This window comes from Burkholderia sp. LMU1-1-1.1 (genome assembly GCF_040675865.1).
Classification (GTDB): domain Bacteria; phylum Pseudomonadota; class Gammaproteobacteria; order Burkholderiales; family Burkholderiaceae_D; genus Rugamonas.
Genome location: NZ_JBEGHG010000004.1, coordinates 1 through 115,343, shown reverse-complemented (window position 1 = coordinate 115,343; position 115,343 = coordinate 1). Strand labels below are relative to the sequence as shown.

Genomic DNA, 115,343 nt, shown 5'->3' with positions numbered 1-115,343 from the left:
GTACCAGCGGTCCTTGAAGAAGATATGGCCGCTCATTTCGCCGCCCAGCGGAGCGCCGGTTTCGCGCAGCTTGGCCTTGACCAGCGAATGGCCGGTCTTGTACATCAGCGGCACGCCGCCGTGCTTGGCGATGTAAGGCGCCAGGTGGCGCGTGCATTTGACGTCGTACAGTATCTGTTCACCCGGATGGCGGGTCAGCACGTCGGCCGCGAACAGCATCATCTGGCGGTCGGGATAAATGATCTGGCCATCCTTGGTCACCACGCCCAGGCGGTCGCCGTCGCCGTCGAAGGCGATGCCGATTTCGGCGTCGGTCTCTTGCAGCGCGCGGATCAGGTCCTGCAGGTTTTCAGGGTGCGCCGGGTCGGGATGGTGGTTGGGGAAATTGCCGTCCACTTCGCAGAACAGCTCGACCACTTCGCAGCCCATGCCGCGATACAGGTCGCCGGCGAAGGCGCCGGCCACGCCGTTGCCGCAGTCGACGGCGATCTTGATCGGACGCGCCAGTTTGACGTCGCCGATGATGCGCTCGAGGTACTGGGCGCGGATGTCATGGGTGCTGTAGGCGCCCTTTTTCGGGGCCGACGAGCCGTCGTGGTCGACGATGCGCTGGTACAGCGAGGTGATGGCCTCGCCGTGGATCGCTTCGCCGGCCAGCACCATCTTGAAGCCGTTGTAGTCCGGCGGATTGTGGCTGCCGGTGACCATGATGCCCGACGCCGCGCCCAACACATTGGTGCCGAAATAGACCATCGGCGTGGCCACCACGCCCAGATCGATGACGTCGACGCCGGCCAGGCGCAAGCCCTCGGCAAGCGCCGCCGACAGCGACGGGCCGGACAGGCGGCCGTCGCGGCCGATCACCACCTTGGTCTCGCCCTTGTCCAGCGCGGCCTGGCCGAACGCCTGCCCGATCGAAAGCGCCACGCCCGCATCCAGGGTTTTATCGATGATGCCGCGAATGTCGTAAGCTTTGAAGATCGTTTTGGATAAGGAGACCATAGTGGATGTTGGATGTGCGTGCCAAGGCGATGCAGTACGGAGCGGACTGCCTTGCCGTGGACGCGGATTAGAGGAAAAAGTAGGTGCCGCCCGCGTGTGGCAGGCGCAACGTCATAGTGTAAGTGCGATGCCAGCGGCAAGGCAAGCCCCGCCGGCCCATCGCCGGGGGAAAAACGCTTAAACCTTCAGGCCGGCGATGTCTTTACCGGCGTCCAGCCATTCCTTGACCCATTTCGGCTGGCGGCCGCGGCCGGTCCACTGCTGGGATTCGTCGGCCGGATTGCGGTAGCGCGGCGCCACCGAGCCGGTTTTCCTGCCGCTGCGGGCGGTGGCGGCGCCGCCGACCAGATCCTTGAGCGGCACGCCGACGCTTTGAGCGATGGCCAATATTTGTTCGCGGGCTTTGGCCAGATCCTGGCCCTCGCGCTGTTTCAATTCGCGTTTCACTTGTTCTTGTAGATTACGCAAATCGGCGGAAGACATATTCGACAGGTCCATTGGGCTTTCCTTTAAAGTAATGACAATATAAAAGCGCTGCGCAAATATATTACATCAATCCGGAAAAATCACAATTTCTTATGGCGTATCATCCAGCGCGGTGCCTTAAAGCGAACAATGCGCACATAAATCCAGATGTAACTGCTGATAAACAAAATGCAGAACACCATTAATACCCAGGTATGACGCCAGAATACCGTGGCCGGTATCACCGCCATCAGCGAAAACATCCATAAATACGGGGAGGTCAGCGAATTGCGGCGGATCAGCGCGCGTGCTTCCTTGCGGCCGACCGCCCATTGCACGATACGGCGGAAGATCAGGCTATGCAGATGGATACCGTCGGGCATGGCCGGAGACTTGCCTCGGACAAACATTCGTCGATAAACGGAAAACAAGGTTTCAAACGTCGGATATATTAATAACAACGCGGCGTACCAAGTAGAAACTTGTGGATTGCGCATTACCAGCAACAACGCCAACTCGCCCAACATAAAGCCGATGAAATAAGCGCCGCCGTCGCCCAGGAATATCATACCGACCGGATAATTCCAGATCAGGAAACCGGCGGTGGCGCCCGCCACCATCAGCGCGGCGATCAGCACGAACATATCGTTGACCTGTAACGCGACATAGCCGAGCGAGAGCAGCATGCAAATACAGACCACGCTGGCCAGGCCGTTAAAACCATCGATGATATTGACCGCGTTGGCCACGCCGGCCACCGCCAATACCGTCAGCGGCAGCGTGATCCACACATATTGAATAGGCCAGGCGGCGAAGGGGAAATCGATGCGGTCGATGCGGGCGTCGAGCAGCAGGTAGCCCAGCGCGGCGGCGGCCATGGTCAGCAACAAGCGGCGCGTGGCGCTGACGCGGCCCGTGTAATCCTCGACGATGCCGCCGACGAAGGCAATCGAGGCGCAGGCCAGCAGCGAAAACAGCCAGTTGCCCATCGCCGGCACGCGCCAAATCGAAATGGCGGAACTGAGCGCGACCGACAGGAAGATCGACAAGCCGCCTATCCGGGCGACCTGGTGCGCATGCACTTTCTGGACGCCGAGGAAGTCCGAATCCAGCGCCGGCCCGTGCAATCGTGATTCTTTTATGACCAGCAGGGTGAGGAGCGCGGAAGCGACAAAGCTCAGTAAAAAGGAAAACATATTTTATCTATACAAAATTACCGGATGCGCTTGGGACAGCCTTGGTCCGCCGGGTTATCAGCACGCTAACCCGCGATTGTACCGGATTGGCCGCGGCAATCCTGAATTGATAACGGGGGAATCGCCTCCCCGTCAAACATTGGCCGCGTTTGCAACGGCGGGAGCAATAAAGGGGCGGACAGGCAGGTTTTTGACGATGCGCCGGCATCATAACAGCAGAAAATTGGTCGGGCGTAAATGCTTACCAATCGATACAAATGGCGGCCACGCTCAATCCATGCAAAGGCGCAGCGCGTCTTTCCATTGCGGCAAATGGCAAAAGCGCGTCATCAGCAGTTCCGACGACATCACCGAGTATTGCGGCCGTTTGGCCGGGGTCGGATACTCGGCGCTGGTGATCGGCAGCACGCGGCATTCCAGCCCGGCCGCCTCGACGATCGCCTGGGTGAACTCGAACCAGGTGGTGCGGCCCTGCGCGCTCAAATGATAGACGCCGCTGTTGCGCGCCCACCAGTCGTCGCCGCCCGCGCGCGCCTGCGCCAGCACCTGCGCCGAGGTGTCGGCGATGGTGCGGCTCCAGGTCGGCGCGCCGTGCTGGTCGGCCACCACGCGCAGCTCGTCGCGCTCCCGGGCCAGGCGCAGCATGGTTAGCAGGAAGTTCTTGCCGCGCATGCCATACACCCAGCTGGTGCGGAAGATCAGGTGCGGAATGCCGGCCTCGATGATGGCTTGCTCGCCGGCCAGCTTGCTGGCGCCGTAGACGTTGAGCGGCCCGGTGGCGTCGCCCTCCACCCGCGCCGAGGGGTCGCTGCCGTCGAACACGTAATCGGTCGAGTAATGCACCATGGCCGCGCCCAGCAGCCTGGCTTCGCGCGCCATCACGCCCGGCGCCTCGGCGTTGACCCGGTGGGCCAGCGCCGGCTCGCTCTCGGCCTTGTCGACCGCCGTGTAGGCGGCCGGATTGACGATCAGCCCCGGCCTGACCTGGCGGATCACGTCGCGCACCTGGTCGAGATCGGACAGATCCATGACCTGCCGGTCCACCGCCACCACCTCGCCCACGCCCTGCAGGCTGCGCGCCAGTTCGTAGCCAACCTGGCCGGTGCTGCCCGTCAGCAAAATCTTCACGCGAACACCTCGGCGGCGGCCAGCGGCAGCGCGGCCTGGTCCTTGTGCGACAGCGTCGGCGTCACGTCCAGCGGCCAGACTATGCCGATGGCCGGGTCGTTCCACAGGATGGCGCGCTCGTGCTCGGGCGCCCAGTAGTCGGTGGTTTTATAGAGGAACTCGGCGTGCTCGCTGGTGACCACGAAGCCGTGCGCGAAGCCGGCCGGTATCCACATCTGGCGCATGTTTTCCGCGCTCAGTTCGACGCCATACCACTGGCCGAACGTCGGCGAGCCCTTGCGGATGTCGACCGCCACGTCGTATACCGCTCCCGCGGTCACGCGCACCAGCTTGCCCTGCGGCTGCTGGATCTGGTAATGCAGGCCGCGCAGCACGCCCCGGCGCGAGCGCGAGTGGTTGTCCTGCACGAAACTGGCGGCCACCCCGGTGGCCTCGGCGAACTGGCGCGCGTTGTAGCTCTCGTAGAAGAAGCCGCGCTCGTCGCCGAACACGCGCGGCTCGAGCACCAGCAAGCCTTCCAACGGCGTAGTGACGACCTTCATCGTGGCACGACCTTGTCTTCCAGAATCTGCAGCAGATACTGGCCGTAATTGTTCTTCTTGAGCGGCTCGGCCAGCTTGCGCAGCTGGGCCGCATCGATATAGCCCTTGCGATAGGCGATCTCCTCCGGACACGCCACCTTCAAGCCCTGACGCTTCTCGATGGTGGCGATGAACTGGCCCGCCTCCAGCAGCGACTCGTGGGTGCCGGTGTCGAGCCAGGCCATGCCGCGCCCCATCACCTCGACGTTGAGCTGTTGCTTCTCCAGATAGACGCGGTTGACGTCCGTGATCTCCAGCTCGCCGCGCGCCGACGGCTTGATGGCGGCGGCGATGTCGCACACCTGATTATCGTAGAAATACAGGCCGGTGACCGCGTAATTGGATTTGGGCTGCTTGGGCTTTTCCTCGATCGACACGGCCTGGCGCCCGCCGTCGAATTCGACCACGCCGTAACGCTCCGGGTCCTGCACGTGGTAGGCGAACACAGTGGCGCCGTCGGCCTGTTCGCTGGCGTGGTTGAGCAGCGCGTCCAGATCGTTGCCGTAATAGATGTTATCGCCGAGGATCAGCGCCGACGGCGAATCGCCGACGAATTCCTTGCCGATGATGAAGGCCTGCGCCAGGCCGTCCGGCGACGGCTGCACCGCGTAGCTGATGTTGATGCCCCACTGGCTGCCATCGCCCAGCAGGTCGCGGAAGCGCGGCGTGTCCTGCGGCGTCGAGATCAGCAGGATGTCGGTCATGCCGGCGAGCATCAGCACCGTCAGCGGATGGTAGATCATCGGCTTGTCGTAGATCGGCAGCAGCTGTTTCGACACGCTCATCGTCACCGGATACAAGCGGGTGCCGGAGCCGCCGGCCAGGATGATGCCCTTGCGGCGATTGCCGTGTGTGGTGCCCATTATGATTGGCCTTCGCGATTAAAGTAGTTGGTTTCCACCCATTTGGCATAGCCGCCCGACTGCACGTCCTCGACCCAGGCCTGGTTGTCCAGATACCATTGCACGGTCTTGGCGATGCCGGTCTGGAAGGTTTCGGCCGGTTTCCAGCCCAGTTCGCGCTCGAGCTTGCGGGCGTCGATGGCGTAGCGGCGGTCGTGGCCGGGACGGTCCTTGACGTAGGTGATCTGGGCCCGGTAGCTGGCGCCGTCCGCCTTCGGCCGGAGCCGGTCGAGCATGTCGCACAAGGTGTGCACCACGTCCAGGTTGGCCATCTCGTTCCAGCCGCCGACGTTGTAGGTCTCGCCCAGGCGCCCGCCCTCGAGCACGCGGCGGATCGCGGCGCAATGGTCGCTCACGTACAGCCAGTCGCGCACCTGCTGGCCGTCGCCATAGATCGGCAGCGGCTTGCCCGCCTGCGCGTTGGCGATGATCAGCGGGATCAGTTTTTCCGGGAAGTGATACGGACCGTAATTGTTCGAACAGTTGGTCGTCACCGTCGGCAGGCCGTAAGTATGATGGTAGGAACGCACCAGATGGTCGGACGCGGCCTTCGACGCCGAGTACGGGCTGTTCGGCGCGAACGCGGTGGTTTCGCTGAACGGCACGTCGTCCGGGCCGAGCGTGCCGTAGACCTCGTCGGTCGATACGTGCAGGAAGCGGAACGCCGCCTTCTCCTGGTCCGGCAGTGCCGACCAGTAGGCGCGCGCGGCCTCGAGCAGGCTGAAGGTGCCGTTGATGTTGGTGTTGATGAATTCGCCGGGGCCGAGGATGGAGCGGTCGACGTGGCTTTCGGCCGCGAAGTGGACCACGGCGCGCGGCTTGTGCAGCTCGAACAGCGCCAGCACCTGGGCCTGGTCGCAGATGTCGCCGCGCACGAAGATGTGGCGCGGATCGTTCTTCAGCGACGCCAGGTTGTTCAAATTGCCCGCATAGGTCAGCTTGTCATAATTGACAACAGACTCGTCGGACTGCGCCAACCAGTCGAGGACAAAGTTTGAACCGATGAAACCGGCACCACCCGTAACAAAAATCATTTAGTATCCCGCAGCAAAGAGTCAAAACAGTCGTAAGAGTGATTTTATGTGAAACTGCACTGCCCACGGGCAAAAATCAACATTCGCACTCTGATTTCAGGGTAATTCAGATTCCAAAGCAACGAACCAGAGAGCTTCCATATGAAAACCTATGTAATCGGGGATTTACAAGGCTGTCACGAGCAGGCCTTGTCCATGCTCGACCGCATACGCGCGCACGCGGCCGAGGTCGGCGTCGCCGAACCCGCCATCCTGTTCGCGGGCGACCTGATCAACCGTGGCCCGGACTCGCTGGCCACCCTGCGCCATGTGCGCAAACTGTGCATGGCCAGCGGCGGCCTCATCGACAGCGTGCTGGGCAACCACGACCTGCACCTGCTGGCGGTGGCCTACGGCATCCGGCCCGAGCACAAGTCCGACACCCTGGCCGACATCCTGCACGCGCCCGACCGCGACGAGCTGATCGATTGGGTGCGGCGCCGTCCGCTGGCGATTCAGGTACAGGGCCACGTGCTGGTGCACGCCGGCCTGCTGCCGCAATGGAGCGCCGACCAGGCCCTGGCGCTGGCCGGCGAGGTGCAGGAAATGCTGCGCGGCCCGGACGCCAGCTTCGCCGAATTCCTCGCCGAAATGTACGGCAACCTGCCCGATCAATGGTCCGACGACCTGCGCGGCGCCGACCGGCTGCGCTGCATCATCAACGCCATGACGCGGCTGCGCTTTTGCAGCGCCGACGGCGTGATGGATTTCAAGATGAAGGAAAGCGGCACGGCCGACCCGGCGTCAGGCCTGATGCCGTGGTTCGAGGTGCCGGGCCGGCGCACGGCGCGCGACACCGTGGTGTTCGGGCACTGGTCGGCGCTGGGGCTGACGTTGAAGCCCAACCTGATCGGCCTCGACAGTGGCTGCGTGTGGGGCGGGCAGTTGTCGGCCGTGTGCCTGGAGGACCGCAGCGTGCTGCAAGTGCAATGCCCGCAGTTCCAGGAGCCGAGCGTCAAGAAAAAGGCTTAACCGATCTGTGGCCAGGCGGAACGCCGTAATCGGCCATGCGTGCGTCACCGGCGGCGCATGCATGGCCGATTACGCTACGCTAATCCGCCCTACGTGTTTCCGTGGTGACGTGTTTCCGTGGTGCCGTGTTCGGGTTCGTTGTCACGGCTTGCGCAGCCGCGCCAGTCCCTTGATCGCGTATTCGTTCTTCGGATCGAGCGCCAGCGAGCGCTCGAAGTGGGCGATCGCCCCGGCCGTGTCGCCACGCTGGTCGGCGATGTCCGCCAATCCATCATGGCTGTACGCCGACGCCGGATACAGCCCCAGCGTGAAATTGAAAATGGCGGCGGCGTCGGCCGGCTTCCGCGCCTCGATCAAATCGTATCCCAGATAAACCAGCGCCTCGTCGCCGCCGGCCGGGGCCGGTTGCAGGCCGCGATAATGCCGCATCCCCGCCTCCACGCCGTCGCGCGCGATCACATCCCACAACACATCGCGCAGCTGCGCGGCCGGCTGCTTGTAGGGCGCGCCGAACAGGATGGCCGCCAGCGCGTTGCCGACACCGCCCGCCGACGCCCGGTCGCTATTGCTCAGCACGATCACGGTGACGCGCTCGGTCGGAAAGCGCAGCAGATACGTTGAAAACCCGTTCTCGCTGCCCGAGTGCTCGATGCTGCGCCGCCCCAGCTTTTCGCCGATTTGCACACCGTAGCCATAACCCTTCTTCACCGGCGTGAACATCTCGTCGAGCGACTTGCGCGACAGCAGCCGTTCCGCATACAGCGCCTGGTCCCACAGCAGCATGTCGCCCACGGTCGACTGGATGCCGCCGGCCGCATAGCTCACCGTCGGACTCATGTAAGGTGCGTTGATGAACCGCGTGCCCAGCGAGTAATAACCGGATGCGCGGTTCGGCAGCAAGGCGCGGCTCTCGTCGTACACCGACTGCGACATGCCCAGCGGCGTGAAAATCTTTTCCCGCAGATAGTCGCCGTAGGACTTGCCGGAGGCGCGCTCGATCGCCATCCCCAGCAGCACATAGCCGGAATTGCTGTATTTGAACTGCTCGCCGGGCGTGAACCTTAGCGGCAGATCGCGGAACAGCGCCACCAGCTCGGGACGCTTATAGGTCCGCAAGGCCAGCACCTCGTCCCACTCGGACAGGCTGGAGTAATTCTCGATGCCGGAGGTATGCGTGAGCAGATGGCGCAGCGTGATCGGTTTCCACGCGGCGGGACACGGGTCGATATATTGGCAGACGGGATCGCCCACCTTGAGCTTGCCCTGCTCCTGCAACTGCATGACCGCCAGCGCGGTGAACTGCTTGGTCAGCGAGGCGATGCGGTACACCGTCCGCGCCGTGTTCGGCACGTCAAGCTCGTAATTGGCCATGCCGTAGGAGCGGCTGAACACGGGAACGCCGTCGCGCGCCACCAGCACCGTGCCGCTGAAATGGTCGTGGCGGGTCGAGGCCTGCAGATACGCATCGAATGTCGCATCGAGCCGCGCATCGGCATCGGCGGCGGCCGGCCGCGCAAACAGGCATGCCGCCAGCGCGGATGCCATCCAGATTACGTTGATTACGTTGCGCCGCATACTTCCTCCGTTGTCCAGAAGAACAGAATACCTCAAGCGGGTTGGCTCGCCCTAGTGCGGCGCCGCCGTGACACCCAGCGCGTCTGCGACGGCCCGATGTGTGACCTCGGCCAGCTCGCGCCGGTGCGCGCCTATCGTGTCGATCGGCGGCAGCACCATCAGTTTCGCCACGACCGGCGGCCCGCCGAGGATGGCGATGATGCTCTCGGCGAAGGTCATGTCGCCGATGAAGTCGACCGACGGATGCCGCCCGCCCTTCGGATCGACGTACGACAAGGCCACCGGTTGCACTGGCACCTTGGCGTCGATCGCCGCCTCGAACAAGTTGGCGTGGAAAGGCAGCAGGTTGCCCTGCGACGAGGTCGTGCCTTCGGGGAAGAAAGCCACGCGCTCGCCGCGCTCCAACGTGGCCACCAGCCCCTTGAAGATATGCCGCAGATCGCGCCGGTTGCCGCGCGAAATGAACACGGTGCCGGCCTTCTCCGCCAGCCAGCCTGCCAGCGGCCACGAGCGGATCTCGGCCTTTGCGACGAAGTGGCTCGGATGCAGGCTGTGGACGACGAAGATGTCCAGCCACGAAACGTGGTTGGCCACCACCACCGCCCGCTCCAGCATCGGCGCGGCCGCCTGCTGCTCGACGCTGACGTTGCACATCCTCAGCAACCGGGTCGACCACCGGCGGATGTGGTCGTTACGCTTGTCCTGGCTTATCCACGGAAACACCGTGGCGCAGATTCCCATCCCCAGCAACACGTGCAACATCACCCGCGCCAGGCGCAACATCATTGAAATCTTCATGCGGGAAAATCAGCCGCGTTGATAGGCGACGTGGCCAGCCACGATGGTGGTTTGCACCTGCCCCGTCAGGTTGTACCCGAGGAAAGGCGTGTGCTTGCCCTGGCTGGCCAGCGCCGACGCTTCCACCGTCCACGTCGCCTGCGGATCGAAGACGCAGACGTCGGCGACCGCGCCGACCGACAAGGTGCCGGCGGTCAGGCCGGCGACACGGGCGGCGTCGGCCGTGATGCGCGAGATCGCCCGCGCCAGCGGACGCATGGCGGCCTTGTCGGCGCCGTTGTGCTGGCCGGCGACGTAATCGTCGGCCCATTTCAGGGTCAGCGACAACAGCAGTTCCAGCCCGGTGGCGCCGGGCGAGGCTTCGCCGAACGGCAGCAGTTTTTCATCGTCGTCGACCGGCGTGTGGTCCGAGCACAGCGCGTCGATGGTGCCGTCGAGCAGGCCGAGGCGGATGGCGTCGCGGTCGCGCTGGCTGCGCAGCGGCGGCGTCAGGCGCGCGTTGGAGTCGAAGAAGCCGATGTCGGCGTCGGTCATGTGGACGTGGTGGGCGCCGACGTCGCAGGTGACCGGCTGGCCTTCCTTTTTGGCCTGGCGCACCAGCTCGATGCCGGCGGCCGACGACAGGCGGCACAGGTGGACGCGGGCGCCGCTCGAACGCATCAGCTCGAAGATGGTGTGCAGCGCGATCGTCTCCGACATCACCGGCACGCCCGACAGGCCCAGGCGCGAAGCGAGCGGACCGCTGGCGGCGATGCCGCCACGGCCGATGTGCGCGTCCTGCGGACGCAGCCAGACAGTGTAGTTGAAGGTTTTGGCGTACTGCATCGCGCGCAGCAGCACGTTGGTGTCCTCGATCGGCTCCTCGGCTTGCGCGAAGCCGATGCAGCCGGCCTCGGTCAGCTCGGCCATCTCGGTCAGCGCCTGGCCCTTGAGGCCGACGGTCAGCGCGCCCAGCGGGTGCACGTGGGCCTGGTTCAGCGTCTTGGCGCGGTACTTGAGCATTTCCACCAAGCCGGGCTCGTCGAGCACGGGGTCGGTGTCCGGCGGGCAGATCAGGCTGGTCACGCCGCCCTGCATCGCCGCCTGCATTTCCGATTCCAGCGTGGCCTTGTATTCGTAGCCCGGCTCGCGCAGGCGCGCCGACAGGTCGACGAAGCCGGGCGAGACGATCATGCCGCTGGCGTCGATGGTCTGGTCGGCCGTGAAGCCGGCGGGCGCGTCGCCGATGGCCAGCACCTTGCCATCGGCGATGTACAGGTCTTGCTTGGCGTCGATGCCGTTGGCCGGGTCAACCAGGTGGCCGTTCTTGATATGGAGATTTTTATTCGAGTTCATTCCTGCTTTCATCCTTGCGTTCCCGCCACAATGCTCATCACCGCCATCCGTACCGCGATCCCGAACGTCACCTGCGGCAGGATCACCGCCTGCGGACCGTCCGCCACCGCCGAATCGATTTCCACGCCACGGTTCATCGGCCCCGGGTGCATGACGATCGCGTCCGGCTTGGCCAGGGCCAGGCGCTCCGGCGTCAGGCCGTAGCTCTTGAAGTATTCCTGCGCCGACGGCAGCAGCGCGCCGCTCATGCGCTCGTTTTGCAGGCGCAGCATGATGATCACGTCGACGCCCTTCAAGCCCTCTTCCATATTGGTGAAGGTGCGCACGCCCATCTGCTCCAGGCCGCCCGGCAGCAGGGTGTGCGGGCCGATCGCGCGCACTTCCGGCACGCCCAAGGTGGTCAACGCGTGGATGTCGGAACGGGCCACGCGGCTGTGCAGGATGTCGCCGACGATGGCCACCGTCAGGTTGGTGAAGTCCTTCTTGTAGTGGCGGATCGTGTACATGTCCAGCAGACCCTGGGTCGGGTGCGCGTGGCGGCCGTCGCCGGCGTTGACCACGTGCACGTGCGACTGCTTGGTGTCGTACAGGTGCTTGGCGATCAGGTACGGCGCGCCCGACTGCGCGTGGCGCACGACGAACATGTCCGCGTGCATCGCCGACAGGTTGTCGATGGTGTCGAGCAGGGATTCGCCCTTGCTGGCCGACGAGGCCTGGATGTTCAGGTTGATCACGTCGGCCGACAGGCGCTTGGAGGCGATCTCGAAGGTGGTGCGGGTGCGGGTCGAGTTCTCGAAGAACAGGTTGAACACCGATTTGCCGCGCATCAGCGGCACTTTCTTGACGTCGCGGTCCGAGATGCCGACGAACGACGAGGCGGTGTCCAGGATGTGATTGAGGATGGATTTGGGCAGTCCCTCGATCGACAGCAGGTGCTGGAGTTCGCCGTTTTTATTCAGTTGCGGATTGAGCATGGTGTAGTGGATCGCGATTAAATTAAGCGTGGTCTATGGTTAGCGTGAATTTTCCATCGTCGGCGCGCTTGAGCACCAGCGCCTGCCCTTGCGGCACGGCCACATGCGCGGCGACGAAATCGGCGGCCACCGGCAACTGGCGCTCGCCGCGGTCGACCAGCGCGGCGAGCATGATGCGCGCCGGACGGCCGTAGTCGAACAGCTCGTTGATCGCGGCGCGCGTGGTGCGGCCGGTGTAGAGCACGTCGTCGACCAGCAGGATGTTGGCGGCGGCGACGTCGAAACCGATGTTGGTCGGCTTGACCTCGGCCGGCAAGCCCTTCTTGGCATAGTCGTCGCGGTAGAAGGAGACGTCGAGCACGCCGCAGCGGGCCGACAGGCCGAGGTCGGCCGCGAGGCGCTCGGCGATCCAGGCGCCGCCGGAGTGGATGCCGACGATGGCGACGTCGGCAACGCCTTCCAGGCCGGCCTTGACGTCGGCCAGCAGCGCCGCGTACAGCGCCTCGGCGTCGAGTTGATTGGGGTTCAGTGTGGACATGGTGGTTCGCTAGGTTGCGTCGAAATATTGTTGCAGGATGATGGCGGCGGCGCGGTCGTCGATGACCTCGCCGCGCTTGGCGGAAATGACCGCCGACGAATAACGTTCGTCGACCAGTTCGACCGGCAGGTTGAAGCGGCCGTTGAGCTGGTTGGCGAACTTGCGCGCGCGCGCCGTCATCTCGTGCTCGGCGCCATCGGGATGCATGGGCAGGCCGACCACGAGGCGGGCGGGTTTCCATTCGTCGAGCAAGGCCTGGATGTCGGCAAAGCGCGTGGCGTTGTCGATGGCGGAGATGACTTTGACTGGCTGGGCCTGGCGGATCATGGTGTTACCCATGGCCACGCCGATACGTTTGACGCCGAAATCGAAAGCGAAGATGGTTTCGACGCTCACGGTTGACCGAACTCACGCATGGCCGGCCTCGGACGTGAGCATCAGCGGATCGATGCCCAGCAGGCGCATGGCGGCCGTGTAGCGTTCCTCGATGGGCAGGTTGAACAGGATGTCGGGGTCGGCGCCGACCGTGAGCCAGCCGTTGCGGCCGATCTCCTCCTCCAGCTGGCCCGGGCTCCAGCCCGAGTAGCCGATCGACACCAGCATCTGCGGCGGGCCCTCGCCGGCGGCGACGGCCTCGAGCACGTCGATCGATGTCGTGAACGCGATATCCTTGGTGACCGTCAGCGACGACGAGTAGCGGTGGCCCGGCGTGTGCAGCACGAAACCACGGTCGTCCTGCACCGGGCCGCCGAACATGATGGGCTCGTCCACGTGCGATTCCAGGCCCGGGCCTTCCTCCAGCTTCAGGTCTATACGTTCGAACAACACTTGCATGGTCATATCGGTGGGTTTGTTGATCACCACGCCCAACACGCCGTTCTCGTTGTGCTCGCAGACATAGACGACGGTGCCGCCGAAGACCGGATCTTGCATGGAAGGCATTGCAATTAGGAAATGATTTGCCAGGTTCAGGGATGGGGCCGCGCCTGCGCCGATGGGGCCCAATTCGTCGATCTCATCCTGTGGCTCGTCCTGGGGGTCGCCTTTCCTGAGGCCGGATACAGGTAGAGTTTTGCCGATTTTGCTCTTCTTCATACGCGTTGCTCTCTCTGTGCTGGGTGCATGATACTACCGTGCTATCGCTATGTCCTGGACAAATGATGTAACATCGCGCCGCAGGCAGCTATCTCTCTCACCGATAGTTTACACTGAATTGAGGGTGCGGCCATGATTGCGTTCCCCCACGAGATTGACACAGACCGAATGAAACTGAAATCATCCCTGGTATGGCTGCGCCGCGATTTGCGCGTGTTCGACCATGTCGCCCTGAATCAGGCCCTGCAAAACAGCGCCACCGTGCATTGCGTTTTTGTCTACGATACGACCATCCTGGACGCCCTGCCGCGCCGCGACCGCCGTGTCGACTTCATCCACGCCAGCCTGGCCGAGGTGGCCGGCGAACTGCGACAACTGGGCGGCCACCTGATCGTGCGCCATGCCGATCCGGTCACCGACATCCCGGCGCTGGCGGCCGAGCTGGGCGTCGACGCCGTCTTCTGCAACCACGATTATGAACCGCAAGCGATCGCCCGCGACGCCGCCGTGGCCGGGGCGCTCAAGGATGCCGGCCGCCAGTTTTTCAGCTACAAGGACCAGGTGATCTTTGAAAAGAGCGAAGTGCTGTCGCAAACCGGTGGCGTGTTCTCGGTGTTTACGCCCTACAAGAACGCCTGGCTGAAAAAGATGGCGGCCGATCCGTCGGTGCTGGCGCCGTACCACATCGAGCCGCACGCGGCGCGGCTGGCGCCGCCGCCCTCGCCCGCGCCCGCGTTGCCGACGCTAGCCGAGCTGGGCTTCGAGCCGAGCAACCTGGCCGAGCTGAACATTCCGACCGGCATGTCCGGCGCGGCGGCGCTGTTCGACGATTTCCTGCCGCGCATCGCCGACTACAAGACGGCGCGCGACTATCCGGCGGTCAAAGGACCGTCGTACCTGTCGCTGCATTTCCGCTTCGGCACGCTGTCGGTGCGCCATCTGGTGCGCACGGTGCTCGACCTGATGGCGCGCGGCGCCGGCGGCGAAGGCGCGCCGGTCTGGCTGGCCGAGCTGATCTGGCGCGAGTTCTACGCGATGATCCTGTTCCACAATCCGCACGTGGTGGGCGGCGCCTACAAGCCGGCCTACGACGCCATCCAGTGGGAGACGGGAGCGGAGGCGGATGAGCTGTTCGCCGCGTGGTGCGAAGGCCGCACCGGCTATCCGCTGGTGGACGCGGCGATGACGCAACTGAACCAGACCGGCTATATGCACAACCGCCTGCGCATGGTGACGGCGTGCTTCCTGATCAAGGATTTGGGCATAGACTGGCGGCGCGGCGAAGCGTATTTCGCGCTGCATCTGAACGACTTCGACCTGGCGTCGAACAACGGCGGCTGGCAATGGGCGTCGTCGTCGGGGTGCGACGCCCAGCCGTATTTCCGCATTTTCAATCCGGTCACACAGTCGGAGAAGTTCGACGGCGCCGGTAAATTCATCCGGCGTTATTTGCCGCAATTGAAGGACCTCGGCGACAAGGAGATCCACGCGCCGTGGCAAACCCCGCGCATGCTGCCGCTGGATTATCCGGCGCCGGTCGTCATGCATGACGAAGCGCGCAAACGCACGCTGGAGCGCTACGACGTCGTTAAAAAAACCTCGGAGACACGTAGGGCGGATTAGCGCAGCGTAATCGGCCATGCACGCGCCGTCGGCGGCTTATGCATGGCCGATTACGGCGTGCCGCCTAATCCGCCCTACGTGTATCCGAAGTTACTGGCACAGTCCCGTAAAATTGCCGCGCGAGGCGCAGGCTATTTCAACAGCCCGGTGATCGCCTCCAACAACACCTGCTCCTGGAACGGTTTGCCGAAATAAGCGTTCACGCCCAGCTGCAAGGCGTAATTGCGGTGCTTGTCCGCGCTGCGCGACGTGATCATGATGATCGGAATCTCCCTGGTCCGGTCATCGCCGCGCACATTGCGCGTCAGGTCGAAACCGTCCATGCGCGGCATCTCTATATCGACCAGCATCAAATCCGGCGTCATGTCCTGCAACTGCTCCAGCGCGTCCACGCCGTCCTTGGCCAGCAGGACGTTGTAGCCTTCGCGCTCCAGCAAACGCTGCGTCACACGCCGCACCGTCATCGAATCGTCCACCACCATGATCGACCGCGCATTCGCGTGCGCCGGCGCCGGATTGGCCGCCTGCGCATACTGCCGCCTGGCCTCCGGTTGATGCGCCAGATGCTGCACCAGCGCCACCGGATTCAAAATCAGCACGATATCGCCCGTCCCCAGCACCGTGGCGCCGGCGATGCCCGCCATGCGCGACAGCTGCGGACCGATATTCTTGATGACCACCTCGCGGTTCCCCAGCACCTCGTCGACCTGCACCGCCAGCCGCTCGTTGCCGTTCTTGAGCATCATCACCGGCGCCGACCGCTGCGCCGGCAGGGACGCATCCGCCTCGCCCAGCAACGCGGGGAGATAATGCAGCGCCGCTTGGTGCCCATGGATCGGCACGAAACCGCTTTGATGGGCCTCGGCCAGCGCCGCGTCCTTCATCTGCAGCACCTGTTCGACCAGGATGGCCGGGAAGGCGTAGGTCTTGCCGCCCGCGTCGAGCAGCACGACCTGCGTTACGGCCAAGGTCAACGGCAAACGGATGGTGAAGCGCGTGCCTTTGCCACGCTCGGAGAACATGTCGACGCGCCCGCCCAGCGATTGCGCCTCCGACTGCACGATGTCCATGCCGACGCCACGTCCCGACAGCTCGGTCAGCGATTCGGCGGTGGAGAAGCCCGGCTCGAAAATCAGGTCGGCGATCTGCGCCTCGGTGACCTCGTCCTCTTCCCGCAGCAGGCCGCTGCCGATCGCCTTGGCGCGGATGCGTTCCAGATCGAGGCCGGCGCCGTCGTCGGTAAATTCGATGACAACCTCGTTACCCTGCTGCGTCACCTGCACCAGCAGCTCGCCGGTCTCGTTCTTGCCCGCCTCGCCCCGGGCGGCGCGCGACTCCACGCCGTGGGCGATGGCGTTGCGCAGCAGATGCTCGAACGGCGCGGCCATCCGCTCCAACACGCTGCGGTCGATCTCCACGGCGCCGCCGCGAATGTCCAGATTGACGCGCTTGTCCACTTCCTTGGCGCTTTGACGGGCCACGCGGAACAGCCGCTCGGAGATGCTGGCGAACGGCACCATGCGCACCCGCATCAGGTCGCGCTGGAGATCACGCGTGAGGCGCGCCTGCAGCACCAGATCGTTGCTGGCGGTGTCGACGCCCCGGGTCAAACTTTCATGGAACGAGGCGACGTCGTTGACGCTTTCCGCCATCATCCGGGTCAGCTCCTGCAGCCGGGTGAAGCGGTCGAATTCGAGCGGGTCGAATTCGCGGTCGCTCGACACCGACATGCGCGAGGCGATCTGCGATTCAGCCTGCATTTCCACCTCGCGCAGCTGGCGGCGCAGGCGCGTCAGGTTCCCGGAGAAGTCCAGCAGCGACGAGCGCAAGGTCGCGACTTCGTTCTCCAGCTTGGAACGCGAGATCGATACCTCGCCGGCCTGGTTGACCAGACGGTCCAGGATGTCGGCGCGCACGCGCACCAGCGGCGATTTGACGCCAGCCGGTGGCTCCTCGCCCGACGGCATCGCGGGAGGAACGCCGGCCACGTCGTCGGCGGCGGCGATGTCGGCGCCGGGCGCGGCATCGCCGTCCACCGTCGCCGGCGCGCCGGCTTCCATGCTTTCGACGTCGGCGGCAAGGCCGGCGGCACCAACTTCGGCCGGAATGGCTTTGAGCGCGTCCGGATGCTGCAATTGTTCGAACAGCAGCAAGGCGTGGTCGTAGTGCGCGAGCAGCTCGTCGAACGCCTGAGGCGTGGCGAACCCGGCGTGCACCATGTTTTCGATATGGGTTTCGATTTCATGCGCGTGCTGGCCCAGGCGCATCGCGCCGGCCATGCGCGCGCTGCCCTTGACCGTGTGCAGCAGGCGTAGCAAACCTTGCGCGTGGGAGGTGTCGGCGGGATTGTGCTGCCAGGCGCGCAGCGCTTCGCCCACTTGCGGCAGCAGGTCGGCGCCCTCCTCGAGGAAGACCGGCAGCAGATCGGCGTCCAGCTCGTCGTTGAAGAGCGCCGGCGCGGCAGCCAGGATTTCCGGCTCGGCCGGAGCCAGTTCGATGATTTCGGCGTCCAGCGTGGGAGCGGGTTCCGGTTCCGGTTCCGGTTCCGGTTCGAGGTCTGGTTCAGATTCCGGGCCGGGTTCCGGGTCGAGCACGGATTCGACCATCAACTCGTCCTCGGGAGTCGGCTCCACGGGAGCGGCGGCCGGCGCGGGCGCCTGGTATGGCGGCGCGGCGATATTCAGCGGCGGATCGGCGAAGGCGTCGTCAAAGGCGGCGTTGAACAGGTCATCGATGCTGTCATCGGCGCGCGCTTCGACCTTTTTCGGTTCGGACGCGGGCACGGGAGCGTCCGATTCCGGCACGCTCCCGCTGATCATGTCGTAGACCTCCCTGAACAAGCGATCCAGGGGCGTCTCCTCCGCTTCCGGCGGTGGCGGCGGCGACGCGATGTTTTCCATCGTCTCCGCCACCAGATCGTCCAGGCGCGCCTCGATATCCTGGCCGGCGCCGGGCGGCGTGGCGGCCAGTTCCTCGCTCAGCTGCTGCAAGGCGCTGATCAGTTCCGGCTGCGCGGCGGGCATTTCGCCCTGCGCAAAACTCTGCAGCATCTGGCGGATGCGCTCTATCGCGAAGTCCAGCAGATCGTGCTGCGCCTGATCCAGATGCGGAGCGGGCGGCAGCAGCGATTGCAGCGTTCCTTCCAGCGCCAGCGCCAGCTCGCGCAAAACCTTGAAGCCGACCGTGCCCGAAGTGCCGGCCAGGGTATGGGATGCCTGCAGCGCCTCGGGATTGACCGGCCGACGCGGCTCATGGCGCCATTCGCCGAAGTCCCGCTGCAGCAGGCGAACCAGTTCGTCCGTCTCGTGCAGATAGATGTTGTACAGCGGCAGAGGGATATCCAGCTCGCCGATATGCTTGACGTTGTCGTCGCGCGGCGCCAGCGGCGGCGCCACGGTGGGGAACTCGATGACGTTGCCGGTTGAGGAAGGTGCCGCCGGTGGTGTCCGTGGCTCGTCGACCTTCAGCGGCTCGGCGACCTCCGGTGTTTCGATGACCTCGGGTGTCTCGGATGCCGCAGGCGTCTCATCCGCCGCCAGGGCCGATGCCGCTTCCTCGATGAAGAATTCGCCACCCTCCTGGACACGCAGGGCGGCGGCCACCAACGCGTCGGCATTGCGGGCCGATACGCCGGCGGACGCCAACTCCGCCACCCAGGCACCCAACTCGCGCGCGGCGGTCGCCAGCAACGAGAACAGCGCATCGGTCGAAGGACGTTCCTCGGCCAGCCAGGTATTCATCACCCGCTCGACCGCATGCGCGGCGTCGGCGAACTGGTTCAGTCCCACCATCCGTCCGCTGCCCTTGAGCGTATGGAAAGAGCGGCGCAACATGATCAGAGACTGCTCGCCGCCGGATTCGGAACGTGGCTTGGCCAGCATCCCGTCGACAAAGTCCAGCACCTCCCGCGCCTCGGCGATGAAGATCTCCAGCAGCTCCGCCTCCACCGCCGCATCGCTGGCGGCGGGCGGCGGCGCTTCGGCCGGCATCGACGCCGGCGCAGGCGCAAGCACCTCCTGATCCAGCACCGGTATCGACTCCGACTCCGCCATCTTCTTGAACGGCACCGAACGGAAGGTCCCCTGCTGCGCGTCGAAGGTAAACCGCTCGCGCGCGCCGGCCGCGTTCTGCGCCAGCATATCGACAAAGAATCCCAGCGCGCCGACATTCTGCGCGATGTCATCGAGAGCCTTCTGCTCCTGCGTCGAGTCTGCGCCGCCGTCGGCCAGCGAGCGCACCGCCGCCTTGACATGCTGCGCCGCCTTCATCGCATCTTCCTGGTCGAGCATCGCCAGGGCGCCCTGCAACTGGTGCAGCACCGGATCGAGTTCCGCCAGCGAAGGGCGCTTGGCCGGGTCGATGTAGTACTCGTCCAGCACCTTCTCCACCTGGCGCAAGCCGGTCTTCATCTCCAGCGCCAGCGCGATCGCGGTGTCGTCCTGCCGCATCTGCCGCGCCAGGCCGTTCTGCCACTGCGCCGGTTCCGGCGGCGTATCGCCGGACACCAGCGCCAGCAGCCGCGCGCCTATCGTATCGGCATTCGCCGCGAAATCGGTCGGCAGGTGGCGGATCCGCTCCAGGCCATGCTCGGCGAACAACAGCGCGGTCGCCATTTCCAGCGCGAGCTCCTCGCTGCGGCCGGCCGAAACGGCGGTGCGCGCGACCTCGGCCAACTGGCGCATCAGCGCACTGAGGGCCGGAATATTGAGCTTGTCGCATTCGCCCGCGACGTCGGCAAGCGCGGTATCGAACGCGGCGTCCAGGCCGGGATCGATTTCCGCGTCGGCCAGCCTGTCCCAGTTGGCCTTGGCCTGCGCCATGCCGGCCTTGGCGCGCGCCAGCGCCTCGGCGTCGATCTGGCCATAGCGGCGGGTCTCGTAATCGGCCGGCGCGAGGCCCTCAAGCGCGAAGACGGCGCGCATCTTCCTCGCCGTCGGCGATTCGGTGCCGGCGCCGGCCGCCGCGATGAAGAACAGCGCATCGCGCAACATCGTGTCCGGCTGCGCGACGGTGCCCTGGCTCAAACGGCGGATTTGCAGATTGATCAATCCGAACAGCTGCTTCACATACAAGCCGCCCGCCAGCTCGCCGCCGGCCACCAGCTCGGCGAAGCCCTGCATCGCCAGCCAGAACGTGCGGGCCTTGTCGTCGCGCTGCGCATCGGCGACCAGCTTCACGGCGTCGAGCAGCGCGGCGGCATGTTCCCGCTGCTGCGCCGGCTCCGTGCTTTTCATATAAGGCAGCAGCGCGCGTTCGAAACGCTGGCGGTAAGCCGTGTAGTCGACCGCCTCGTCGACCACCAGGTCGGCCGCCGTGTCGGCGCCGGCATCGACGGCATCCGGCTCGGGCATGCGCGATAAATCCGGGAAGAACAGGTCCGCCGGGTGGATCCGGTCGGCGCCTATCATCTCCTGCACCGCGCGGTAGTACGGGAAAAGCCTGGCCGGCTGCGACGGCGCGCCCTCCAGCAGTTCCTCCAGATACTCGACCAGCGCCTGATACAGCTGCGACACCGCCTCCACATGATCGGTGCTACACTTGACCGTGCCGGCCTTGAAGCGGTCCAGCGCCGCCTCGGCCAGCTGCGTCATCTGGCTCACGCCGTCGATGTCGACCATCTGCAGCGCGCCGTGGGCCTGATGCAAATGCGATTTCGCATGCTGCAGCTGCGTCGCCTGATCTTCCGCCGCCCTGCCGCCCGCCTCGACCAGCGCGGTCCTGGAGCGCGCCAGCGACTCCCGGATTTCGACCATCACCCATGACAGGGGTCCGGTATCCAATTGCGGTTGCGGCGGTGTCGAAAAATCAGTTGTGGTCATGCTTGCCTAGGCCTTTCAATGAGGTGCGCGGCGTGCGTTCAGGACGCGATGCGGAATCGCGCCACCGAGTTTTTCAATTCCTGCGCCAGCACCGACAGTTTATGGATCGATTGCGCGGTTTGCTGCGTGCCGTCCTGCGTCTGCTCGGTCACCGTCAAGATATGCTGGATATTGTGCGCCACGCCGTTGGCCGACGTCGCCTGCTGGCCGGTGGCGAGCGAAATCCCGGAAATCAGCTCGGCCAGCCGGTTCGACACCTGCGAAATGTCGTTCAGCGCCGCGCCGGCCGCGTCGGACAGGCGCGCGCCTTCGACCACGCCCTGGGTCGATTTTTCCATCGCCGCCACCGCGTCGTGGGTATCGGTTTGAATCGTGCGCACCAGCGCGCCGATCTGCTTGGCCGCCTCCGCCGAGCGCTCCGCCAGCCGCTGCACCTCCTCCGCCACGACCGAGAAGCCGCGTCCCGCCTCGCCGGCCGACGCGGCCTGGATCGCCGCGTTCAGCGCCAGCACGTTGGTTTGTTCGGTGATGTCGGAAATGAGCTCGGTGATCTCGCCGATCTCCTGCGACGATTCGCCCAGCCGCTTGATGCGCTTGGAGGTGTCCTGGATCTGATCGCGGATCTCGTGCATGCCCTTGATGGCGTTTTCCACCGCCGTCGACCCTTGCTGCGCCGCCGCCACCGACTGGCGCGCGACGTCGGCCGATTCGCTGGCCGAACGCGACACGTCGGTGATCTCGTTGGCCATCTTGGCCACGGTGGCGCTGGCGTCCTGGATCTCGCGCGACTGCCGCTGCGACGCCTGCAGCAGGTTGCTGGCGATGCTTTGCGCGTGCGTGGACGCCTTGGTCACCTGCTCGGCGGTCGCGGTCACGCGGCCCACCAGCCCGCGCAGCTCCTCGACCGTGTAATTGACCGAGTCGGCGATCGCGCCGGTGATGTCCTCCGACACGGTGGCCTGCACCGTCAGGTCGCCGTCGGCCACCTCCTGCAGCTCGTTCATCAGGCGCAGAATCGCCGCCTGGTTCTGGTCGTTCATGGCCTTGGCTTCCTCCTCCTTGCGCTGCGACTGCTGGCGCATCGCCTCCGCCTCCCGGCGGCGGCGGTCGGCGCCCCGCGTGCGGTTGTGGGAGTCCATCAGCAGCACGCGGCCGATGGCCGCCGCCATGATCAGCGTGAGCAAGCCGCCGGCCACCATCAGCCAGAACGTCAAACCAAGCGAATCCTGGTCTTCGCGGTAGGCCTGCTGCAGCACCGACAGGCGTTGGCGCAGCGCCTCGTTATCGTTGAAGATCAGCTGCTCGGCGGTTTTCGCGGCACTGAATTTGTCCAGCTTATTGAGGATCGCCGTCACCAGCTTTTGATATTCCTCGAAGTCGCCCTTGAGCGCGGTGAACTTCTCGCGCAGGTCCGGATCACGCACGGCGGCGATGCCCAGCGGCGCGCTGCCGTTGAGGAAACCGTCGACCGTGTTGCGGAACACCGTCGTGTCGCGGCCCAGCTGGAACGCCGTCTCCGAGCTGATGCCGCCGGCGGTCAGGAATTCGCTGGCGCCGCGGCTCATGCGCTGGGTCAGCATGGACAGCCCGCCCAACGCCGCCAGCTCGCGCGCCGTGCCGCCGCGCTGCAGCTTGAGGGCGGTGATTTCCTCGGTGCGCGCCAGCAGGTCGGGCGACATCGTGTTCAGTTTCTGCAGCGTCTTGTCGACGCCGCTCAGGTCCGCCTTGAGGGTCAGGATGGTGTCGGCGGCGATGTCGGTCGCGCTCCACTGCTTGCTCGCCGCCGCCACCACCGGCGCCAGGTCGGCGCGCGGCTCGCCGATTTCACGGCCCTGGTAGGTGCCGCCGCGCGTCATCAGCTTGATGTCGTTATTGAGTTCCTTGCGGCTTTCCTCGAGCTGGCGGAAGCCTTCGGCGCTGCCCTGCACGGCGTTCGGCGCGGCCTTGCCGATGCGCTGGGAGTGCATCAGCGCATCGCTGGCGACCTGGGTTTGGGCCGAGCGGTTGGCGCTGTGGATGGTATTGAGCGCGACGAACACCGCGCTCGCGCCAAGGCTGACGGCCAGCGCGGTCGACAAAATACTCAACTGGCGCTGCGCCGGCAGATGGCCGATCAGCGGAAGCTTGAAGCCGGCGGCGGTTTCGGCCGGCGCCACGCGGGTGCCGAGGCGGCCCAGCGCATCGCGCAAACGCAACGGCGCGCCGCCGTCGGCGGCGGCATCGGCAGTGTTTGCGTTGTCGGCGGCGGCATGCATGAACTGCGAATCGCCGGCCTCGCCGAATTCCGAACTCGCTGTCAGGTCCTGGTCGGCATTCCGGTTGCCATTCGAGAAACTACCCATCTTGAAAGCCATTCCAACCTCTCCGGATTAATTTATGCGACCCGCGGTGCGGCCTGCCTTTTGCTCGTTTTGTCCCATCACCCGCAGTGTACGTGCATCAGAAGCCAACTTGCAGAAAAGCGGGGTCGCGCACCAGCTGCGCCAGATCGATCCGGGTCCAGCATAGTCCCTCGGCGTCGTCGAAATGCTGGCCGCACCAGGCGGGCGCGCCGTCGGCGGGGGGCGGCGCGGCCTTCATGTCGGCCAGCTTGCGCAAACCAAGCACGCGCCCAGCCAGCAGCGCGCAGTTGAAGCCCAGTCCCGGCGCGAAGGTGATGAAGCGGCGCTCCGACACCGCCGTGTCGTCGGCATCCCGGCCCTGGTAGCGCGCCAGGTCGACCACGCCGGTCAGGTTGCCGCGGATGTTGGCCAGGCCCAGATACCAGTCCCGCGTCAGCGGCACCGGCGTCACCGGCTGCGGCGGCACGATCTCGCCGATCTGGGTCAGGTCCAGCAGGCACAGACTGCCGCCGATCAGCACCCCCAGTTCGCGACCGCCGACGTTGGCGCCGGTCTTGGCGGCCTGCATGCGCTCGAGCAGTTGCACCTGGTACTGGCGCAGGCGGCTGCGGCGTTCCGTGCCGGCCGGCGAGGCGGAGCTGTCGGGCGTCATGCCGGTCATCGCCTAGCCCAAGGCGGCGATTTTGGCCAGCAGATCGGCCGCGTCGACCGGCTTGACCAGATAGTCGCGGGCGCCCTGGCGCAAGCCCCAGATACGGTCGGTCTCCTGGTTTTTGCTGGAGCAGATAATCACCGGCACGTCCTGCAGCTCCGGGTCGCGGGCGATCGAGCGGGTAACCTGGAAGCCGTTCGCGCCGGGCATGACCACGTCCATCAGGATCAGCTCCGGCTTGTCGGCCTTGATTTTGGCCAGCGCCTCCTCGCCGTTTTCGGCCACGGACACCGAAAAACCGTTGCGCACCAGGATATCGGTCAGGTAGTAACGTTCGGTGGGCGAATCGTCGACGATCAAAATGCGGTGTATGGCCATAATTCCCTCTGCGGCTTTATTATTCTGGTGACGGGACGGACGCGCCGCCGGTGTGCTCGCGCACGGCGGCCAGCAGGCTGTCCTTGGTAAAAGGTTTGGTCAGATAGGCGGCCGAGCCGACCATCGCGCCGCGCGCGCGGTCGAACAGGCCATCCTTGGAGGACAGCATCAGCACCGGCGTGGCATGGAATTTCGCGCTTTTCTTGATCAGGGCGCAGGTCTGGTAACCGTCCAGGCGCGGCATCAGGATGTCGCAAAACACCAGCGCCGGGTGGTGGTCGTTGATCTTGGCCAGGGCGTCGAAGCCGTCTTCGGCCAGCACCACCTGGTAGCCGGCCTGGCTCAGGAAGATCTCGGCCGATCGACGTATCGTGCTGCTATCGTCGATCACCATGATTTTCAGGGCCGAATCGGGCACATTAGCTTGCGGCGTGGTCGTCATAATCGAATCGCTGGGATGAGGCTACACGATAGCATAGGCGGAGCGGCCTGCGCGCCTTGCTGGCGCCGGGCGCCGCTGGCCGGATAAAATCAACATGCGCCGGCAGGCGTCAGATGACGACCATCTCGAAATCGTCCTTGCGGGCGCCGCATTCGGGGCAGCTCCAGTTCATCGGCACGTCGGCCCAGCGGGTGCCGGGGGCGATGCCTTCGTCCGGGAGGCCGGCCTGCTCGTCGTAGATCCAGCCACAGATCAGGCACATCCAGGTCTGGAACTCCTGCGTTGTTTCATTGCTACTCACGTTCTGCCACCCTTCAATCAAGTAAAATGCTGAATTAGGTATCTTAATCTACCAGCCGTGCAAAACCAAACTTCTCCTCTCATATTAAGCTTCGGCGCTGCCGATCCGGCCGGCGCGATGGGCGTCCAGGCCGACCTGGCTGCTTTTTCGGCCCTTTCCTGCACCGGACTGGCGGTCACCACCGCGTTGCTGATCGGCGACAGCGCGCGCGTCGAGGACGTGCAGGAAATCGATCCGGACTGGGTTTGCGACCAGGCCCGCGTGGTCCTGGAGGACATGACCATGGCCGCCTTCAAGGTCGGCGCGCTGACCAATATCGAGCAGGTGGCGGCGATCGCCGAAATCCTGTCCGACTATCCGGACGCGCCGCTGATCCTCGACCCGTTCAGTTCCCGCCTGCCCGACCTGCCCGACGACGACGCCGAGGAACTGCTTACCGCCGTGCGCCAGCTGCTGGTGCCGCAGGCGACCCTTCTGATGCTGTCGCTGGTGGAACTGGGCCGGCTGGCCGAGACCTGGCGCGAAGGCGCCGAGGACACGCTCGAATCGGACGTCGAGCACCTGCTGGCCCTGGGCTGCGAATTCGTGCTCGTCACCGGCACCGCCGCCGGCACGCCGCAGGGCGACGCGACATCTCCCAACATCCTGGCCAACACCTTGTTCGGCGCCGAGGGCATGGTCAGCCACGACGCCTGGCAGCACCTGCCGGGCCCCTTCCTCGGCGCCGGCGGCACCTTGTCGGCGGCGATCACCGCCTTCATGGCGCGCGGCGCCGACGTGCCCGAAGCGGTGGCGGCGGCGCAGGAATATACCGTCGGCGCGCTGGCGCACGCGCAGCGCTACGGCATGGGCAAGTTCGTGCCCAATCGCTTTTTCCATTTGCTGACCACGGCCGCCGACATGCAGTAATGACGCGCGCGCCGTCCACACACCTGACACTGAAGATGCCAACATGACCACGAACTCGATCAACACCTCGAAAAACGATACCCTGTTCGCCCGCGCCCAGAAAACCACGCCGGGCGGCGTCAACTCGCCGGTGCGCGCCTTCCGTTCGGTCGGCGGCACGCCGCGCTTCATCACCCGCGCCGAAGGCCCGTACTTCTGGGACGCCGACGACAAGCGCTATATCGACTACATCGGCTCCTGGGGTCCGGCCATCGTCGGCCACGCGCATCCGGTGGTGGTCAAGGCGGTGCAGGAAGCGGCCGCGCGCGGCCTGTCGTTCGGCGCGCCGACCGAGGGCGAAGTGCTGATGGCCGAGGAGATCTGCCGCCTGGTACCGTCGATCGAGCAGGTGCGCCTGGTCTCGTCGGGCACCGAGGCGACCATGAGCGCGCTGCGCCTGGCGCGCGGCGCCACGGGCCGCGACAAGATCGTCAAGTTCGAGGGCTGCTACCACGGCCACGCCGACTCGCTGCTGGTCAAGGCCGGCAGCGGCCTGCTCACCTTCGGCAATCCGACGTCGGCCGGCGTGCCGGAGGACTTCGTCAAGCACACCCTGGTGCTGGACTATAACAACGTCGAACAGCTGGAGGAGGCGTTCGCCTCGTTCGGCGACGAAATCGCCTGCGTCATCGTCGAGCCGGTGGCCGGCAATATGAATCTGATCAAGGCCAGCGAGGCCTTCCTGCAGGCGATGCGCGCGCTGTGCACCAAGCATGGCGCGGTGCTGATCTTCGACGAAGTGATGTGCGGCTTCCGCGTGGCGCTGGGCGGCGCGCAGGAACTGTATGGCATCAAGCCGGATCTGACGGCGCTGGGCAAGGTGATCGGCGGCGGCTTGCCGGTGGCGGCCTTCGGCGGCAGCGCCGACTTGATGGGCAAGATGGCGCCGCTGGGCGCCGTCTACCAGGCGGGCACGCTGTCGGGCAATCCGGTGGCGGTGGCGGCCGGGATGACGACGCTGCGGATTATCCAGGAGCCGGGGTTTTACGAGAAGTTGAGCGCCACGGCGGCGCGTCTGGCGGCGGGATTGACCGAAGCGGCCAAGGCCGCCGGCGTGGTGTTCTGCGCCGATTCGGTGGGCGGGATGTTCGGTTTGTATTTCAGCGAGACGCCGCCGAACAATTACGCGGAGATGATGGCCGGCGACCGGGCGCGTTTCAATGCCTTCTTCCACGCCATGCTGGACGAGGGCGTGTATTTCGCGCCGGCCGCGTTCGAGGCGGGGTTCGTGTCGGCGCAGCACAGCGACGAAGTGATCGACGAGACCATCGCGGCGGCCGGGCGGGTGTTCAAGCGGTTGGGCGCCTAAGGAGCCGCTGGCGGCTCGCACATGGCGGATTAGCGCGCAGCGCGTAATCCGCCATCGCCGAGCCGCCAACGGCGCATCAGGTTTCGATGACGCCCGTATTGAAGTTGTACTCGAACAGATCCCCATACCGCCCCCACTCGATGGCCACGCGCAGCGCGCGCTCGGCCTCTTCGTCGCTGAGCGTAAACCGCAGCAGCTTGAGGAACAACTCCTCCGGCAAATCCCCCGACTTGTCCTGCTTGAGCCCATGGCAGATGTACGCCACCAGCGGCACATGCTCCAATAACTGCGCGCCGAACATCGCCTGCCGCTCGGCGTTGGCCGCCACCGCGTAGCGCCCGCCCAGCTCCGTCAACAAAATATCGCCGTTGGTCAGATAGGCGAACCCCAGCAAAATGAGCGCGTTGAGCACTTCCAGCAGCTCGGCGTCGGTCAGCTCCGTCTCCTCGGCCAGCTGCGGCAAGTCCGCCCGCCCCGAGAACGGTTCCTCGGCCAGCAGCTCCAGTATCCCCTCCATGTGCGCAATGTTCGCCTGCGGCAGACGGTCGCCCAGCTGCAGCTTGACCTCCTTCTCGCTGATCAAGCCGCGCCGTCCCGCCCCCGCCGTCATCAACTCGTACACCTTGTCGATCAGGTGGCGCACCTCCGCCCCCTCCGCCTTGCGCGGCTGCGGCAGCGATATCGGCAGCTCGGCGCGCACCCGTCCCGGATCGCTGGCGAAGATCAGCACCCGGTCCGCCATCATCACCGCTTCCTCGATGTTGTGCGAGACGACCAGGATCGCCTTGGTCGGAATCCGCCCCGACTGCCACAGCTCAAGGATCTCCTCGCGCAAACGCTCCCCGGTCAGCACATCCAGCGCGGAAAACGCCTCGTCCATCAGCAGCACCTCCGGCTCCATCACCAGCGCGCGGGCGATGCCGACGCGCTGGCGCATGCCGCCGGACAGCTCGCGCGGCAGCGCGCCCTCGAAGCCCGACAGGCCGATCAAATCGATCACCTTCTCGGCGCGCTGCGCACGCTCCGCCGCCGGCATGCCCTGCGCCTCCAGCCCCAGCTCGATATTCTTTTGCACCGTCAGCCACGGGAACAGCGCGAACGACTGGAACACCATGCGGATGCCGCGCGCGGTGCCGTACAGCGGCATGCCGCGATACAGCACCTGGCCGTCGTCGGCCGGGACCAGCCCCGCCATGATGCGCAGCATGGTCGATTTGCCGGAGCCGGACTGTCCCAGCAGCGCGACGATCTCGCCCTCGTGCAGGGTGAAGTCGACACCCTGCAGCACCGCGCGCGCGGAGCCGTCGGCGGCGCGGAAGTGTTTGCCGACCGATTTCAATTCGACGATAGGTGTGCTCATGATCTGCTCTCAATCCTAAAAATGCAGCCGGCTCTCGGCCAGCGTGTACAGGCGGCGCCAGACGAAGTGGTTGAAGCCCATGACAAAGATGCACATCACGCCGATACCCAGCGCGATGCGCGGGAAATCGCCGGTGGCGGTCATCTCGGCGATGTAGCTGCCCAGTCCATGCGCCTTGACGGTGGTGCTGCCCCAGCTGACGTATTCGGCCACGATGCTGGCGTTCCACGAACCGCCCGACGCCGTGATGGCGCCGGTGACGAAGCTGGGGAAGATCGCCGGCAGCAGATAGCGCCGCCATTTGAGCCAGCCGGTCAGCCCGAAGTTCTGCGCCGCGTGACGCAGCTCGGTCGGTATCGTCGAGGCGCCGGCGATCACGTTAAACAGCAGATACCACTGGGTGCCGAGTATCATCAGCGGCGACAGCCAGATGTCCGGGTTCAGATGGAAGCGCATGATCAGGATCACCGCCACCGGGAACACCAGGTTGGCCGGGAACGCCGCCAGGAACTGCGCCACCGCCTGCGTGCGCGAGGCCCAGCGCGGATTCATGCCGATCCAGACGCCGACCGGCACCCAGATCACGGCCGCCAGCGCCAGCAGCAGCACCACCCGCAACAGCGTGTAAAGCCCCAGCACGAGCACATGTCCGACCTCGCTCCAGCCGACCTCCGTGCTGATGAAATGACCCAGGGTCCACAGGGCGTAGAACACCACGGCGGCGATGATCGCGTCCCATACCCGCTGCGCGCCGCGCGCCTGCGTGTGGCGGCGCGCGCGGATCGAGGTGCCGTCGTGCCCGAGCCGAAACAGCGCGATGGAGCGCGACAGCAGGTCGCCGCACCACGCCACCAGCGCCTGCGTGCGCTCGGTGCGGCGCAGCCATGTCAACAGCCACGATTGCTGGGCCGTGTCGCCGCCGGTTTCCTCGAAGCGGAACTTGTCGGCCCACGCCAGCAAGGGCCGGAAGAACAGCTGGTCGTACATCAGCACCGCGATCAGCATGGCGAACACCGCCCAGCCCATCGCGCCCAGGTCGCTGCGTTCGATCGCCAGCGCGATGTACGAGCCGATGCCGGGCAGCTTGATGTTCTGGTTGGAGACCGAGATCGCCTCCGACGCCACCACGAAGAACCAGCCGCCGGACATCGACATCATCATGTTCCACAACAGGCCGGGCATGGCGAACGGCAGCTCCATGCGCCAGAAGCGCTGCCAGCCCGAGAGCTGGAACACGCTGGCCGCCTCCGACAGTTCGGCCGGCACGTTGCGGAAGCCCTGATAGGCGGAGAAGGCCATGTTCCACGCCTGCGACGTGAAGATGGCGAAGATCGCCGCGCATTCCACGCCCAGCAGGTTGCCGGGGAAGAGCGCGATGAAGGCCGTCACCGTGATCGACAGGAAGCCGAGGATGGGGATCGACTGCAGGATGTCGAGCAGCGGCACCAGCACTTTTTCGGCCAGCTTGTATTTGGTGGTCAGCGCGGCGAACACGCAGGCGAAGACCACGGACGCGCCCAGCGCGATGAACATGCGCAAGGTGGTGCGCAGCAGGTAGTAAGGCAGGTTGACCGGGTCGAGCGACAACGGCAGCGCCTGGCCGAGTTCGTACGGACGCGCCATCTGCTGGCCGCCATAGGCCAGCAGCACGAACACGGCCAGCACGATGGGCAGCAACGCCCAGTCCCAGCGGTTGCCGCCCGCCTCGACCACCTGGCGCGGGAAAAATTGGCGTTTCTTGTTCATGACTTATGGCCGGTAGAGTGGGACTGGCGGCCATTCTAAAGGAAACAAGTGTCAACTTTATTACGGTTATGAAAGTTGGAGAAGGGGCCGCCGGCGATCAATCAGGACACGGATAGTTCATAAATGACGATTTTGATGGACACGTCCCCTCCGCCATCGGCAATCATTACAAGCAGCCACTATTCCGTTGCTGTAACGCAACCAAATCATCACTTTCGTCAATTTTTGGCATTTCCTTGAGGAAAGTAAGTACAATCCCTCCCAAGATGTGCCGATCGCACCACCCGATAGAAAGCTGACCGATGCCCCCTAGCAAAGACTCCGTCCTGACCACGAGCGCGACCGCCGAGTTGCTCGGCGTCGCCGTCAGCACGGCCCAGCTATGGATAGAGAATGGCGCGATTCCGTCATGGAAGACGCCCGGCGGCCACCGCCGCGTGCGCCTGAGCGCGGTTCGAAGCCTGATGGAGCAGCGCAACGGCGAGACCGCGCCGGCCGGCACCGCCGAGATCAAGACCGCCAGCGGTATCGAATTCCTGCCGGCGTCCGCGCCGGCGTACCCGGTCGCGCACGACGAAGCCCAGCGCCTGCTGGCGCTCGACGCGTCGCGGCTGGTCGACACGCCGCCCGAGTCGGTGTTCGACCGCCTGACATGGCTGGCGAGCCAGGTCACCGACTCGCCGATGGCACTGATCAGTTTGCTGACCTCGCAGCGCCAGTGGTTCAAGTCGCGCATCGGCGTGGAAGCGAACGAGACGCCGCGCGACTGGGCGTTCTGCAGCCACGCGATCCTGCAAAACGGCCTGTTTACGGTGGAGGACGCGACCCGCGACCCGCGCTTCCGCGACAATCCGCTGGTCATCGGCGAACCACATATCCGTTTTTACGCCGCGTTTCCGCTGCTCGACGGCGGCAACCATCCACTGGGCACGCTGTGCATCCTGGACCGGGAACCGCGCAGACTCAGGGACCGCGAAGTGCGCTCCCTGCGCGAACTGGCGGCGTTGGCATCGGAAGAGATTCAGCGCCGGGTTCCGCGCTAAGGATCGTACCACCGCGCGCCGCCCCCACCCTCGCCGGCGCGTTCAAAAGTTTAGTAATTGTAGTTGTACATCCATCCGGCCTCGCCCAACTCTTGCGACAGCCAATAAAACATCATTGTCGCCGCTCGCGGCTCCGTTTCCCTAACCCGGCATACGCCGGATTTTGCGGAAACAATCAACCATGTCCGGGAAAAATATTATGAACGCATTTAAAAACCTCAAAATCGGTACCCAATTAAGCCTGGGCTTTGGCATGCTGACCGCCTTTATGCTGATCCTGGCCGCCGTGTCGATCCTCGGCGTGTCGTCGATCGGCGCCGCCTTCAAGCAGCAAAACCTCATCAACGACGACCGCCTGGCGCCGCTGTATGTCGCCCGCGAAGCGCTGGCGCAAACCGGTCTGGCCGCGCGCAACGCCTTTATTTTCAACGACGACGCCGAGGCGGCCAAGGAGTTGGCCATCGTTGACGAACAAAAGGCGATCTATCTGGCGGCCGTGGAAAAAATGAGCCCGGCCTTCGGCGGCGACGCCCAGTTCGACAAGGTCAAAACCGGCCTGCTGACGATGGCCGACGCGCTGAAGCAACCGCGCAAGCTGCGCGAGGCGAAGAAGATGGATGAATTCGGTACCTTCCTGGTCAAGGAATGCAGCCCGCTGCGCCGCCAGATCGTCGCCGACATGGCGGTGCTGCTGGCCCACGCGCAGAAGGACGCGGCGGCCGCCAACGAGCAATCCGAAAGCAGCGCCGCCACCGCGCGCAGCTGGACCATCGCGCTGACCATCGCCGCCTTCATCATGAGCCTGTTGATCGCCGGCCTGATCAAGCGTCTGCTGCTCAAGCAACTGGGCGGCGAGCCGGCCTACGCGGCCGCCATCGCCAACCAGATCGCCCAGGGCGACCTGGCCATCGCCGTCGACGTCAAGGCCGGCGACGACAGCAGCCTGCTGTTCGCCATCAAGACCATGCGCGACAGCCTGGCGTCCATCGTCGGCCAAGTGCGCCAGGGGACGGACGCGATCGCCAGCGCCTCGGCCGAGATCGCGACCGGCAATGAAGACCTGTCGTCGCGCACCGCCACGCAAGCGTCGTCGCTGGAAAAGGTCGCCACCGCGATGGAGGAACTGACCTCGACCGTGAAACAAAACGCCAGCAATGCCCAGCAGGCCAACACGCTCGCCCAGACCGCCTCGTCGGTGTCGGAGCAAGGCGGCGAAGTGATGCAGCAAGTGACCGACACCATGGCCTCGATCAACGAATCGTCGAAGAAGATCGTCGACATCATTTCCGTCATCGACGGCATCGCCTTCCAGACCAACATCCTGGCGCTGAACGCCGCCGTCGAAGCGGCCCGTGCCGGCGAGCAGGGCCGCGGCTTCGCCGTGGTGGCCACCGAGGTGCGCAACCTGGCCCAGCGCTCGGCCGCCGCCGCCAAGGAAATCAAGGCGCTGATCGACGACTCCGTCACCAAGGTCGGCACCGGTTCGGAGCTGGTGCAGAAAGCCGGCACGACGATGCACGCGGTGGTCGACAGCGTCAAGCGCGTGACCGAGATCATGGGGGAGATCAGCATCGCCAGCGCCGAGCAGAGCCAGGGCATCGGCGAAGTGGGCGGCGCCATCGGCGAGATGGACGGCATGACGCAGCAAAACATGGCGCTGGTCGAGGAAGCCTCGGCGGCGGCCCACGAACTGCAGTCCCAGGCGTCGGGCCTGGCCGGCCTGGTCGGTCAATTCAAATTGGAAGGCGATCGCGGCCACCACGTCGCCGCCGCGCCGCCGCGCGCCAACACCGGCAAGACGAGCGTGCGTCCAAGCCTGCGCCTGGCGCGCGGCTAGGCCACGGCAAATCCGGGGTCAGGTCCACCATTTCTACACGAGGTGGACCGTAGACGCTGTTGGCTAAGTTATTTCAGCCAGCCGCGCCGGCGGAAGTACCAGAACGGCGCGATGGCGCTGGTGACCATCAGCACGATGGCGAACGGATAGCCGAACGACCATTCCAGCTCCGGCAGCCACTTGAAGTTCATGCCGTAGATCGACGCGATCAAGGTCGGTGGCAGGAAGGCCACGCTGGCCACCGAGAAGATCTTGATGATCTTGTTCTGGTTGATGTTGATGAAGCCGACCGTGGCGTCCATCAGGAAGTTGATCTTGTCGAACAGGAAGGACGTGTGGCCGTCCAGCGATTCGATGTCGCGCAGAATCTGGCGCGCCTCTTCGAACTGCTCGGAATTGAGCAAGCGTCCGCGCATCAAGAAACTGACGGCGCGCCGCGTATCCATCATGTTGCGGCGGATGCGGCCGTTCAAGTCTTCCTCGTGGGCGATGGAGTTCAGCGCCGCGGCCGCGTCCTGGTCGGTGAACTGTTCCTGCAGCACGCGTCCGCTGACCTCTTCCAGATTCTGATAGATGCCCTCGAGCGCGTCGGCCGAATATTCGGCGTCGGTCGCGTACAGGTCGAGCAGCACGTCCATGTAATCGGCGATCGAACCGGGCCGCGAGCGGGCGCGCATGCGCACCAGCCGGAACACCGGCAAATCGTCGGTGTGGACCGAGAACAGCATCTTGCGCGCCAGGATGAAGGCGACCGTGACGATGCGCGACGGGCCGTCCTCCTCTTCCAGCAGGAAGTCGGTGCGCAAGTGCAAGTCACCGTTTTCCGCTTCGTAATAGCGGGCCGATGCCTCGATGTCCTTGACTTCGTCCTCGCCCGGCAACGTCACGCCGTAGATGGCTTTGACCCATGCGCGTTCGTCGTCCGTCGGGTCGGTCAGGTCGACCCATACCGGCTCAACCTGTTCCAGGTCCGAGCGGCTGTCGATGGGCACCTGGTTGAGTCGGCCATTCTGGAGAACGAAAACATTGATCATGGGTACGCGAGCCTTCTGGAAACAGCGCAAGTGTACCCGCAAAGCCCCTGCCGAGGCCAGCCTGCCACGCGGTTTTTCACCCTATCGGGTCGCTTTTTCAATCATTTTATCGGTTGCCGACTGCGGGGCGGACTCGGCCGGGTCCGGCTTGGGCGGTTTCGGCGCCTCGATGCCGCGCGTGGCGATGGGTTTGACCACCTTGCCGTCTTTGCAGTCGACATCGGACAGCACGGTTTTACCGTCGATGACGCATTTGCGCAGCACGCCGGCCGGCGCCGGCGGCGCGACGCTGGTGTTGGCCGGCGCCGCCGGTGGTTTGCCGGTCAGACGCGCAATACCCTCGGTGAAGAAATTACGCTCGTGCCGCGCCGACATCAGGAACGCCATCGCCACCGCCGCCAGCGAGGCCATGATAATGGCCACCTGGATCAACCCGAAACCGCTTTGTCGCTTCATATCGATCTCCCGCTTAAGGCACGATTGTCGTAGGGCGGATTAGCGCAGCGTAATCGGCCATGCAGGCGCGACCAGCGGCTCATACATGGCCGATTACGGCGTTCCGCCTAATCCGCCCTACGTGTTTCCGATGTCATTCGCCGATACGGTACGCCGCGACGGTCCCTATGGTAACTCCGCCGATCCCATGCGGCGCAGGATGACGCCGGTGCGCCGCGCCAGATAGCCGGAGTCGCGGTGCGTGTCGTAGAAGCGCGGATTGGGCAGCATCACCGCCAGCTTGGCCGCCTGCGACGCGCCGAGATTGGCCGCGCTCACGCGGTAATAATGCTGCGCCGCCGCCTCGGCGCCGAAGATCCCCCTGCCGAACTCCACCACGTTCAGGTAGATCTCGAAGATACGCTCTTTTTCCATCAACGTTTCCAGCATATAGGTGATGATCAGCTCCTGGCCCTTGCGCAGATAGCTGCGCGAGCCGGACAGGAACAGGTTCTTCGCCAACTGCTGCGTGATGGTCGAACCGCCCGCCACCACCTTGCTCTTCTTGGTGTTCTTCTCGTAGGCCTTTTGCAGCGCCTCCCAGTCCACGCCCTGGTGCTCGGAGAAGTTGGCGTCCTCGGAAGCGATGATGGCGCGTTTCAGATTCTTCGAGATGCGGTTGTACGGCACCCAAACCTGCTTGATCTCGGCGTTCGGATTTTTCTCGCGCAACGCCGATTCCTGCTGGCGCATGAAGCTGGTGCGCGATGGATTATGGTCGACCCACCACCAGATCTGCAGGAAGAAATACAGCTGCACCGCCGCGAACAGCAGCACCGGCAGGATGAAGATCCACTTCACCCAGGCCCACTTGCGGCCACCTTTGGCGGCGCTCATAGCTGGTCGCGCAGACGTTGCAGCACGTCGCCGGTGGCCGGACGCACGCCGCGCCAGACGCTGAACGCCTCGGCCGCCTGTTCCACCAGCATGCCCAGGCCGTCACGCAGCCGTGCGCCGTGTTGGGCGGCAAACTGCAAAAATACGGTGGGGGACTTTGAATACATCATATCGAAAGCAAGTGCGCCCGGCGCGAACACCGAAGGCGATACCGGCGGCACCTCCGCGCTCAGGCTGGCGGCGGTGGCGTTGATGACGATGTCGAAGGCGCCGTCGATGTCGGCGAATCCACAGCCCGACACCACGCCCTCGCCGCCCAATGCCGCGAACTGCTCCGCCAGCGCCACGGCCGTGGCCACGGTGCGGTTGGCGATGACCAGCTGCGCCGGACGATGCTCCAGGATCGGCAGCACGGCGCCGCGCGCCGCCCCGCCCGCGCCCAGCAGCAGCACGCGCTTGCCGGTGACCGCCACGCCGGCGTTGCCGACGATATCCGCCACCAAACCGGCGCCGTCGGTGTTGTCGCCGATGATGCCGTCCTCGGTGAAGTGCAAGGTATTGACGGCGCCGGCGGCCTGCGCGCGTATCGTCAGCGCATTGGCGACCTTGACCGCCTCCAGCTTGAACGGCAGGGTGACGTTGGCGCCTTTGCCGCCCTCGGCGATGAAGGCGTGCACGGCGGCGGCGAAGCCGTCCAGCGGCGCCAGCCGTTTTTCGTAGTGCAGTTGTTGACCGGTCTGGGCCGCGTAGGCGGCGTGTATCTCGGGCGATTTGCTATGGGCAATCGGGTTGCCGAACACGCAATAGCGATCCATCGTTATCGTCCTCCGCCGCTCATGTCGGCTTGTAGTTTGTCTTCGCGGGTGAATTTGAATGTCGTGACGATCACCCACAAATCGTCCTTGTCGGCCGACAGCATGTTCGGCGGGAATTTGCCGAACGGCGCCGCGCGGCGCACGATGTTGATGGCGGCATCGTCCAGCGCGGCGTTGCCGGAGCTGCGGTCGACCTTGATGCCGCCTTCCTTCTCGTAGATCGTGCCGTCCTGGAAAACCGGGATCGACAGCACCAGCTGGCCGTACAGCTTGCGGCCGTTCTTCTGGGGGAAGTTCAGCGTACCGATATCTTCGATCCGCTTTTGCAGCGATTTGTAGTACATCGCGTAGCCAACCCCGCGCGTGCTCGGCGTGATGAAGGTTTTCTTCGGGCGTTTGTTCTGGTCTTCGATGGTTTCGCTGATCTCGGCGGCGCGGCGGGCGATCGCCTTGCTGGCGTCGAGCAGGTCGGCGCCGCTCGGCAGCGGATCGGGGGCGGTCTTTTCGGTCACAGGCGGCGCGTTGAACGGATCGGGCTTGGCGACGCGGGTCAGCAGGTTGCGCTGGCGTTCCTCGAGCTCGGCGATGCGGCGCTTGGAGGCTTTGATGCTTTCGCCGTCTTCGGTCTTGCGCATGTCCGGCAGCGGCGACTTGGAGCGGCCTTTGTCGACATTGCCGCCGCCGTCCAGGTTGGCCTGGGCCAGCGCCTCGGCCTTCAGCGGTGCTTTGTTGTGCTTGGCGTTGACGAGGATGACTTCCAGGCCGGGATCTGTTGGCTTCACCGGCGCCGGCGTCGGGGCGACAAAGCGCACCGCGAGCATGGCGGCGTGCGCGACCACCGAGATGCCGATGGCGAGGTACAGGAAGCGATTTTCTTGGAAAGACTTCACGCGGGGCCGGGGTTGGAAATGGGTGGGGTGATTTTACTTTAAAGAAAACCCGGCGGCTACCGGCGGGTTTTGAGGGCAGCTCGGATACACGTAGGGCGGATTAGGCGGAACGCCGTAATCGGCCATGCATGCGCCGCTGACGGCTCGTCGATGGCCGATTACGCTGCGCTAATCCGCCCTACGTGTTTCAGATGTTTCAGGTCGCCGCTTAGGCTACTCGGGGGCCGCTTCTTCCGCGGCCACTTCCACCGCCACTTCCGGCGCGGCGACCGCTTCCTCCACAACGTCATCCTCGTAATCCAGCTCGGCATCGGCCGCCACCGCTTCGGTGGTCGGGATTTCCAGGATGCGCGCTTCGATTGACAAGTCGACCTCGTCCCAACGCAGGATGTCGATCTTGACCTGGGCGCCGCGCGCCACCGACGGCATGCCCGGCAGGCGGATAATCAGCGGAATGTCGACCAGGCGCAACACCTCGTCCTTGAGCACGACAGCCTCGACCTGGCGGGCGTTTTCCTGGCCCAGCCAGCGCAGGCACCAGTAGCGCTCCATGTTCGACTGGTGGTCGCCGTAGGCCGCGTAGGCCGCGTCGAACTGCGACACGATGGCGAACAGCTCCGAGTCCTTGGGCTTGAACGGCGCGACCAGCGGCGCCGTCACGCCATGCTCGGCGCACGCGAGGATCTGCCACTGGTTGACCAGATCGGTATAGCGGCGCAACGGCGACGTGCTCCATGCGTACTGGTCGACCCCCAGGCCCTGGTGCGGCGCGGCATGGGTCACCATGCGCACCTGCATCTTGGCGGCCCAGCCGCCGACGCCCTGGCCCTGGCTGCGGTAGATGCCCGGCACGCCGTGGTCGTGCATCAACTTGCCCCAGGTGCTGTTGGCGAAAATCATCAGCTCGGCGACGATCTTGTCCAGCGGCGCGCCGCGCTTGCGGCGGCTGACGGTGACGATATCGTTTTCGACGTAGAAGTTGAAATCGACGCGGTTGTTCTGTTCGGGCTTCAGGCCGAAGCCCTCGCGCTTGACCATGCGCGCCGCCTCCAGCACCTGCGCCCACTTCCAGATCAGGCCCAGTTCTTCCTTGTGGGCGTAGTCGCCCTCGCCGCTGGCCAGGGTTTCCTCGTTGACCAGATCGTCCAGGTCGTTGTGGCGCAGATTGCTTGCGATCGGCACCATCTCGGCGCGCGTCTCGGTGGCGATCACCGACCAGTCGGCCGGGTTCAGGGTCGCGTACAGCGACAGCGCCGGGCAAGTCTTGCCTTCGGCCAGGGTGAACGCTTCGACGATGCTGTCCGGCAGCATGGTGATCTTATCGCCCGGCATGTACACGGTGGACATGCGCGCGCGCGCCATCTTGTCGACCGCGTCGTCGGGCTTGATGCCCAGGCCGGGCGCGGCGATGTGGATGCCGATCTTGACGTTGCCGTCGGCCAGCTTGGTGACGGAGAAGGCGTCGTCGATTTCGGTGGTGGTGACGTCGTCGATCGAGAACGCCTTGACGTCGGCCAGCGGCAGATTGGTCGGCGCCACCGGCACCGGCACGTCCGGGAAACCGGCGCCGCGCGGGAAGCTCTCGAACAGGAACTTGGCCATGTGCAGCGCCTTCGGCGACTCCACGCCACCGGCCGCGAGCATCAAACGCTGCGGATTGGTGTGCAATTCATTGCAAGCCGCTTCCATCGCCTTGTATTCGATCGAGTTCTTGTCCGGCTTGAACAGCAGTTGCATGACGATGTTTTTCATCGATTCCGGCAACTTGTTGGCCTTGAGTTCCTCGACATACTGGGCCTGGACCAGCGCCTGCTGTTTCTTTTTCTCGATGCCGGCCTGCGCCGCGCGCAGCGATTGCTCGGGCGCGGCCTTGTAGCGGCCACGGCCCTTCTTGTAGAAATAGATCGGCGCGGAGTGCAGGCTCAGGATCAAGCCCGCCGCCTCGGCCGCCAGCGGCGCGTGGCCGAAGTACTCGGCGCCCAGCTCGGCGAAGCCGAACTCCTCCTCGCCCGCCACTTCCCACAGGAAGTCGAGGTCGATCTCCGCGGCAACGGCCTTGGCCTGTTCCATCAAATCCGTCGGCGACGGCTTCTCGTACTGCAGCAGCACGTCCTTGATCTTGACCTTGCTGCGCTTGCCGCTGGCCATCTCCACCTGATAGGCCTCGCCCGCTTGCGACATCATGGTCCCGACCTTGAAATCGCCGGATTCTTCGAAAAATAGATTCATTGCTCGCTTCTGTTCGTTGTTTATTCGTTATAACTGCGCTGTTGTTTCAGGTCCAGCACGGAAGGCAGAAACACTTCCGTGACCAGCAGAGTACCCCGACGGCGCCGATATAAACAGCGCCGTGCATATAATATGCGCTCTTGCGGAGGCGCCTCGCGAAGTTGATCTTCATTCCCGAGGCCCAGGGCCGCCGCCGCGCGGCGCGCCAACGGATGCCCTGCCCGCAATCTTGCAAATTCCAAAACGCCGCGCCGCACTTGCGGGTCGCCAAACAAGGTCGTCCCCAGCGAGCGCTCGCCCAGCGCGCTAAACAAAGGCCAATCGGCCGCCGTGGCCGACATCGGCACCACCGTGTGCGCGAACACCACGGGCGTATTATCACACCGCAGCAACACTTCCCTCTCCCACACGCGGCCGGGGCGGTGCAGGCCGATCACGGCGGCCTCGTCGGACAGGCAACGGGCGACGCGCTGATGCAGGCACTGCACGCGGAAAGTCTGGCTGTGATCCCTCAGCCTGGCGGTCAGCGAACCGCCGGCCGTCAGCCATGGACGCAGCGACGCTGGCGCGTTCAAAGCCAGCACATGCGGCTGCCATTGGGTCTGTCGCAGGGAAGCGCCACGGCTGGGCGACGCCAGCGAAAACGGCACCCTCAACGGCCGGCCTCGATGCCGCAAAACGCCAGCACCGCGTCCAGATAATCGGGAAACTCGGAAATGGCGTGGTCGCTGCCGTCGATCACGTGCTGGCGCGCGCCCGCATAATGCTTGACCATGTCGCGATAGTCCAGCACTTCGTCGCCGGTGGCGGCGATCAGGAAATAGCGCTCGGGCCTTGTGATCGGATCGACCGCCAGCGCGCGCAGCTCGTCTATATATTCACGCTTGAACTCGAACGGCTCGTCGGAGTGGAATTGCGTTGTCACGCCGACATGCTTGTCCAAATCCTGCAGCGGCACGATGGCCGGATTCAGCAAGACGGCGCGGCAGCCGATGCGTTCGGCCAGCCAGGTCGCGTAGTAGCCGCCCAGCGAGGAGCCGACAATGCTCAATTCTTGCGCCGGCACGCCCTCTATTAAAGAGAGCGCCAATTCCATCGCCAGCTTGGGCGACGCCGGCAGTTGCGGGCAGACCAGCTGGTCCGACAGGCCCAGTTCGGCCATGCGCTCGCTGATCACGCGCGCCTTCATCGACTTCGGCGACGAGCGGAATCCGTGCAGATAAAGAATCATCGCGCCAGCGCTTCCAGGATTTTGGTGTGCACGCCGCCGAAGCCGCCGTTGCTCATCACAATGATCTGGTCGCCCGGCCGGGCCGCCTTGACGATGGCCGCCACCAGCGCGTCGATGTCCTCGTAGGCGCTGGCGATATCGCCCAGCGGCGCGAGCGCGTCGCCCAGGCTCCAGCCCAGCGCCTGCCGGCTGCCGTAGCCGAACACCAGGTCGGCGTCGACCAGGCTGCCCGGCAGCGCATCCTTCATCGCGCCCAGCTTCATCGTGTTCGAGCGCGGTTCCAGCACGGCCAGGATGCGGCCGCCCTTGCCTATCTTCTGGCGCAGGCCGCCGACGGTGGTGGCGATCGCCGTCGGATGGTGGGCGAAGTCGTCGAACACGGTGATGTCGTTGACGGTGCCGCGCACTTCCATGCGGCGCTTGACGTTCTCGAAGGTCGCCAGCGACTTGGCCGCCTGCGCGACCGGCACGCCGACGTGGCGGGCGGCGGCGATCGCCGCCAACGCGTTGGCGCGGTTGTGCTTGCCGGTCAGGCTCCACTCGACTTTGCCGACGGTTTCGCCGCCGAAAATGACGTCGAAACTACCGTCATCGTATTCCTTCATCGCCCATTCGGCGCCGTCATTGTGGCCAAAGCTTTCCTGCTCGCTCCAGCAACCGCGCTTGAGCACGCGCTGCAGCGACGCCTCGTCGCCGTTGTAGATGACGCGGCCGATGCCGGGCACTGTGCGCACCAGATGATGAAATTGCGTCTCGATGGCGCCAAGGTCGGGGAAGATGTCGGCGTGATCGTATTCGAGGTTGTTCAGGATCGCGGTCTTGGCGTGGTAGTGGACGAACTTGCTGCGCTTGTCGAAGAAGGCGGTGTCGTACTCGTCGGCCTCGATGACGAAGAAGATCGAGTCCAGGTTGTTGTCACTACGCCCTTGCATGCGGGCCGAGACGCCAAAGTTCAGCGGCACGCCGCCGATCAGGAAGCCGGGCGCGTAGCCGGCGTCTTCCAGTATCCAGGTCAGCATGGCCGAGGTGGTGGTCTTGCCGTGCGTGCCGGCCACGGCCAGCACCCAGCGGTCCCTTAATATATGTTCGCCCATCCACTGCGGGCCGGACACGTACGGCAGGCCGCGGTTGAGGATTTCCTCGATCAGCGGATTGCCGCGCGAGACCACGTTGCCGATCACGTACAGGTCGGGGTTGAGCGCGGTCTGCTCCGGGCCGTAGCCCTGTATCAGTTCTATGCCCTGGGCTTCCAGCTGGGTGCTCATCGGCGGATAAACATTGGCGTCGCAGCCGGTCACGCGGTGGCCCGCCTCTTTCGCCAGGACCGCCAGGCCGCCCATGAAGGTGCCGCAAATACCGAGAATATGAATATGCATAGTGTGTAACAGGATCGATCCGCACAAGTGAATACGCGATTTTACCTGAGCCGACGCCGATTTCCCCGTTCAGAGTATTATCTCGTCCATGACGCCGAATGTTATCGAAGAAGTCCTGTTGCTCCGCGCGGAGATCGCCGCGGCGGCCGCGCGCCTGATCGCCCAGGACGGCGCCGACTACAACGCCGCCAAGCGCAAGGCCGCCAGACAAATCCTCGGCGACACGCAACCGCCGCCCAACCTGCTGCCGGACAATGCCCAGATCGAAGCCGAGGTGCGCATCTACCAGTCGCTGTTCCATGCGGACAGCCAGCCGGCCCGGCTGTTCCGGCTGCGCACCCTGGCGGTCGACATCATGGAAGGGCTGGCCGCGTTCCACCCTTTCCTGACCGGCGCCGTCCTGAACGGCACGGCCGGCCCGCACGACGACATCCACCTGCAACTGTTCGCCGACAGCGCCAAGGAAGTGGAAATCTTCCTGCTGAATCGCAATTTACAAATCGACATCTCCGAGACGCCGCACTTCAAGGGGCCGCGCTACGATCCGGTCGAGACGGTCAGCTTCATGTGGCACAAGGAAGGCGTGCACGCCGCCTTGTATGAACTGGACGATTTGCGCGGCGCCGTCAAAACCCGTGGCGACAAGCTGATGCGCGCCGACATCGCCGCCGTGCGCGCGCTACTAGTTAGTAGTACCCATGCGAGTACCACCGAAGAAAACACCAACCACAACCCCGATCATGAATAAAACACATCTGGCCGCCTATGTCGGCGTCGCCGTCCTGTTCGCCGCATCCGGCGCCTGGGTCGGCTTCAACAAACAAAATGCCGCGCCGGTCACCACCACCGCGCCGGCCGGCGTGACCGGTCCGGTGGGCACCCTGTACGCGCAAACGCTGCCGGACGCCAAGGGCGCGCCGACCGCGCTGGCGCAATATAAAGGCAAGGCGATGCTGGTCAATTTCTGGGCCCCGTGGTGCGCGCCGTGCGTGCAGGAGATGCCGGAGCTGTCCGAGCTGGCCGCCGGAGAAGAGGGTAAGAAGCTGCAAGTTATCGGCATCGGTATTGATTCGCCGTCAAATATCGCAGCTTTTAGCGACAAATACAAAATCACCTATCCGGTGCTGGTGGCCGGCATGAGCGGCACCGACCTGTCGCGGCAGTTCGGCAACAGCGGCGGCGGCCTGCCCTACACGGTGCTGATCGGCGCCGACGGCCAGGTCAAAAAGACCTATCTGGGACGCCTGAAGTTCGACGAGCTGCGTAAGGACCTTGCAACTCTTTAACTGGATTCAGGAGTTTTTTTCTCTTGCCAATGCCGGCAGTTGGCGGCAAAATGCGGAACTTTCGCGGAAAACGGTCTAGAACCATGGCAAAAAACCTCCTACTGCTCAACGGCCCCAACCTCAATTTACTGGGAACCCGGGAGCCAGAGGTCTACGGCGCCAGCACTTTGGCCGACGTAGAACAAGCCGCCCAGGCCCAGGCCCAGGCGGCCGGCGCAACGCTGTCTTGCTTTCAGAGCAACCACGAAGGCGCGCTGATCGACCGCATCCACGCAGCCAGGACGGAAGGCGTGGACGCCATCATCATCAACCCGGGTGGGCTGACCCATACCAGCGTGGCCCTGCGCGACGCCTTGGCCGGGGTGTCCATTCCGTTTGTTGAAGTGCATATTTCCAATATTTACCAGCGCGAGTCGTTTCGCCACCATTCATTCCTGAGCGCGATCGCGTTGGGCACGATCTGCGGACTAGGTATCGAAGGATATCGGTTTGCCATCGACTTCGCCCTTAAAAGGCGTTAATCTACGCGATCTGCGCGCAACTTAGCGCGGTTTCGCCCACGAGGCGCGGCCGTTCACACTTTACATAACAAGATATTCCGGGGGTTACATGGATCTACGCAAGCTGAAGACCTTGATTGATTTGGTCGCGGAGTCGGACATCGCCGAGCTCGAAGTGACCGAAGGCGAAAGCAAAGTCCGCATCGTCAAATCGTCGGCCATGCCGCAAAACCAGATGGTGATGATGCAGCCGCAAGGCATGCAGCCGCAATACCATGCCGCTCCCGCACCGGCCGCCGCGCCGGCCGCAGCCCCGGCCCCGGCCGTCGCCGCCGAACCGACCGGCCACATCGTCAAATCGCCGATGGTCGGCACCTTCTACCGTTCGTCGGCGCCAGGCTCGGCCGCTTACGTCGAAGTGGGCGCCGTCGTCAAGGAAGGCGACACCCTGTGCATTATCGAAGCAATGAAACTGTTGAATGAAATCGATGCCGACAAATCCGGCACGATCACCCAGATTCTGGTCGAGAACGGCCAACCGGTCGAATTCGGCCAACCGCTGTTTGTGATAGGCTAAGTCCGGTTCGCGCCCTCCCCGTCGGTGACGGGCGCGCCGGCTTTGTTCCGCATTCCCTCCTCTACCTGACGTCGCCGGTTTCCGGTACTCACAGACATACGCGAACCTATCATGTTTGAAAAAATCCTTATTGCCAACCGTGGCGAAATCGCCCTCCGCATCCAGCGCGCCTGCCGCGAAATGGGCATCAAGACGGTTGTGGTCCACTCGGAAGCGGACAAAGACGCCAAATACGTGAAGCTGGCGGACGAGTCGGTGTGTATCGGCCCGGCGCCTTCGTCGCTGAGCTATCTGAACATGCCGGCCATCATCAGCGCCGCCGAAGTGACGGACGCCGAAGCGATCCACCCGGGCTACGGCTTCCTGTCGGAGAACGCCGACTTCGCCGAGCGCGTGGAAAAATCGGGCTTCGTCTTCATCGGCCCGCGCTCCGAATCGATCCGCATGATGGGCGACAAGGTATCGGCCAAGCAAACCATGATCAAGGCCGGCGTGCCTTGCGTGCCCGGCTCCGACGGCGCGCTGCCGGACGATCCAAAGGCGATCGTGCAAATCGCCCGCAAGGTCGGCTATCCGGTCATCATCAAGGCGGCCGGCGGCGGCGGCGGTCGCGGCATGCGCGTGGTCCACACCGAGGCTGCGCTGATCAACGCCGTGGCCATGACCAAGACCGAGGCCGGCACCGCCTTCGGCAATCCGGAAGTGTATATGGAGAAGTATCTGGAAAATCCGCGCCACGTGGAAATCCAGATCCTGGCCGATGAACACAAGAACGCCGTCTGGCTGGGCGAACGCGACTGCTCGATGCAGCGCCGCCACCAGAAGGTCATCGAGGAAGCGCCGGCGCCGGGCATCCCGCGCAAGCTGATCGAGAAGATCGGCGACCGCTGCGCCGAAGCCTGCCGCAAGATCGGTTACCGTGGCGCCGGCACCTTCGAGTTCCTGTATGAAAACGGCGAGTTCTACTTCATCGAGATGAACACCCGCGTGCAGGTCGAGCATCCGGTGACCGAAATGATCACCGGCATCGACATCGTGCAGGAGCAGATCCGCATCGCCGCCGGCGAAAAACTGCGCTTCCGCCAGCGCGACGTGATGCTCTCCGGCCACGCCATCGAGTGCCGCATCAACGCCGAGGACGCGTTCAAGTTCACGCCGTCGCCGGGCCGCATCACCTCCTGGCACGTGCCGGGCGGTCCCGGCGTGCGCGTCGATTCGCACGCCTACGCCGGCTACTACGTGCCGCCGCACTACGATTCGATGATCGGCAAGGTCATCTCGTACGGCGCCACCCGCGAGCAGGCGATCCGCCGCATGCAGATCGCGCTGTCGGAAATGGTCGTCGAAGGCATCTCGACCAACATCCCGCTGCACCGCGAACTGATGATCGACGCCCGCTTCATCGAAGGCGGCACCAACATCCATTACCTGGAACAGAAGCTGGCCGACATGCCGGACCTGCACAAACTGAGTTTGAAGGCGCAATAATGAGCTGGACTGAAATCGTCATCGAAATCGCGCGCGACCACGCCGAAGCCCTGTCGGACGCGCTGATGGAAGTGGGCGCGCTGTCGGTGTCCGTGGAAGACGCCGACGAGGGCACCGACCAGGAGCGCCCGTTGTTCGGCGAGCCGGGCATGGAACCGACCGAAGCGGCATGGGATCACAGCCGCGTCGTCGCCCTGACCAACGAGGATGACGACCAGGCCGCCATCGTGGCCGCCGCCGCCGAACAGATCAAGCTGGCGACCCTGCCGAAGTTCACCACGCGCAAGGTCGAGGAGCAGGACTGGGTGCGCCTGACGCAATCGCAGTTCGCGCCGATTCACATCGGCAAGAACATCTGGGTCGTGCCGAGCTGGCACGAGGCGCCGGACCCCGACGGCCTGATCCTGGAGCTGGACCCGGGCCTGGCCTTCGGCACCGGCAGCCATCCGACCACCCGCCTGTGCATGGAATGGCTGGAGGCCAACCCGGCGCCCGGCAAAACCGTGCTCGACTACGGTTGCGGCTCCGGCATCCTGGCGATGGTCGCCAAGAAGGTCGGCGCCGGCGAAGTGGTGGGCGTCGACATCGATCCGCAGGCGATCGAATCGGCCGCCGACAACGCCGAACGCAACAAGTGCGACATCGAATACTTCCTGCCGGACACCTTCGCCCAGTCGAAGCACGCCGAACAGAAGTTCGACATCGTGGTCGCCAATATCCTGTCGAGCCCGCTCAAACTGATGGCGCCGATGCTGTCGGGCCGCGTCGCCCCCGGTGGCGCGCTGATCCTGTCGGGCGTGCTGGCGCGCCAGGCCGAGGAAGTGGCCGCCGCCTACGCCCCGTTCATCCAGCTTGGCGTCTGGGCGGAACAAGACGGCTGGGTCGCCCTGCATGGCCGGCTCGGCAGTGATGCGGTACCCGCCCCGCGCTAACGGCCGCGATGGCGCTCGCCACTAAATGCCCCCACTGCAGCACGATATTTCGGGTCGCCCATGACCAGCTGAAATTACGTGGGGGCATAGTGCGCTGTGGCTCCTGCAATGAAGTTTTCGACGGCAACGCGGCTCTGCTCGAGCCGCTCGCCATCCCGCAGCCGGTCTTCGCGCCGGTTGTGTCCGAAGCCCCCTACTCCCCGCCGCAGACACCCGCGCCCTTCGATGAAGCCGTGGCCGCGCCGGAGTCCCGCGCGCCCGAACCGGCAAGCGACGAACCGATCTACACGCTGGAACTCGACAGCGCGGTGGACGAGGCCGATGCCGGACGGTTCGACGAGCCGGTGGCCGAGGCCGCCCGCGACGAAGCCTTCGCGGCCGAGCCGGAAGTCGGGTCGGACTCCGCGCCGGCATGGCAGGCCGGGCCGGAGCCCGCGCCTGACTTGCAGCCTGAACCCGAACCTTGGATCGAGTCCGGGCCTGAGGTCGAGCCGGAACCAGAGCCCGAGTCCGCCTCGGAACCCGACTCCCGGCCCGCCGAAGACGAGCCGGAGCCGCCAGCCGCCACCGAAGCCGCGCCGGACGACCCGCTCGACATCAAGCCGATGACGCACGAGGAGCTGGAGGCGGCGTTGGCGGCCGAGCTGGCGCTGATGGAGCAAAGCATCGCGGCCGAGGCCGCCGAACACGAAGCCCGGGCCGCGCCATCGGGCAGCGCCGCCGACCGCCAGGAACCGACACTCGACCCCGACTCCCGCTACGACCTCGACGAGGCCGACGAGGAAGCGCTGGTCCAGCTCGCCGCAGCCAGGGAGCGCGACACCGCGCCCCAGCTGCACACGCTGCTGCGCGCCGCCTCCGCCCCGTCGCAAGACCGCTTCGAACCCCAGGCCGAGGTCCACAGCGTCCAGCCGGCGGAACCGGAAGTGGAGGAAGAGGAAGCCGACGACCCGAACGAACCGGGCTTCCTCAAGCGCGAACGCCGCCGCGAGCGCTACGGCAAGACCATCACCATCGCCATGGGCGTCGGCTCGCTGCTGCTGGTGGGCGCGCTGGCGGCGCAAGGCTTGACCACCTTCCGCAACCAGCTGGCCGCCAGCTACCCGGGGCTCAAGCCGACCTTGCAGGACATCTGCGCCACACTCGGTTGCAAGATCGAACTGCCGACCCAGATCGACGAGCTCGTCATCGAGCAAGGCGAACTGCAGACCCTGAGCGAGACCACGTTCTCGTTCACCACCCTGCTGCGCAACCAAAGCACCACCGCGCAGGCGTGGCCGCACATCGAACTGGTGCTCGACGACGCCAACGACAAGGCCATTTTGCGCCGCGTGTTTACGCCGCGCGACTATCTTGGCGCCGACGCCGCGCTGGAACAAGGATTCGCCCCGCGCAGCGAGCAATCTGTCAAACTGTACTTTGAATTGAAACAGCTGAAAGCATCCGGCTATCACATCGCAGTCTTCTATCCATAAAGAACTATCATGACTCAGACCTCCATCATCTGCGGCTCGCTCGCGATCGACACCATCCTGCAATTCCCGGGCCGCTTCGACAGCATCCTGCTGTCCGACCAGCTGCACAAAGTGAACGTCTCGTTCCTGGCGCCGACGATGCGCACGGAATACGGCGGCTGCGCCGGCAATATCGCCTACAACCTCAAGATGCTGGGCGGCGAGCCGCGCATCGTCGGCGTCATGGGCCAGGACAACGCCGCCTACATCGAGCGCCTGCACAAGCTCGACATCTCGACCGACAACATCCTGATCAAGCAGGACGCCTACAACGCCCAATGCTTCGTCACGGCCGACGAGGACAACAACCAGATCAACGCCTTCCACCCGGGCGCCATGTCGTACGCGCACGAGAACGACGTCGCCAAGGCGGGCGCGGCGGCGGTCGCCATCATCTCGCCGGACGGCCACCTGGGCATGCAAAAGCACGCCGCCGACCTGGCCAAGCTGCAGATCCCGTTCATCTTCGACCCGGGCCAACAGCTGCCGATGTTCAACGGCGCCGAGCTGATCGCCTTCATCGACAAGGCCACCTACGTCACCGCCAACGACTACGAAATCGAATTGCTGATGGACCGCACCGGCCTGACGTTGCCGGAGATCGCCAGCCGCCTGGAGGCGCTGATCGTCACGCGCGGCGAGCAGGGTTCGGAGATCTACACCAAAGGGCAGCGGATCGAAATCCCGGCGGTGAAAGTGGCCGACGTGCTCGACCCGACCGGCTGCGGCGACGCCTACCGCGCCGGCCTGCTGTTCGGCATCACGCAAGGCTGGAAATGGGAAACGACCGGCCGCCTGGCCAGCCTGATGGGTGCGATCAAGATCGCCAGCAAGGGCGGCCAGAACCACAAGCTCACCGCCGCCGAGATCGCCGACCGCTTCGAAGCCGCGTTCGGCTACCGCTTCTAACAGTAGGAATGATGCGGGCGGCTCGGAGATGGCGGATTACGCTACGCTAATCCGCCCTACATGTCTCCGTGGTCCACAGCCGAGTCTGGCTCCGGATACACGTAGGGCGGATTAGGCGGGACGCCGTAATCCGCCACGAGCCGTCGACGGCTTAACTCAGCGGCCGTTGAAAGCCATGCCCAGCAGAATCTGGGCGATCTGCAGCGCGATCAGCGCCACCAGCAGCGATAAATCGAGATTGCCCACCAGCGGCACCACGCGGCGGATCGGCCGCAGCAGCGGCTCGTTGAGCGCGCGCACGAACGGCGCCAGCGGCGCGTGCGGATTGACCCAGCTAAAGATCGCCTCCACCACCAGCAGCGCCATGAAGCCGTACAGTATCCATTTGAGGAAGCGCTCGAACGCGGCCAGCAGCACCGCCTGCGCCGGCCAGCCGGCAAAGAACAGCACCGACGTCGCCAGCAGCACGATCAGGAAGGCGCCGATCAGGCTGGCCCAGTCGTAGCCGCCCATGCCCGGCACGATGCGCCGCAGCGGCCGCACCAGCCAGTCCGATAACTGGAACGTGAATTGGGCCACCGATTGCGGCGGACGAACGCGGATCGCCTGCATCCAGAAGCGCAACAGCAACGCCCCGCCCAACAGGGTGGCGATGGCGTCGACAATCAACATAACAATACTAAGCACGGTCCCTCCAAAAAAAAGCCGCTGTGTGATTGTCTCACACAGCGGCCGGTTGCCTCAGCAGGCACCTAAGTATTTAGCTTAGGATGGACGCGTGCTGGTCGGGAACGGCCATGCGGCCGCCGGTGCCAACACGGTTTTTGCCGCAGGCGCGGCGGCAGGAGCGGCTGGCTTGGCGACAGCTTCCTTCTTCGGTGCGGCCGCTTTAGGGGCGGCTTTTTTCACAGCTGGCTTGGCTGCCGGAGCAGGTGCTGCCGCGGCGGCTGGAGCGGCTGCCGGTGCTGGCGCGGCTGCCGGTTTGGCGGCTGCTGGTTTAGCGGCTGGTTTAGCAGCTGGCTTGGCGGCAGCCTTGACGGCTGGCTTCTTGGCAGCTACCGGCTTGGCGGCTGCCTTAACCGGCTTTTTTGCTGCTGGCTTAGCCGCTGCCTTTGCAGCCGGTTTGGCTGCCGTTTTTGCCTTGGCGGCTGGTTTAGCGGCGACAGCTTTTTTGGCTGCTGGTTTAGCTGCTGCTTTCGCTGCAGGTTTAGCGGCTGGCTTGGCGGCCGCTTTTTTCGCTGCCGGTTTGGCGGCTACTTTTTTTGCCGCTGGCTTGGCTGCGGCTTTTGCTGCTGGCTTTGCCGCTGGCTTGGCAGCTGCTTTTTTAGCGGCTGGCTTTGCTGCTGGCTTGGCTGCGGCTTTTTTAGCTGCTGGCTTTGCTGCTGGCTTGGCCGCTGCTTTTTTCACTGCTGGCTTGGCTGCTGCTTTCGCGGCTGGCTTTGCTGCTGGCTTGGCTGCGGCTTTTTTAGCGACTGGCTTGGCAGCGGCTTTTTTCACTGCTGGCTTGGCTGCTGGCTTGGCTGCTGCTTTCGCTGCTGGCTTCGCTGCTGGTTTGGCGGCTGCTTTTTTCACGGCTGGTTTTGCAGCGGCTTTGACAGCTGGTTTAGCGGCTGGTTTGGCGGCGGCTTTCGCTGCTGGCTTGGCGGCTGCTTTCGCGGCGACAGGCTTTTTCGCTGGGGCGGCGGCTTTAGTAGCGGCCGGCTTTTTTGCTGCTGGTTTCTTTGCGGCAGTTGCCATTTTTAGTTCTCCTTCATCGGGGATGGGAAAATTCACATACAAGATTTAAACCCGTCCGGCCCCGGATTGGGCCAGGCGAATTATTCATCGGCACAAACAGGACACTGTTTGCGCTAATGAATTCGGCACCAGCTGAACTGCTGCAACCCCTCACGAGTGCAGCGCTTCAGCCATCTATCTGTCCGCCGTCCGTGGCCGGCGCGGCGTGCAGATACAAATCTTGTTGCGACGTTTTGCGGGTGGTCGGGCGTGTGCTCAGCTCCAGGGACCTACGTCGCAGCCATCTACCGTTTTTGTTTTCAAACAAAAAACCGCCCAACCTGAACCGAATCAGGAAAGACGGTTGAACAAAAACGGTTTGGTCTTGTGCATATCTTTGTGAATCTGTATCCCGTGATCGCGATCATTTCTGCGGTGTGCGCACTTCAAAAAAAGCGCACCTTTATAAACACACATTTTCAATCTCGTAAAGTACACGAAAACCTTGTCGGTACGCAACCGGCACGATAAGTATTCGCCCGCTTTTTTTCGTCTTATGCTCGCCATTTCACATACGCGTGGCCGTTCGCGCTTGCTCGCCTGCGACATCGTGGTGCGATGTGCGCGCTCAATCGAGTTCGAAAATGCGCTTGCAGCGCCGCGCCGAAAAATCGCGCTTCAAAGCGAGCCAATTGCCGCCTGGGTGTCTGCGATGTCGCCGGCATCTCCGCGCGTCCCTCGCCACCATCTTCCGAATTCGAGAGCGCTTGCGCATCGCATGCGCGCCGTCGCTGCTCACTGTTTTTAAATTCGTCGCGATTATGAGACAGAGTGCGGGGAATGGCAAGCGGAATACTGCGATGCGCGGCGGCGCGCCTGCGTTCGGCGCGTGCGGCGGCGCGTGACGATGTGTGTCGGCGAGCGTTCGGCGCGTGCTCGACGCGTGCTCTGCGAGGTGTCGACAAGGCGTCGGCGATGTGTCGGCGGCTGCCGGCCGAGTACTCGGCGATGTGTTTGGAAGACGGCGTCGTCGAGCACTCGCCGCGTGTTCGACGCGTCGCGCGTCGACGGCGCATCTGACTATTCGGACTCTTCGTCGGAGTCGGGACTCTTGTGGCGCAGCACCCAGGCGTTCATGTCGGCGGCGAGGCGCTTCATCATCCGCGCCAGATCGCGCCGCTCGGCGGCGGTCCAATCGGCCATCAATTCGCTGACCTGCTTCTCGCGCGTTTGGTCGATGACGGCGACGACCTCGCGGCCGGCCCTGGTCACCTCCGCTTCGCGCACGCGCTTGTCGCGCGCGCCGGCGCGGCGCGCCACCAGGCCAAGTTCGTCGAGCCGCGCCACCTGCCGGCTCACCGTGGTGTAGTCGCGGCCGACCAGGTCGGCCAGCTCCACCACGCCGATCGGACCGCGCCTTTCGATGCGCACCAGCAGTGGCAGCAGCGCGCGCTCGAGCGGCATCTCCAGCTCGGACATCAGGGCGATGTCGGGCTCCGGCCTGCTCATGAAACCGATGATGTCGAGCAGCGCGTTGTGGGTATCGAAGAGATCTTTGTTCATATGTGCATTATACACATAGTTATTGACAGCCTTTTGGACCCGGAATAATATGTGCATCATACACATATTAAGGAAGTCCCCATGAACACTATCAACACCGACATCTTGATTTGCGGCGCCGGCGCCGCCGGCCTCACCTTGGCGATCGACCTCGCGCGCCGCCACGTCGACTTCGTGCTGGTCGACAAAATCGAAGGACCGTTCAGCGGCTCGCGCGGCAAAGGCATCCAGCCGCGCACCCTGGAAATCTTCGAAGCGCTGGGCGTGGCCGACCGCATGGTGGCGGCCGGCGGCCTCTATCCGCCGCAGCGCAAATACCGCGCCGACGGCGGCTACGACGAACAGCCCTCGACCGAAGGGATGGCGCCCTCGCCCGCCGAGCCGTACAACCTGCCGCTGATGCTGCCGCAGTATCTGACCGAGGGCGTCCTACGCGAAAGGCTCGCCGAACTCGGACACGCGCCGCGCTTCGGCCACGAGCTGACCGGCTTCGAACAGGATGGCGAAGGCGTCAGCGCGCGACTGGCGACGGCCGGCGGCGCGACGACGGTGCGGGCGCGCTACCTGGTCGGCGCCGACGGCGGCCGCAGCTTCGTGCGCAAGGCGCTGGCGATCGACTTCCCCGGCGAGTCGATGAAGATGCGGGCGATGGTGGCCGACCTGTCGCTGACCGGCCTGGGTCGCGACGCCTGGCACCGCTGGGGCGAGGGTCCCGGACAAATCAGTCTGTGTCCGCTGATGGGCACCGATCTGTTCCAGCTGCAAATGCCGGTGCCGCTCGAAGGCGACATCGACACCTCGGACGCCGCGCTGGCCGCCGTCATCGCCGCCCGCACCGGCCGCGCCGACATCGCGGTGCACGCGGTGCATTGGCGCTCGGTGTACGAGATGAGCTCCCGGCTGGCGGACCGCTACCGGGTCGGCCGCGTGTTCATCGCCGGCGACGCCGCCCACATCCACCCGCCGACCGGCGGCCAGGGATTGAACACCAGCGTGCAGGATGCGTGGAACCTGGGATGGAAGCTGGCGGCGGTGGCGGGCGGCGCGCCGGATGCGCTGCTCGACACCTACGAGACGGAGCGGCGGGAGGTGGCGGCCGGCATGCTGGGACTGTCGAGCAAGCTGCTGGAAGCGGCGCGCACGCGCGGCGACCTGCGGCGCGGACGCGAGACGCAGCAGCTCGACCTGGGTTATCGGACGTCGCCACTGTCGCACGACGCGCGCGGCGACGACGCCATCGTGCGCGCCGGCGACCGCGCGCCGGACGCGCCGTGTCGCGGGGCGGCGGGACAGCCTTTACGTTTATTTACATTGCTGGGTGGCGGGGCGTGGACCTTGCTGCGGTACGAGCCGGCCGGTGCCGGCACGATCGCGCCGCGCAAGGGGCTGAGGATAGTGACCGTTGGAATGAACGGCGAGCTGCGCGACGATGGCGGGCATCTGCGCGCGGCGTACGGGTTCGCGGCGGGGGATGTGGCGCTGATACGGCCGGATGGGTACATCGGGGCGCTGGCAAGCGGTGAAGAAGGCCTGGAGGCGTACCTCGGACGGTTCGCATAAAAGCAAAAGCCCGGCAACCAAGGCCGGGCTTTTTTGAAACGGGAACCACGAACACCGCGAACAGCACGGACATCACGAATACAACGGATACACGTAGGGCGGATTAGCGCAGCGTAATCGGCCATCGCAGCGCCGCCAGCGGTTCATACATGGCCGACTACGGCGTCCCGCCCCCCCCATCAATTTAGATGAGTTCAGGCATCCCGGTCAGAATCAATCCCAGTTCAGCGCGCCGCCGGTCTGGTACTCGATCACGCGGGTCTCGAAGAAGTTACGCTCTTTCTTCAAGTCGATCATCTCGCTCATCCATGGGAATGGATTCTCTTCCTGGTCGAACAGCGTCTCCAAACCGATCTGCGTGGCGCGACGGTTGGCGATGAAGCGCAGATACCCCTTGAACATGGTCGCGTTCAGACCCAGCACGCCGCGCGGCATGGTGTCTTCGGCATACGCGTACTCCAGGTCCACGGCCTTCAGGAACAGCTGCTTGATCTCTTCCTTGAACGCGGGAGTCCACAGCAGCGGATTTTCCATCTTGATCGTGTTGATCAAGTCGATACCGAAATTGCAATGCATCGATTCGTCGCGCAGGATGTACTGATACTGCTCCGCCGCGCCCATCATCTTGTTCTGGCGGCCCAGCGCCAGGATCTGGGTGAAGCCGACGTAGAAGAACAAGCCTTCCATCAAGCAAGCGAAGACGATCAGGGACTTGAGCAGCTTCTGGTCGTTTTCCACGGTGCCGGTGGTGAAGGCCGGATCGGTCAGCGTGTCGATGAACGGGATCAGGAACTCGTCCTTGTCGCGGATCGATTTGACTTCGTTGTAGGCGTTGAAGATCTCCGCCTCGTCCAGGCCCAGCGACTCGACGATGTACTGGTAGGCGTGGGTGTGGATCGCTTCCTCGAACGCCTGGCGCAGCAGGTACTGGCGGCACTCCGGCGCCGTGATGTGGCGGTAGGTGCCCAGCACGATGTTGTTGGCGGCCAGCGAGTCGGCGGTGACGAAGAAGCCGAGGTTGCGCTTGACCAGGCGGCGCTCGTCGTCGGTCAGGCCGTTCGGGTTCTTCCACAGCTCGATATCGCGCTGCATGTTCACTTCCTGCGGCATCCAGTGGTTGGCGCAGCCGGCCAGGTATTTGTCCCATGCCCACTTGTACTTGAACGGCACCAGCTGGTTGACGTCGGTCTTGCCGTTGATGATGCGCTTGTCGTCGGCGTTGACGCGCAGCGCGACCTGCTCGGCGTTGGCTTCGCCGGTGGCCAGCGCGGCTTGATTGACAGCTTGTGGTACCGCTGGTGCGGCTTCTTCGTCCCAGGACAGCGACATAGTGTGTTTCCTTCTGAATTCGTCTATTCGGTGTAAAAGCAACCGCCCGGACGGGCCGGGACGGTTCTCTATCTATATATATTAGTCAGCGCAAGCTTATTGGCAAGCTTCGCATTCCTCGAAACCGTCGTCGCCGGGACGCAGGTAGCAGGCTTCGCCATCCGCTTCGGCGGTGACCGCCGGAGCAGCGGCAGCCACCGGTGCGGCGGCGGCCGCCGAGGCGATCGCGCTGGCCGACATGCCGCCGTCCACCGCCACCGCGTTCAGCGCGCCGGTCTTGGAGGTCGACTTCTCGGTGTGGGTGGCCGAGGTGGTGCGCAGGTAGTAGGTGGTCTTCAGGCCGCGCAGCCATGCCAGCTTGTAGGTCTCGTCGAGCTTCTTGCCCGAGGCGCCGGCCATGTAGATGTTCAGCGATTGGGCCTGGTCGATCCACTTCTGGCGACGCGACGCCGCTTCCACCAGCCAGGTCGGCGACACTTCGAACGCGGTTGCATAAATGTCACGCAGGTCGTTCGGGATGCGGTCGATCTTGGCCAGCGAGCCGTCGAAGTACTTCAAGTCGGCGATCATGACCTCGTCCCACAGGTCGCGCGCCTTCAGGTCGCGCACCAGGTAGGAGTTGATCTCGGTGAACTCGCCCGACAGGTTGGACTTCACGTACAGGTTCTGGAAGGTCGGTTCGATACAGGCCGACACGCCGATGATGTTCGAGATGGTCGCGGTCGGGGCGATCGCCACGCAGTTCGAGTTACGCATGCCGAACTTCTTGATGCGTTCGCGCACCGGGGTCCAGTCCATCGCCGACGACAGGTCCTGCTCCAGGTAGCCGCCGCGCTCTTCGGCCAGCAGCTTGACGGAATCCTGTGGCAGGATGCCGCGGTCCCACAGCGAACCTTTGTACGATTGATAATGGCCGCGCTCTTCCGCCAGCTCGGTCGAGGCCAGGTAGGCGTAGTAGCACACCGCTTCCATCGAGGTGTCGGCGAAGGCCACGCACTCCGGCGACGAGAACGGCACGCGCATCATGTGCAGGCAGTCCTGGAAGCCCATCACGCCCAGGCCCACCGGACGGTGGCGCATGTTGGCGTTGCGGGCCTTGTCGACGGCGTAGTAGTTGATGTCGATGACGTTATCGAGCATGCGCATCGCGGTGCGGATGGTCTTTTGCAGCTTGACGTGATCGAGCTTGCCCTCTTTCATGTGGGCCGGCATGTTGACCGAGCCGAGGTTGCAGACGGCGATTTCGTCCGGGCCGGTGTTCAGCGTGATCTCGGTGCACAGGTTCGAGCTGTGGACCATGCCCACGTGCGACTGCGGCGAACGGATGTTGCATGGGTCCTTGAACGTGATCCATGGGTGGCCGGTTTCGAACAGCATCGACAGCATCTTGCGCCACAGGTCCAGCGCGGCGATCTTCTTGAACACGCGGATTTCGCCGGCGGCGGCCTTGGCTTCGTAGCCCAGATAGGCTTTTTCGAAGGCCTTGCCGACCAGGTCGTGCAGGTCCGGGCAATCCGATGGCGAGAACAGGGTCCAGTCGCCCTTTTCCATCACGCGCTTCATGAACATGTCCGGAATCCAGTTGGCGGTGTTCATGTCGTGGGTGCGGCGGCGGTCGTCGCCGGTGTTCTTGCGCAGGTCCAGGAACTCTTCGATGTCCATGTGCCAGGTTTCCAGGTAGGCGCACACCGCGCCCTTGCGCTTGCCGCCCTGGTTGACCGCGACGGCGGTGTCGTTGACCACTTTCAGGAACGGCACCACGCCTTGCGATTTGCCGTTGGTGCCCTTGATGTGGGCGCCCAGGGCGCGCACCGGGGTCCAGTCGTTACCCAGGCCGCCGGCGAACTTGGCCAGCAGCGCGTTTTCCTTGATGGCGTCGTAGATGCCTTCCAGGTCGTCCGAGACGGTGGTCAGGTAGCACGACGACAGCTGCGAGCGCAGAGTGCCCGAGTTGAACAACGTCGGCGTGGAGCTCATGAAGTCGAACGACGACAGCAGGTTGTAGAACTCGATGGCGCGCGCTTCGCGGTCGCTTTCGTTCAGGGCCAGGCCCATCGCCACGCGCATGTAGAACGCCTGCGGCATCTCGATGCGCACGTCGCGCACGTGCAGGAAGTAGCGGTCGTACAGGGTTTGCAGGCCGATGTAGCCGAACTGCAGATCGCGGTCGGCGACCAGCGCCTTGGCCAGGCGGGCCAGGTCGAATTCGGCCAGCTTGGTGTCGAGCAGCTCGTTCTCGATGCCCTTGGCGATGTACTGCGGGAAGTAGGTGATGTACTCGGCGGCGGCCGCGCCCTGCGCGACTTCCTTGCCGAAGACTTCCTTGCGGATCGTGTGCAGCAGGATGCGGGCCGTCACTTGCGAGTAGGCCGGGTCCTTTTCCATCAGCGCGCGGGCGGCCAGGATGGCGGACTTGTGCAGCTCTTCGACCGGCACGCCGTCGTACAGGTTTTTCAGCGTCTCGGCGACGATGGCGTCGGCGTCGACGTGCTTTTCCAGGCCGATGCAGGCGGCGTTGATCAAGCCGGTGACGCGGTCCATCTCCAGCGGCTTGCGCTCGCCGTTTTCCAGCACGTGGATTTGCGGGGCGGCGATCTTGGTGGTGGCGCCTTGCGCTTCCTTGAGCGCGCGGCGCTCTTCCATGTGCTTGGCGCGGTACAGGACATAGGCGCGGGCGACATCGTGTTCGCCGGAGCGCATCAGCGCCAGCTCGACCTGGTCTTGCACGTCTTCGATGTGGAAGGTGCCGCCCGATGGCTGGCGGCGCACCAGCGCCGTCACGACGCTGGCGGTCAGCTGTTCTACGAGTTCGCGGATGCGCGCGGAGGCGGCGCCCTGGCCGCCGTTCACGGCCAGGAAGGCCTTGGTGACGGCGATCGCGATTTTCGACGGTTCAAACGCGACGACCGCGCCGTTACGGCGGATGATGCGGTAGTCACCGAGGTCGCTGGCGGCCGTTACCTGGCTGCTGGCGGTGCTCGCAGCGGCTGCTGGTACCAGCGCTGGATTGATGGTGATGTCTTGAGTAGATTGCATTTAAGCTCCCCGATAACGGCGTGCAGTCAGTGCTGCGCGGCTATGTTTGTAAATAAAAAGGCCAAAATGAAGCGATCAGCCACACCTGCCTGGCTGGTTAAACTACTTTAATAAGGGTGGTGAGTTGGTCCAAGGACTTGCTGTGATTTGATTAACCAGTGCCATGTGAACTACTATATCTAGTGATTGCGAAGAACCGATCCACTGATTGTAGTGTTCCGATGGGGCTAATACAAGGGGAAATTTTTACGTTTCCGCCATTTTTTCAGTTGACTTTACAGAACGCCTTTTACGAAGCGCAATACAGCGCTAGCGCCTACTAACCCGGCTTCCGATATTGGAGTTTCTTCACAGAATTCCCGCCAACTTTTAACATAAAAGTTCCAATCAAACAACGGTCCGGGGTCGGTTTTGCGGCCCGGCGCGATGTCCTCGTGGCCCTGGACGTCGGTCAGCGGGTAGCGCCGCCGCAGCGCCTCGGTCAACACCGCCAGCACCCGGTACTGCGCCGGCTCGAACGGCGTGTCGTCGGTGCCTTCGAGCTCGATGCCGATCGAGTAGTCGTTACATTTTTCGCGACCGCGGAACGACGAGACGCCGGCGTGCCAGGCCCGGTCGTTGGCCGAGACGTACTGGATCACCCTGCCGTCGCGACGGACAAAAAAATGGCTCGACACCTTCAGCCCGCGCAGGTCCGCGAACGAAGGGTCAGCATTATAGTCCACCCGGCCGGTAAACAGGTCGGAGACGTGGGGACCGCCGAAACAGCCGCCCGGCAGGCTGACATTGTGGATCACCAGCAGCGTGATATCGGCGGGGTCGGGACGGCAGTCGAAGTTCGGGCTGGCGTAGCGGATCGCCGCCGGCCACCAGCCGTCCGCGCCTATGCGGTCCTTCATGCCTCCGGCTCCTGGATGTTCAGCTTCTGCATTTGATAGCGCAGCTGGCGGAAGCTGATGCCCAGCAGTTGGGCGGCCTGCGTGCGGTTGAACTGCGTTTGCGCCAGCGCGCGCAAAATGATGTCGCGCTCGATCTGGTTCAGGTAGTCGGGCAGGCTGGCCGGCAGCGGCTCCGGCACCGCCGTGGGCGGCGGCGCCAGCGCCTCGGCGTCCGCTTGCGCCGGGATATTCGGCAACGGTATCCACATCGGCGCAGGCGTCGGCGACGGCATCGGCCCTGCCACGGGCGCGGACGCCTCGGCCACGCGCGCGCCCTTCAGCGCCAGGTCGGCCACCTCGATCACGCCGTCGTCGGCGAAGGCCAGCGCCCGCTCCAGGATGTTCTCCAGCTCGCGCACATTGCCGGGGAAGGAATAGCCGCGCAAGGCATCGAGCACGCCCTCCCCCAGCGCCGCCTTGTGCTCGAAGGTGCCGAGCCGCTCCAGTATCGCGCCGGTCAGCACGCCCAGATCGTCGAGCCGTTCGCGCAGCGGCGGCAGGCCCAGCTCGATCACATTCAGGCGGTAGAACAGATCCTGGCGAAAACTGCCCTGCTCCACGCACTGCGCCAGGTTCTTGTGGGTCGCGCTAATAATACGCACGTCGACCGGCTCCTCGGCGGTGGCGCCGATCTTGCGCACGCGCCGCTCCTGGATCGCCCGCAGCAGCTTGACCTGCATCGCCAGCGGCAGGTCGGCCACCTCGTCGAGCATCAGGGTGCCGCCGTTGGCCGCCTGGAAGAAGCCGTCCCGGTCGTCGGCGGCGCCGGTGAAGGCGCCCTTGCGGTAGCCGAAAAACTCGGCCTCCATCAGCGCCTCCGGAATGGCGCCGCAGTTGACGGCGACGAAGGGCTTGCTCGCGCGCGAGCTCTGCGCGTGGATTTCGCGCGCCGCCAGCTCCTTGCCGCTGCCCGATTCGCCGTGGATGGCGATCGGCGCCATCGAGCGCGCCAGCCTGGCGATCTGCGCGCGCAGCGACTGGATCACCGCCGAATCGCCCTTCAGGCGGCTGGCCGGCGGGACCTCGCTGGCCGCCAGGCCGGCCGGCGGCGCGACGTTCAGGCGCAGCGCCGAGCGCACCATCAGGCGCAACTGGTCCAACGCCACCGGCTTGGAGATGTAGTCGAAGGCGCCGGCCTTGAGCGCGACGACGGCGTTGTCGGCGCTGCCGAAGGCCGTCACCACCGCGATCGGCGTGTTCTTGTGGGCGGCGCACACCTCGCGCACCAGCTCCAGACCCAGGCCGTCGGGCAGGCGCATGTCGGTCAGCACCAATTGATAATCACGGTCGGCGCCAGCCAGCAAGGCGCGCGCCTCCGCCAGGGTCGCGGCGCTGTCGACGTCCAGCCCCATTTTCACCAGGGTCAGTTCCAGCAATTCGCGCAGGTCGGCTTCATCGTCGACCACCAGCACGCGGGGAGAACGCTCGCTCATGGCACTGCCTCTTCTTATTTTTGCGCCGGTTGGGCGAAGGTGATCACAAAGCGTCCGCTGGAGCGGCGGCCGCCATCGGCGCTGTCGCGGCTATCGAAACGGTATTCGTAATCGAGCCGGGCCTCGTTATTCAAACACAATTCGCGCGCCAGATACAGCCCCAGGCCGGTCCCTTTACTCGATGTGGTGTAAAACGGCTCGAACAGGTGGGCGCGCACCTCCGGCGAGATGCCCGGGCCGTCGTCCTGTACGTGCAGCTCCATGCGCTGGGCGTGGTGCGGATGGGTGAGCAGGTCGACGCGGATCGATTGCGGGCCGCCGCTGGCATAGCGCACGGCGTTGTTCAGCAGGTTGAGCACCACTTCGCGCAGGTGCAGCGGGTCGAAGCGCACCATCGTCCCCGGCGCCACCGACAGGCCGACGATGTCCGACGGCAGGCCGTGGTTGTTGATGAATTCGGACCGCAACTCGGCCAGGAAGCCGTCCAGCGCCAGCGGCTCGTTATTCGGCTGCACCTTGCGCGACAGCTGCAGGATGTCCTCGACCATGCGGTTGACGCGCGCCACGTTGTCGCCGACGATCTTGAGCAGCCGCAGATGCACGGTGCTGTCCAGGTCCTCCCCCAGCAGCGCGGTGGCGTGGCCGATGGCCGACAGCGGATTGCGCACCTCGTGGGCGATGCTGGCCGTCAGGCGCCCCATCGACGCCAGCTTGAGCTGCTGCGCCTGGTTTTCGATGCCCGTCACGTCCTGCAGGAAGATCACGCTGCGCTCGAAGCCCACGCCGGAGGAAGTGGCGTCGACCGCCGCGAAGCGCACCTTCAGGTGCGCGGACAGGTCGCGGCGCGCGCTCCAGGCGGCGGTCAATCCCTGCAACGCGGCGTCGCTGAACGGCTTGATGGTGACGAACACCGTGCTGCGCGCGGGGTCGTCGCGCCACTCGGCGTACGCCTGCGCCAACGGCGCCAGCGGCGCGGCCGCCGACAGCTTGAAGTTCAGGTCCGGGCCGACCAGTCCGAGCATCTGGCGCGCCGCCGGATTGCCGGCCGAGACCCGGCCCTCCGGATCGACCACCAGGATGCCGTCGCCGATGTTGGCCATCACCAGCCGGTTGACCGCCTGCTGCACATTGATTTCCATGCCGCGCTGGATCGCCAGCTCCTCCTGGCCGATCAATTTGCCGGCCATGCGGTTGACCACCAACACGGCGGCGAAGAAGGCGGCGCCATACAAGCCCGATTGCAGCAGGCCGTGCTGGCTCTCCATCGCCAGCAGTTGCCACATGCTTTCGCCCAGCATGAACAGCGCCACCAGCGCGGTGCAGAACAGCGCCAGCACCAGCGGCGCCAGGATGGCCGAACCGGCCAGCGGGAACAGATACAGGATGGCCAGGCCGCTGCGCACCCCGCCGCCGGCGATATACAGCAGCGAGATGACGGCCAGGTCGCAGGCGATCTGCGACAGCAGTTGCAGCAGGAAGTGGCGGCGCCAGTACACGGCCGTCAACGCGAAGGCGACCGCCAAGCCCAGATAGGCCAGGCACACCGGCAGGTAGGGATATTCGTCGGCGGCGCGCAGGCCCCGGCTGTCGAAGCTCAGATAGACCAGCAGCACCAGCGCGATGACCACGCGGGTGGCGTTGAGCGTTTGCAGCGACCGCCAGAAGGTGGCGCGCGATTCAGCGGACAGGGCTTGCAGGCGCGCGACCACGGGCCGGCCCGGGCCTTAGGCCGCCGGCGCGGCGGCGTGCGCCGCGCAGCAGTAATCGCGGCCCTTGGCGTGGACCGCCTCGGAGGCGGGGAAGAAAATACCGCACTTGGCGCATTCGAGCATCGTCTCGGCGTCGGCCAGCGCCTTTTCCGTGCGCGCCTTATAAATGGTCTGGCCGCCGCCCTGGCCGGGCGGCACCTCCTGGTTCGGCGGCGGTTGACGGAACTGCTGCTGGTTGCGTTTTTGCGCGCTACGGATTTTGCTGCGGATCGCGAAGATCACCAGGAAAATCAACCCCAGCCAAAACAAAATACGGCTCATGCCCATCCTTTATGCAAAACCACTTCAAACACAAAACGGCTGCCGACATACGCCAGCAACAACGTCGCGAATCCGGCCAGGGTGAAACTCAGCGCCGTCTTGCCGCGCCAGCCGCGGAAGCGCCGGCCGGCCAGCAGCGCGGCGAACAACATCCATGACAGTAGCGTAAACGCCGACTTGTGGTCCCATTTGAGCGCCTGGCCGAACAGCTGTTCCGAAAACACGATGCCCGACAACACCGTCAAACTCAATAGCGCGAAGCCGAAGCCTATCATGCGGAACAACAGCTTCTCCATCGTCAGTAGGGCTGGCAGCTGGTCCAGCGCGCCGGACAGGAAGCTCTTGCGGTCGGTGGCCGCGTGCAGCCGCGCCTCCTGCAGCGCCATCAGCACGGCGTGGAAGGCGGCGATGGTCAGCGTGCTGTAGGCCATGGTGGCGATGGCGATGTGCCAGCCGAACAAGGAGCTTTTGCCCTCCAGCGGGATCAGGTTGCCGGGGAAAACGGCCTGCAGCGCGGCGGCGACGGCGGCGCTGGGCATGACCAGGCGGCGCATGCCGTCCAGGCTGAAATTGCGGTTTTCCAGCCAGTAGGCCGCCACCGACACCCACAGCGCCGACGACAACATGGCCGCGAAACCGATCCGCAGCGAACCGGCGGCCGCCACCTCCAGCCACAGGCCGGCGCCGTGCAGCGCCCAGGCGGCCACCGTCACGGCCGAAATCAGGCCGGCGCGGCGCGATGGCAGGGCGGCGCACAGGATGTACAGCGCGATGGCTGCGATGAACAAGTAGGTCTGCATGTCCCGCAGTTTACACCATCGCTCAGTCGACGGCCGCCATCCGCAATTCGTCATTGTGATGGCGCTGCTGTTCCTCCATGACCAGCTGGCCCAGTTCGCGCTTCAGGGCGTTGAATTCGGCGGCGGCCGGATCGCGCATGCGCGGCAGATCGACGACCAGGTCGCGCTTGACGGTGCCCGGCCGGTAGGTCATGACGACGATGCGGTCGGCCAGGTAGATCGCCTCTTCTATACTGTGGGTGACGAAGATGATGGTCTTTTTCAGCTCGGACCAGATGCGCAGCAGCTCGTCCTGCAGGTTGCGGCGCGTGAGGGCGTCGAGGGCGCCGAACGGCTCGTCCATCAGCATGATCGGCGAATCGAGCGCCAGCACGCGGGCGATCGCCACCCGCTGGCGCATGCCGCCCGACAGGTCCTTCGGAAAGCGGTGGCGGAAATCCTGCAAGGACAACATGCCGAGCAGCTTGTCGACGACGGCATTGATCTCGGCCTTGGCCATGCCCTTGATCTCCAGGCCGAAGGCGACGTTGTCGGCCACCGTCATCCACGGGAACAGCGCGTATTCCTGGAACACCATGCCGCGCTCCGGCCCCGGACCGGTCACCAGCTTGCCGTCGGCGGTGATGCTGCCCGACGTCGGCGGCGCGAAGCCGGCCACCGCGTTCAGCAGCGTCGATTTACCGCAGCCCGAGGGGCCCAGCAGGCAGACGAACTGCCCCTGCGGGATCTCCAGGTCGATGTCCTTGAGCGCCACCAGTTCGCGGTCGGCGGTCTGGAACACCTTGCTGACATTCGATACGACGATATGGGTCGCGCTCATTGGTTCTCCAATCCGCGGTGCCAGCGCAGCAGGTGGTTATTCAGCTTGTTCATGCCGACGTCGATGGCCAGGCCGATCAAGCCGATGCTGATCATGCCGGCGATGATCTTATCGGACCAGAAGTACTCGCGCGCCTCCAGGATGCGGAAACCGAGGCCGTTGTTCACCGCGATCATCTCGGAGACGATCACCACGATGAAGGCGGTGCCGATGCCGATGCGCACGCCCGACAATATATATGGCACGGCGGCCGGCAGGATCACGCGCAGGAACATGGTGCCGCCGCTGGCGCCCAGGTTGCGCGCCGCGCGCAGGTAGATGCCGTCGACCTGGCGCACGCCGGCGATGGTGTTCATCAGCACCGGGAAGAACGCGCCCAGCGCGATCAGGAACACGGCCGGCGGATTGCCGAGGCCGAACCACAGGATCGACAGCGGGATGTAGGCGATCGGCGGGATGGGCCGCAGCAGCTGCACCAGGGGATTGAGCCAGTCGTAGACCTTCGGGTTGGCGCCCATGGCCAGTCCGATCGGCAGCGCCAGGCCGGCGCCGATGACGAAGCCGACCACCACCCGATACAGGCTGCCGATCGAATCGGTGATCAACTCACCGGAGACGGCCCACGCCAGCCATCCGCTCGCCGCCGGATCGTAGGGCTGCAGCGGCAGCAGGTAGGCGATCCATTTTTCCACCACCGCCAGCGGCGACGGCAGCACCTGCGGATTGACCCAGCCGAGCATCGCCACCGCCTGCCACAGCGCGATGACCAGGGCCGGCACCACCATGCCGACGGCGGCCTGCCGCCACGAGGAATTGGACGCGGCGGCCATTTACTTCACGCCCAGGTTCTTCTTGGCCGCGTCGAGCAGGTCGGTCTTGACCCAATCCTTGGCCAGCGGCGGCTTGCTCATGCGGCCGACGCCGGTCTTGACCATGACGTCGGTGGTGGTCTGGATATGCTCGGGGGTGATGTCGTAGCTGTACGGCGAATTGCCGATGGCGTCGTCGAAATCGTCCTTGGTGATCTGGCCCTTGAACACCACCTCGCGCACGTACTTCTCGGCCGTCGCCTTGTTCTCGATGAAGGTCTTGGTGGCCTGCACGAAGCAGTTCATGAACTTCTCGGCCACCGGCCGCTTCTCCTTGTAGAACTTCTCCGTCATGACCATGGTGCGCACCGGCTCGCCGATCGGGGTGTCGTACGGCTTGAGCATCTCGCTGCCGAAGCCCTTGTTGATGGCCTGCGACGACTGCGGCTCGGACTGCATCATGGCGTCGATGTTCTTGCCCAGCAGCGCCTGGTTGAGGTCGGCGTAGGCGAGGAACACCAGCTGCACGTCCTTGCCCGGCTGGTCGGAAAAGCTCATGCCGTTCTTTTGCAGCTCGGCCAGCAGCAGCACCTCCTGGATGCCACCGCGCGTGACGCCGACCCGCTTGCCCTTGAGATCCTTGACGGTTTTCAGGTTCAGGTCGGTGCGCCCGACCAGCCGAGCGCCGCCCTTGGCGAAACCGGCCACCACGAAGATCGGCGCGCCGCCGGCGCGGCCGGAGATGGCCGCTTCCGACGCCGTGGTGCCGACGTCGAGCTCGCCCGCGATGATGGCCTGCATCACGTCCAGCCCCTTGGCGAAGATATGCTCCTCGACCTTGATGCCGCATTTGGGTGCGATCTCTTTTATATAGGAGACGGCGCCGTAATGGGCGAACTTCAGGTTGCCCAGCCTGACCACGTCTTGCGCCTGGGCGCCGGTGGCGCTCAACAATAAACCCACGCACACCATCCTGCAGATCGATTTCAGTCTCATCCGTCTCTCCTAGGTCTCGACATGGCCGGCGGCCACTCTTGTAGTGTGGCGATCATATCAAGCAGGCGATCACTTGCCTATCGTCATGAAGCCGTCCGCCGTTGCTATTTGTTACAAAACAACCCTGTCAGAGTGACAATGCGTGAGTATTAACGGGCTATCTGCGTTGATAATGGGCATGATTATTTCGATAAAGTTGCGTCTACACACATGAGAGTACAAAGTTCCCTCATGGACGTTGACGTGGCTCAATGAAGCAAGTGTCGAAACGCCGCCGCCCTTCACCGGGCAAAGGCGTCCGGCGCACAGCCAACAATACAGACTAAGGACGTCGGCAATGAAAGCAAACAACACATACACGCGCCGCAGGTTCGTCGGCACCGCGATCGGCGCCCTGGTGGCGGCCAACCTTGCCGCCTGCGGCGGTGGCGGCGGTGGCGGCACCACCGCCCCGACCACGCCGCCCACGCCGGATGCGCCGCAGACGATCGGCCTGAGCACGACCTCGAGTCGCATCGTCGGCACCAAACCGGTGACCCTGACGGCGGTCCTGGGCCGCGGCGCCGACGTCACCTGGGCGCTCGGCACGGGCAGCCTGGGCACCTTGTCGGCCACCACCGGCAACAGCGTCACCTACACGCCACCAGCGGCAGCCGTGAGCGCCGCCACGCCGGTCACCATCACCGCCACCTCGGCCGGCGTGACGGCGACGGCCAAGCTGGCGCTGATGCCGGACCCGCGCCAAACCACCGGCCTGGCCTTGCTGGCCGGCTCGCTGGGCGGGAAAGGCCTGATCGACGGCCAGGGCACGGCCGCGCGCTTCACCAGCATCGTTGCCATGGACGTCGACAGGAGCGGCAATCTGGTGGTGGCCGATCTTAAATACTCGGCCGCCACCCAACAATCGTTCTCCGTCATCCGCGTCATCGGCCCGACCGGCAACGTGCTGACGGCCACGCCGCTGGCGTCGCTCGGCTACGGCCACGCCGACGGCGGCGCCGCCACCGCGCAGACCGGCAAGGTCAGCGGGCTGGCCGTCGCCCCCAATGGCGACATCTATTTCATCGACTACGACGGCGACGCGCGCCTGCGTGTGCTGCGTGGCGGACAGATCACCACGCTGCAAAACAACCTGACCGCCAGCCGCGTGGTGATCGACCGTGACGCCAACATCTACCTGTACAACGACGCGCAGGTGTTGCGCGTGGCCGCCGACGGCGCCAGCGCCACCGTGCTGGCCGGCGCCGCCTCCTCCGGCGTGCAAGTCGACGGCCAGGGCGCCGCCGCCCGCTTCTCGAGCATCAACGACGCCACCACCGACGCCAGCGGCAACCTGTACGTCTGCGACGGCAACACCTTGCGCCGGATCAGCCGCACCGGCCTGGTGACCACGGTCGCCGGCCTGGCCGGCGCCCCCTACACATCGATCGACGGCGACGCCGCCACGGCGCGCTTTGGCGGACTGCGGTCGATCTCCCTGGACAACAACGGCAACCTCGTCGTGCTCGACGACGCAAGCGACGGCGTCAACGTGCGCCAGGTCACGCCGGCCGGCGTGGTGAGCACGCTGTACCGGGTTGCCCAGCCGCCGAACACCGGTTTCTTCCCAGCCTACGGCACCACGACGGCCGTGAGCAAACTGCGCTTCAACAGCGCCACGCGCACCGTCCAGCTGGCGCGCGAAGCCCAGATCGACCAATTGACCGGCGGCGCGCTGCAACCGTTCGCCGGCTTCGAGGGCGACAGCCACCAGGAGATCGACGGCGCGGGCGAGACGGCGCGCTTCGTGCGCCTGAGCCATTTGGCGGCCGACCTGGCGGGCAATCTCTACACGCTCGATTTCGCCGAGCCGTACGGCGGCGCGCGCAATGAGGACGCGCACGGCTTGTGGCTGCGCAAGATCGCCGTTGACGGCACGGTCAGCACCCTGGTGGCCGATAAGGACTTCGCGTTCAAACCGAACGGCATCGTCGTCGACGCCGACGGCAACGTCTTCCTGTCGGCGCGCCCGCCGCAAAACTCGCTTTCGGTCAACTCGGGCGGCGCGCTGTACAAGGTGACGGCCGCCGGCGCGGTCACGGTGTTCGCCGGCACGGCCACGCGGGGCCAGACAGCTTCGACCGACGGCACCGGCGCGGCGGCCACCTTTATCGCGCCACAGATCGAAGGAATCGACATCGCCGGCAACCTCTACGTCAGCGACGTCGACAAGTTCCGCAAGGTCACGCCGCAGGCGGTGGTCACCACCATCGCCGCGCTGCCGGCCGGCTTGAACGCGGCACCGAACGGCCTGGTCTACACCGCCGACTCCGCCCAGAATGTGATTTACGCCACCGACGCGGCCGGCAACCGCACGGTGGCGGCGGGCGTGCCCGGCGTGCCGGGCATCCGCCTGGGCGCGTTGCCGGCAGGACTGTATGCTCCGTCCGACATCGTGCCGACCGGCCCGAACAGCTTTGCGGTGATCTCCGGCGCCGCCGTGCTGCGCCTGCTGTTGTCCAACTGAGCGAACGGCGGCGGCATCATGCAAGATAGTCTTACCTGACGCCTTGGGACGAGCGGATGCGCGCGATGCGTTCGGCGCTGGCAGGATGGCTGGACAGGTAGGGAGAAGGAGTGGTGGCGGAGGCGTCAACCTCCTTGTCCAGCTTGGCGAACGCCGCCGCCAGATGCGACGGGTCGATGCGGTTATGGCGCAACATGGCGACCGCGTAATCGTCGGCCTCGTATTCGGCGTCGCGCGAGTACTTCATGTCCAACACCAGCGTGGGCAAGGTCGTCATGATCGAGGAGATGTCGCCGAACACCAGCCAGGTCGTCGCCGCGACGGCCGAGCTCTGGACGATGCGGCGCGTCAGGTGGCGCCGGTGCAAATGGCCCAACTCATGCGCCAGCACGCCCATCACCGCCTGGTCGTCGCCCAGCAGCGCGACCAGTTGGTCGGTCATGACGATGTCGCCGGACGGCAGCGCGAAGGCGTTCGGCCCCACGCGGCTGCTGCGGAACACCAGCCGCCACGACGGCGCCTCCGCCTCCGGCGCGGTCATCGCCGAGAATTGTTGCCGCAATTGCTCCTGGCGCGCCGCCGTCAGCCGCGTCGGCCCCAGCATCCGGCCGTCGAGTATCCGCAACACGCCCTGCCCGAGCTGGCGCTCGACGCGCTGCGGCACCAGTTGCGCGATCCAGCCGGCCGCCGCCGGCAGCGCGTACACATAGCCGGTCGCCAGCACCATCACGGTCGCGGTCAGCGCGCCCAGCGCGGCACGCCAACTGTTTTGCCAGCGCACCACCGCGCCGTCCCGATGGCCGGTATGCTCCAGCAACCGCGCGAACGCGTCCGCATCGTCGACCTCCAGCCAGGCGCCGTCGGCGAACGTCACCTTGCGCGCGGCGTGGCGGCTGCGCTCCGACACACGCAGCGTGGCCAGCGAGGCCTCGCGTTCGACGTCGCCGGCCAGCCGCGCCACGCCGTCGCGCACCTCGAGCGACACCCGGTGCAGGCGCGAGCTCTTACCGTCGAAATAGCGGGCCGGCACCGGCCCGGGCGGCGGCGCTTCCATCCCGCCGCTCACAACGAAAAATCGAAGTCCATGAATTCGGCCATGCCTTCGCCGGTGGCGCCGACGTCGCCGTCCGCGCCGGCCAGCACGTCGTCTAGGCTGCCGCTTGGCACCAGCATCAGCGACTCGATCCGGTAGCGCATCGAGCGCACGCGCGCGAACGGCAGGAACAGTCCCAGCGTGCAGATCACGGCCAGGTAATTGGTCACGGTGATGAACAACATGCGGCCCCATTTGACGTCGGACTGGAACCGGTGCTGCTCGAGGCTGGTATGGTTCCACACCATGTTTTGCACCATGTTGATGAACAACGGCCCGAGCAGCAACAGCCAGGCGTAGATCGCCATGATCACCAAGCCGGTTTCCATCTGGGCACGCGCGGCATAGCCGGGCGCGTCGGGCGACACCGGCGCGCCGGACAGGATCAGCCAGATGGTCAGGCCGATGCCGGCGCCGCCGGCCAGCACGAAGCAGCCATAGAGCTTGTAAAAATCGCCGACGCCGGCGTCGAACGAGAAGCGCGCCTGGCCGAAACGGCTTTCATCGACCTGCCAGGCCTTGGCGCGCTGGTGCACGAACGGCGCCGCCAGGCCGGCGGTCACGGCGTTGAGCCACGGACGCACCAGATAGTTGACGTAGGCGTCGCGCACGTCCGCGACAAAGCGGAAGCGGATGCCGCGATACGCCGAGTTATGCAGCCGGAACTGGAAGCTGCGCCAAATGAACCAGGGCGCCGCGCCGGCCATGACCAGCAGCGCGACGAGCGACAGCACCGGCGAGACCTGGGCGCCGAAAAAGTAGATCGCGAACGCCACCGCCGCCACGATGCGGCCTTTGAGGATGGCGACCGGATTGCCGTGGTACTCGAAGCTGCTGCCGGCCAATTGCGTGCTCGAATAAAAATACTGGTTGCGGCGCACCTTGGCCCAGGCGGAATAAATACCCAGCGTGACAATGGTCAGCAGCAGGTTGACGATCCAAATGCGGAAGTACTCGCCGCCGGTGGCGTGAAAACGCAGGCGCTCCGGCTGGGCATCGGGCTCCGTCTGGAATTGCTTCATGGGGCACATCCTCTAATTGGAATAAGCGAACCAAGCCTAAACGCAGGCAAAGCAAGACGATGCCTTTAAGTCATCGTGTTGTCAATGAGAAATTATACTTTTTGATAACGCTCCGTCGGGCCTGCCGCCACCGCGCGATGCGGTAAAATGGCGGCCATTGTCCGGCCTCGCCGGCCCACCCTACCGTTTTGCAGGTCCCAACATGCTAGATAATCTTACCCAACGCCTTGCCAAGGTCGTCAAAACGATGCGCGGCGAGGCCCGCCTGACCGAAGCCAACACCGCCGAGATGCTGCGCGAGGTGCGCATGGCGCTGCTCGAGGCCGACGTCGCCCTGCCGGCCGTGCGCGAATTCATCGCCCGGGTCAAGGAAAAAGCCCTGGGCGAGGAAGTGATCTCGTCGCTGACACCCGGCCAGGCGCTGGTCGGCGTGGTGCAGCGCGAGCTGGCCGCCCTGATGGGCGCCGACCTCGGCCCGGAAGCCACGCAGCTGAGCTTTGCCCAGCAGCCGCCGGCGATCATCCTGATGGCCGGTCTGCAGGGTGTCGGCAAGACCACCACGGTCGGCAAGCTGGCCAAATACCTCAAGGAAGAAAAGAAGAAGAAGGTGCTGACGGTGTCGGCCGACGTCTACCGTCCGGCCGCGATCGCCCAGCTGCAATCGGTCACCGCGCAGGTCGGCGCCGACTTCTTCCCGTCCACCGCGCAGGACAAGCCGGTCGACATCGCGCTCGCCGCGCTCGACTGGGCCAAGAAGCACTACCACGACGTGCTGATCATCGACACCGCCGGCCGCCTGGGCATCGACGAGGCGATGATGACCGAGATCGCCGCCGTGCACGCGGCCGTCAAGCCGATCGAGACCTTGTTCGTGGTCGACGCCATGCTCGGCCAGGACGCCATCAACACCGCCAAGGCCTTCAACGACGCGCTGCCGCTGACCGGCATCGTGCTCACCAAGCTCGACGGCGATTCGCGCGGCGGCGCGGCGCTGTCGGTACGCCACATCACCGGCAAGCCGATCAAGTTCGCCGGCGTGTCCGAAAAGCTCGACGGCCTCGAAGCGTTCGACCCGGCCCGCATGGCCAACCGCGTGCTGGGCATGGGCGACATCATGGCGCTGGTGGAAGAGGCGCGCAAAGGCGTCGACAGCAAGGCGGCGGCCGACCTGGCGCAAAAGATGAAGGTCGGCGGCAAGTTCGACATGAACGACTTCAAGGCGCAACTGGGCCAGATGAAGAAAATGGGCGGCATGGCCAGCCTGGTCGACAAGCTGCCGGCGCAGTTCCAGCAGGCCGCCGGCGGCGCCAACATGGACCAGGCCGACAAGCAGGTGCGGCGCATGGTCGGCATCATCGACTCGATGACGCCGCAGGAACGGGCCAAGCCGGAACTGATCAAGGCCACCCGCAAGCGCCGCATCGCCGCCGGCGCCGGCGTGCAGGTGCAGGAGGTCAACCGCATGCTGACCCAGTTCGAGCAGATGCAATCGATGATGAAAAAGCTCTCCGGCGGCGGCATGATGAAGATGATGCGCTCGATGAAGGGCATGATGCCGGGCATGCGCTAAGGCCGGGAACGGGTGCGTAAAGCGTGCCCGGAACGGTGCGCCAAAGCGGCGCGGACACAGGGAAATATGCGGGTTTGCGCCCTTGGACGGTGCACTGGCCCACGTAGCCGGGGATTTACGTGGTGTTTCCGGACAAAAACGCGAAAAAGACTTGCATAAGGCTTAAAACCCCACCAATATTAGCCGGTGCGATCAATTGCGCAATTTTCCATGTGTTCGTTAAGGAGGCTCGAGAATGGCAACAGCCAAAAAAACCCCAGCAGCAGCACCAGCTAAGAAGGCCGCGGCCGCTAAACCGGCAGCCGCGAAAAAAGCAGCACCAGCAAAAGAAGCAGCAGCCAAACCAGCCGCAGTGAAAAAAGCCGCCGCGCCGGCCGCCGCACGCAAACCGAATGCCGCATTCATGAAAGCGATGACCCCATCGACCGTGCTCGCAGCCGTCGTGGGCGCCACCCCGCTGCCACGTACCGAAGTGACCAAAAAAGTCTGGGACTACATCAAGAAGCTTGACCTGCAAGATCCGGCCAACCGCCGCATGATCAACGCCGACGACAAGCTGAAAGCTGTATTCGGCGGCAAAGCCCAAGTGTCCATGTTCGAAATGACCAAGCTCATTTCCGACCACCTGAAATAAGCGCAGCGGCCGCGAGGCCGCGCCGGAGATGCCTCCCTCGCCCACGCGACGGAGGCATTTTTTTTGCCCGCAACTCCGGGGTCAGGTCCACCAATTCTACACAAGCTCGACCGTGAGGCGGTCGTACACAAGAGGCCGTGTAGAAAAGGTGGACCTGACCCCGGAGTATCAAGTGCCGGCCAGCGAGGCGTCGGACGATTCGCGCGTGATCAAGGTGAACGGCAGCAGCTTGTGCTGCACCGGCGCGGGGTCGCCGGCGCGGCGGCGGCGGATCTGGTCGACCAACAGGTCGACGGCGGCGCGCGCCATGTCGCTGATCGGCTGGTGGATCGTGGTCAGCTCCGGCCAGACGGTGGTGGCGACCGGCGTGTCGTCGAAGCCGCACACCACCAAGTCCTCCGGCACCTGCAGATGCAAACCGTGCGCCACCGCCACCACGGCGGCGGCCATGTCGTCGTTGGCGGCGAAGATGGCGCTCGGCCGCGTCTTGTGCGCCAGCAGCTGGCGCGCGGCCGTCAAGCCCGAGCGGTACGTGAACAGCCCGGGCGCGACACGCTCCGGCAACACGGCCAGGCCGGCTTCGGCCATGGCGTCCTGGTAGGCCTTGTAGCGCAACTGCGCCGGCGTGTGCAGCGGATCGCCCTGGATGAAGGCGATGTCCTTGTGGCCGCGCCCGAGCAGGTAGCGCATCATCGCCATCGCGCCCTCATAGTCGTCGATGCGCACGGCCGAGACGCCCGCGACCGGCCGGCCGGTGGCGATCGCCACGGTCGGCATGCCGATCTGGTCGAGCTGCTTCAACGCCGACTTGGAATCGCACAACGGCGGCGGCACCAGGATGCCGTCGGCGCCGTTGGCGATCAGGCGGGCGATGGCGCTGCGCTGGCTGCGCAGGTCGTCGCAGCGCTCCAGGATCAACTGGCCGCCGCTCTGGCTGCACTGGTCCATCGCGCCGACCAGGAACGCGCTCATGTAGGCCGAGCTGGGGTTGCTGTAGAGCAGGCCGACGCCCAGCGTGCCCACGCGGGCCGCGCGGGCGGCGAAGTTGACCTGGTAGTTCAGGGATTCGATCGCCGCCGTCACTTTCTCGCGCGTGGCGTCCGAGACGTGCGAGTTGCCATTCATGACCCGCGACACCGTCATGGCCGATACTCCGGCAACGCGCGCCACATCATAAATGGTTGCGCCGCTCTGGCTGCGATCAGTTTGTTTTACAGGCACGTGGTTCCCTTGCTGGCTGGTCAGCGATTCCTTGGTTGATCAAGCTTCTGATTATATGCGATTGCGCCCGGCTTTCCGTGGCGTTGACGGCGGCCGCCACCCCGCACGGCCATGCGGGGACGTACCCCTCCGGGGTACGTCCCCTAAGCCGAATCGCGGACGGTCAGGCGAACGCGGGCCGGGTTTGACGCTTTACTGCCGCACCACCGAAGGCGCCACGGTGAAGCTGTAGCTGGCCGGCTGCTGCTTGATGCGGTACTTGGCGTGCGCACGGCCGTCCAGGCTCCAGCCCGTGTCGCCGCCGACGCCGGCTTGCGCCAGGTCGATCAGCAGCGAGCCGTCGCCGTGCGGCGCGATCTCCGAACTCTTCCACACGCCGCGCGGACGCAGGTACAAGTCCTCGTACGGGAAGGCCAGCGCGTTGACCGACAACGGCGCCGCGCCCCGGACGGTGATCCCGGCGCCGCGCGCGTCGAACAGCGACAGCCAGCGCACGTCGGTCTTGTTGCCGCTTTCCTGCGGACGGCTGTAACCGTGATACTGGTCCGCCACCTTGCCGGTATAGCGGCCGATGGCGTAGCCGGTGCTGCGGTCGGCGTACGATTCCTGCGGACCACGGCCGTACCATTGCACGCCGTCGAGCGAGTTGTCGTTGTCGAAGCGCAGGCCGAGGCGCAGTGGATCGGGCAAGTCGTCGCGCAGCGGGGTGAAGGTCGCGGCCACGCCGAGCACGCCGTCGGCGTTCAGGGTGTAGACGGTTTCCCAGTGGGCCGCGCCGGCCCCAAAGCTGTACAGCACCTTGACGCTGTTGGCGCCAAGCTCCACCGAGCGGACATTGCGCTGCTCGGTGAAGGTCTTCCAGACCTTGTGCGTCTTCTCGACGCCGGTGCCCTCGTCGTTGTCGTTCAGGCCGCGCCAAAAGTTCGGCGTGCCGCCCTTGAGCAGTATCTTGCCGTCGACGATGTAATTGATCAGGCCGGTCTTGGCGTCCATCCGCAGCGAAGCCTTGCCCGCCTCGATGCGGATGTCGTCGCCGTTGCGCGACGGCTTGACGGCCCTGGCCGCCTTCGCCATCTTGGTCGCCGGCGCCAGCACGAACTGCGACCAGCCGACCACGCTGCCGGCGGCCACGCCCATCGTGGTCGCGTCCTTCGCCTTGGCCCGCACCGTCAGCACCTGCTCGCCACCGCCGCTGCCTATCCTGGGCAAGCGCAGCGGAACCTCGCGCTTGCCGGCGGCGGCCACGGCCGGCACCTTCAGCACGCCCTTGGCCGCCTCGACGCCGTCGTTGGTGAGCACCCAGTCGAAGTCCAGGCCCGTGGTGTCCTTGAAGTCGTAGCGGTTGACCACAGTGATGTTGCCGGAGGCCGGCTTGCCCTCGAACACCAGCGGCGAATAGACCTTCTGCACCTCGAAGTATTCCGGATCGGGCGTGCGGTCGGCGCGCAGCACGCCGTCGCCGACCACGCTGTTGTCGCCGTTCTTGGGGTTGACGTCGAAGCCGGAGGCCCAGAAGCGGCGCCCCTTGTCATCGTTCATGTAGACGGTCTGGTCGACCCAATCCCAGATGAAGCCGCCCTGCAGCTTCTTGTTGGCGCGGATGACTTGCCAGTAGTCCTCGAAGTTGCCCAGCGAATTGCCCATCGCGTGCGCGTATTCGCACTGGATCATCGGCTGCTTGTAGCGCGGATCGGCCGCATAGTCGGCCATCTTCTCGATATCGTCGTACATCGGAGCGTAGATGTCGGTGTACGTGTTGGGCAGGTGCTCCTCGCCGATGGTGCCGTGGCCCAGATAGCTGATCAAACGGGTCGGATCGTTGTCGCGTATCCACTGGGCAGCGTTGTCGAAGTTGGGACCGGTGCCGGCCTCATTGCCCAGCGACCAGAAGATGATCGACGGATGGTTCCTGTCGCGCTGGACCATGCGCGAGACGCGGTCCAGATGGGCCGCCTTCCAGTGCGGTTTGTAGCCGAGCTGGATCTTCTCGCGTTCTCCCGGCAGGCCCTTTTCCATGGCCTGGTCGCCGGCCTGCATATAGCCGTGCGACTCGATGTTGGCCTCGTCCATCACGTACAGGCCGTATTCGTCGGTCAGGTCGTACCAGCGCGGGTCGTTCGGATAATGCGAGGTGCGCACGGCGTTGACGTTGGCCTGCTTCATCATCTCTATGTCCTTGCGCATCAGGTCCATCGACATCACGCGGTAGGTGACCGGATCGTGCTCGTGGCGGTTGGTGCCCTTGATCATCACGCGCTTGCCGTTCACACGCACCTCGCCACCGGCCACCTCCACCGTGCGGAAGCCGATCCGGCGCGACGTCGCCGACAGCAGCTTGCCGTCCGCGTCCTTGTACTCGACGACCATGCGGTACAGGTTCGGCGTCTCGGCCGACCAGGGTTTGACGTTGCGGATCACGCCATCCAGCGCCAGCTTGTCGCCCTGCACGCGGCCAGTGGTGGTCAGCACCGCCTTGTCGCCGTCGTACACGGTGACGGCGATCTCGCCGTTGGACGGCGCGCCGGCCAGCTCGGCCTGCAGCGAGAACAGGCCGTCCTTGTAGGTCTTCTTGTCCAGCAGCGCCGTGACCGTGTAGTCGCGCAGGCGCGACTTCGGCTCCGCGTACACGTAGACGCTGCGCTCGATGCCGGACAGGCGCCAGAAGTCCTGGTCCTCCAGATACGAGGCGTCGGCCCAGCGGTAGACCTCGATCGCGATGCTGTTCTTGCCCGGCTTGACGTACTTACTCAGATTAAATTCCGACGGCAGCTTGGAATCCTCCGAATAGCCGACCTTTTCGCCGTTGACCCAGATGTAGTACGCCGCGCCGGCCGCGCCGACATGCAGGAACACATCGCGCCCATCCCAATCGGCGGGGACGACGAAGTCGCGGCGGTAGGAGCCGACCTCGTTGAGCGCGGGCGGAATGAAGGGCTCGGCCATCGGGAACGGGTAATCGATATTGGTGAAGATCGGCTTGCCGTAGCCCTGCGCCTGGATCATGCCCGGCACCTGGATCGTCTTCCAGCCGGCGAGGTCGAAGTCGTCGCGGTAGAAGTCCTTGGGGCGGGTCTCGGGCCGCTCGGAGTACGCGAACGACCAGGTGCCGTCGAGCGACAGATAATACTTCGACGCGGCCGGATCGGCGGCGATCGCCTTTTCCCGGCTCTCGAAATTAAAAAAGGTCGCCTTCATCGGCTCGCGATTGACGGCGACCACTTCGGGCTGTTCCCACTCGGTGGGGGGCGCGGCCTGCGCCGCCCCCATCGATAGGCTGGCCAGCGCCAGCAGGCATGCGTGGACGGAAAGGCGAAGTTTCATCTGTTTTGCCATCGGGTTTGCCATCTGTCTGTATCTCCTTTATTGTTTTTTGTCCCAAAAACGAAAAAAGACGGAAGGTGCGACCTTCCGTCTTGTCCATGACAGCGCCCCGGTTTATTTGCCGAATTTGTAGCGCAGTGCCAGGCTGAAGGTCCGTCCATTGCCGTAGTGCTGGCGCTCCAGGTTGGTCTGATACGTGCCCGGTTCGCCGACATAACGGTTGATTGCCTTGTCGAGTATATTCGACGCGTTCAACGACAGGGTAAACTCGTCGGTGAGCTGGTAGTTTATAGAACCGTCGAGAACTCCGTTGGAATCCATGTATCGTGCTTCGATCGGATTGGCCGACACGCCGAACAGGATCGCCTCCGAGCGCCAGGTGTAGACCAGGCGCGCCGACAGCTTCTTGTCCTCGTACAAGCCGGAGATGCTATAGCTGTTCTTCGACTGCATCGGCTGCGGCGTGGCGACGATGCGCGGCGCGGACGCGGTGCCGAAGTTGACCGGGTTCGACGTGTTGACGTGGGTATAGGAACCGGCCACGCCGAAGTTTTTCCAGATGCCGTCGAAGGCGTCGAGGAAGTACTGGCCGCCGATCTCGATGCCGCGCACATAGCCTTTTTCCGAATTGACCGACTTGGTCACCGAATACTGCCCGCCGGTGCAACCGTTGTCGGCCGATCCGCTGTACGGCACGGCCGTGGCGACCGCCTGGCACTGGGTGATGCCGTTGAAGAAGCCGCTGATCTCCTTGTCGAAAATCGCCGCCGACACATAATTCGACTTGCTGAAATAGCGCTCCAGCGAGAAGTCGAAACTGTTGGCCGTCTGCGGCCGCAAGTCCGGATTGCCGACGTTGCCGGTGCCGGTGACCGGATTGACGGAAATACTCGGATTGAGTTGATCCAGGCCGGCGCGCGTCATGCCCTTGCCGTAGCCGAAGCGGGCCAGGAAATCTTGCGTAATGTAGCCGGTCACATTCAGCGACGGCAGCGCGTTGGTGTACGAGGTCTCGCGGAAGATTTCCGGATAGCTGACCGGCGTGGTCTGGTTGTTGATGGTGCGCGCGGTCGCCTTGCCCTTGGTGCGCACCACCCGCACACCGACGTTCCCGACGATGCGGTCGTCGAAGGCGGAGAACTCGCCCATCATGTAGCCGGCCAGCGTGTTTTCGCTGATCACGCGGCGCGCGTCGAGGTTCTCGACATAGTTGCCCTCCTGGCGGATGCCGGCGTTGGGGAACTGCGTGGCCACCTGGTTGCCCGTCAACCGGTCCGGCGAATACACCAGATAGCCGCCCGAGTAACCCGTTTCGCCCTTCATGAAGTTGGTCGGCGACTGCTCGACCTGGCCGACGGTGGCCACCGAAATGGCGTTCGAGCGGTTGGCGGCGAGCGCCGCGCCGTCGGTGGTCAGCGGCCGGCCGTTGAAGGTGTAATTGTTGAAGGTGCTTTCCTGGTGCGCGTAGCGGCCGCCAACCTTGACGCGGCGCAGGAATCCGTCGCCGACGATGTAGGCGGCGCTGAGGGCGCTGGCGTAACCGCTGTCGTCGTACTTCACGTTGGTGCCGTTGTTGTAGTCGCGGTAGACGAAGTTGGCCGGATCGGTCAGGCTCGGACCGGCGAAGTTCAACTGGTGCGGCGAGCCGTCGGCGACGCGGCTGGTGGACCAGCCCAGGCCGGGCGCCGAATCCAGATTGACGGAACGGTTGTCCTGCTTCTGCGTGGCCTTGACGTAGTTCACGTCCCATTTCAGCGCCAGGTTCTCGGTCGGATTCCAGTCCACGCCGCCGGCGGCGATCCAGGTCGTGTAAGGCCGGCGCTCGTCGCCACCGGTGGTGCTGACGCCGGAATTGAGGAAGGTACCGCTGCGCAGGCGCTGGCCCACCAGCACATCGTTGGCGCCGCCGTTGCTGTTGCGGTTGGCCAGCCCCTCGGTGAAGGCGAACGGCGTGGTCTGCAGGTTCTGCACGTTGGCGCCGTCGACCGAATTGAGGCCGCGATAGTTCTGGTGGTATTCGTAGAACGTGTAATTAAATTCCGTGAACACGCGTAAGGTGTTGTCGGCGCGGTAGTCGGCCGCCAGGTTCAACCCTTTGCGCTCGCGCATGATGGTTTCCTGGAACACGTTGTTGGTCAGCGTGGGCGCGGCCATCACATTGCTCGCCTGCTCGGCCGTCAGTCCGCGCAGATCGGGCGTGTTGGCGCCCACGGTGGCCGACGTCGGCAAAGTCGGCACGCCGGTCAGGAAGTGGACGTCGGTGCGGCCCACGTAGGCGGGACTGGCCTGGCCGCGGTTGTTGCTGGTGTTGGCCGCGGCCAGGTTGGCGTATTCCTGGCTGTCGGCGCGGATCGCGCGCTTGAAGTTGGCGCTGCCATTGGCCGGGTTGTTATCCGAGCGGCCGGTGCTCTTTTGATAGACGCCGGCCGCCATCAGGCCGATCTTGGCGCCGCCCGACAGGTTCCAGCGGTTGGCCACCAGGCCGAACACTTCCGGCTCGGTTTCCTTGGCCAGGTCGTTGTACTTGCCGGCGATACCCATCGACACCGTCAGGCCCTTGAAATCGCTCGGATTGCGGGTGCGGACGTTGACCAGTCCGCCGATACCGCCCTCGATATGCTCGGCGCTTGGATTCTTGAACACGTCGACGCCGGCGATCATGGCCGGAATCGCGCCTTCCAGATTGTATTCGCGGCTGCCGGCGGTAAAGTAGGCGCGGCCGTTGACCTGCGACGCGGTCTGTCCCGACAAGCCCCGGATCACCAGGCCCGAGCCGGTGCCGACGGGCGAAGCGCCCTCGCCGCCGTAGCGGTAGCCCTGCACGCCGGGGACACGGGTCAGGGTATCGACGACGTTGGGATCGGGCAGCTTGCCGATATCCTCGGCGGTGATGGAATCGACGATTTCCATCGAATCGCGCTTGATGGCCAGGGAGGAACGGGCGCTGGCGCGCATACCGGTGACGACGACAACTTCCGGCTCCTGGGCCAGCGCGCATGGCGCCACCAATAACCCCTGCCCTACGGCGAGCGCGAGCGCCGACACCTGTAACGCGACAGTGACTTGCTTGTTCATTGAATGATCTCCGTTATTGTTTTATACGGGCTTGGTGCCCGTTTTTAGAAACTCTGCCGAAATGATATCGATAACAAGTTTCAACCACATTGTACGACAGTTCGACACTTGCGAATCGGCATGTCTCTTTTTTCTAACAGTAAAAAAAACCGGCGGTTGTGAGGCCGCCGGCCAAGAGCGACGGGGATAAAGCTCCACTGGAGGCAAAGCGTTATCCAGCGATGCCGCAACAAACACTGAGAAAACAAGACCCGGAAAGACCGGGGTGTACCGACAACGTGTTATCGATAACAGTTCGGATCGTAGCACATCTTTTTGGCGACTTGAATTATTTTTTCGATTATTTTTTTCTTGCCCGGGATGGCGTTACAACCGGCAATCGCTATCGGCGACACCGGGCGCGCGCTGCCACTGCCACACCTGGACCCGCTCGCCGCGCGGCAGATAGGTGACGGGGAAACGGCGGCCGTCGCGGGTGACGTTGAGCGTCAGCTTCGCGTCCTGCTCGCCCTGGATCTTGTCCATCGCCACCGCGTAGGTCACCACGTCGCCGTCGCGCAGTCCGGCCTTCGCCGCCTCGCCACCGGCCTGCAGGCCGCGTATCGTCTTGACGTCGCCCACCAGCGAGGCGGGCTCGAAACCCAGCTCGAAGCGGCGCACTTTCTTGACGGTGCGCTTGAAGCATGGACCGAAGTCGTCGGACTCCGGCACGATCACCTCGCCCGCCAGCATGGCCTCGTGCAACGCCGTGCCCGATGGCCCCAGTTCGCGCACCAGCAGTTGCGGCCACAGCGCGGCCATGTCGACGGGCTTGGCGTCGGACTTTGCATCTGGCTTGGCGCCACGGCGCTGGTTCATCTCCAGCACCAGATCGTCCAGCGAGCGCTTGCCTCCGGAAGCCTTGCGGACGCGTGCGTCGACCACCGCGAAGTACATCGCGCCGCGATCGTAGGGCAAAGTGCGGATGCGCGTGTCCTCCCAGAAGCGCGGCATGATCTCGGCGTCCGGCGTGGTGTTGAGCGCGTCGGAGTAATAACGCGCGGCGGTGTGGTTCAGGTTGTCCAGAAACTGCCGCGCCGTGATCAGCCCCGCGCGAAACGGCGCCAGCGCCTGGTAATGCACGGCGATGCCCTCGTCGTACCAGGCCGCGTCCACGCCCTCGGTCCAGGTATGCGCCATTTCGTGCGACAACGTGATCTTCAGGTCGTCGGTCGAAACGCCCTTGCCATGGGTGATCAGGAAGGACCGCGTCAGCGCGGCGCCGCCGCCGGCGTTGATCGGGTTATAGCGCAGGAACACGCGGTAAGGCGGCGCTTGCTTGCCATCGCCGAAAAATCCGTTCATCCACTGATGCAGCTTGCCGGCCCACTCCATCAGCGGCGCAGGATCGGTGGACGGCGTTCCCAGCCAGGCGGACGAAAAGCCATGCGGCGCCACCTCGGCAGGCACGCGCGCCATCGGCCCGGCCATGAAGATGGTCGACCACAGCCGCGACGGCGCCCCGTTCGGCAGATTCAGATCGCCCTCGCCGTAGCTCGACGTCGCGGCGGAGTCCGCGCCCAGCTTGGACAAGTCCCAACGCAACGACAGCGGATAATTCTTATCGCCCTCGGGCAGCAGCAGGAACACATTGCCGACGCCGGAAAAGCCGCCGCCTTCGGTGCGCAAACTGTACGGCGGCGCCGCGCCACGGGCCGGCGGCTTGTTATCGATCGGCGCCTGATAATGGATCACCAGATCACCCTGCACCTCGCGCGTGGACGACCAGTGGCGCACCGGACCATCAGTACCTTTGACATCGCGCGCGGCCAGCGGCACCTCGCCGAAGCCATCGCGCACCACAAGATCCTTCAACGTCAGCGCGATGGTCTCGACATTGGCCACCACGCGCGGCAGCTTGAACAGCGGGACGCCGGCGGCCGCCTGCACGTTCGGTATCGTCATCGTCACATCGACCACGCCGCTGCCGGCATCGATATCGTCGGTCTCTTTGAGCGGCCCCGGCTGAAGCACCAGCACCAGCGGCTTGGGCGCCTGCGCGGCGGCGGAGCCGAGGGCAAGCGAGGCCAACAACACGGAAGCGACAACTCGACGAACGACAACATCTGCGAACATGGGTGCTCCGAAAAGGCTGGGGTAGCTACAACTTTACCACCCGCCAATATTTCGACGCGCAACGTACGGCCTCAACCTTCGGGGTCAGGTCTGACATTCGGACATTTAGGAACTTTTAAAAACCAAAAAAGTTCCAGTTTTTCGCCATTTGTCCGCATGTCGGAACTGACCCCGGGGTTGGAGACGTGCCAATCAGACGCCCGTCTGCTCACCCGCAAACCGTTTCCCACGCCGCTTCCTATACTGGTCTGATTCGCGCCACCAGCCCAGGGGAAACCGATGAGTCTAGCCGTGTTGAAAAGCCGAGCCCTTGCCGGCATGGACGCGCAGGAAGTCAACGTCGAAGTGCACCTGGCCAATGGCTTGCCCGGCTTTACCATCGTCGGGCTGGCCGACACCGAAGTCAAGGAGGCCAAGGACCGCGTGCGCGCCGCCATCCAGAACGGTGGCTTTGAGTTTCCCGCCAAGCGCATCACCGTCAATCTGGCGCCGGCCGACCTGCCCAAGGAATCGGGACGATTCGATTTGCCCATCGCGCTCGGCATCCTCGCCGCATCCAAGCAAATCCCCTCCTCGCGCCTGCACCAATATGAATTCGCCGGCGAGCTGTCGCTGTCAGGGGAGCTGCGACCGATACGCGGCGCGCTGGCGATGTCGCTCGCGACCCGGCGCGACGGCGGCCGCCTGGCCTTCATCCTGCCGCAAGCAAACGCCGACGAGGCCGCGCTGGTCGCCGACGCCGCCATCTATCCGGCGAAATCGCTGTTACAGGTGTGCGCCCACTTCGCCGCCAAATCGGCCGAGTCCATGTTGTCGCGCCACGAATCGTCGCCACTGATCGTGCCGGCCGAATATCCCGACTTCGCCGACGTCAAAGGCCAGATCATGGTCAAGCGCGCGCTGGAGGTGGCGGCGGCCGGCAACCACAGCATCCTGCTGGTCGGCCCGCCCGGCGCCGGCAAGACCATGCTGGCCTCGCGCTTCGCCGGACTGCTGCCGGCGATGACGGACGAGGAAGCGCTGGAAGCGGCCGCCGTGCAATCGCTGACGGGCGGCTTTCGCATCGAACACTGGAAGCGCCGGCCGTTCCGCTCGCCGCACCACACGTCGTCGGGCGTGGCCCTGGTCGGCGGCGGCAGCGTGCCGCGCCCCGGCGAGATTTCGCTCGCGCATCGAGGCGTGCTGTTCCTCGATGAGCTTCCGGAATTCGACCGCCGCGTGCTCGACGTTCTGCGCCAGCCGATGGAATCCGGCCACATCACCATCTCGCGCGCCGCGCGGCAGGCCGACTTTCCGGCGCACTTCCAACTGATCGCGGCGATGAATCCCTGTCCGTGCGGATACAACGGCCACAGCAGCGGCGTCTGCAACTGTTCCCCGGATCTGATCAAGCGCTACCAGGGCCGCGTCTCCGGCCCGCTGCTCGACCGCATCGACATGCAAATGGAAGTGGCCGCCGTCGAACCGGACGTGCTCAGCGAGGACGCCAACGGCGAACACTCGGCCATCATTTGCGCCCGCGTGCAGGCCGCCGCCGAGGTGCAGCTGCAACGCCAGGGCAAGCGCAACCAGTACCTCACCACGCGCGAGATCGACCAGTTCTGCAAGCCGGACAAGCCCGGCAAGGCGTGCCTGAAAGCGTCGATGGAACAGTTCCAATGGTCGGGCCGCGCTTACCACCGCATCCTGCGCGTGGCGCGCACCATCGCCGACCTGGCGCACTCCGAACGCATCGGCGAAGCGCATGTCAGCGAGGCGGTGCAGTATCGGCGGGCGCTGCGCGACCGCTAAGCTATTCTTAGGTCAGACGGGAACAGTCAGCAATTCAATGCTGATAGATCGTTCCCAAATTGCCGCTGCCCGCCTGCGCGACGCTGGCTACGAAGCCGTCACCGGCCTGGATGATCGTCGCGACATTTGCCGGCTGCAAGCCCGAAAGCGCAACCCCGCTCTGCACGATGGTAGCGGCATTCAGATTTCCGGTCTGCATGATGGACGATCCGTTAAAGCTCAAACTCTTGGTGACGCTCGCCGTATTGGCGTCGCCATTTTGAATAATGGACGAAGGGTTGCGGCCGCCGTTGCTGGTCAGCGCGGCCTGATTGTCCATGCCGTTTTGCACAACCGACATACCTTCGCCGAAAGTGCTGCTGCTCCTGACGACAGTGGCATTGTTGCGCATGCCAGTCTGGGACATCCTGATACCGCCGGTGAAAGCGTCCGAATACTGGGTAAGGTTTGCCACGTTGCCGATGCCGTCTTGCGTGATGAAGGGGCCGCCATATGCGGCGCCGTTCTGATCGACGGTGATGATATTGTCGGTGCCCGTTTGACGGGTCCGCACGAGATTGTCCACGTTGGATTGATTGATGTAGGCGGCATTGCGCGTCCCTGTCTGCAACGCCTCGACCGCCGGTGAAAAATTGCTCACCTGGCTGATCAGCACTAAATTGTCGTCGCCGGCCTGGTTGACGGTCGCGGTGGCATGGGTGCCCGTCCGCTGCTGCAGGACGCCGGCAAGGTTGCGGTTGCCATCTTGCGTGATGGTGGCCGCGCCTCTTGACTCCCTCTGCACGATGCCCCCCTCCAGCATGGCGCCCCCGGCGATATTGTCATTGCCGGTTTGCGTGATCACGGCCTGGGTGCGGAGCGCCGTCTCCTGTTCGATCCCCGCGCTGTTGTTGGTGCCGGTTTGCGTCAAAGTCGCCATACTCCGCTGCGCCAGGCCGTCCTGGCTGTACGTCAACGACATGACGAAGGATGCAGCCAGGGCGGCTGCGGACAAGGTGGTTTTCATGATCGTCTCCCGAGGTTCTGTCTCGAGTATAGGAGCCGCCACCCCGTCAAATTTGACGACGGTCAGGTGGAGCGGCGATCGCTGAAAATGACCGTTCTGGACGGCGACCACTTGCCGCGCCGCCCCGACATCAAGTCGTGCCACCCATCCAGAACTTCCATTCCGCCTTTTGCTTCGCCGAATTCAACCGGGACTTTTGCCAACTCGCCTTGTCGTCCAGTTTCTGCCATGGCTGCTTGCCTGCGGCGGTCGTGGAGGCAACGTACTGCCGCCAGCGATAATGATCGTAGACCGAGATGATATGCGCCGCATACGACTCCGCCACGCTACGGTCGCCCTCGATGACCAGGAAATTCTCGTCATTGCTTTCCGACGCCATCTCGGAGAAATTGTGCGAGCCGGTGACGACGACCGGATGCGCGCCGAACGGGTCAATGCACATGACCTTGCTGTGCACGAGGACCGAGATTTTCCCGCCCCGCATGAACTCCTTGGCCCAGAACGAAAACTGCTGCTTGATGCCGGAAGGCGTGAACACGTCCAGGTTCATCGGATCCAGTTTGCCGCCGCCGACCAGCTCCGCCATCAGCGCGCCGTCCGCGCCGCCGACAAACCGGTTCAACACGCCGCGCACGAATTGCCCTTGCGCGCGCTCCTCCAGAATATCGAGCACCGGACCGTTCGGACCGGGCATGAAGGAGAGGAACAAGATGCCGTCCTGCGCGCCCTCGACCAGCGCTTGAAGACGCTTGAGGTCGGCGTTCTTGACCGTCGGCGTGAACCACGGCTCGATCTTCGCAGGAACGGAGGTGCCGGCATCGGGCGCCGCATTGCTCGTCTTCAAGGTCGACGGCGCCTTGCTTTCCGCCTCGGCAAGACGGTGCCACTGCGCCAGGTATTGCGTGGCCAGCTCCGCGCTCTCGATCAGCACCGCATTGTTTATTTGAGTAAAAAGTCCGGTCGGCGTCAGATTGGTGGACCCGGTCCAAACGGCCACGGGCCGGTCGCCATCCAGTACCACGATGAACTTGTTGTGTCCCAGCGCGCCCACTTTGCCGGGACTGGCGGTCATGCGGTCGATGACGACGCAGCCCGCCTCGTGCACCTTCGCCCTGCCCTCGGCGTTGGCATCCGGTTCCGCCACCTTGGTGCTGCCGTTGGCCAATACGATGTTGGCGCGCGGTCCTAGGTCGCAAAAGCGCCGCGTGACCTCCTCGTCCTCCAGCTCGAAGAGGGCTGCGTACAAACTGATGTTTGGGTTGCCGTCGGCGTTGTCGAACAGCTGGCGCAGCGCCAGGATCAGCGAACCACCGCAGAAATCGCGCAGGAATTCGCTGGAGACGTCCGATATCCGCTCGACCAATTCGGTTCCCGTCTCGATCTCCATCTCGGCGGCGACCTTGGCCATCCAGCGCGACGCGGCCATGGGGCGATTGAAGAAGCAGCTGAGCCGTCCGCCGGCCGGCTGGACGGCATGGACCTCGACCCATGCACTGGCCCACTCTTCCCGTGGCTCCAGCGCGCCCGGCTTGCCGACCATCGGAACGACGCGATACCTGGCACGATCATTGAAGCTCACCTCGTGGTCCGTCCAGCTATAGCGCTGAAACGGCCAGACATCCGAAGGCTGCCGCTGATCGGGCCCGCCGCCGATATCCTTGGCGAAGCCGACGCGGTTCAGCAGGAACTCGGCTTGATCCAGTGGCCGGTTCTCGTCATCGCTTTCCAGCCACACCCGCTCGATGGCGAAGCCTATGCAATTTTCCAGTTCCCCGGCCTTCCAGATCAGAAAGGCATCGTCGGTGTTGCAATACACATTGAGTTGGACTTGGCCCATCTGTTCCTCCGTGCCGAAAGTTTAGAAAGCGGGAAATTGACAATCTCAAGCGGGGACAACGCAATGACAGTAGCAGCGGCGCATGACCGGAACATGTCAAAACAACATAGATTTTTGCTATCAATTATGCTCGGAGACGGCCGCCTCACATCTCCCACTGGAACTTCATCGTCAACGACTTGCTCACCGTATCCGGCGCGCGCGTCTTGTCGCGCGAATAGCCGACCGACAGCGAGCGGCCGTGGCGCCACAGGTGGCGATACAGCAGCGAGCGGTGCACCTGCCGCTCGGCCCACGGCTCCAGGCCGGAGACGCCGTCGTCGCGCCGCGCCGCCGAGGTGTTCTGCGCCAGCAGCCGCAGCGAATCGGCGGGCGTGAAGTGCAGCATGCCCAACCAGCGCCAGCCGTTGTCGACGAAGGCCGGCCGCCCGAGCGTGCCCTGCACCCAGGCGCGGTTGACGCGCTGGTCCAGCTCCATCGCCCAGCCGCGCGGCAACGCGAAGCGCAGGCCCAGCTCCACCAGCGCGTTGCCGCCCCGGCCAACGCGGTCGGCGTCGACGTCGAGCTGCTTGCCCAGGGTCACTTCGGACTTGAGCTTGGTGATCCACGGCAGCGGCGACGTTTCCAGACCGAAGTGCAGCGCCGGCACATCGTGCAGCCGTCCCGCGCGGCGCCCGCGCTGCTGGTCGAAACCCAGGTTGGCCCAGAAATCCGTCTGGCGCGCTGCGCGGAACCAGATACCCGGTTGCAGCTTGCGCTCGACGATCTGGTTGGCTTGCTGGCCCGAGAACGCATCGGACACCGTGCGGATCTCATGCAGCCCCAAGTGCGCTTCCATCTCGTACGCCTCGAACGCCGTGTCCATCACGCCCAGCCGCTGAGGACCCAGCCTGCGGTTGAGGTTGATGTCGGTCTTGACGATGCCTGTCTGCGGCACAAAACCATTGTCGTTGACGAAACCGGGACCGACGGCCTCCAGTTTCAATTCGTTCCACCAGTCCTCTGACAGGTGCGTGTACTTGCCCGACAGGTAAGCGCCGTTGCGCGACCGCACCCGCACCACGTCGGCCACCGGTTCGGTGACGAAGCCGGCGCTGGTCTGCGAATGCATCAGCAGCCAGGTCGCCTGCCGGCCGTCGCCCCGCCATTGGCCGTCGAAGCCGAACACCTGGTTGCTGCCGGCGTCGCCATAGTCGCGCTGAGAGACGAAAGCGCCCAGCAGCGCGCCGTCGGCGTGCCAGCGCGCGCGCAGCAGGCTGGTCAGGGTACGCCGCGTTTGATCGTACTCGGCAGTCTCGTACGGTCCGCCGCGCAGCACGACGCCGCCCTCCTGGTCGCGCAGGCTCATCGCCGTGGCGTCGGCCTGCGCCGCGCGCCAGGTGCCGCGCAGGCCCCATTCCGGGTCGGCCACCGTGCGCGAGTAGAACGCCGCCAGCGGCAGTCCCAGCACGTCGGCGCTTTCAAGAAAGAAGCCACGCTTCTCCGGCAGGCTCAGCGCGATGCGGCTGGCGCCCGAGGACGTCGGCTCGTCGATCTCGACCTGGGAAAAATCCGGGTTCAGCGTGGCGTTGAAGACCATGTCCGCGCGCGGGCGGGCGTTGATCTCCAGCCCCAGGCTGGCTTTGTTGGCGCGCTGCCGGCCGGCGCTGTCGGTGTCGCTGTTCGAGCGCAAGGTCAGCTCCGGCTTGACTTCGAGGAAGCTGCGGTCGCGCACGGCGGCGACCGTGCCACCCATGCCGTCGATGTCCTGCATCACGCCGATATGGCCGATGGTGTCGGTGGTCAGCGGGGTGCTGGTCAGCAGCAGGCCGCCGGCGTGCGGCACGTTGCGTTCGATCATCACGCGCCAGGCCTTGCCGTCGGCATAGGGGAAGCGCAGGTTCGACAGCGGCCAGCGCACTTCCATGCTGTAGCCGTCGGGCAGGCGCTGGACGGCGGCGTCGATCGGGAAATCGGGACCGAGATCGGACTCGTCCTCGTCGGCGCGGTACATGCCGTCGTTCAGCACGCCGGCGGTGTTGACGCGTACGAACTGGGCCGCGCGGCCGTGGCCGGTCGGATCGAGCCAGATGCCGATGAAGTCCTGGTCCGTGCCGACCTTGTCGCGCCGCGCCAGCGAGCCGCGCAGGTTCTCCGGCGCGGGGTCCCAGGCGCGGATGCCGAACACCAGTGCGCCGTCGTCGATCAGCAGGCGCACGGTGGTGCGCAGCGCGGCCGGCGCGGCGTTGCCGCTGTTGGGCAGAAACTCGTGGAAGGTGTCGAACTCCGGGGCATTGCGCCAGGCGTCCTCGTCCAACGCGCCGTCGATCCTCACCGGCGAAGTGTGGTCGATCAGGCGTGCAGGCAATGGCAAGACCTTGCGCTGCTCGCGCCCGGCGGTCTCCAGCGCCTGGACCTCGCAAGTGGCAGCCAGACCGGAAAGAAACAGCATGCCGATGCCGACCCGGGCATTGCTCGCAGCTTTGCTCAAAACTTTGATTAAATGATCCACCGCCACCTTCAACTCAATCGCAGTCAAGCGCGCTGCGCGGGCGGTAGTTTAAACTAAAGAAATATCTTTTTGAGAACTTTTTTGAACGGGCATCGCTCGCTGTTCGACATGACCGGCATTGTGAAATCCACCAATCCGCGTAATGATTCTTCCCATCTGAACCTGGAAGCATGGTTTCGCTCATTCTTATCTGCTAATCTTTTTTCCGAAACAAGCAACCCACCGAGCGACCTCGGCCACCATATCGGCGGCCCTCGTCTTATCGGCGCGGAGTACGCGAGGTACTCCAGTGAGCGCTGCAAAAAGCAGCGCCTATAACTGGAGACATGTCATGCGCATCGCCAACCTGGGCCCGAAACAACGGCCTGTTCCTGTATCGTCCTTCGTGGCTTCGGCCGTGGCCGCCGCGCTGCTGTGCGCCCAGCCACTGGCGCTGGCGCAGGACACGCGCGACGTGCGCGAGCCAACCCTGCCGAAGTCCTGCGCGGTCGTGGCCGCCGACGCCGCCACACCCGGCCGCGACGACGCCGCGCGCATACAGAAAGCCATCGACCTATGCACCCAGGGCGGCGCGGTCCACCTGGCGGCGGGCGGCGACAACAAGGCCAACACCAGTTTCACCGCCGGCCCGCTGACAATCGGCAACGGCGTCACCCTGGTGGTGGATGCCGGCGTCACGCTGTACGCCAGCACCAATCCGATGCTGTTCGACCAGGGCGAAAAAACCTGCGGCACGCTTGATGCCGCCGGCAAGGGCTGCCGCCCCTTCATCACCGTCAACGGCGCCAGGGGCGCCGGTATCATGGGCGACGGCGCCATCGACGGCCAGGGCGGCCAACCGATCGACGGCAAGCCCGAAACCTGGTGGCAGATCGCCCGCCGCGCGCAAAAGGAAAAGCTGCGCCAGAACGTGCCGCGCCTGATCCAGATCGACAACGCGCGCGACTTCACGATGTACCGCATCACCTTGCGCAACTCGCCCAACTTCCACGTCGCCCTGAACAAGGTGGACGGCTTCACCGCCTGGGCCGTGCGCATCGATACGCCGCATGACGCGCGCAACAGCGACGGCATCGACCCCGGCGCCTCGCGCAACGTGACCATCGCCCACAGCTACATCCGCACCGGCGACGACAACATCGCCATCAAGGCCGGCAACAACGGCATGAGCGAGAACATCTCGATCCTGCACAACCACTTCTACAGCGGCCACGGCATGTCGATCGGCAGCGAAACCAACGGCGGCGTGCGCAACGTGCTGGTGGACGACCTGGACATGGACGGCACCACCTCCGGCCTGCGCATCAAGAGCAACGACCGGCGCGGCGGCGTGGTCGGCGGCATCGTCTACCGCAACGTCTGCCTGCGCAACAACCGCTGGCCGCTATATGTCGACACCAACTACGAACCCGGCCCGGCCGGCCAGCTGATCCCGTCGTACACCGGCGTGCGCATGGAAAGCGTGCACAGCCTGACGCCGGGCCAGGTGATCCTGCAAGGCTACGACGACGCCCATCCGCTGCGGCTGACGCTAAAGGATGTGGTGGTGGACGGCAACCCGCCGGTCAAGACCTCGTCCATCAAGCTCGACGGCCAACTCAACGCGCCGGACGCGAGTGCGCTCGATTGCGCCAAGCGCTTCGTCCCCTTCCCCGAGGGCCCGGAGGGCTGGCCGGTCAAAGTCGCGCGGCAATGATCATGCGGCTCCTTTTTTTCGTCCTCCTCGGAGCGGCGTTGCCGCTGCATGGCCACGCCGCCGGCGCGCCGCAGTTGAAACTGTCGCCTGCGGCGCGCGCCGCCGATGTCCAGATCGATACGCCACTGCGGATCGCCTTCGATAAGCCGCCGGTGCTCGGCACCGAAGGCGCGGTCCGCATCTACCGCGTCGCCGACCGCGCCCTGGTCGACGAGCTGCGCGCCGGCGAAGACGTCGATGTCATCGGCAACGCGCAACAGGAATACAAGCGCGTGGTGCGCTACACCCCGATCATCGTGCGAGGCACGACCGCGACCATACGCCCGCGCAGCGCCAAACTCGACTATGACACCGAGTACGAAGTCGTCGTCGATGCCGGCGTGTTCACCAGCGCCAGCATCGCCCCTTGGACTTTCCGTACCCGCGCGGCGGCGCCGGCCGGCGACAGCCTCAGCGTCGACGATGACGGACCGGCCGACTTCCGCACCGTTCAGGGCGCGCTCAACCACGCGATGCGCCGGTTGCCGCGCGCGGCGCCGGTATCGATCCGCATCGCCAACGGCCGCTACGACCAGTTGCTATACCTGCGCGGCAAGGACAACGTCACCTTGCATGGCGAAAGCCGGGATGGCGTCATCCTGGAAGCGACCAACAACGACGGCATCAATCCGGGAACCGGCGCCGGCCGGGGCCCGCTGACACCGGCCGCCAACGGCGGCCGCTCGGTGTTCCTGATCGAGGACGCCGACATTGTGACGCTCGACAATCTCACGCTGATCAACAACTCCGTACGCGCGCACAGCAAGGGTGGACAGGCCGAGACGCTGGTCTTCAGTAGCGACCGGGGGCGCCTGGTGGCGCAAAACGCCAGCTTCTTCAGCGAGCAGGACACGATCCAGGTCAAGGGCTACTCGTGGTTCCATCGCACGCTGATCGCCGGCAATGTCGACTTCATCTGGGGCGGCAACCGCGCGGCGCTGTTCGAGGACAGCGAGATCCGCACCGTCGGAGACAGCGCCCATGCCGGGGGCGGCGGCTACATCGTGCAGGCGCGCACCGTCGCGGCGGGGGAGCCGGGGTTCGTGTTCCTCAACAGCCGGTTGACGCACGGTCCGGGACCGCTGGGGAACGATGTGCCGGCGGGCAAAGCCTACCTCGCACGGCAGGGACCGCCGGCGACGTGGGACAACGTCAGCTTTATCAACTGCCGGATGGACAGTCATATCGCCGCGCAGGGCTGGGCTCCGAAGAAACCGCAAACGCCGGAGGCCAGGCCGGGCGCCGGCTGGGGCGAGTTCGGCAGCATGGACCTGGCGGGGCGGCCGCTGGATTTGAGCCAACGCACGGCGGGGCATGTGCTGACGGCGGAGCAGGTCGCCGCCCGCTTCGGGAGCCGCCAGCAAATATTCAGGAGTTTCGATGAGGGCAAGGGCTGGGCCCCTTCCGCACAAACACCAACACAAACACTTAGGGCGGATTAGCGCAGCGTAATCGGCCATGGTTGAGCCGCCGACGGCGCATGCATGGCCTATTTCCGATGTCTTCACGAGTTTTACCGTTGTACCGCTTCACCACAGACGTTCCATTATAAAAAAATAGGAGACTGAACATGACAACCACCACCAACCCCCGGCTCGTCCTCAGCGCCATCACCCTCGCGGTGCTGGCCCTGACCAACCCGGCTTATGCGCAGCAAACCGACGACAGCATGACCCGCGTCGAAGTCACCGGCTCGTCGATCAAGCGCATCGCCACCGAGAACGCCCTGCCCCTGACCACCTACAAGGCCGAGGAGCTGGAAGCCCAGGGCCTGACCACGATGTCCGAGGTCGCCACCTCGCTGGTCACCGGCGCCACCAACGAGCCGGTCGGCGGCGGGGGCGGCGGCACCATGATCAATATGCGCGGCCTGAACACCAACCGCACGCTGGTGCTGCTCAACGGCCGGCGCCTGCCCAACGAGGCGATCGGCGCCAGCTCGGTCAACGTCGATGTCGTGCCGATGAGCGCGGTCGAGCGGGTCGAGGTGCTGCGCGACGGCGCCTCGGCCATCTACGGCACCGACGCCATCGCCGGCGTCATCAATTTCATCACCAAGCGCACCGTCAACAAGGTCAGCCTGAGCGCCGGCATCGTCCAGCCGCAACGCTCCGGCGGCGGCGAGCAGCAGCGCGTCTCCATCACCGGCGGCACCGGCGACCTGAAAAAGGACGGCTGGAACGTCTTCGCCGCGTTCGACATGCAGCGCCGCACGTCCCTGATGCAAAAGAGCCGTCCGGAAATCTGGGACGCGAATCGCATCGCGCAACTGGGCGGCACCGTCTTCACCAGCAACACCTCCGGCTCCTCGTCGTCGCCGGCCAACTACACCGTCTACAACAACGGCAAGCCGACTACCACCACCGGCAACCCCTATTGGGCCACCGGCTGCGGCAGCAACTACGACGCACCCTACAGCCTGGCCTCGACCAAGGCGTCCGGCGCCGGCGCCAAAACCTGTATCCTCGACCCGACACTGTACCCGCAACTGCTGCCCGACAACAAGCAAACCACGCTGTTCACCAAGGCCTCGATCCGCCACGGCGAGGACAAGCTGTTCACGGTGGAAATGCTCAACACCGAGTCCTACATCGACGCGCTCAATCCGCCGCAGGTGTTCGGCGCGCAAACCGATTACGACAAGCTCAACCCCGGCGTGCGCAAGCCGCTGTTCATCAACCGCAGCAGCAAGTGGTATCCGGGCGGCAGCGGCGGCGTGCCGGCCGTGGCCGGCGTCACCGGCCAGGACCTGGCGCTGACGTGGAGCCTGGACGAACTCGGCACGGCCGGCACCCACGACCGCCAGAACACCAACCGCATCGTCGTCGCCGACGAAGGCGCGGTCATGGGCTGGGACTACCGCGTCGGCTTCAACGCCGCCATGAGCGAGCGCCGGGTCGGCTACAAAAGCGGCTTCGTCACCACGCCGGAGCTGTACGCGGGCGTGGCCAACGGCACGCTCAATCCCTTCGGCAAACAGGACGCCGAGGGCCGCGCCTATCTCGACAGCATCAGCGTCGATGGCGAAAACTACCGCACCGCCCGCGTCAAGTATTTCGGGCCGGACTTCAACCTGTCGCGCGAGTTGATGCCGCTCGAAGGCGGCTCGCTGGCGATCGCCGTCGGCGGCGACCTGCATCGCGAAATGTATAGCGACCGCACCAGCATGCTGGCCAACGCGGTGACCTACAAGACGTCCGGCGCGCCGGGCACCAATCCCAAGGGCGCGCGCACCATCGGCGGCCTATACATGGAGCTCGACGCCCCGCTGACCAAGCAGCTCGACCTCACCCTGGCGGCCCGCGCCGACCACTTCAGCGATTTCGGCTCGACCTTCAACCCGAAGGCCAGCGTACGCTGGGAACCGCACACCGCCGTCATGCTGCGCGGCACCGCCAGCACCGGCTTCCGCGCGCCAACCTTGCCGGAGCTGTACGGCGCGGCACGCACCCGGACGCCGTCGGTCAACCGCTGGGACGACCCGCTGCTGTGCCCGAGCCCGACGCCGTCGCAGCCGAACACCGGTTCGCTGACCACCGACCCGCGCTACGCCGGCCTCAACCTCGATCCGGCGCGCGTCTGCAACACCCAGCTGACCACCCTGACCGGCGCCAACCCGGACCTGCAACCGGAGGAATCGCGCACCTACACCGCCGGCATCGTTCTCGAGCCGGTCAAGAACATGATGCTGTCGTTCGATGTCTGGGACATCAAGATGAAAGGCACCATCGCGCAGATCACCGAGGACACCATCTTCTCCGACGTCAACCGCTACAACAACCTGTTCACGCGCAATCCGGACGGCACCCTCGACTACATCGTCGTCACCCGCATGAACATGGGCGGCCTGCACACGCGCGGGGTCGACGTCAGCTTCCGCTACGTCGTGCCGACCAAGCAGTGGGGCAAGTTCGGCGTCAACCTCGACGGCACCTATGTCGACCAGTACGAAGGCCAGAACGACGCCGGCGGTGCCTGGGTCGACAGCGTCGGCCGTCCGGGCGCGCTGGCGACCGGTTCGACCTCGGCCAACACCTACATCTTCAAATGGAAGCACAACCTGCGCTTCTCGTGGAACTACGCCAGGTTCGGGGCGCAGCTGACGCAGTCCTATACCTCCAGCTACGAGGACACCAACGCGCTGCCGACGCAGAAACCGGGCCAGCCATTCCACAACGTCATCGACCACTACATCCTATATAACCTGAGCACGAACTACAAGTTTTCGGATAACCTGAAGGTAACCTTGGGCGTCAACAACCTGCTGAACGAAGAACCGCCGCTGTCGAACCAGCGCTTGAGCTCGCGCGTGGTGTTTGCGCAAAACATCGCCAAGCCGATCGGCCGCGCCTATACCTTGCGTGCCGAATACACCTTCTGATGCCATGACCATGAAAACAATGAACCGTCACAAAATCGCCGGCGCCATGTTGCTGCCGCTCGCGCTGGCCGCCTGCCAGACCGCCCAGGGCGACGGGCCGGCCAAGCCATCCTCCGCGCCCTGGGTATCGGACCTCGGCAACGGCCAGTACAAGAATCCCGTGCTGCACGCCGACTATTCCGACCCGGACGCGATCCGCGTCGGCGACACTTATTACATGACCTCGTCGAGCTTCAACAGCGCGCCCGGCCTGCCGCTGCTGACCTCCAAGGACATGGTCAACTGGGAGCTGATCGGCCACGCCCTGCCGGCGCTGGTGCCGTCCGAACGCTTCGCCGTGCCGCGCCATGGCGAGGGCGTCTGGGCGCCGTGCCTGCGCTATCACGACGGCAAGTTCTGGATCTTCTACCCGGACCCGGACCACGGCATCTTCGTCATCACGGCGGACCGGTTCGACGGCCTGTGGAGCGCGCCCAAGCTGCTGCTGCCGGGCAAAGGCATCATCGACCCGACCCCGCTGTGGGACGACGACGGCAAAGCCTGGCTGCTGCACGGCTGGGCCAAGAGCCGGGCCGGCTTCAACAATATCCTGACCTTGCGCGGCATGGCGCCGGACGCCAGCAAGCTGCTCGACGCCAAAGGCACCACCCTCATCGACGGCAACGCGATCAAGGGCTACAAAACGCTGGAAGGGCCGAAGTTCTACAAGGCCAACGGCTACTACTACGTGTTCGCGCCGGCCGGCGGCGTCGAGGAAGGCTGGCAGTCGGTGTTCCGCTCGCGCAGCCTGAACGGGCCGTACGAAGTGCGCACCGTGCTCGAACAAGGAAAAACGGAGATCAACGGTCCGCACCAGGGCGCCTGGGTGCGCGCGCAGGACGGCAAGGACTGGTTCATCCACTTCCAGGACAGGGCCGCCTACGGCCGCGTAGTCCATCTGCAACCGATGCGCTGGGTCGACGACTGGCCGATCATGGGCGAAGCCGGGCCCAATGCGGGCGCCGGGCAGCCGGTGACCACCCACGTCAAACCGGTGGCCGGCGCGGCGGTCAAAACACCGCCCACCTCCGATGAATTCGATGGTTCCCGCCTCGGACTGCAATGGCAGTGGAACGCCAACAGCAACGCCAAGTGGTATTCGCTGAGCGAACGTCCCGGCCAGTTGCGCCTGTTCACCCAGGCGGCGCCGGATGCGGCCGACTATGTCCGCGCGGCGCCGTCCATCCTGGCGCAAAAACTGCCGGCGCCCGAGTTCGTCGTCAACACCCGCGTCCAGCTCAACGACGCCAACAACGGCGACCGTGCCGGCCTGATCGTCAACGCCATGCAATATGCCTGGCTGGGCCTGCGCAAGACGGCCGACGCCACCCAGCTGGTCTATACCACCTGCGGTCCGGCCGCGGTGCGCTGCAAGGAGACCGCGACCGTGGTGTTGCCGTCGGCGCCCTCGACGTTGTACTTGCGCATGAGCATGGCGCCCGGGGCGATGGCAAGCTTCGCCTACAGCACCGACAACGTGGCCTTCCAGACCGTGGGCCAGCCGCTCAAGATCAGCAAGGGCCGCTGGGTGGGCGCGCAGATCGGCGTGTTCAGCGTCGGCGACGGGGCTTACGGCAGCACTGGTGCCAAGGCGTCCAGCCTGGACGTCGACTACTTCCGCGTCACGGCGCAATGATGGAGATGAATAAAATGAACCAAGTAATGAACCCACAACGCCGCAACGTCCTGCGCGCGGCCTCGGCCGGTGCCATGCTCGGCGGTGCCGCGCCGCTCGCGCTCGGCCAGTCCGCACCCGCCGCCTCCGCCGATCCCTGGGACACGGCGCAGCGCATCATCGACCGCTTCGCCAAGCCGCTCGTGTTCCGCAAAGAAGATTTTCCGATCACCAAGTTCGGCGCCAAGCCGTGCAAGCTGGCCAAGGTCATCACCTCCGGCGGCGACGAGCCACTGCCGCGCATGTCGCCGGTCGCCAAGTCGCCGGACTGCTACCCCGCCATCGCCGCCGCCATCGCCGCCTGCAACAAGGCCGGCGGCGGCCGCGTGCTGATTCCCGCCGGCAGCTGGTACTGCGCGGGGCCGATCGTGCTGCTGTCGAACGTCAACGTCCATCTGGCGGCCGGCGCCGAGGTGTACTTCAGCGCCAACCCGAACGACTACGCCAAATACGGCGATATCGATTGCGGCAAGAACGGCAAGCTGGTGATCTCGCGCTGGCAGGGCAACGACGTGCTGAACTACTCGCCCATGATCTACGCCCACAACCAGCGCAACATCGCGCTGACCGGCGAGGACTGGACCAGCATCCTCAACGGCCAGGCCGGCGTGCCGTTCGAGACCGGCGGCGGCTCGTGGTGGGACTGGAGCGGCAAAAACAAGCAGGCGCCCATGCACGGGCGCAAGATCAATCCGGCCAATCCGGAGTCGCTGGCGGCGGTGGCACCAATGCTGTCGGACGCCGAGCGCGCGCTGATCCAGGGCACCCGGCCCGACTGGCGCACCGACTCGCGCTACCTGCCGGCGCTGTCCGAGGCGGGCGTGCCGGTGGCCAAGCGCATCTTCGGCATCGGCCACTACCTGCGCCCGTGCATGGTCGAGTTCGTCGGCTGCACCGACGTGCTGATGCAGGGCTACCAGTTGCTCGATTCGCCGTTCTGGCTGCACCACCCGGTCAACTGCCGCAACGTCCACTTCAGCAAGGTCCGGATGGAAAGCAAGGGCGCCAACAGCGACGGCTTCGATCCCGAGTCGTGCGACACCATCCTGGTCGAAGGCTGCCTGTTCAACACCGGCGACGATTGCATCGCCATCAAGTCCGGCAAGAACCGCGACATCGCCGAAGGTCCGACCCGCAACATGGTGATCCAGGACACCATCATGAACAGCGGCCACGGCGGGGTCACCTTGGGCAGCGAGATGGCAGCCGGCATCGAGCACGTGTACGCGCAGCGCATCGAATTCCGCAACATCCACTGGGACAGCGACCCGCTCGGCACGGCGATCCGCATGAAAACCAATATGAATCGCGGCGGCTTCCTGCGCCACTTCTACGTGCGCGACGTGACCGTGCCCAACGGCGTAAAGACGGTTCCCGGCTTTTACAATCCGCTGCCCGGCTCGGTCATCAAGCCGAAGACGGTCTCGACCAGCGGCGGCGGCCTGATCACCATCGACTGCGACTACGCGCCGGCCGACGACGACGTGCGCATCCGGCCGCCGTCGGTCTCACACGTGCACATCTCCAACGTCAAGGCCGGCAACGTCAAGATCGACGGCGCCGAGGTGTCGTGCTACCAGGCCATGGTGATCCTGGGACCGGTGGCGACCAGCTTCAACGGCAAGCCGGGCACGCCGGTGTTGCCGCTGACCGACATCACCATCACCGACTGCGACTTCGGCACGCCGCGCAACGCCGAGCAGCCGTGGTTCACCCACAACGTCAAGGGACTGACGTTGAAGAATGTGCGCATCGCCGGCAAGACCATCTCGACGGTCCTCGACACCTGACGCGGGGCTGACGATGACCACTCCAGCCCCCCATGCCGCCCGCCGCAACTTCATGCAGACCCTGGCGGGCGGCACACTGGCCCTGGCCGGCGGCCTGCCGGCGCAGCTGATGGCGGCGCCGGGCGCCTCCTCCGATCCCTGGCGCCAGGCGCAGGCCATCATCGACCGCGTGTCGAGCCCACTCACCTTCCGCGAGGAGGATTTCGTCATCACCGCGTTCGGCGCCCAGGCGTGCGAAGTGGTGCCGATCAACGCCTGGGTCGGCTCCAGCGAGCGCGCCGATATCCACACGCCGGCGCCGGGCGCGACCGATTGCTACCCGGCCATCAGCGCCGCCATCGCCGCCTGCCACAAGGCGGGCGGTGGCCGCGTGTTGATCCCGGCCGGCAACTGGCTGTGCGCCGGGCCGATCGTGCTGCTGTCGAACGTCCACGTGCATCTGGCCAAGGCCGCGCATGTCTACTTCTCGGCCAATCCGCTCGACTACGCGCGCCACGGCGAATTCGATTGCGGCGCCAACGGCAAGCTGTCGCTGACCCGCTGGGAGGGCAACGACTGCCTGAACTATTCGTCGCTGGTGTACGCCCACGGCCAACGCAACATCGCCCTGACCGGCGAGGACTGGACCTCCATCCTCGACGGCCAGGCCGGCGTGCCCTTCCCCGGCGATGCCGATTGCTGGTGGTCGTGGAAAGGCCGCGAGCGCAAAGGCGAGGTGCATGTGCCGTTCACCGTAGGCAAGGTGCAGGAGCGGCCGAATCCGCGCAACCGCCCGCTGGCCGAGATCGCGCCGCACCTTTCACCCGAGGAAGCGAAGAAGATCGAGGGCGACGATCCGTGGTTCCTGTCGGACTCCCACTATCTGCGCGCGCTGAGCGAGGCGCGCGTGCCGGCCAGGCAACGCGTCTTCGGCATCGGCCACTTCCTGCGTCCGCACATGGTGCAGTTCATCAGTTGCAAAGACGTGCTGCTGGCCGGCTACCAGACCACCAACACGCCGTTCTGGCAGCACAATCCGGTGGACTGCTCCAATGTGCATGTGAAAGGCATCTACGCCAACAGCATGGGCGCCAACAACGACGGCTTCGATCCGGAGTCGTGCCGCCACGTGCTGATCGAGGGCTGCCAGTTCAACACCGGCGACGATTGCATCGCCATCGATTCCGGCAAGGGCACCGATACGCAGTTCGGTCCGTGCGAGAACGTGGTGGTGCAGAATTGCCGCATGCACAGCGGCCATGGGGCGCTGACCTTGGGCAGCATCATGTCCGGCGGCATCCAGAACGTGTATGCGCAGAACCTGGTGTTTGAGAACGCCAACTGGAAGACGGACCCGCTCAACATCGCCATCCGGCTCAAGACCAATATGGCGCGCGGGGGGTTTCTGCGTAATTTCTACGTTCGGAATGTGCGGATACCTAACGGGATACGCACCACGCCGGCGTTTTACAAGCCGACGCCAGGGTCGGGGATTCCTGAGAAGACGGTGGCCGCCGGCGCCGGTGGCGTGATCACCTTCGACTGCGACTATAGCCCGCTGGACGATACCATCCGCACGCGGCCACCGTTGGTGACCAACGTGCATATCTCGGGTATTACGGTGGGCAATGTACAGACCAGGGATGGCAAGTTCTCGTGCTACCAGCCGATTGTGGTGCTGGGGCCGGTGGCGGTGAACTACAACGGGCCGGGCAAGCCGCGGATTCTGCCGGTGAGTAATGTCACCATCAGCGACTGCGACTTCGGGACGCCGGTGGCCAGGCAGCCGGCCTACCTTTATAACGTCAAGGACCTGGTGTTGAGGAATGTGACCATCGCCGGGAAGGTGCACAACCAGCGGTTGTCGTCGTAGGCGCCGTCAAACCGTTGCCAGCGCCAGTTGGGGGGCCGGCCGTTTTTGCGGCTGGTGGCCCGTCGGCGCCGCGCGTCCCTGTTCCAGCTTGAACACGCTGACCACCTGCGTCAGACGCGACGCCTGGCCCTCCAGCGCCGCCGTGGCGGCCGCCGCTTCCTCCACCAGCGCGGCGTTCTGTTGCGTCACGGCGTCCATTTCGTTGACGGCCTGGTTGATCTGCTCGATGCCGACCTCCTGCTCCCGGCTGGCCGCCGTGATTTCGCTCATGATGTCGGTGACCCGCTGGATGCTGGCGACCACCTCGGTCATCGTGGTGCCGGCCTTGGCCACCAGCTGGTTGCCCGCGTTGACTTGCTCGACGGAGTCGTTGATCAAGGTTTTGATTTCCCTCGCCGCGCCCGCCGAGCGCTGCGCCAGGTTGCGCACTTCCGAGGCCACCACGGCGAAGCCCCGGCCCTGCTCGCCAGCGCGCGCCGCCTCGACCGCCGCGTTCAAGGCCAGGATATTGGTCTGGAAGGCGATGCCGTCGATGACGCCGATGATGTCGGAGATCTTGCCGGCCGACGCGTGAATGTGGCCCATCGTCGTCACCACTTCCGTCACCACCGCGCCACCCTGGCGCGCCACGTCGACGGCGGACACGGCCAACTGGTTGGCCTGCCGCGCGTTGTCGCTGTTTTGCCTGACGGTGGAGGTCAACTCCTCCATCGACGACGCGGTCTGTTCCAGCGCGCTGGCCTGCTGTTCGGTGCGCGACGACAGGTCCAGGTTGCCGCTGGCCACTTCCGCCGTCGCGGTCGAAATCTCGTCGCTGCCGGCGCGCACCTGGCCGACGATGTTGTTCAGGCTCAGCGTCATGTCATTGAGCGCCTGCAACAGCGAGCCGATCTCGTCCTTGCTTTGCACGTCGATATGAGCGCTCAAATCGCCGGCGGCGACGGTCTGCGCCAAGCCCACGGCCCGGTTCACCGGCACCGTGATCGAACGCGTGATGAACCAGCCGATCAGCGCCGCCATGATCGCGGCCGTCACCGACAGGATGACGCTCAGTTGCACGGCCAAGGCGCCGCCCGCCGCGATTTGCTCGCCGTCCTGCTTCATCAGCGATTCCTGAAAATCCTCCATCGCGTTGATGGCGCTGAAATACGGGGTTTGCACCGCCCGCAGCTCCTTGCTGACATATTTGCCGGCCTGCTCGGACTGGCCATCCTTGATCATCTTGACAAGGGTATTGCGCGCCGCCGTGTAAGCGTTGCGCCGTTCGCTCAGGGTCTTGAACAATTCCTTCCCCTTGGGAAGCGTCAGCATGTGGTCCAGCTTGACGATATATTCTTCGTTCGCCTTCAGCGACGCATCCATCTTCTCCAACTGCTCCCGCACTTCCGCAGGGTCCGCCACGCCGATGACGGCGTTGCGCAACAAGCGCGCTTGCACATTGACCTCGGTCTGAATTTGGCGGGCCAGCGTCAACTTGACGAAGCTATCGTTCAAGATCCGTTCCGTCGCCTGGTTGATCAGGTTGATGCGGGTGATGGCCACCAGCGCCACGGCGGCCAGCAGCACCACCACCACGCCGAAACCCAAGCCCAGCCGCGTTCCGATTTTCAAGTTAGAGATGTTCATGATAGTTTCCATTTGGGATCAATTGGCACTGCAATATTTCGATGTTGACCCAATGGCGGCTGCGCATATTGCGTAACAGCAAGCCAACCAGTTGCCTGTTGTTATAGAGCGTCAGCATGCTTATTGATAGCGTAAACGCCGAACGGCGCGGCCATGCCGCGCCGTTCAGGCGTCAGTTAAAGGGGCCGCCCTGCCGGGCGGCAGCCATCCTCAGCCGGCCAGCGCCAGGCGCGGAACGGCCCGCCGCGATGGCGAGGATGATGAATGCGCCACCACCGGCGGCGCGTTCCGCGCGCCCGTATCCAGCTTGAACACGCTGACCACCTGCGCCAGATGGGCGGCCTGCTGCTCCAGCGCGCCGGTCGCTGCGGCGGCCTCTTCCACCAAGGCGGCGTTCTGCTGCGTCACCGTGTCCATTTCGGTGACGGCCTGGCTGATCTGCTCGATGCCGACTTCCTGTTCGCGGCTGGCGGTGGTGATCTCGCCCATGATGTCGGTCACGCGCTGGATGCTGGCGACCACCTCGCTCATCGTGGTGCCCGCCTTGGCCACCAGCTTGTTGCCCGCTTCGACCCGCCCGACCGAGTCGTTGATCAGGGTTTTGATTTCCTTCGCCGCGCCGGCCGAACGCTGCGCCAGGTTGCGCACTTCCGACGCCACCACCGCGAAGCCCCGGCCCTGCTCGCCCGCGCGCGCCGCTTCCACCGCCGCGTTCAACGCCAGGATGTTGGTCTGGAAGGCGATGCCGTCGATGACGCCGATGATGTCCGAGATCTTGGTGGCCGACTCGTTGATCTGTCCCATCGTCGTGACCACTTCGTCCACCACCACGCCGCCCTGGCGCGCCACCTCGACGGCGGACACGGCCAACTGGTTGGCCTGCCGCGCGTTGTCGCTGTTTTGCTTGACGGTGGAGGTCAGTTCCTCCATCGACGAGGCGGTCTCCTCCAGCGCGCTGGCTTGCTGTTCGGTGCGCGACGACAGATCCATATTGCCGGTGGCGACCTCGCCGGTCGCCGTCGCGATCTCGTCGCTGCTGGCGCGGACCTGGCCGACGATGTTGTTCAGGCTCTGGTTCATATCCTTGAGCGCCTGCATCAATGAACCGATCTCGTCCTTGCTTTGCACCTCGATGCTGCTGCTCAAGTCGCCGCCGGCGACGGTTTGCGCCAGCGCCACGGCGTGGTCCACCGGCACCGTGATCGAGCGCGTGATCAGCCAGCCGATCAACGCGGCGGCCACGGCGGCGAACGCCGACAGCGCCACCGTCATCCGCACGGCGAACGCGCCATCGGCCTCGGCTTGCTGGCCCGACTTGTTCATCAACAATTCCTGGAAATCCGCCATCGCATCGATGGACTCGAAGAAGGCGTCTTGCGGCCCACGCAGTTCCTTGAGCAGGTATTTACCGGCCAGGTCGGCCTGCCCGTCGAGCAACAGCTTGACGGTGGCGTCGCGCGCGCTGCCATAGGCGTTACGGCGCTCGCTCAAGGCGCTGAAGAGCGCGTTGCCTTTTTCCGTGTTCAGCATGGCTTTCAGTTTCGCCAGATGCGCGCCATTCGTTTTCACCGACGCGTCGAGCTTGGCCAGCGAGGCCGAGACTTCGGCCGGATCGGCCGCGCCGATGATAGCGTTGCGCAAATAGCGCGCCTGCTTGTTCACCTCGGTCTGGATATCCTGGGCCACCGTCACCTTGGCGTAGCGGTCGTTCAGGATTTCGTCCGTCGCATCGTTGATCAGGTTGATGCGGCTGACGGCGATGAAGGCCACGGCCAGCAGTAAGACGACGACCACGCCAAATCCAAGGCCGAGTCGAGTTCCGATTTTTAAGTTAGCGATTTTCATGTTGTTTCCGTTTTCGGGCTGCATGCGCAGCGATATAAGTAACAAACGACGATCGATGCGGGATTGCGGCGGCATCAGGTCGCTTGCGCGAAAGCGGCAGGAATCAGGGACGCGGAGAGTGACAGCATTGTCCCGGGGGCATGGGGACGGAGGGCATTATCGATCGGGCCATCGCTGGCCCGGCAACCAAGAGTTGGTGCCCTATAGTATCAAATATCAAAAGAATTGCCACACGAAAAATATGCAAACTGACATTTTTCCGGCGATGCCGCGCTATCGCCGAGGCTGCCAACCCACAACAGCCCGGCAGCAGCACCTGAAGATGGCCGTTCGTGATGCTAACTGCTATATTTCCTGATTAACATTTGACCCGCCGGAACCAGCATGACACGTCCGCCATTGCATCTCCCAACCTTCCTCGCCGCCAGCGCCCTGCTGGCCGGCTGCGCCACTACCCAGGTGCCGCTGACCGACTTCACCGCCGGCTCCGGCGGCCCGCGCGCGCCGGAGCAACTGGCCGTCACGTTTGAAAAAGCCGACCTGGCGCTGCGTGTCGATCCCGCCACGCAAAGCATACGCGGCGACGCCGCGCTGACCTTCACCGCCAATCCGTCGGCCACGACGCCGCTGACCCGCATCGCCGTCGAGCTGGACCGCAACCTGCCGGTCGACGGCGCCAGCGTCGACGGTGTGGAATTGGCGCGCTCGGCGATCAGCAACCCGGACGGCCGTCTTTACCTGACGTTGCCGACACCGCTAGCGGCCGGCACCAGCACCACCGTGCGCATCCGCTACCACGGCGTGCCGCACGTGGCCAAGCGCGCGCCGTGGGATGGCGCCTTCGTCTGGAGTAAAACGGAGGACGGGCAACCGTGGATCGCCACCACCGTCGAGGGCGAAGGTTGCGACCTGTTCTGGCCCTGCATCGACCACCCGATGGGCAAGGCCAAACTGATCGACCTGCACATCAGCGTGCCGGCGCCGCTGGTGGTCGCCGGCAACGGCGTGGCGGTCGGCATGGATGAGAAGGACGGCTGGCGCACCTACCACTGGCGCGCGAAAAACCCCAGCACCTACGGCGTAGCGCTTAACATCGGCCCCTACGAAATGCTGTCGGGCGACTACGCCAGCCGCTACGGCAACACGATTCCGCTGCGCATGTGGTATCTGAAAGGACACGAGCAGCAGGCCAGGGGCCTGTTCGCCGAGTTCGCGCCGATGCTCGATTTCTTCGAGCGCCGCATCGGTCCCTATCCGTTCGGCGACGAGAAAATGGGCGTGGTCGAAACGCCGCACCTGGGCATGGAACACCAGACCATCAACGCCTACGGCAACGGTTACCTGAAGTCGCCCTACGGCTACGACTGGTTGTTGCACCACGAACTGTCGCACGAGTGGTTCGGCAACCAGATGACCAATTCCGACTGGGACGACATGTGGCTGCACGAAGGCTTCGGCAGCTACATGCAGCCGCTGTACCTGCAATGGCTGCGCGGCGACATGGCGTTCCAGGCCGAGCTGTTCAACCAGCGCAAGTCGCTGCGCAACAAGGTGCCGGTGGTCGGCGGCAAACCGCAGCGCATCGAGGACGTCTACGACGACAAACGCGGCGGCCCGGGCAACGACATCTACACCAAGGGCTCGCTGATCCTGCACACGCTGCGCAACCTGATCGGCGACGACGCCTTCTTCCGCGCCACGCGCCGCATGGTCTACGGCACCGACACGCCGACGCCAGGCAACTTCCAGCCGCGCTGGAGCAGCACGAACGAATTCATCGCCATCGCCAACCAGGCGAGCGGCCGCGATCTGGGCTGGTTCTTCGACGCCTACCTGTATCATGCGGCATTGCCCGAGCTGGTCGAGACGCGCAGCGGCGACAAGCTGCAGCTGAACTGGAAGCTGAAGGACGGCGGCCCGTTCCCGATGCCGCTGGAAGTGCGCATCGTCGACGACCAGGGCGAGCGCATCGTCCAACTGCCGATGAGCGGCAGCCACGGCGAACTGCCCCTGGCCGCCAACGCGCACTATACTGTCGATCCGGCGTCCCGCGTGCTGCGCCAGCAGGCGCATATCGACGAATGGAAGCGCGACGAGGAAGAACGTAAAAAGAAGAAAGCGAAGGCATCATGAAAAAGATCTCGCTGGCGCTGCTGATGGCGGCCGCATTGTCCGCCTGCAGCCCGCAATACGATTGGCGCGATTACCGCAGCAATGACGCGCCCTATGCCGTGCTGTTCCCCGGCAAGCCGGCCAGCCAGACCCGCGCCATCAAGCTGGGCGATCTGGACGTCAACATGACGATGACGGCGGCCGAGGTGGACGGGGTGGTGTTCGCGGTCGGCAGCGCGCAATTGCCGGACGCGGGCAGGACCCCGGCGGCGATCGAGGCCATGAAGACGGCGCTGGTCAGGAACATCGGCGCCACGGTGACCAAAAGTGCATCGTCGGCGGCGGGCGGGCAAACCGTGCTCGACGTCGAGGCGAAAGGCAGCCAAAATGGCGAGCCGATGCTGCTGATCGGACGTTTCATCGCCAAAGACACGCGCGTGTATCAGGTCATCGTCATGGGCCGCGAGAAAAACATCGTGCGGGACACGGTGGAAACCTGGTTCGGCTCGTTCAAACTGAACTGAAACCGGGCGATTGGCTTAGGAGATACTTAATTGACGTGCGCTAACGTCCATACAGATGGGTTCGTCTCTTGTAAAGTTTCCGTGACGACCTAATGTGTACAGCAGCGGCACGCCGCTGCTTCGTCATTCGGCGCACCGTCAGACCTCTTGATCAATAATACTAAGAAAGCGCATCATGTTAATTGCCTTCAAATCCAAATCCAGCCCTGAAGTCCTGATGTATCAGGAACACGCCCAACGCATCCTCGACCTGCTGCACAAAAACCCCACGCGCGGCGTGATCACCGCCGCCGAGGCGGAGCAAGCGCTGTCGGTGCTCGAGCATGAAGTGGCCGAAAGCAAACTCCATCCTGAAAACGATATCGAGCACGACATCCACGCGCACGAGAAGGAAGAGAACGAGACGGTGGAACATGCCGTCATGCAGCGCGTGGGATTCCACGCGCGCGCGTATCCGCTGCTGGAGATGCTGCGCTCGGCCAAGCAGGAAAACGAGAGCATTATCTGGGGCGTGTAGGCGATAAATAATGCGGTAAGACGGGAATGCGGTTCGTCAATCGCCTGCCAGGCTCGCCTTGAGCGGCAGGTCGATCGTGAACCGCGTCCCCACCCCGACCACGCTGTCGACCCGGATGCTGCCATCGAGCAGCGACGTCACAATGTTGTACGTGATGCTCAACCCCAGCCCGTTGCCCCCCTGCCCCAGCTTGGTCGTGAAGAACGGATCGAAAATACGCGCCTGATGCTCGATGGCGATGCCCGAGCCGTCATCCTGGAACACGATCCGCACCCGGTCCGGTCCCAGCCGCACCGCCCACAGCCGTATCACGCCGCCGCTGCGCCCCTCGAACGCGTGCAGCAAGGCGTTGTTGATCAGATTGATGATGACTTGGCCGTAGGGCCCCGGGAAGCTGTCCATCTCTATATCGTCCGGCATCTCCAGATCGACCTGGTGGCCCGCCTTGCGGATCTGGTTCTTCATCGTGGTGACGATTTCCTGGCTGGCCTGGTGCAGGTTGAAATGGCGCCGCTTGGCGCTGGCCTGGTCGACCGCCACCTGCTTGAAACTATTGACCAGCTCGGCCGCGTTGCGCAGGCTGCGCATCAGCAAGGTCGACGCCTCGCGCGCGGCGTCGATGAATTGCGCCAGGTCCGAGCGGCGCAGCACGTTGCTGTTCTGGCGCAGTTCGATCTCCGTGGTCTTGTCCTCGAGCGTGCTGGCGATCACCAGGCTGTTGCCGATCGGCGTGTTGAGCTCGTGCGCGACGCCGGCCACCAGCGAACCCAGCGCGGCCAGCTTCTCGCGCTCGACCAGCTGCTGTTGGGTGTCCTGCAACTGCCGGTAGGAATCGGCGTTGGCGAACGCCACCGCCACATACGACGCCAGGGTGGTCAGCATGTCGACATCGATGCGCCGGTAGGCGTGCGCGCGGTAACTGTGGACGGTGATGATGCCGCGCACCTGGCCGTTGACGGAAATCGGCACGTAGATCAGCGAGCGCGGCTCGGTCGGCAGCGAACCGTCTTCGAGCGTGCCCATGTTGTCGACGCCGGAGACCAGCGCCAGGTTGGCGATGTAACGCGCGTATTCCTGCTCCAGGTCGTTGATGAACACTTCCTCGGCATGGTTGATGCACCACACGGCCAGCTGGTTCGGCTCCAGCATGCTGCGCGTGTACGGCGTGTAGCGCTTGCCCTTTTCCATCGCGAACGGATACTCGATCAGCTCCTGCTCGGGCCGGTAAATGCCGATGCCGAACACGCTCGCGTCCATCAGCGCATGCACCTGCTGGTAGAGCATGGTCATGATGGCCTCGCTGTCGAGGTTGGCCGTGATGCGGCGGCCGATATCGGACAGCAGCGAGATATTGCGGTGCGCCAGCTCCACGCTTTCCTTCTGCAGCTCGGCCTCCTGCTTCTGCCGTTCGATCGACTCCTTCTGCAGCACCAGCTCGCGCGTGCGGCTGCCGACCTCCTCCTCGAGGGCTTGCTTCTGCCGCATCAGCATGCGGATGCGGATGCGGAACAGCAAATACGCCGCGCCCACCACCAGGCCGACCATGAGCAGGCGGAACCACCACATCTTCCACACCGGCGGCGTGACGATCAACTCCAGCACCGCCGGTTCCGGACTCCAGACACCGTCCTTGTTGGCGGCGCGCACGCGGAACACGTAATGGCCCGGGTCCAGGTTGGTATAGGTGGCGAAGCGCTTGCCGGCGTCCGTCGTCACCCACTGCGGATCGAAACCCTCGAGCTGGTAGGCGTAGCGGTTGCGCTGCGGATCGGCGAAATGCAGGGCGGCGAACTCGATCGAGAACATGACGTCGCGATGGCTCAAGGTGAGCGTCTTGGCGTCGCTCAGCGAGCCCTTCGGCAGTACGTCCGGCCGGTGAACGTCGCTCAGGATCGACTCGTTGAAGATGAAGAAATCGGTGATGGCGATCTGCGGTGGACGCGCGTTGTCATGGACTTCCGACGGCTTGAACGCGGTCATGCCCGCCAGGCCGCCGAAGTACAGCGTGCCGTCCGGCGCCTTGTAGGCCGCGCCGATGAAGTACGAGCCGTCGATCAAACCATCCTTGGCCGTGTATTGCTTGAAAAACCCGCTCTCGGGATTGAACATCGCGATGCCGGCGGTGCTGCTGATCCATAGCCGGCCTTTGCCGTCCTCCAGGATGGCGCCAATCGGATCGACCGCGCCGCCGTTCTGTCCCGGGTAATAGCGGAAGCGCAGGTCGCCGTCCGGCTGCGGCAGGGCCTTGCACAAGCCGGCGGCGGTGCCGACCCACAGCACGCCGTTCCTATCCTCGAAGATGAACGGCACCCTTTTGTGGCTCAGGCTGTCCGGCCGGTCCGGATCGTGGCGGTAGTGGCGGAACTTGCCAGTGCCGCGGTCGAAGCGGTTCAAGCCGTTTTCCGTGCCGATCCACAGCATGCCGTGGCGGTCCTCCAGCAGCGCGTACACGCGGCCGTCGACACTGTCCGGATTATCCAGATCGGCGCGATAGGTGGTGACGGCGTCGGTGTCCGGATCGACGCGGTGCAGTCCGCTGCGCGTGCCGGCCCAGATGACGCCGGCCCGGTCGACCAGCAGCCGCTGTATCGACAGGGCGTTCGGATCGGCGTCGAACGGCACGCGCGTGTAGCGGCCGGTGGACGGATCGCGCCGGGCCAGGCCGGTGGACGTGCCGACCCACAGCCGGCCCTTGAGGTCGGTGGCCAGCGCGATCACCACGTCGCCGGGCAGGCTGCCGGGATCGCGCTCGTCGCGGTGCCAGGACTCGACCGTACGCCTGGTCACGTCCAGCCTGGTCAGGCCCTCGCCGGAACCGAGCCAGATCTTGTTGTCGCCGGCGCCGGTGATCGCGCGCACCTTGCTGTTGGACACGCCCGGCAGCACGCCGGTCGACTCGGTGTAGCGCTCGAAGCCACCGCTGTCGAGATCGACCCAATCCAAGCCTGAGTACCAGTTGCCCACCCAGAGCGTGCCGGTGCGGTCCTGATACAGCGCGGTGATCTGGTTGTCGCCGATGCCGTGGCGGTTCAGGCTATCCCAACGGTAGCTATGGAACTCGCCGCTGGCCGGATCGCGCCGTTTCAGGCCGTCCTCCTGGGTGCCGACCCACAAGGTGCCGTCGCTGTCGTGCATCAGGACGTTGACGCGCAGATCGCCGAACGGCTGCGACGCCGCCGGTGGCAAGCGTTTGGGCGTGGTCCCGTCGACCCTCCAAGCCTGCAGGCCGGCCATGGCGCCGGCCCACACCAGCCCGTCCGGCCCCACCGAGAGCGAGGTGATGTTGTTCGATGGCGTGGAGCCGTGCTGCGGGGTCAGATGCAGGAATTTGGCGGCGCCCGGCGGCAGCATTTCCAGCCCGCTGGCCGTGCCTAACCACAGATTGCCCGATTTGTCGCGCGCCACGGCATTGACCCGGTCATCGGAGATGCTGTCCGGATCGGCCGGCGCGTGCCGCAACGTGCGCACCTGGCCGCTCTTGATATCGAGATGCTGCAGGCCCTCGCTGGTGGTCAGCCACAGGCCGTCCTTGCCGTCGCCGATGATATTGGTGACGGCAAGGTTGCCGGCCTTGATGGCTTGATGGACGAAACCGCCGGTGGACGGGTCGTAACGGTCCAGCCCGCCTTTACTGCCGACCCACAGCCGGCCGTTGGCGTCCTCGTACAGCGCCTGCACATAGTTGTCGAGCAGGCTGTGCGGATTGCCGGGGTCGTTCTTGAAGACGGTGACGCGGTAGCCGTCAAAGCGGTTCAGGCCGGCCTGCGTGCCGATCCAGATGAAGCCCTGGCGGTCCTGGACGACGCGCGTGATGGACTCCTGCGTCAAGCCCTGCTCGACGCCCAGGTGTTCGAACCGCAGGCTGAGCGGGGCGGCGTGGACGAGCGAACACAGCGCCAGCAGAAGCAAGCCGCAAAAACGCGCCGTACGCATCGCGAAACGTGACATAAGGTTGCACTCCAATATTAACTATATTGTAATGCAGAAACGTGGGGCGAAAACAAAGGGATGGGAAGGCGGGGGATCGGCGCCGCTTGTTAAGCACACTCGCGAAACATCCGGCTAGAATTGCATTCTTGTTCATGTTCATGGATGTGAATCGATGAAAAAAATTTTGACGGGTTGTTTGTTGTTGGCGTCGCTGGGTACCGGCGTGCAGGCGCAGGAGTGCAAGAGCCAGCAGGAGTATGCCAAGGCGCGGGAGGTGATCAAGGACTTGGGCCGTATCGTCGCGCCGTCCGGCGTGCAGGAAGCCTACAAGGCCAAAATCGGCGGCATCGCCCAGTGGATCAACGTGCGCGGGCAGGACAAGAACAATCCTGTGATCCTGTTCGTGCATGGCGGTCCGGCCTCGCCGCTGATCCCGACTATCTGGCAGTTCCAGCGCCCGCTGGAAGAGTACTTCACCATCGTCAATTACGACCAGCGCGGCGCCGGCAAGACCTTCAATGAAACCGCGCCGGATTCGCTCAGTGACAGCATCCACATTCCGCGCTACATCGACGACGCGATCGAAGTCGCGGAGTACATCAAGACCCGATACCACAAGGACAAGGTGATCCTGATGGGCCACAGCTGGGGCACGGTGATCGGCATGGGCGCGGCGCTGAAGCGGCCGGACCTGTTCTACGCTTACGTCGGCATTGGGCAGGTGATCAGCACCCGCGAGAATGAACGCATCAGCTTTGACTACGCGGTGGAGCAATCGAAGGCGCACAACAACGAGAAGGCCATCAAGGAACTGGCGTCGATCGCGCCGTATCCGGGCGACCAGCCGGTCACGCGCGAGCGCATCGTCACGGCACGCATTTGGGCGCAGTACTATGGTGGCCTGAGCGCCTATCGCGACAGTTCGAACTACTTCCATGAGGCTGGCAAGCTCTCGCCGGAGTATAACGACTGCGACGTGCGCGCCATCGACGCCGGCAATATGTTCTCGCTGGGCCGCTTGCTGCCGGAGTTCCTGGGCGTCGACTATCGCAACGTGCGCAGCTTCCCGATCCCGGTGGTGATGTTCATGGGACGCAACGACTACACCACGCCATCGGCGCCGACCGACGAGTGGCTCAAACGCGTCAAGGCGCCGTACAAGCGCGGCGTGTGGTTCGAGCATTCCGCCCACATGATCCCGTGGGAGGAGCCCGGCAAGACCCTGGTCAGCCTGCTGGAGACGGTGCGGCCGCTGGCCATGGCGCCAGATGGCGAAATGCCGCAGAAACGTAGGGCGGATTAGCGAAGCGTAATCCGCCATGCATGCGTTTCGGCGGCTCATGGAATGGCGGATTACGGCGTTCCGCCTAATCCGCCCTACGTGTCTCCAGATGTATCTCCAGACACGGGGCATGGACGAAAAAAAACCCCTACCAGATCACTGGAAGGGGTTTTTTAATATAACTAGCCTGACGATAACCTACTTTCACACTGGTTGCAGCACTATCATCGGCGCAGAGTTGTTTCACGGTCCTGTTCGGGATGGGAAGGGGTGGGACCAACTTGCTATGGTCATCAGGCATTGACTTGTACCGGGCTGCGCGCATTCGCGTCGCCCTGAATCTGGAAGTAGTAAGTAATATGGGTAATGAAGTTGTATCAACGTTCGCACAACATACTTCTCATTCACCATAACCTGCTAAGGTTATAGGGACAAGCCGTACGGGCAATTAGTATCAGTTAGCTTAATGCATTACTGCACTTCCACACCTGACCTATCAACGTCCTGGTCTCGAACGACCCTTCAAAGAGCTCAAGGCTCTGGGAAATCTCATCTTAAGGCAAGTTTCCCGCTTAGATGCTTTCAGCGGTTATCTCTTCCAGACTTAGCTACCCGGCAATGCCACTGGCGTGACAACCGGTACACCAGAGGTCTGTCCACTCCGGTCCTCTCGTACTAGGAGCAGCCCCCTTCAAATTTCCAACGCCCACGGCAGATAGGGACCAAACTGTCTCACGACGTTTTAAACCCAGCTCACGTACCACTTTAAATGGCGAACAGCCATACCCTTGGGACCGGCTACAGCCCCAGGATGTGATGAGCCGACATCGAGGTGCCAAACTCCCCCGTCGATATGAACTCTTGGGAGGAATCAGCCTGTTATCCCCAGAGTACCTTTTATCCGTTGAGCGATGGCCCTTCCATACAGAACCACCGGATCACTATGTCCTACTTTCGTACCTGCTCGACTTGTCAGTCTCGCAGTTAAGCACGCTTATGCCATTGCACTATTAGCACGATGTCCGACCGTACCTAGCGTACCTTCGAACTCCTCCGTTACACTTTAGGAGGAGACCGCCCCAGTCAAACTGCCTACCATGCACTGTCCCCGACCCGGATAACGGGCCAAGGTTAGAACCTCAAATGAACCAGGGTGGTATTTCAAGGTTGGCTCCACGAGAACTGGCGTCCCCGCTTCAAAGCCTCCCACCTATCCTACACAGATTGATTCAAAGTCCAATGCAAAGCTACAGTAAAGGTTCATGGGGTCTTTCCGTCTAGCCGCGGGTAGATTGCATCATCACAAACACTTCAACTTCGCTGAGTCTCGGGAGGAGACAGTGTGGCCATCGTTACGCCATTCGTGCAGGTCGGAACTTACCCGACAAGGAATTTCGCTACCTTAGGACCGTTATAGTTACGGCCGCCGTTTACTGGGACTTCAATCAAGAGCTTGCACCCCATCATTTAATCTTCCAGCACCGGGCAGGCGTCACACCCTATACGTCCACTTTCGTGTTTGCAGAGTGCTGTGTTTTTATTAAACAGTCGCAGCCACCAGTTTATTGCAACCCGTTCGCCCTACTGAAGTAAATCAGCCAAGCTACAAGGGCGTACCTTTTCCCGAAGTTACGGTACCAATTTGCCGAGTTCCTTCTCCCGAGTTCTCTCAAGCGCCTTAGAATACTCATCTCGCCCACCTGTGTCGGTTTGCGGTACGGTCTCGTATGACTGAAGCTTAGAGGCTTTTCTTGGAACCACTTCCGATTGCTTCGA

At 64.5% G+C, this 115,343-nt stretch carries 86 protein-coding genes and 2 rRNA genes (1 of these 88 running past the window's edge); 30 read left to right on the top strand and 58 right to left on the bottom strand.

What is annotated here, in order from left to right; translation table 11 throughout:
* From MRBLMU1_RS05270 to rfbB, 7 genes are all read right to left on the bottom strand, one after another.
* Positions 1–1,002, bottom strand: partial view of a phosphomannomutase/phosphoglucomutase gene (locus MRBLMU1_RS05270; RefSeq protein ID WP_363498063.1) — the 5' portion only. Its footprint begins 381 nt before the window's first position; 1,002 of the gene's 1,383 nt are visible here — the first part of the coding sequence; the start codon lies at positions 1,000–1,002; its stop codon lies off the left edge, out of view.
* A 177-nt stretch (positions 1,003–1,179) separates the two neighbouring features.
* Positions 1,180–1,500, bottom strand: a complete 321-nt coding sequence (locus tag MRBLMU1_RS05265) for an H-NS histone family protein (protein ID WP_363498060.1) — start codon at positions 1,498–1,500, stop codon at positions 1,180–1,182.
* Between the two features lie 68 nt (positions 1,501–1,568).
* Positions 1,569–2,663 carry a glycosyltransferase family 4 protein gene (locus MRBLMU1_RS05260; protein ID WP_363498057.1) on the bottom strand — a complete coding sequence of 365 codons (1,095 nt, stop codon included), beginning with the start codon at positions 2,661–2,663 and terminating at the stop codon, positions 1,569–1,571.
* Between the two features lie 270 nt (positions 2,664–2,933).
* On the bottom strand, positions 2,934–3,791 hold the full coding sequence (gene rfbD, locus MRBLMU1_RS05255; RefSeq protein WP_363498054.1) for a dTDP-4-dehydrorhamnose reductase: 858 nt from the start codon (positions 3,789–3,791) through the stop codon (positions 2,934–2,936).
* Entirely contained in the window at positions 3,788–4,333 is a 546-nt protein-coding gene (gene rfbC, locus MRBLMU1_RS05250; RefSeq protein ID WP_363498051.1) for a dTDP-4-dehydrorhamnose 3,5-epimerase, read from the bottom strand. Before rfbC ends, rfbD begins: the two co-directional genes overlap by 4 nt.
* A complete protein-coding gene (gene rfbA / locus MRBLMU1_RS05245; protein WP_363498048.1) occupies positions 4,330–5,235 on the bottom strand; it encodes a glucose-1-phosphate thymidylyltransferase RfbA in 906 nt (301 codons plus the stop codon). Before rfbA ends, rfbC begins: the two co-directional genes overlap by 4 nt.
* Positions 5,235–6,308 carry a dTDP-glucose 4,6-dehydratase gene (rfbB, locus tag MRBLMU1_RS05240; protein WP_363498045.1) on the bottom strand — a complete coding sequence of 358 codons (1,074 nt, stop codon included), beginning with the start codon at positions 6,306–6,308 and terminating at the stop codon, positions 5,235–5,237. The genes rfbA and rfbB overlap by 1 nt, the downstream gene beginning before the upstream one ends.
* Before the next feature lie 141 nt (positions 6,309–6,449).
* Between rfbB and MRBLMU1_RS05235 the strand changes: the two genes are divergently transcribed.
* A complete protein-coding gene (locus tag MRBLMU1_RS05235; RefSeq protein ID WP_363498042.1) occupies positions 6,450–7,319 on the top strand; it encodes a symmetrical bis(5'-nucleosyl)-tetraphosphatase in 870 nt (289 codons plus the stop codon).
* Between the two features lie 141 nt (positions 7,320–7,460).
* On the opposite strand, the gene MRBLMU1_RS05230 is transcribed toward MRBLMU1_RS05235, so the two are convergent.
* From MRBLMU1_RS05230 to MRBLMU1_RS05200, 7 genes are read right to left on the bottom strand one after another with little or no spacing between them, the layout of a single operon-like run.
* Entirely contained in the window at positions 7,461–8,894 is a 1,434-nt protein-coding gene (locus tag MRBLMU1_RS05230; protein ID WP_363498039.1) for a serine hydrolase, read from the bottom strand.
* 51 nt (positions 8,895–8,945) lie between these two features.
* Entirely contained in the window at positions 8,946–9,680 is a 735-nt protein-coding gene (locus MRBLMU1_RS05225) for a lysophospholipid acyltransferase family protein (protein WP_363498036.1), read from the bottom strand.
* Positions 9,681–9,701: 21 nt separating this feature from the next.
* Positions 9,702–11,027, bottom strand: a complete 1,326-nt coding sequence (locus tag MRBLMU1_RS05220) for a dihydroorotase (protein WP_363498033.1) — start codon at positions 11,025–11,027, stop codon at positions 9,702–9,704.
* 8 nt (positions 11,028–11,035) lie between these two features.
* The gene (locus tag MRBLMU1_RS05215; RefSeq protein ID WP_363498030.1) at positions 11,036–12,001 is read right to left on the bottom strand and encodes an aspartate carbamoyltransferase catalytic subunit; all 966 of its coding nucleotides are present in this window, start codon (positions 11,999–12,001) and stop codon (positions 11,036–11,038) included.
* Between the two features lie 22 nt (positions 12,002–12,023).
* Complete coding sequence (gene pyrR, locus MRBLMU1_RS05210) at positions 12,024–12,539, bottom strand: bifunctional pyr operon transcriptional regulator/uracil phosphoribosyltransferase PyrR (RefSeq protein WP_363498027.1); 516 nt, start codon at positions 12,537–12,539, stop codon at positions 12,024–12,026.
* 9 nt (positions 12,540–12,548) lie between these two features.
* Positions 12,549–12,935, bottom strand: a complete 387-nt coding sequence (gene ruvX, locus MRBLMU1_RS05205) for a Holliday junction resolvase RuvX (RefSeq protein WP_363498024.1) — start codon at positions 12,933–12,935, stop codon at positions 12,549–12,551.
* A gap of 12 nt (positions 12,936–12,947) precedes the next feature.
* Positions 12,948–13,634 (bottom strand): YqgE/AlgH family protein, encoded by a 687-nt coding sequence (locus tag MRBLMU1_RS05200; protein ID WP_363498022.1) that lies wholly within the window; start codon positions 13,632–13,634, stop codon positions 12,948–12,950.
* A gap of 168 nt (positions 13,635–13,802) precedes the next feature.
* Here MRBLMU1_RS05200 and MRBLMU1_RS05195 point away from each other — a divergent pair, with 168 nt between their 5' ends.
* Positions 13,803–15,257 (top strand): cryptochrome/photolyase family protein, encoded by a 1,455-nt coding sequence (locus MRBLMU1_RS05195; RefSeq protein WP_363498019.1) that lies wholly within the window; start codon positions 13,803–13,805, stop codon positions 15,255–15,257.
* A 131-nt stretch (positions 15,258–15,388) separates the two neighbouring features.
* Here the strand turns inward: MRBLMU1_RS05195 and MRBLMU1_RS05190 are convergent, their stop codons facing one another.
* From MRBLMU1_RS05190 to MRBLMU1_RS05165, 6 genes are all read right to left on the bottom strand, one after another.
* Positions 15,389–21,076: an Hpt domain-containing protein gene (locus MRBLMU1_RS05190; protein WP_363498016.1), complete on the bottom strand. Its 5,688-nt coding sequence runs from the start codon at positions 21,074–21,076 to the stop codon at positions 15,389–15,391.
* Positions 21,077–21,114: 38 nt separating this feature from the next.
* Positions 21,115–23,430, bottom strand: a complete 2,316-nt coding sequence (locus MRBLMU1_RS05185) for a methyl-accepting chemotaxis protein (protein WP_363498013.1) — start codon at positions 23,428–23,430, stop codon at positions 21,115–21,117.
* Between the two features lie 85 nt (positions 23,431–23,515).
* Positions 23,516–24,070 (bottom strand): chemotaxis protein CheW, encoded by a 555-nt coding sequence (locus tag MRBLMU1_RS05180; RefSeq protein WP_363498010.1) that lies wholly within the window; start codon positions 24,068–24,070, stop codon positions 23,516–23,518.
* A gap of 12 nt (positions 24,071–24,082) precedes the next feature.
* Positions 24,083–24,448 carry a response regulator gene (locus MRBLMU1_RS05175; RefSeq protein ID WP_363498007.1) on the bottom strand — a complete coding sequence of 122 codons (366 nt, stop codon included), beginning with the start codon at positions 24,446–24,448 and terminating at the stop codon, positions 24,083–24,085.
* Between the two features lie 19 nt (positions 24,449–24,467).
* Positions 24,468–24,890 (bottom strand): response regulator, encoded by a 423-nt coding sequence (locus MRBLMU1_RS05170; RefSeq protein ID WP_315213633.1) that lies wholly within the window; start codon positions 24,888–24,890, stop codon positions 24,468–24,470.
* A 109-nt stretch (positions 24,891–24,999) separates the two neighbouring features.
* Positions 25,000–25,191, bottom strand: coding sequence for a rubredoxin (locus MRBLMU1_RS05165; RefSeq protein WP_363498004.1), 192 nt, complete (start codon positions 25,189–25,191; stop codon positions 25,000–25,002).
* 57 nt (positions 25,192–25,248) lie between these two features.
* Between MRBLMU1_RS05165 and thiD the strand changes: the two genes are divergently transcribed.
* Together thiD and hemL are read left to right on the top strand one after the other, a co-directional pair.
* Positions 25,249–26,100: a bifunctional hydroxymethylpyrimidine kinase/phosphomethylpyrimidine kinase gene (gene thiD, locus MRBLMU1_RS05160; protein ID WP_363498001.1), complete on the top strand. Its 852-nt coding sequence runs from the start codon at positions 25,249–25,251 to the stop codon at positions 26,098–26,100.
* A 43-nt stretch (positions 26,101–26,143) separates the two neighbouring features.
* The gene (hemL, locus tag MRBLMU1_RS05155) at positions 26,144–27,448 is read left to right on the top strand and encodes a glutamate-1-semialdehyde 2,1-aminomutase (RefSeq protein ID WP_363497998.1); all 1,305 of its coding nucleotides are present in this window, start codon (positions 26,144–26,146) and stop codon (positions 27,446–27,448) included.
* Between the two features lie 76 nt (positions 27,449–27,524).
* Here the strand turns inward: hemL and MRBLMU1_RS05150 are convergent, their stop codons facing one another.
* Both MRBLMU1_RS05150 and MRBLMU1_RS05145 read right to left on the bottom strand, forming a co-directional pair.
* The gene (locus MRBLMU1_RS05150; protein WP_363497995.1) at positions 27,525–28,808 is read right to left on the bottom strand and encodes a nitrate/sulfonate/bicarbonate ABC transporter ATP-binding protein; all 1,284 of its coding nucleotides are present in this window, start codon (positions 28,806–28,808) and stop codon (positions 27,525–27,527) included.
* Between the two features lie 15 nt (positions 28,809–28,823).
* On the bottom strand, positions 28,824–30,554 hold the full coding sequence (locus MRBLMU1_RS05145; protein WP_363497993.1) for an ABC transporter permease: 1,731 nt from the start codon (positions 30,552–30,554) through the stop codon (positions 28,824–28,826).
* 302 nt (positions 30,555–30,856) lie between these two features.
* Here MRBLMU1_RS05145 and MRBLMU1_RS05140 point away from each other — a divergent pair, with 302 nt between their 5' ends.
* Positions 30,857–31,597: a GAF domain-containing protein gene (locus MRBLMU1_RS05140; protein WP_363497990.1), complete on the top strand. Its 741-nt coding sequence runs from the start codon at positions 30,857–30,859 to the stop codon at positions 31,595–31,597.
* A gap of 199 nt (positions 31,598–31,796) precedes the next feature.
* Positions 31,797–33,434 (top strand): methyl-accepting chemotaxis protein, encoded by a 1,638-nt coding sequence (locus MRBLMU1_RS05135; protein ID WP_363497987.1) that lies wholly within the window; start codon positions 31,797–31,799, stop codon positions 33,432–33,434.
* 68 nt (positions 33,435–33,502) lie between these two features.
* Here the strand turns inward: MRBLMU1_RS05135 and corA are convergent, their stop codons facing one another.
* The 9 genes from corA to mpl all read right to left on the bottom strand — a co-directional run bounded on the left by corA (position 33,503) and on the right by mpl (position 42,341).
* Positions 33,503–34,468, bottom strand: a complete 966-nt coding sequence (gene corA, locus MRBLMU1_RS05130) for a magnesium/cobalt transporter CorA (protein WP_363497984.1) — start codon at positions 34,466–34,468, stop codon at positions 33,503–33,505.
* 81 nt (positions 34,469–34,549) lie between these two features.
* Positions 34,550–34,924 carry a DUF4124 domain-containing protein gene (locus tag MRBLMU1_RS05125; protein ID WP_363497981.1) on the bottom strand — a complete coding sequence of 125 codons (375 nt, stop codon included), beginning with the start codon at positions 34,922–34,924 and terminating at the stop codon, positions 34,550–34,552.
* A 165-nt stretch (positions 34,925–35,089) separates the two neighbouring features.
* Positions 35,090–35,800, bottom strand: a complete 711-nt coding sequence (gene mtgA, locus MRBLMU1_RS05120) for a monofunctional biosynthetic peptidoglycan transglycosylase (protein ID WP_363497978.1) — start codon at positions 35,798–35,800, stop codon at positions 35,090–35,092.
* Entirely contained in the window at positions 35,797–36,615 is an 819-nt protein-coding gene (gene aroE, locus MRBLMU1_RS05115) for a shikimate dehydrogenase (RefSeq protein WP_363497975.1), read from the bottom strand. The genes mtgA and aroE overlap by 4 nt, the downstream gene beginning before the upstream one ends.
* Positions 36,616–36,617: 2 nt before the next feature.
* Positions 36,618–37,505 (bottom strand): TonB family protein, encoded by an 888-nt coding sequence (locus MRBLMU1_RS05110; protein WP_363497972.1) that lies wholly within the window; start codon positions 37,503–37,505, stop codon positions 36,618–36,620.
* Positions 37,506–37,718: 213 nt separating this feature from the next.
* A complete protein-coding gene (locus MRBLMU1_RS05105; protein ID WP_363497969.1) occupies positions 37,719–39,734 on the bottom strand; it encodes a ribonuclease catalytic domain-containing protein in 2,016 nt (671 codons plus the stop codon).
* A gap of 20 nt (positions 39,735–39,754) precedes the next feature.
* Complete coding sequence (locus MRBLMU1_RS05100; protein WP_414646026.1) at positions 39,755–40,390, bottom strand: chorismate--pyruvate lyase family protein; 636 nt, start codon at positions 40,388–40,390, stop codon at positions 39,755–39,757.
* A complete protein-coding gene (locus tag MRBLMU1_RS05095) occupies positions 40,387–40,965 on the bottom strand; it encodes a YqiA/YcfP family alpha/beta fold hydrolase (RefSeq protein ID WP_363497966.1) in 579 nt (192 codons plus the stop codon). The genes MRBLMU1_RS05100 and MRBLMU1_RS05095 overlap by 4 nt, the downstream gene beginning before the upstream one ends.
* Positions 40,962–42,341 carry a UDP-N-acetylmuramate:L-alanyl-gamma-D-glutamyl-meso-diaminopimelate ligase gene (mpl, locus tag MRBLMU1_RS05090; protein ID WP_363497963.1) on the bottom strand — a complete coding sequence of 460 codons (1,380 nt, stop codon included), beginning with the start codon at positions 42,339–42,341 and terminating at the stop codon, positions 40,962–40,964. Before mpl ends, MRBLMU1_RS05095 begins: the two co-directional genes overlap by 4 nt.
* A gap of 88 nt (positions 42,342–42,429) precedes the next feature.
* On the opposite strand from mpl, the gene MRBLMU1_RS05085 reads away from it, so the two are divergent.
* The 8 genes from MRBLMU1_RS05085 (at position 42,430) to MRBLMU1_RS05050 (ending at position 49,547) form a co-directional block, all read left to right on the top strand.
* A complete protein-coding gene (locus MRBLMU1_RS05085) occupies positions 42,430–43,089 on the top strand; it encodes a hypothetical protein (protein WP_363497960.1) in 660 nt (219 codons plus the stop codon).
* Complete coding sequence (locus MRBLMU1_RS05080; RefSeq protein ID WP_363497954.1) at positions 43,082–43,627, top strand: TlpA family protein disulfide reductase; 546 nt, start codon at positions 43,082–43,084, stop codon at positions 43,625–43,627. The genes MRBLMU1_RS05085 and MRBLMU1_RS05080 overlap by 8 nt, the downstream gene beginning before the upstream one ends.
* A gap of 83 nt (positions 43,628–43,710) precedes the next feature.
* Positions 43,711–44,148: a type II 3-dehydroquinate dehydratase gene (aroQ, locus tag MRBLMU1_RS05075; RefSeq protein ID WP_363497951.1), complete on the top strand. Its 438-nt coding sequence runs from the start codon at positions 43,711–43,713 to the stop codon at positions 44,146–44,148.
* An 88-nt stretch (positions 44,149–44,236) separates the two neighbouring features.
* Positions 44,237–44,704, top strand: a complete 468-nt coding sequence (gene accB, locus MRBLMU1_RS05070; RefSeq protein ID WP_209724023.1) for an acetyl-CoA carboxylase biotin carboxyl carrier protein — start codon at positions 44,237–44,239, stop codon at positions 44,702–44,704.
* Positions 44,705–44,815: 111 nt separating this feature from the next.
* The gene (gene accC, locus MRBLMU1_RS05065; protein WP_090323699.1) at positions 44,816–46,192 is read left to right on the top strand and encodes an acetyl-CoA carboxylase biotin carboxylase subunit; all 1,377 of its coding nucleotides are present in this window, start codon (positions 44,816–44,818) and stop codon (positions 46,190–46,192) included.
* A complete protein-coding gene (gene prmA / locus MRBLMU1_RS05060) occupies positions 46,192–47,124 on the top strand; it encodes a 50S ribosomal protein L11 methyltransferase (RefSeq protein ID WP_363497946.1) in 933 nt (310 codons plus the stop codon). Before accC ends, prmA begins: the two co-directional genes overlap by 1 nt.
* Positions 47,125–47,132: 8 nt before the next feature.
* On the top strand, positions 47,133–48,599 hold the full coding sequence (locus MRBLMU1_RS05055) for a DUF3426 domain-containing protein (protein WP_363497943.1): 1,467 nt from the start codon (positions 47,133–47,135) through the stop codon (positions 48,597–48,599).
* A 9-nt stretch (positions 48,600–48,608) separates the two neighbouring features.
* On the top strand, positions 48,609–49,547 hold the full coding sequence (locus tag MRBLMU1_RS05050; RefSeq protein WP_363497941.1) for a carbohydrate kinase family protein: 939 nt from the start codon (positions 48,609–48,611) through the stop codon (positions 49,545–49,547).
* Between the two features lie 156 nt (positions 49,548–49,703).
* Here MRBLMU1_RS05050 and MRBLMU1_RS05045 read toward each other — a convergent pair whose 3' ends face one another.
* The 3 genes from MRBLMU1_RS05045 to MRBLMU1_RS05035 all read right to left on the bottom strand — a co-directional run bounded on the left by MRBLMU1_RS05045 (position 49,704) and on the right by MRBLMU1_RS05035 (position 52,826).
* Complete coding sequence (locus MRBLMU1_RS05045; protein WP_209724583.1) at positions 49,704–50,219, bottom strand: YggT family protein; 516 nt, start codon at positions 50,217–50,219, stop codon at positions 49,704–49,706.
* Between the two features lie 93 nt (positions 50,220–50,312).
* On the bottom strand, positions 50,313–51,320 hold the full coding sequence (locus tag MRBLMU1_RS05040) for a transcriptional regulator (RefSeq protein WP_414646028.1): 1,008 nt from the start codon (positions 51,318–51,320) through the stop codon (positions 50,313–50,315).
* Between the two features lie 1,023 nt (positions 51,321–52,343).
* Entirely contained in the window at positions 52,344–52,826 is a 483-nt protein-coding gene (locus tag MRBLMU1_RS05035; protein ID WP_363497935.1) for a MarR family winged helix-turn-helix transcriptional regulator, read from the bottom strand.
* Between the two features lie 81 nt (positions 52,827–52,907).
* Between MRBLMU1_RS05035 and MRBLMU1_RS05030 the strand changes: the two genes are divergently transcribed.
* A complete protein-coding gene (locus MRBLMU1_RS05030) occupies positions 52,908–54,386 on the top strand; it encodes an FAD-dependent oxidoreductase (RefSeq protein ID WP_363497932.1) in 1,479 nt (492 codons plus the stop codon).
* 213 nt (positions 54,387–54,599) lie between these two features.
* Here the strand turns inward: MRBLMU1_RS05030 and MRBLMU1_RS05025 are convergent, their stop codons facing one another.
* The 10 genes from MRBLMU1_RS05025 to MRBLMU1_RS04980 all read right to left on the bottom strand — a co-directional run bounded on the left by MRBLMU1_RS05025 (position 54,600) and on the right by MRBLMU1_RS04980 (position 66,577).
* Positions 54,600–55,715: a ribonucleotide-diphosphate reductase subunit beta gene (locus MRBLMU1_RS05025; RefSeq protein WP_363497929.1), complete on the bottom strand. Its 1,116-nt coding sequence runs from the start codon at positions 55,713–55,715 to the stop codon at positions 54,600–54,602.
* A gap of 96 nt (positions 55,716–55,811) precedes the next feature.
* Positions 55,812–58,751, bottom strand: coding sequence for a ribonucleoside-diphosphate reductase subunit alpha (locus MRBLMU1_RS05020; protein ID WP_363497926.1), 2,940 nt, complete (start codon positions 58,749–58,751; stop codon positions 55,812–55,814).
* Between the two features lie 275 nt (positions 58,752–59,026).
* On the bottom strand, positions 59,027–59,650 hold the full coding sequence (gene ampD / locus MRBLMU1_RS05015; protein ID WP_363497923.1) for a 1,6-anhydro-N-acetylmuramyl-L-alanine amidase AmpD: 624 nt from the start codon (positions 59,648–59,650) through the stop codon (positions 59,027–59,029).
* Positions 59,647–61,122, bottom strand: a complete 1,476-nt coding sequence (locus MRBLMU1_RS05010; protein ID WP_363497920.1) for a sigma-54-dependent transcriptional regulator — start codon at positions 61,120–61,122, stop codon at positions 59,647–59,649. Before MRBLMU1_RS05010 ends, ampD begins: the two co-directional genes overlap by 4 nt.
* Positions 61,123–61,136: 14 nt before the next feature.
* Positions 61,137–62,831, bottom strand: a complete 1,695-nt coding sequence (locus MRBLMU1_RS05005; protein WP_363497917.1) for a sensor histidine kinase — start codon at positions 62,829–62,831, stop codon at positions 61,137–61,139.
* Positions 62,832–62,846: 15 nt separating this feature from the next.
* Complete coding sequence (locus MRBLMU1_RS05000) at positions 62,847–63,152, bottom strand: PP0621 family protein (RefSeq protein ID WP_363497914.1); 306 nt, start codon at positions 63,150–63,152, stop codon at positions 62,847–62,849.
* Positions 63,149–63,952, bottom strand: coding sequence for a cytochrome C assembly family protein (locus MRBLMU1_RS04995; protein WP_363497911.1), 804 nt, complete (start codon positions 63,950–63,952; stop codon positions 63,149–63,151). The genes MRBLMU1_RS05000 and MRBLMU1_RS04995 overlap by 4 nt, the downstream gene beginning before the upstream one ends.
* Positions 63,953–63,974: 22 nt before the next feature.
* Positions 63,975–64,772, bottom strand: coding sequence for an ABC transporter ATP-binding protein (locus MRBLMU1_RS04990; RefSeq protein ID WP_363497908.1), 798 nt, complete (start codon positions 64,770–64,772; stop codon positions 63,975–63,977).
* Complete coding sequence (locus MRBLMU1_RS04985) at positions 64,769–65,602, bottom strand: ABC transporter permease (RefSeq protein ID WP_363497905.1); 834 nt, start codon at positions 65,600–65,602, stop codon at positions 64,769–64,771. The genes MRBLMU1_RS04990 and MRBLMU1_RS04985 overlap by 4 nt, the downstream gene beginning before the upstream one ends.
* A complete protein-coding gene (locus MRBLMU1_RS04980; RefSeq protein ID WP_363497902.1) occupies positions 65,603–66,577 on the bottom strand; it encodes an ABC transporter substrate-binding protein in 975 nt (324 codons plus the stop codon).
* Positions 66,578–66,914: 337 nt separating this feature from the next.
* Between MRBLMU1_RS04980 and MRBLMU1_RS04975 the strand changes: the two genes are divergently transcribed.
* Positions 66,915–69,083: a hypothetical protein gene (locus tag MRBLMU1_RS04975; RefSeq protein WP_363497900.1), complete on the top strand. Its 2,169-nt coding sequence runs from the start codon at positions 66,915–66,917 to the stop codon at positions 69,081–69,083.
* A gap of 31 nt (positions 69,084–69,114) precedes the next feature.
* Here MRBLMU1_RS04975 and MRBLMU1_RS04970 read toward each other — a convergent pair whose 3' ends face one another.
* Together MRBLMU1_RS04970 and MRBLMU1_RS04965 are read right to left on the bottom strand one after the other, a co-directional pair.
* Entirely contained in the window at positions 69,115–70,137 is a 1,023-nt protein-coding gene (locus tag MRBLMU1_RS04970; RefSeq protein WP_363497897.1) for a M48 family metallopeptidase, read from the bottom strand.
* Positions 70,138–70,145: 8 nt separating this feature from the next.
* Complete coding sequence (locus MRBLMU1_RS04965; protein ID WP_363497894.1) at positions 70,146–71,198, bottom strand: YjgN family protein; 1,053 nt, start codon at positions 71,196–71,198, stop codon at positions 70,146–70,148.
* 202 nt (positions 71,199–71,400) lie between these two features.
* Between MRBLMU1_RS04965 and ffh the strand changes: the two genes are divergently transcribed.
* Complete coding sequence (gene ffh, locus MRBLMU1_RS04960; protein WP_363497892.1) at positions 71,401–72,768, top strand: signal recognition particle protein; 1,368 nt, start codon at positions 71,401–71,403, stop codon at positions 72,766–72,768.
* A 235-nt stretch (positions 72,769–73,003) separates the two neighbouring features.
* Positions 73,004–73,402 carry an SWIB/MDM2 domain-containing protein gene (locus MRBLMU1_RS04955; RefSeq protein WP_315213528.1) on the top strand — a complete coding sequence of 133 codons (399 nt, stop codon included), beginning with the start codon at positions 73,004–73,006 and terminating at the stop codon, positions 73,400–73,402.
* Between the two features lie 168 nt (positions 73,403–73,570).
* Here the strand turns inward: MRBLMU1_RS04955 and MRBLMU1_RS04950 are convergent, their stop codons facing one another.
* The 4 genes from MRBLMU1_RS04950 to MRBLMU1_RS04935 form a co-directional block, all read right to left on the bottom strand.
* Complete coding sequence (locus MRBLMU1_RS04950) at positions 73,571–74,572, bottom strand: LacI family DNA-binding transcriptional regulator (RefSeq protein ID WP_363498394.1); 1,002 nt, start codon at positions 74,570–74,572, stop codon at positions 73,571–73,573.
* A 243-nt stretch (positions 74,573–74,815) separates the two neighbouring features.
* On the bottom strand, positions 74,816–77,944 hold the full coding sequence (locus tag MRBLMU1_RS04945; protein WP_363497889.1) for a glycoside hydrolase family 2 TIM barrel-domain containing protein: 3,129 nt from the start codon (positions 77,942–77,944) through the stop codon (positions 74,816–74,818).
* Positions 77,945–78,058: 114 nt separating this feature from the next.
* Positions 78,059–81,019 carry a TonB-dependent receptor gene (locus MRBLMU1_RS04940; RefSeq protein ID WP_363497886.1) on the bottom strand — a complete coding sequence of 987 codons (2,961 nt, stop codon included), beginning with the start codon at positions 81,017–81,019 and terminating at the stop codon, positions 78,059–78,061.
* A gap of 366 nt (positions 81,020–81,385) precedes the next feature.
* Positions 81,386–83,134, bottom strand: a complete 1,749-nt coding sequence (locus MRBLMU1_RS04935; RefSeq protein ID WP_363497883.1) for a hypothetical protein — start codon at positions 83,132–83,134, stop codon at positions 81,386–81,388.
* A gap of 279 nt (positions 83,135–83,413) precedes the next feature.
* On the opposite strand from MRBLMU1_RS04935, the gene MRBLMU1_RS04930 reads away from it, so the two are divergent.
* A complete protein-coding gene (locus tag MRBLMU1_RS04930; RefSeq protein WP_363497880.1) occupies positions 83,414–84,925 on the top strand; it encodes a YifB family Mg chelatase-like AAA ATPase in 1,512 nt (503 codons plus the stop codon).
* Between the two features lie 34 nt (positions 84,926–84,959).
* On the opposite strand, the gene MRBLMU1_RS04925 is transcribed toward MRBLMU1_RS04930, so the two are convergent.
* The 3 genes from MRBLMU1_RS04925 to MRBLMU1_RS04915 all read right to left on the bottom strand — a co-directional run bounded on the left by MRBLMU1_RS04925 (position 84,960) and on the right by MRBLMU1_RS04915 (position 90,199).
* Positions 84,960–85,931 carry a hypothetical protein gene (locus tag MRBLMU1_RS04925; RefSeq protein ID WP_363497877.1) on the bottom strand — a complete coding sequence of 324 codons (972 nt, stop codon included), beginning with the start codon at positions 85,929–85,931 and terminating at the stop codon, positions 84,960–84,962.
* 130 nt (positions 85,932–86,061) lie between these two features.
* Positions 86,062–87,768 carry a phospholipase D-like domain-containing protein gene (locus tag MRBLMU1_RS04920; protein WP_363497874.1) on the bottom strand — a complete coding sequence of 569 codons (1,707 nt, stop codon included), beginning with the start codon at positions 87,766–87,768 and terminating at the stop codon, positions 86,062–86,064.
* Between the two features lie 145 nt (positions 87,769–87,913).
* Positions 87,914–90,199, bottom strand: coding sequence for a hypothetical protein (locus tag MRBLMU1_RS04915; RefSeq protein WP_363497872.1), 2,286 nt, complete (start codon positions 90,197–90,199; stop codon positions 87,914–87,916).
* A gap of 129 nt (positions 90,200–90,328) precedes the next feature.
* Here MRBLMU1_RS04915 and MRBLMU1_RS04910 point away from each other — a divergent pair, with 129 nt between their 5' ends.
* The 7 genes from MRBLMU1_RS04910 to MRBLMU1_RS04880 all read left to right on the top strand — a co-directional run bounded on the left by MRBLMU1_RS04910 (position 90,329) and on the right by MRBLMU1_RS04880 (position 101,731).
* Positions 90,329–90,577, top strand: coding sequence for a hypothetical protein (locus MRBLMU1_RS04910; protein ID WP_363497869.1), 249 nt, complete (start codon positions 90,329–90,331; stop codon positions 90,575–90,577).
* 13 nt (positions 90,578–90,590) lie between these two features.
* Positions 90,591–91,955, top strand: a complete 1,365-nt coding sequence (locus MRBLMU1_RS04905; protein WP_363497866.1) for a glycoside hydrolase family 28 protein — start codon at positions 90,591–90,593, stop codon at positions 91,953–91,955.
* 2 nt (positions 91,956–91,957) lie between these two features.
* On the top strand, positions 91,958–93,436 hold the full coding sequence (locus MRBLMU1_RS04900; protein WP_363497863.1) for a pectinesterase family protein: 1,479 nt from the start codon (positions 91,958–91,960) through the stop codon (positions 93,434–93,436).
* A gap of 128 nt (positions 93,437–93,564) precedes the next feature.
* The gene (locus MRBLMU1_RS04895; RefSeq protein ID WP_363497860.1) at positions 93,565–96,375 is read left to right on the top strand and encodes a TonB-dependent receptor plug domain-containing protein; all 2,811 of its coding nucleotides are present in this window, start codon (positions 93,565–93,567) and stop codon (positions 96,373–96,375) included.
* A 19-nt stretch (positions 96,376–96,394) separates the two neighbouring features.
* Positions 96,395–98,050, top strand: a complete 1,656-nt coding sequence (locus MRBLMU1_RS04890) for a glycoside hydrolase 43 family protein (protein WP_363497857.1) — start codon at positions 96,395–96,397, stop codon at positions 98,048–98,050.
* Between the two features lie 26 nt (positions 98,051–98,076).
* Positions 98,077–99,879 (top strand): glycoside hydrolase family 28 protein, encoded by a 1,803-nt coding sequence (locus MRBLMU1_RS04885; RefSeq protein WP_363497854.1) that lies wholly within the window; start codon positions 98,077–98,079, stop codon positions 99,877–99,879.
* Positions 99,880–99,892: 13 nt separating this feature from the next.
* Complete coding sequence (locus MRBLMU1_RS04880; protein WP_363497851.1) at positions 99,893–101,731, top strand: glycoside hydrolase family 28 protein; 1,839 nt, start codon at positions 99,893–99,895, stop codon at positions 101,729–101,731.
* 6 nt (positions 101,732–101,737) lie between these two features.
* Here the strand turns inward: MRBLMU1_RS04880 and MRBLMU1_RS04875 are convergent, their stop codons facing one another.
* Positions 101,738–103,357 (bottom strand): methyl-accepting chemotaxis protein, encoded by a 1,620-nt coding sequence (locus MRBLMU1_RS04875; RefSeq protein ID WP_363497848.1) that lies wholly within the window; start codon positions 103,355–103,357, stop codon positions 101,738–101,740.
* Positions 103,358–103,567: 210 nt separating this feature from the next.
* Positions 103,568–105,202, bottom strand: a complete 1,635-nt coding sequence (locus MRBLMU1_RS04870; RefSeq protein WP_363497845.1) for a methyl-accepting chemotaxis protein — start codon at positions 105,200–105,202, stop codon at positions 103,568–103,570.
* Between the two features lie 384 nt (positions 105,203–105,586).
* On the opposite strand from MRBLMU1_RS04870, the gene MRBLMU1_RS04865 reads away from it, so the two are divergent.
* The 3 genes from MRBLMU1_RS04865 to MRBLMU1_RS04855 all read left to right on the top strand — a co-directional run bounded on the left by MRBLMU1_RS04865 (position 105,587) and on the right by MRBLMU1_RS04855 (position 108,355).
* Positions 105,587–107,335 (top strand): M1 family metallopeptidase, encoded by a 1,749-nt coding sequence (locus MRBLMU1_RS04865; protein WP_363497842.1) that lies wholly within the window; start codon positions 105,587–105,589, stop codon positions 107,333–107,335.
* Complete coding sequence (locus MRBLMU1_RS04860; RefSeq protein WP_363497840.1) at positions 107,332–107,838, top strand: hypothetical protein; 507 nt, start codon at positions 107,332–107,334, stop codon at positions 107,836–107,838. Before MRBLMU1_RS04865 ends, MRBLMU1_RS04860 begins: the two co-directional genes overlap by 4 nt.
* A 175-nt stretch (positions 107,839–108,013) precedes the next feature.
* Positions 108,014–108,355, top strand: a complete 342-nt coding sequence (locus MRBLMU1_RS04855) for a DUF1840 domain-containing protein (protein WP_315213475.1) — start codon at positions 108,014–108,016, stop codon at positions 108,353–108,355.
* 36 nt (positions 108,356–108,391) lie between these two features.
* Here the strand turns inward: MRBLMU1_RS04855 and MRBLMU1_RS04850 are convergent, their stop codons facing one another.
* A complete protein-coding gene (locus MRBLMU1_RS04850) occupies positions 108,392–112,303 on the bottom strand; it encodes a two-component regulator propeller domain-containing protein (protein ID WP_363497837.1) in 3,912 nt (1,303 codons plus the stop codon).
* A 154-nt stretch (positions 112,304–112,457) separates the two neighbouring features.
* On the opposite strand from MRBLMU1_RS04850, the gene MRBLMU1_RS04845 reads away from it, so the two are divergent.
* Positions 112,458–113,588 (top strand): alpha/beta fold hydrolase, encoded by a 1,131-nt coding sequence (locus MRBLMU1_RS04845; protein ID WP_363497834.1) that lies wholly within the window; start codon positions 112,458–112,460, stop codon positions 113,586–113,588.
* Positions 113,589–113,752: 164 nt separating this feature from the next.
* Here MRBLMU1_RS04845 and rrf read toward each other — a convergent pair.
* Positions 113,753–113,865, bottom strand: a 5S ribosomal RNA gene (gene rrf / locus MRBLMU1_RS04840).
* A 129-nt stretch (positions 113,866–113,994) separates the two neighbouring features.
* A 23S ribosomal RNA gene (locus tag MRBLMU1_RS04835) occupies positions 113,995–115,343 on the bottom strand; the annotation flags it as partial.

Excerpts from the sequence above, each read along its gene's own strand:
- MRBLMU1_RS05020 (WP_363497926.1), bottom strand. The coding sequence starts at position 58,751 with ATGCAATCTACTCAAGACATCACCATCAATCCAGCGCTGGTACCAGCA.
- MRBLMU1_RS05045 (WP_209724583.1), bottom strand. The coding sequence starts at position 50,219 with ATGTTGATTGTCGACGCCATCGCCACCCTGTTGGGCGGGGCGTTGCTG.
- rfbC (WP_363498051.1), bottom strand. The coding sequence starts at position 4,333 with ATGAAGGTCGTCACTACGCCGTTGGAAGGCTTGCTGGTGCTCGAGCCG.
- MRBLMU1_RS04900 (WP_363497863.1), top strand. The coding sequence starts at position 91,958 with ATGCGGCTCCTTTTTTTCGTCCTCCTCGGAGCGGCGTTGCCGCTGCAT.
- MRBLMU1_RS05025 (WP_363497929.1), bottom strand. The coding sequence starts at position 55,715 with ATGTCGCTGTCCTGGGACGAAGAAGCCGCACCAGCGGTACCACAAGCT.
- MRBLMU1_RS05010 (WP_363497920.1), bottom strand. The coding sequence starts at position 61,122 with ATGAGCGAGCGTTCTCCCCGCGTGCTGGTGGTCGACGATGAAGCCGAC.
- MRBLMU1_RS05150 (WP_363497995.1), bottom strand. The coding sequence starts at position 28,808 with ATGAGCACACCTATCGTCGAATTGAAATCGGTCGGCAAACACTTCCGC.
- MRBLMU1_RS04945 (WP_363497889.1), bottom strand. The coding sequence starts at position 77,944 with ATGAAACTTCGCCTTTCCGTCCACGCATGCCTGCTGGCGCTGGCCAGC.
- MRBLMU1_RS05095 (WP_363497966.1), bottom strand. The coding sequence starts at position 40,965 with ATGATTCTTTATCTGCACGGATTCCGCTCGTCGCCGAAGTCGATGAAG.
- MRBLMU1_RS05000 (WP_363497914.1), bottom strand. The coding sequence starts at position 63,152 with ATGAGCCGTATTTTGTTTTGGCTGGGGTTGATTTTCCTGGTGATCTTC.
- accB (WP_209724023.1), top strand. The coding sequence starts at position 44,237 with ATGGATCTACGCAAGCTGAAGACCTTGATTGATTTGGTCGCGGAGTCG.
- MRBLMU1_RS04905 (WP_363497866.1), top strand. The coding sequence starts at position 90,591 with ATGCGCATCGCCAACCTGGGCCCGAAACAACGGCCTGTTCCTGTATCG.
- MRBLMU1_RS05200 (WP_363498022.1), bottom strand. The coding sequence starts at position 13,634 with ATGAAGAAGAGCAAAATCGGCAAAACTCTACCTGTATCCGGCCTCAGG.
- MRBLMU1_RS04975 (WP_363497900.1), top strand. The coding sequence starts at position 66,915 with ATGAAAGCAAACAACACATACACGCGCCGCAGGTTCGTCGGCACCGCG.
- MRBLMU1_RS05185 (WP_363498013.1), bottom strand. The coding sequence starts at position 23,430 with ATGGCTTTCAAGATGGGTAGTTTCTCGAATGGCAACCGGAATGCCGAC.
- MRBLMU1_RS05050 (WP_363497941.1), top strand. The coding sequence starts at position 48,609 with ATGACTCAGACCTCCATCATCTGCGGCTCGCTCGCGATCGACACCATC.
- MRBLMU1_RS05265 (WP_363498060.1), bottom strand. The coding sequence starts at position 1,500 with ATGGACCTGTCGAATATGTCTTCCGCCGATTTGCGTAATCTACAAGAA.
- MRBLMU1_RS05225 (WP_363498036.1), bottom strand. The coding sequence starts at position 9,680 with ATGATGTTGCGCCTGGCGCGGGTGATGTTGCACGTGTTGCTGGGGATG.
- MRBLMU1_RS05140 (WP_363497990.1), top strand. The coding sequence starts at position 30,857 with ATGCCCCCTAGCAAAGACTCCGTCCTGACCACGAGCGCGACCGCCGAG.
- MRBLMU1_RS05170 (WP_315213633.1), bottom strand. The coding sequence starts at position 24,890 with ATGACGACCACGCCGCAAGCTAATGTGCCCGATTCGGCCCTGAAAATC.
- MRBLMU1_RS04940 (WP_363497886.1), bottom strand. The coding sequence starts at position 81,019 with ATGAACAAGCAAGTCACTGTCGCGTTACAGGTGTCGGCGCTCGCGCTC.
- MRBLMU1_RS04880 (WP_363497851.1), top strand. The coding sequence starts at position 99,893 with ATGACCACTCCAGCCCCCCATGCCGCCCGCCGCAACTTCATGCAGACC.
- MRBLMU1_RS04980 (WP_363497902.1), bottom strand. The coding sequence starts at position 66,577 with ATGAGACTGAAATCGATCTGCAGGATGGTGTGCGTGGGTTTATTGTTG.
- MRBLMU1_RS05080 (WP_363497954.1), top strand. The coding sequence starts at position 43,082 with ATGAATAAAACACATCTGGCCGCCTATGTCGGCGTCGCCGTCCTGTTC.
- MRBLMU1_RS04890 (WP_363497857.1), top strand. The coding sequence starts at position 96,395 with ATGAACCGTCACAAAATCGCCGGCGCCATGTTGCTGCCGCTCGCGCTG.
- MRBLMU1_RS04930 (WP_363497880.1), top strand. The coding sequence starts at position 83,414 with ATGAGTCTAGCCGTGTTGAAAAGCCGAGCCCTTGCCGGCATGGACGCG.
- MRBLMU1_RS04985 (WP_363497905.1), bottom strand. The coding sequence starts at position 65,602 with ATGGCCGCCGCGTCCAATTCCTCGTGGCGGCAGGCCGCCGTCGGCATG.
- MRBLMU1_RS04860 (WP_363497840.1), top strand. The coding sequence starts at position 107,332 with ATGAAAAAGATCTCGCTGGCGCTGCTGATGGCGGCCGCATTGTCCGCC.
- MRBLMU1_RS05085 (WP_363497960.1), top strand. The coding sequence starts at position 42,430 with ATGACGCCGAATGTTATCGAAGAAGTCCTGTTGCTCCGCGCGGAGATC.
- MRBLMU1_RS05260 (WP_363498057.1), bottom strand. The coding sequence starts at position 2,663 with ATGTTTTCCTTTTTACTGAGCTTTGTCGCTTCCGCGCTCCTCACCCTG.
- MRBLMU1_RS04875 (WP_363497848.1), bottom strand. The coding sequence starts at position 103,357 with ATGAACATCTCTAACTTGAAAATCGGAACGCGGCTGGGCTTGGGTTTC.
- MRBLMU1_RS04990 (WP_363497908.1), bottom strand. The coding sequence starts at position 64,772 with ATGAGCGCGACCCATATCGTCGTATCGAATGTCAGCAAGGTGTTCCAG.
- MRBLMU1_RS05220 (WP_363498033.1), bottom strand. The coding sequence starts at position 11,027 with ATGAACTCGAATAAAAATCTCCATATCAAGAACGGCCACCTGGTTGAC.
- mpl (WP_363497963.1), bottom strand. The coding sequence starts at position 42,341 with ATGCATATTCATATTCTCGGTATTTGCGGCACCTTCATGGGCGGCCTG.
- ampD (WP_363497923.1), bottom strand. The coding sequence starts at position 59,650 with ATGAAGGACCGCATAGGCGCGGACGGCTGGTGGCCGGCGGCGATCCGC.
- MRBLMU1_RS04845 (WP_363497834.1), top strand. The coding sequence starts at position 112,458 with ATGAAAAAAATTTTGACGGGTTGTTTGTTGTTGGCGTCGCTGGGTACC.
- MRBLMU1_RS05175 (WP_363498007.1), bottom strand. The coding sequence starts at position 24,448 with ATGGCCATACACCGCATTTTGATCGTCGACGATTCGCCCACCGAACGT.
- MRBLMU1_RS04965 (WP_363497894.1), bottom strand. The coding sequence starts at position 71,198 with ATGAAGCAATTCCAGACGGAGCCCGATGCCCAGCCGGAGCGCCTGCGT.
- MRBLMU1_RS05190 (WP_363498016.1), bottom strand. The coding sequence starts at position 21,076 with ATGACCACAACTGATTTTTCGACACCGCCGCAACCGCAATTGGATACC.
- mtgA (WP_363497978.1), bottom strand. The coding sequence starts at position 35,800 with ATGAGCGCCGCCAAAGGTGGCCGCAAGTGGGCCTGGGTGAAGTGGATC.
- MRBLMU1_RS04925 (WP_363497877.1), bottom strand. The coding sequence starts at position 85,931 with ATGAAAACCACCTTGTCCGCAGCCGCCCTGGCTGCATCCTTCGTCATG.
- MRBLMU1_RS05105 (WP_363497969.1), bottom strand. The coding sequence starts at position 39,734 with ATGAATCTATTTTTCGAAGAATCCGGCGATTTCAAGGTCGGGACCATG.
- aroQ (WP_363497951.1), top strand. The coding sequence starts at position 43,711 with ATGGCAAAAAACCTCCTACTGCTCAACGGCCCCAACCTCAATTTACTG.
- pyrR (WP_363498027.1), bottom strand. The coding sequence starts at position 12,539 with ATGTCCACACTGAACCCCAATCAACTCGACGCCGAGGCGCTGTACGCG.
- MRBLMU1_RS04870 (WP_363497845.1), bottom strand. The coding sequence starts at position 105,202 with ATGAAAATCGCTAACTTAAAAATCGGAACTCGACTCGGCCTTGGATTT.
- MRBLMU1_RS04920 (WP_363497874.1), bottom strand. The coding sequence starts at position 87,768 with ATGGGCCAAGTCCAACTCAATGTGTATTGCAACACCGACGATGCCTTT.
- MRBLMU1_RS04970 (WP_363497897.1), bottom strand. The coding sequence starts at position 70,137 with ATGGAAGCGCCGCCGCCCGGGCCGGTGCCGGCCCGCTATTTCGACGGT.
- MRBLMU1_RS04995 (WP_363497911.1), bottom strand. The coding sequence starts at position 63,952 with ATGCAGACCTACTTGTTCATCGCAGCCATCGCGCTGTACATCCTGTGC.
- MRBLMU1_RS05055 (WP_363497943.1), top strand. The coding sequence starts at position 47,133 with ATGGCGCTCGCCACTAAATGCCCCCACTGCAGCACGATATTTCGGGTC.
- MRBLMU1_RS05180 (WP_363498010.1), bottom strand. The coding sequence starts at position 24,070 with ATGACGCCCGACAGCTCCGCCTCGCCGGCCGGCACGGAACGCCGCAGC.
- MRBLMU1_RS05195 (WP_363498019.1), top strand. The coding sequence starts at position 13,803 with ATGAAACTGAAATCATCCCTGGTATGGCTGCGCCGCGATTTGCGCGTG.
- MRBLMU1_RS04855 (WP_315213475.1), top strand. The coding sequence starts at position 108,014 with ATGTTAATTGCCTTCAAATCCAAATCCAGCCCTGAAGTCCTGATGTAT.
- MRBLMU1_RS04955 (WP_315213528.1), top strand. The coding sequence starts at position 73,004 with ATGGCAACAGCCAAAAAAACCCCAGCAGCAGCACCAGCTAAGAAGGCC.
- rfbB (WP_363498045.1), bottom strand. The coding sequence starts at position 6,308 with ATGATTTTTGTTACGGGTGGTGCCGGTTTCATCGGTTCAAACTTTGTC.
- rfbA (WP_363498048.1), bottom strand. The coding sequence starts at position 5,235 with ATGGGCACCACACACGGCAATCGCCGCAAGGGCATCATCCTGGCCGGC.
- MRBLMU1_RS05235 (WP_363498042.1), top strand. The coding sequence starts at position 6,450 with ATGAAAACCTATGTAATCGGGGATTTACAAGGCTGTCACGAGCAGGCC.
- MRBLMU1_RS04915 (WP_363497872.1), bottom strand. The coding sequence starts at position 90,199 with ATGCTGTTTCTTTCCGGTCTGGCTGCCACTTGCGAGGTCCAGGCGCTG.
- MRBLMU1_RS05135 (WP_363497987.1), top strand. The coding sequence starts at position 31,797 with ATGAACGCATTTAAAAACCTCAAAATCGGTACCCAATTAAGCCTGGGC.
- MRBLMU1_RS04885 (WP_363497854.1), top strand. The coding sequence starts at position 98,077 with ATGAACCCACAACGCCGCAACGTCCTGCGCGCGGCCTCGGCCGGTGCC.
- MRBLMU1_RS05035 (WP_363497935.1), bottom strand. The coding sequence starts at position 52,826 with ATGAACAAAGATCTCTTCGATACCCACAACGCGCTGCTCGACATCATC.
- MRBLMU1_RS05215 (WP_363498030.1), bottom strand. The coding sequence starts at position 12,001 with ATGCTCAATCCGCAACTGAATAAAAACGGCGAACTCCAGCACCTGCTG.
- prmA (WP_363497946.1), top strand. The coding sequence starts at position 46,192 with ATGAGCTGGACTGAAATCGTCATCGAAATCGCGCGCGACCACGCCGAA.
- MRBLMU1_RS04935 (WP_363497883.1), bottom strand. The coding sequence starts at position 83,134 with ATGTTCGCAGATGTTGTCGTTCGTCGAGTTGTCGCTTCCGTGTTGTTG.
- MRBLMU1_RS05125 (WP_363497981.1), bottom strand. The coding sequence starts at position 34,924 with ATGAAGCGACAAAGCGGTTTCGGGTTGATCCAGGTGGCCATTATCATG.
- hemL (WP_363497998.1), top strand. The coding sequence starts at position 26,144 with ATGACCACGAACTCGATCAACACCTCGAAAAACGATACCCTGTTCGCC.
- MRBLMU1_RS05230 (WP_363498039.1), bottom strand. The coding sequence starts at position 8,894 with ATGCGGCGCAACGTAATCAACGTAATCTGGATGGCATCCGCGCTGGCG.
- ffh (WP_363497892.1), top strand. The coding sequence starts at position 71,401 with ATGCTAGATAATCTTACCCAACGCCTTGCCAAGGTCGTCAAAACGATG.
- MRBLMU1_RS04865 (WP_363497842.1), top strand. The coding sequence starts at position 105,587 with ATGACACGTCCGCCATTGCATCTCCCAACCTTCCTCGCCGCCAGCGCC.
- MRBLMU1_RS04850 (WP_363497837.1), bottom strand. The coding sequence starts at position 112,303 with ATGTCACGTTTCGCGATGCGTACGGCGCGTTTTTGCGGCTTGCTTCTG.
- MRBLMU1_RS04895 (WP_363497860.1), top strand. The coding sequence starts at position 93,565 with ATGACAACCACCACCAACCCCCGGCTCGTCCTCAGCGCCATCACCCTC.
- aroE (WP_363497975.1), bottom strand. The coding sequence starts at position 36,615 with ATGGATCGCTATTGCGTGTTCGGCAACCCGATTGCCCATAGCAAATCG.
- corA (WP_363497984.1), bottom strand. The coding sequence starts at position 34,468 with ATGATCAATGTTTTCGTTCTCCAGAATGGCCGACTCAACCAGGTGCCC.
- accC (WP_090323699.1), top strand. The coding sequence starts at position 44,816 with ATGTTTGAAAAAATCCTTATTGCCAACCGTGGCGAAATCGCCCTCCGC.
- MRBLMU1_RS05145 (WP_363497993.1), bottom strand. The coding sequence starts at position 30,554 with ATGAACAAGAAACGCCAATTTTTCCCGCGCCAGGTGGTCGAGGCGGGC.
- MRBLMU1_RS05030 (WP_363497932.1), top strand. The coding sequence starts at position 52,908 with ATGAACACTATCAACACCGACATCTTGATTTGCGGCGCCGGCGCCGCC.